This window comes from Sporolactobacillus spathodeae (genome assembly GCF_016908935.1).
GTDB lineage: Bacteria > Bacillota > Bacilli > Bacillales > Sporolactobacillaceae > Sporolactobacillus > Sporolactobacillus spathodeae.
The window spans coordinates 1-115,343 of sequence record NZ_JAFBEV010000003.1 but is presented as its reverse complement, the minus strand read 5'-3'; the positions used below and the strand labels follow the sequence as shown (position 1 = coordinate 115,343).

The following is a 115,343-nucleotide window of genomic DNA, read 5'->3' as shown; positions in this document are numbered from 1 at the left end:
CCAATGCTGCGTCTAATGTGTCAAAGTGGAAATGGAAGCCTGCATTCAATGCTTTTTGGGGCAGAACACGTTGACCTTTTGTCACGATAAGGCTTTTCTCACCGAGCATGATTTTAATTATTGGTTCTGGAACACTCAGCCAATAGGGGCGCTTCATAACTTTTGCTTGCGTTTTGCCAAATAGCTGCATTGTTGTAGGATTTGGTGAAGTAAAGTTAACAGGCCCTTTGATTTCCTGATTATCTATAATAAATACAACGAGACGCACGAGATCGTCGATATGTATCCAAGATAGCCATTGTTTACCGGACGCGATTTTGCCGCCGATAAAAAACCGGTAAGGTAGATTGAGAAGGGGAAGCGCACCACCCACTTTACCAAGAACGATCCCAAATCGCGCATAGACTGTCCGTACACCAAATTGTTCTGCTTTGCGAGCGGCTTGTTCCCATTGGTAGGAAAGATGGCTGAGAAAATCACCGTTCTCAGAGGTCGATGTTTCAGTAAATGTCGCCGAATCAGAAGTCCCGTAAATACCGACTGCGGATGCATTGATGAGTAGCTTCGGTTTTATTTTTGCTTGCTCAATCAAACGAATCAGTGTGTCCGTGGTTTGCAAACGACTTCTCAATATAAGATCTTTTCTTTTACGTGTCCACCGCCCACTATTGATTGGCGCTCCAGATAAATTGATAATGCAATCAATATGATCTGGCAGCTCGGCAGATAAGGCTTTCAGATCTTTCTGCGACCACTGAATAAAGTGAATATCACTTAAAGGCGTCAAGCGATCGGCAGCTTGCCGAGTCAATATATAGAGATGATGTCCCTCTTTACGAAAGGTTCGTATCAATTCTTGCCCTATAAATCCACTTCCACCCGAGATCACAATGTTTTTTCTCATGTAATCCTGTCCTTCCTTAAAAAAGTGCATCTAACGATTTGCACGAAATGCAAGACAAGCCGCCCAATTGAATAAAAAGTCCACGGCATTTACCCAACATGAGCAATATACCTTGCACCTATTATATCAAAAGAATTAGTTAGGCACTGCGATAATAAGGATGTCCAATTATTCATAGCCACTAATTAATAGAAATTTAGATAGATACTTATGCTATAGAGCAGTTGTAAACTCTTTTAATGTGTATACGCAAGATTGCAAGTCAAATTTGTTCTTTCAGCATTTACTACCTCTCATTTGTAGTGCAGGATAATTTTGTTTTTTCCATCCTTTAGTCAAATTCCCTTTCTTCAAGCTCCATTTGGAACTAAGCGATGAGAAGAGCGCATCCCTTCACAAAAAAAAATTAGTCAAATACAAACATTTGTTCTATAATGAAATATAGAAGCAATAAAAATCCTCAGCTAATAAAACTTTGTTTTTCTACCCACCCCAGTGATCCTGCTATAATCTACGTTATTTTTTCTTAATTATCAGAACACTTCAACATTTTCTAATCCATTCAAATTCCAAAAGGATAAACAGAGGAGATGATTCACATTGGCTTCTAATATGTATGCTGTAAAATGCCCTTGTTGCGGACGTTCTGCAATTATTGATGATTATTACAAAACTAATGAACAATTTATCTACTGCTTACGGTGCGGTTATAATTACGCCAAAACAATTAAAAGCTACACAGATCAAAGTATCGAATATAATGAAGAAAAGTATGAAGGAAATGGTGTCTTTATTTTGGTCAAAAAAGATGGCAGCTACGAAAATATGATGTTGAATAATGTGACAGAGAAGCAATTAGAAAAGTATAAGGCGTCATTCATAGATGACAATGTTGATTTGGAGAAAAGTTACTTAGTTTCGTACAAAAATGGTGTATTCACCATCTTACGGGGTAATCCCCCTGAAAATTTCCATTTGCCATTTGAAGCGTATCGAAAAAAGATGATTGCAAAGTATGGGAACCCTGAATTTGATTTCATGGTTCCAATTGAAGAATAGTGAATTTGCTAAAAACCGGACCGAGTCAAAGATGCGCTGATTGGTGCCACCATAGAATTGCAAGATCAAACTTTCTTAGCAAGTTCGAATTGGTTGTCAAATTATCACCTGCTATAGCCAGTGGGTTAAGACATAAAACGTATACAACGGAATGTCGCGTTTAAGACTGAATTCTTCTTAAAGTCTCCTTATGCTTAACCTCAATCTTGAATATATCGTTACTCTCGAGACCGGACCGATTGACTCTTGACCATAAATGCTGGCGTCAGGCTTGGTGGAAAGGTATACAATCCGCCATATCAAAACCCACACCTTTTTGACTGGTGTGGGTTAGTGAAATTAAAATCAGTATTTTTTTCATCGCTCGCTTGATAAGTGTGCTTTGTTCAATGACTGACTTTGGTTAAAGAGAAGTCGTCGATTGAGCCCCAAGACTGTGCTGGCGCCTGAATCGAAACGCCAATCGTAACCGATCCGCCATGCACGGTTACGTCGAGCTTCGGCTGAACCCAATTCCGCCAGCCTGACAGTGTGAAGTTTTGCGCATTATTCGTTGTGCCGCTCTGAGCAAAGAGAGTCAACTGACTTGAACTTGTGATGCCGCCTTGTGCCTCTGCGGACAGTTCGTAGGTTCCATCTCCAAGACCAGTAATGGTTTGCTTTACAACAAAGTTCAGCGGATTTGCTGACCAGTAATGGAGTGCTTTGGAACCGGAAGTGACATCGGTTGTATTCATGTCGACATAGTTAGCGTCTTTTGTTTGATAGACCACGTTCCACTGATCCAGACCATTTTCAAACCCTGGATTGGCGACAAAATTATAAGCTTTTAGCACAACGGTCAGTTTGACCGTCAGACCATTACTCAGTGTCCCATCAATCACATAGGTCCCTGGTCCTGCGTTGTTGAGTGTAGTAACCTGGGATTGATCCCAGGTCACTGCCTGCGTTTCTTCTGAATTATCGGTATAAACGATCTGTTCTGTCGACGGCAGACTGATCGGTTCACCGGCATTAAACGTCAGCGTATCATTTTGAATTTTCCAGACCTCTTTCGGTGACGTCGAACCAGTGAAAATATAGTTAAATACATTCAGAGATGGCAGTGCTTTGCCACTAAAATCAAATAATGCTTGGTTATCCCACTGTGAACCGCCCCATTCTGTCGCCGTATCGCTTTCATAATCTTGTGCATAACTTGAAGCCCAGCCCGATCCATATTTCAACCACAGATCCTGATTTTGTGCCAATCGGTCAGGTGTGCCTACGGGGATCCATGCCGGCTCCCAATAAAAGACACCTAATCCAGCCGGACCGACATCAGCAACTGCCTGAAAAATGTTCCGTATCGAGGTCGCTTGTCCTTGAGGCGATGTTGGAAAGTTGAAATCGCTGCCCTTTCCTGTAACAACATTCACTGTTCCGTCACCGTCTGCTGTTGTGTATGGATAAGATGTCTCAGCAACCATGACTTTCTTGTTATATGTCGTGGCCACGTTCTTGAGCACAGCAGTTAGGTTACTTGTCGTCCCATGCCAGTAAGGATAATAGGAAGACGCGAAAACATCATAATCTACATTGTTAGCGTTCAGTGTCTTAGCGATATAACTATAGTTGCCCGCTTTCTCCGGATTAGTGAAATGAAGTACGACGAGCGATTTTGGTGAAACCTGACGAACTGCCTTGCTTCCCGCGTTGAACAGCTTGCAAATATTGGTCCAGTTTCGTTCACCAATAAAGAAGCCGTTGGTCTCGTTGCCGATCTGCACCATGCCAACATCGACTTTTGCCTTTTTCAGCTTCTCCATACTTTTCATCGTAAACCGATAAACGGCGTCTATTTTCTGGTCGACCGTATAATCCGCCCAAGCTTTCGGAGGGGTCTGTTTGCCTGGATCAGCCCAGAAATCGGAATAGTGAAAATCAATAAGAACTTTCATGTGATTTTTTGTCGCCAATCTGCCAATTTGAATGGCTTTAGCTAAATCCGAGTTGCCAGCGCCATAACCCTGTCCATCACTGTTGTATGGATCATTCCAGACACGAATGCGCACATAGTTAACCCCTGACTTTTTTAGGATCTTTATAAGATTCTGCTGTTTGCCTTTACTGTTGTAATATTTGACCCCGCTCTGTTCTTCAGAGATCAGTGTCGAAATATCTACACCGCGAATTGTGTTTTTGGTGATTCCGGTTACTTTCTGAACGGTGATGCTCGATTTTACCGGTTTGCTGTGGGAATCGGCTGATTTAGCCATGGCTGAATTAGCTCCGCCAAAGGTTAAAACAAAGAGACCGATCATGGAAAGAATAGTTACGATGAGATTTGATCTTTTTCTTTTCACGTCCATCATCCATCCTTTTCTGTTCCGTATTTATTCTCGAAATGTATATTGCCATTGAATAGTGCCAACTGTGCCATAATTTAGAGCATGTTAGGACAAAATATTGAGCCACTTGTGCCATACCAGAGCCACCTCCTGTATAATTGGGCTTGCACCATCGGTGCAAATCTATTAAATAGGAGGTTTTTGTGTGCTCAAATACCGTGAAATCTTACGTCTTCATGCGCAGGATTTAAGTATTCGAAGTATTGCTTCAGGTGTAGGTAGTTCTAGGAATACAGTCAGTGACGTCTTGAAACGTGCTAAGGAAAAAGACGTTTTATGGCCGCTTGAAAAAGACGTTGATGACGTAGAATTGCAGGCTCTTCTGTTTCCGGAAAAGAATCACTCCGATGTGAGACAGAAACCGGATTGTGATTACATTTATAAGGAAATGGCTCGAAACGGTGTGACTCTGTCTCTGCTTTGGCACGAATATGTTCAATTATGCCGTGAGCGAAGAGAGCTCCCTTATAGCTACCGGCAATTCTGTCGCTTTTATACGCGTTACGTCACAAAGACAAAGGCAACGATGCGGATTAAGCGAAAGCCAGGAGAAGCAATGGAAGTCGATTGGGCAGGACAAACAGCGTCAGTTAAGAATTCGATCACTGGGCAAGTGCATCCTGCTTACGTTTTTGTCGCAGTCCTCCCATGCAGTCAATACACGTATGTTGAAGGTTTTTTATCCATGGACACGTCGAGTTGGATACAGGCACATATCCATGCTTTTCAGTTTTTTAACGGTGTTTCTCGAACGGTTGTCCCCGATAATCTCAAGACGGGGGTCGATCATTCCTCAAGTACAGATCCGATTATCAACCGGACTTACCAAGAATTAGCGGAACATTATCAGACAGCAATTATCCCTGCTAGAGTTCGCCATCCCAAAGATAAGCCCAATGTCGAAGGAAGCGTAAAAATCATATCGACCTGGATTATTGCCGCATTAAGAAATGGTCAGTACTTTTCCATTCAAGAACTCAATGAAGCCATTAGAGAAAAATTAGTGGAATACAATCAAAAACCATTTCAAAATAAAAATGGAAGCAGGCAATCCGCCTTTGCGGAGGAAGAGAGCTTTGCGCTGCTCCCTTTGCCGGCTTCCCCATACGAATTAGCCACTTGGAAGAAAGCTACCGTACCCTATGATTATCACATATCTGTAGAAAAAATGTATTACTCCGTTCCCTATGAATACTTAAAACATCAAGTAGATATTCGCGTAACGCAACACATTATCGAAGTCTTCTATCATAACATGCGCATTGCCTCTCATGTTCGCATCTATGGAAAATCAGGTCAATTATCCACAAATTCCGATCATATGCCTGATCAACACAAAGACTACTTAACTTTTACTCCAGAACATTTTTTATCATGGTCAAAAACCATAGGCACGCATACAGCGGCAACGGTCCAAGGATTTCTCGATTCCTATAAAGTTGAGAAACAAGCTTTGAAATCCTGTTCAGCCCTTTCAAAACTTGCGGACAAATATTCAGTAGAACGATTAGAATCCGCGTGCATGCGAGCGCTCAGTTATTCTCCAAGGCCTAATATTAAAAGCATCACAACGATCTTAAAGACCGGACAGGATAAACAGCGGCAAGAGTCACAGGAGCATGGAAATACAAATGAACAGCAAAAATCTCATGGATTTATTAGAGGAGCAGCTTATTACGGGAGGACAGAAAAATGACCAATGACAGTACACTTTCAAAATTAAATGATATGCGCCTAAGCGCAATGGCTGAGTATTATCACGAACAGCTTCATAACCCTCAATTTAATGATATGCCATTTGAAGAACGATTCAGCCTGCTCGTGGATCGAGAATGGGATCGCAGAAAAAACAACAAGCTTTCCCGTCTCATCATAAATGCTGGATTCCGATATCCTCAAGCATGCATTGAAGATATTGAATATCATCCAGATCGTAAACTGGATAAGACTCAGATTCTCCGATTAGCGTCCGGCCAATACATTCAAGAAAACCATAATCTGATTATCAAAGGAGCATCTGGGAACGGTAAATCTTATCTATCCTGTGCGTTTGGAATCGCTGCATGTCGACAATTTTATACGGTAAAGTATGTTCGCTTGCCAGATCTATTGGATGAGCTCGCTGTCGCCCGTGGAGAAGGCATTTTTCAAAAAGTAATGAAAATGTACCGAAAGGTAAATCTTCTTATTCTCGATGAATGGCTCCTTACTTCACTTAAGGGAAACGAAGCAAGAGATTTACTTGAAATTGTAGAAGCAAGACATCAAACAGCATCCACAATATTCTGCTCACAATTCGATACACAAGGCTGGTATGAAAGCATTGGCGAAGCAACCTTAGCCGATGCGATCTTGGATCGGATCATTCATGACTCCTATAGTATTTTCATTGACGGTGAAGTATCCATGAGAGAACGCCATGGGATAAAGAAATAAATAAAGCTGAGCCACCATCACTTGATGGTGGCTCTTCCGATGGCAAGAGTGGCTCTCAAATTTGTCCGAAATGGCTCAGAAATATGGCACAAGTGGATCTTTGCGATGGCAATATACACGAAACGGTTTAGTGAGTGAATATACGCTTTTTCAGGCAAAAAAACTTGGAAATAGCTAAGTCCTTTTTTAACAATTGCGCTTCTCTGCTCGCTTTTCCCGCAAGGCACCAGCGCACCTCGCTGCATTTTTGTGCGAAAAACTTTATACTTCTTATCTCTCAAAAAACGATAACACGAAACATTTTCAAATAGCATTATGAAAACTCAATTTTTGTAACCGTTTCCATTTTAATGGAAACAAATCTTCTTTATCCTCCCTCACCTTCTCTGGATTGCAAAAATTTTTGTACCCCTTCAAATCAAAACGAGATAAGACGAAACCATAATTTTTAGTAAACTTTTTACTAAACTTAAATTAAACGTTTTCATTAATTATGTCAAATTTTATTAACCCACTCATGTTTTAAAAAAAGGGGAGCGAGATAATCATTTGACGCATACAAAAATGAAAAATTAAAAATCCCTTTTTTAAGGGATTTATTAAAGTATTATCAAATTAATTGCACGTATCCAGCGCGCTTTGAGCAAAACGTTTTTCAAGTTTTGAACAAAAGATCGAGAAAGAATGCTTACATGGGCATAATATCCGCAAATGCCTTATGGCGTTTATAAAATCGCTTTATTGCACCCGTTTAAACATCTTTTCCATTTCGTATCCTGAAAAATGCACGATCACCGGGCGACCGTGTGGGCAGGAGAATGGATCTTGTGCCTTGGCAAGGGTGTCAAGCAAGGATTGAATTTCTTCATTGCGTAGATAGTGATTGGCTTTGATCGCGCGTTTACAAGACATCATGATTGCTAGTTTTTCACGCATTTTTTTGATCGAGACACGTCCATTTTCGAGCAGTTCGTCGACAATATCTTCGATCATCTGTTGTTCGCGGCCTTTCGGCATCCATGTCGGATGGGCATGAATGACAAGCGTGTGGTCGCCAAAGGGTTCGAAGTCGAGGCCGATCGACTGCAGGTAGTCGTGATAGGCCATAATCGTGGCGTATTCGGCGGCGTTGAATTCGAAAGTCATCGGAATGAGCAATTCCTGCACATCTTGGGCAGTTTGTCCAACCTTTTCCCGATAGTATTCATAGTTGATTCGTTCCTGAGCGGCGTGCTGGTCAATGATATAAAGCCCGTCCTCATTCTGGGCAAAGATGTACGTGCCGTGCATCTGTCCGATCGGCCACAGTCTCGGTATCCGACGTGTCGACGGCTGAATCGACTCAAGCGTCTCCCCTGGTTCAACTTCATCAATCGGACCGCTCGCGTCTATAGTACTGGCGGTTTCGATGTTAGCCGAAGCAACTTCGTCAAACCCCGCCGCTGGTTGTTCATGTATTTCTTCCGACGTTGGCGCAACGGGGCTTGCTGGCTCTGGAGACGTCAATGACTTATCTGCCACAGATGCACCGCCAACGTCTGGTCCGATCACGACGCGCTCCGAAAAATTCATTGCCTGCTGCTCGCTCGCCTCCGGGTGGTTTTCGTGATCTCTCGTGCTGACGAGCGGAATGAGCTGCTCCTTATGGAACGTTTTCTGAAGTGTATCGCAAATCAGCGCGCACAACTCTTTTTCCTTGCTGATCCGGGCTTCCAGTTTCGAGGGGTGAACATTGACGTCAATCAGCGACGGATCCATATGAATATGCAGCACACAAATTGGATAGCGTCCGATCATCAGCAGCGTGTGGTAACCAGCCATGATCGCGTTGAAAATCGGGTAGTTGATGATAAAGCGTTTATTAATAATGATGTAAACATATTGCCGACCGGCACGCGAAATCTGCGGATGAACCGCGACGCCTTCAATATGGAAATCGAGCGAGTCGCCGTAAAACGGCAATGCAGACTTTGCCGTACGGATACCATAAACTGCGGCCAGAACATGGCTCAATTCACCGCTGCCGTTTGTCATAAAAATTTGTTTGCCGTCATGCGTCAGTGTGAAACGTATGCCCGGATAGGACAATGCCATCCGGTTAATCACATCCGTGATTTTACCAAGCTCGGTGTGAATGCTCTTCAAGTATTTGAGTCGCGCCGGTGTATTATAAAACAACTTGGAGACCGTTATTTCCGTGCCACGCCGGCTTTCGGTATGTCCAGATTGAATGATATGGCCCGCTTGAAACACAAGATGTGTGCCCGGATGGTCACCGTCCGAAGTCTTCAGCTCGAGATAGGAGACAGCGGCAATACTCGGCAACGCTTCGCCGCGAAAGCCGAGCGTTTGGATGTGGAAAAGGTCAGAATCGTCGCGGATCTTGCTTGTAGCATGCCGCTCAAAAGCAATCGCGCAGTCCTCCGGCGCAAACCCTTTACCGTCATCAGTCACCTTAATTTTCTTCATACCGCCTTCTTCAATGTCGATCGTAATCCTCATTGCCTCTGCGTCAATCGCGTTTTCCACAAGTTCTTTAACAACGGATGCCGGGCGTTCAACGACCTCACCGGCAGCAATTTTATTGGCCAACGATTCGCTTAATCGTTTAATTTCTCCCATTACCGTGCCCCCCTCTCAAGTTTTTCTTCTTCAGTTAATGTTTTAACGCTCTCTGCAAATTGTATAATTTATTCATTGCATCCATTGGCGTCATTGTCATCAGATCGATTTTTTCCAATTCGCGAAGGACTTTCTGTTCTTTTTTCGCTGGCTTTTTCATGTCTGTCCCTTCCGGTTCGTTGAAGAATGCGAGTTGCGCGGGCTCATCCACCTCGGTCGCGGCAGTTGCCTGTACGACCGCTTCGCGAGCCTCAGCTGGCGCGGTTTGCTTCTCCGCTTCCAGTTCTTGAAGAATTGCGTCCGCGCGTGCAATCAGTGGATCCGGCAGACCAGCCAGTTTTGCCACATGGATTCCGTAACTTTTATCCGCCTGCCCTTTTAGCACTTTATGAAGAAAGACGACGTTGCCGTTCTCCTCCATCGCACCGACGTGGACATTTTTCAGCCGTTTCAGCTTTTTATCGAGAAAAGTTAGCTCGTGATAATGCGTCGAGAAAAACGTTTTCGCGGCGATGTGGTCGTGAATGTATTCGACAATCGCCTGCGCAATCGCGATGCCATCATAGGTCGAGGTGCCGCGCCCGATTTCATCAAGTAAAATCAGACTGTTCTGCGTTGCATGAGTCAACGCGTATTTCGCTTCATCCATTTCAACCATGAACGTACTCTGGCCAGACACTAAATCATCTGCCGCGCCAATCCGTGTAAAAATTTGATCATAAATTGGCAAGCACGCGCTGTCCGCGGGAACGAAACAACCGCTCTGTGCCATGATCGCAGTTAATGCCGCCTGGCGCATATACGTGCTCTTCCCGCCCATATTCGGTCCAGTAATCAAGAGCATATCGCATGATTGATCCATTTGGATATCGTTGGCGACGAAAAAGCCATTTTTCATCACTTTTTCGATGACGGGATGGCGGCTGTCTTTAATCGCAACTGTCCGATCATTTGAGAAATCCGGTCGGATATAATTATTTGCATCACTAACAGATGCAAAGCTTTGCAAGACGTCCAATGCGCTAACGAGTCGCGCCAATTGCTGCAGGCGCGCAGCTTCATTTTTGATTTTCAAACGTACGTCGCCAAAGAGCTGAAACTCGAGGCCGACACGCTTCTCCTCGGCTTCAAGGATCACGCGTTCCTTCTCCTTGAGTTCCGGTGTAATAAAACGCTCCGCATTTGACAACGTCTGGCGCCGTTCATACCGGCCTTCTGGAATCAGTTTCAGATTTGGTCGCGAGACTTCAATATAGTAGCCAAAGACGCGGTTATAGCCGATCTTCAACGATTTAATGCCGGTTTCTTCGCGTTCACGAGCTTCCAATTCGGCGATCCAGCGCTTACCGTTTTTCGAGGCATCGCGATAGCGGTCCAACGTCTCGTCATAACCTGCGCGAATCATCCCGCCATCGGACGTTGTGAACGGTGGATCGTCAACAATGGCTTGTTCAATCAGCGCGCGCACGGATTCGCAAGGATCCATCTCCTGTGCGTAGTCCTGCAACGCCGGCGCCGGAATAGCTGCCAATGTTTTTTTGATCGCTGGAATCTGATCAAGCGAGCGTTTCAATTGCACAACTTCACGCGGATTGACGTTGCCAAAAGACACGCGGCCGACGAGGCGTTCCAAGTCGTAGACCCCGTTTAGCGCATCGCGCAACGTTTCCCGCTCAAGTAAATGCGTTTTCAAAGCATCCACCGCATCAAGCCGCGTGGTGATTTTATCCTGATCAAGCAGCGGTTTCTCGATCCATTGCTTCAACCGCCGGCCGCCCATTGCCGTTTTCACGTCATCGAGTAGCCAAAGCAGCGAACCGTATGTTTTCTTGCCGCGGTTCGTTTGCGTTAATTCGAGATTGCGGCGCGAATGCGGATCAATCATCATATATTCTTGTACGTGGTAGACGGACGCCTGTTGCAAATGGTCGAGCGAGCGTTTCTGCGTCGTCGTCAGATAGCTGAGCAACCGGCCCAGCGCGGTAAGCAACTTGTCTTGATCGATACCTGCTGAAAGATGTTGCAACGCTTCCGGTATCTTTGTCTCATCTTCTTCTGAGAGGGTCAGATTCATCTGTTCGTTCAGTATCATGCGGCTATCCTGAGGAAAATCGGATGCAGCGACCAATTCACGGACATCGTTGGCGTCGAGTTCCTGCAGCACGCCATCCCAGCCATTGACGACCGTCACCTTCACTTCACCAGTCGTCAAATCGCTGAAGGCGAGTGCAAATGATTCGTCGGGAAAGCTGCTGATCGCCGCCAGATAATTATTTCGCTTCGGCTGTAGTGAATCGTCTTCCATGATCGTGCCCGGCGTGATCATCTGGATCACTTCGCGTTTGACCATGCCTTTTGCCAGCTTCGGATCTTCCATTTGCTCGCAAATTGCGATTTTATAGCCTTTATCAATTAATACTTTAATATATTGTTTGACGGCATGATAAGGCACGCCGCACATCGGTATGTATTCGTCTTTACCACCATTTCGCGAGGTCAGAGCAATCTCTAATTCTTTCGATGCTTTGAGCGCATCATCAAAAAACAATTCATAGAAATCGCCGAGACGAAAAAAGAGAAAGGCATCTTGATATTGTGCTTTAATCGCCAGGTATTGCTGGATCATTGGTGTATAGCTCATCGGTTCGGTTCACTCCAACTTTCATTCTTCATCCCATAATTATAGCATATCGTACGCCTTTCTCTGCGCGGGTTCCAGCCTCACGCAAAATTTTCCAGTCGCTGCCGGACAATGATTTCAAGTATCGGACGAGCGCACTCCCGCATATAGTTTTATAAATAAGCGCTAAGAAGCTATGATCTGGACTCGAGGAAATCTTTTTAGCGCTTTTATGTGCAAAAAAAATCTGCCCGAACTGAAAAGTCGCCGGAGCAGATGATGTGCAGTTTATCATCCCTTGAAATTAGAAAAACATGGCGAACCAATTCCTTAGAGCATGGCGGGAACCATCGTTTTTCTGGTACTTAATTCATCTAAGATCTCATTGATTGCATCACGTCGAATAAAAGAGAGAACTTAATTTCTCTCTTTTATTCGTCATCATCAGTGACGAATTCGGAATTCAGGTTGCTGAGTTCCTTATCCAGTTCTTCTTCTTCTTCATTGGCCACTTCAATCAGACCATCGCCGTCAACACTGACTTTGACTTTCGTTTCACCGATGATTTCAACGAGAAATTCGCGTTCAACTTGTGCAACAACGTTGTTGCCATTCGCGGAAATTTTCGCTTCGAGACAATTCGGTTCCTGAAGCGGTTTGCACAATACATCGACGCGGCTAATTAGTTCTTTATCGCGTAGTGTCAGGGGGACGCGGTCGCGATAAGTCGCTGTTTCAACGGCAACCTCTGTCTTCGTGTTGTTATTGTACGAATACCAGGTATTGATCTCATATGTGCCTTCGACCAGAACGGCATCCTTGCTGTATGATGTCTTGTATCTATGATTAATTACCCAGCATCCAAGGATGTTCGAAGGTTTATGCGATGGTGTCACAGTATGTGCCGATTGACTGAATTTTTTCCCTCTGCCACAGACAGCTTTCGTAATAATTTCTCTGTAGTTCTCTGCCAAGAGTCCAAACCTCCTTTGCCTTCTTCACAATCATGTTATGCAGGGCGAATAACACGTGTGAATCGAAAAAGAGGGCGGATCAATAAAATATCTTCGATCATCGTCACGGGCGCCTGACTGATTTAATTTTATTTGAGTCGCCCCTCTCACAAAATGAAAAAGTGAACCAAATGACGCGGCATTTTCCAAATAGCGAGTATTTTGAACGTTGCACGGCAAGAGAACTTCTGAATCATAAATCACTTGCATTAAGAAAAACTTGGCTTAGCCAAGTCCTTTTTTTTAACTATCTCGCTTTGGTTGCTCGCTTACCGCGGGCAGGAGGTGAGCTTTCTCGAACAGACAGTAATCTGCGGGGTTTCCCATGTCCTGCTCTTCCCGCAAGGCGCCAGCGCACCTTGCTGAATTTTTGTGCAAAAAATTTTGAAAAAGGGTGTCTCTAGCTTGAGACACCCTCCTGTGTTTATTGATCTTTTGAAACCATGGCTGTATCAATCGCTTGATTGACTTTCTTCGTCAAAATATCCGTCGCTTCCTGAAGCAGGTCGTTCGTTTCCACCTGCAGGCTTTGATATTGACGGACGATTGGTATGGCATCGAGCTCCGCTTGCAATGCATCAATTTTTGCTTCATTTCGTTTATACGCTTCATTTTTATGAAAATGAGCGAGATTCACCGATTCTTTCTGCAGCCGTTTGATCCGCTCAATCAAATCAGCTACTTTTTTATTCGCCGATAGTTTTTCCTCGGCTTGCCGATACGTTTGTACCTGTTCCAGATCGGCAATTTCCTTAGCTAAAATACGTGCTTCCTGCATGATTTCTTCCTTGGAATAGCCACTCATCGGCCGGCAACCTCAGGTTCTCGCTGCCAGTCGCCATCGAGCGACCATTGCTTGGCTTCAGTAATTTTTACTGAGACAAGCTGGCCGACTAGCGATTTCGGACCCGAAAAATTGACAACTTTATTGGTCCTTGTATGACCAGAAAGCACATTCGAATTTTTGCGACTTTCACCTTCGACAAGTACTTCGACGATTTTATCCTGATACTTAGCGTTACTTTCAGCGGAAAACTGATCGATTAAATCGTTAAGTCGTTGCAACCGCTCTTTCTTGACTTCCATCGGCACATTGTCTTTCATCCGGGCTGCCGGCGTTCCCGCCCTAGGTGAGTAAATAAAAGTGAACGCGCCGTCAAAGCGGCATTCACGAACGAGCGAAAGCGTATCTTCAAATTGTTCGTCTGTTTCATTCGGGAAACCAACGATGATATCGGTCGTAAAAGAGGCATTCGGCACAGCCGCTTTGATTTTATGAAACAGGTCCAGATAACGCTCGCGTGTATAGCCGCGACCCATGATTTTCAGGATTTCCGAATTACCGGACTGAACGGGCAAATGAATGTGCTCGCAGAGATTGCCACCCTTTCCGAGCACGTTGATCAAATGATCGTCAAAATCTTTCGGATGGCTTGTCGTGAAACGTATACGCGGAATGCCAATTTTGCGCATCTCATCCATAAGATTGCCGAGTCCGTAGTTTTCCAGATCTTTCAAATCTTTTCCGTAGGCGTTGACATTCTGACCGAGCAAAGTAACTTCCTTATACCCCTGGCGCGCCAAATCCCGTACTTCAGCAATGATTTCTTCAGGACGGCGGCTGCGTTCTTTGCCACGCGTATACGGCACGATACAATACGTGCAGAATTTATCACAACCGTACATGATATTAACCCATGCTTGGAAATGGCCGTGCCGCGACTGCGGCAAATTTTCGACGATGTCGCCTTCTTTTGACCACACCTCGACGACCATCTCTTTGCCAAAGAACGCTTCCCTTAACAGCTGCGGCAGGCGATGAATATTGTGAGTACCGAAAATCAGGTCAACCCACGGATATTTCTCAAGAATCTTATTGACAACAGACTCTTCCTGCGCCATGCAACCGCAAATACCGAGCACCATATCCGGTTTCTCGCGCTTCAATGCCTTGTATTTACCGATATGGCCAAAAACCTTGTTCTCAGCATTTTCGCGGATCGCACACGTATTAATTAGCAGAATGGCAGCCTGTTCTGGTTCCGATGTTTCCTCGTAACCCATTTCCTCGAGAATACCGGCCATCACTTCCGTATCGTGTTCGTTCATCTGACAGCCATACGTCTCGATCAGATATTTCTTCCCTTTACCGATTTCATGAATGTCATCAGGGATGCTGAAATCATTTATAATATGAACCGCTTCATGGCGGCGGCGTCTCGCGTCTTTCAGAGAAGGCGGCTGAAAATATTTTGAAAAATCAACGTTGCTAAGTTTTGAAGCAACCACAAGTAAACCCTCCTTGTTCCGCATGTCATCTCCTGATTATAGCAAATTCAGGGATTAATAGAAAGGAATCTATCTGCTCCCCTCAAGAGGGTCATGAATGTGTCAAGCGCACAAAAAAACCGCCCTGCATACGTTGCGAGCGGTTCAATAATTAAAAATATAACCTTTTCATCCATTAACAGGCTGCTTAAGCAATTCTTCAATTTTCTTTGCGATTTGTTCCGGTTTGACCGTCGACGCGTAACGTTCGACAACATTTCCTGTGCGATCAACAAGGAATTTTGTGAAATTCCATTTGATCGCTGCGCTGAGAAGGCCGCCTTTTTGCTCCTTTAAATAGTTATAGAGCGGGTCGGCCTCGTTACCGTTGACATCAATCTTTGCGAAGCGTGGGAAGGTCGTGTGATAGCGTAGCGTGCAGAATTGATTGATTTCCTCATTGCTCCCTGGTGCCTGATGTGCGAATTGATCACAAGGAAAGTCAAGGATTTCCAGACCCTTTGCTTGATAGTTTTCATACAATTTTTGAAGACCTTCATATTGCGGCGTAAATCCACATTGTGTCGCTGTATTGACGATCAGCAGCACCTTGTCTTTGAAGGCTGCCATCGAAAGATTATTGGCCTGTAAATCTTTGACTGTGTAATCATAAATACCCATCTAAATCATCCTTTCATTGTTCGCATCGTGTGGGGTGTTCCTCTGCAATACACGAGGTGCCATTTTCCATTTCGTTAATCTGTCGAGAAAGTATGACGTTTAGTTCTTGAATCTTATTTAAAGAGTCATGATAGCTCGCTTCACTCAATGCCATTTGATTCGCGCAGCCGAGGACCGCTTGCATGACTTCTGTTTGCTTCTTCTTTCCAAAATCCGTTAAGTGAAGGAGCAGCTGACGTTTGTCTACTAATGGCCGCTTACGAGTCACCCAGCCGTTCTTTTCGAGTCGTTTGAGTAACGGCGTCAAAGTATTGCTTTCCAAATGCAATTTCTGACCCAACGCACGAAGTGTAACTGCATCCTCCTCCCAGAGCGCGAGCAGCACCGCGTATTGTGGATACGTCAGCTGGAACGGAGCTAAAGCGAGTTGATAAAATTTATTGTACAATCGGTTCGCGTTGTATACGGCAAAACAGATTTGATTATCGAGTCTGATTGCTGACTGGTGAGCAGCCATCGCCGGCACCTCCTTTTTGCAGAAATTATCAATCGCGCACGACCGATTTGATGATTTAAGTATGCCATGAAATAAATGCTCGAGCAATTGATCTGCCCATCGCATATCCTGGTTCTCTATTTTGATAAAAGTTCCTCGATAAAGTGGTTTTTCGTACGCCCGAGATGACTTGCAGTTTCACTCATTATTGTTGCAATCGGTAATGCTCAAGTAATCTTAGGCTCTGATAGTCCGAGAGATTGAATGATTGCCACTGTGTTCTGCGTTCGAGCGTCCGTTCCCGGATCGCCAAATCTCTAGCAATCGTTTGGCGCACAGGACCGTTCCCCGTACCGATCAGACGAACAAGTTGAGGAACGGCATCATCCGATAAGCTGACTAGATAGTTACAATCAATTTTACCGGTTCGCTGATAACGATCGATATTGTTTTTCGCGATCCAATAATCAATATTGACGTAGTTAATCGCAACAATAAAAGTCAGTGCAGCCAAAAGAAAAAAGCGTACAATCCGCACCCTTGGCTGCCAGATACGATAAAGTGTAAACAGCAGGAGAAACGCCAAGAATAGCATAAAGGCATGGGTTACAAGACGCAATCGCGTGTAGCCATACATTTGCTCATAGACCGCCATTCGTGTGAACGCGGAAACAAGCATGATCAATGTGCAACCAATCAGCAGTGACTCTAGCCAAGCGACTGCAGAGCGTCTCTGCTTGTCAAAATAAAAGAGTGAAAGTAGCAGCGTCAAGTTAATGAGCGTCACAGCAACCAATTCGAAGAACCCATGGCGGGCATAACCGGCATACGTATACCCTTGCGGCAGCTTGCCGAATAAATACGAAAACTGTATCGCTGTAAAAATCAGATAAATCATATTGATAACTGCCAGTATCGTTAAAACAATGACTGAATCAAGCGTATCATTCGGTACTGCACCTGTCTTTTCGTTCAGAACAGTCCAAAACCATTGCTGCGGATGGAGAAGCGTCCACAAATAACTAAAGGAACAAACGGCAAGAATCGTCGTAAAAATCGTCTGACCAATCACAGAGCCAAGATTAAATGAATTGAATACTTGAGGAATCTGTCCAAGCAAACGGTTAAAAATCTGATCGGCTGAAGCAAGCAACGGTATAATGACCAACAATAAGGGAACGGTCAGTCCTATGCCAATCAATATCTTTATAAAGACACTGTCTGATCGCATATGAGATTTACGCTTAAGCAACTTACCAACCATCTGGAACGGCAACAGACAGAAAGCAAACGGACGATATAGGAAACCGAAGAGCAAGTCGAAAAGAATTTTCGGTGCCGTAGGAGCGACTTGATGCTCTGCCAAAAGTGTATGAAGCACAATTAAGAACGGCAGTAACATAAAGTCAAAAAGCCACAAAACACTGCTGCTGCGGATGAAAAAGCTTAATGCTAATAAAAAAATTGCTACAAGCAAAAATGGAACAGTTTTCGATTTGACATTTATCGTTCGATTGATGATACCAAAATACAGACTGTAAAATGCGATAATAAAGAGCGGTACAGAGAGTCCAAGATTTCTTTCATAAAAAAATTGATCGCCAAGTAATCCAAGGAGCACAGCGCCAATTAACAATTGTACATCGCTTTTCATAAGCAGATGCTTCTCATTAAAATTTTCATTCATCTTTTTTTTCATCAATCATTATCTCCTTTCTCTATACCACCCTGTTCCGGCCTATATTCCAGTAAATCCCCTGGTTGACAGTTAAGGACACGGCAGATCGCTTCTAGCGTTGAAAAACGGATTGCTTTCGCTTTGTTATTCTTCAAAATCGACAGATTCGCAGGTGTAATCTGTACGCGTGCCGCGAGATCGGTCGCACTTATTTTTCGTTTGGCCATGACAACATCTAAATTTACAATAATCGCCATTTTGCATCCCTCTAAATTGTTAAGTCATTTTCTTCCTTCACCATCACTGCCTGATGAAAGACTTCTGAAAGTACTAATGAGAAAAGTCCAGCAATAACAAAAACCATCGCGATAATGATCGTTAAGAACGAGTTGAAAAAAATGATTTTAACGATGTAGCCGGCTGTTATCAAAAATGAAGCGACCGCCATATGTTGCAGACTGCGTACATTTTCGATGAGGAACGGATCATGCTTGTTAAGTGTGTTGAATATTCGCCGCAATTCAAAGACAATCTCCAGTGCAAAAAATCCGGTGACATAAAGAAAAATAAGTAGGAACCAATAATTTTCGTTTGATTCCTCAGGCAACAAACGTTCGTACCAATTAACTGACCATGGTAAGCTCAGAAAAATCAATGCACCGCCGATAAAGATCAAATCAAGCAAAAGTTTGACCCATCCCGAGAGTCCTTTTTGATCCAAAATCAACATTTCATGCTCACCTCTACTTTAATTTTCACTTGAGATTATAGCATATAAATTATTGATAAGAAATAATTATTTATTGTTTTTCAACAATTTATTTATGTATTTCAATAAGTTATAGGCTAACGATTGCACATTTACTTTCAATCTTAATTTACGATAAAAGAAAATACAGACTCAAACAACGACTCATTTCGCCGCTTGAATCTGTATCTCGATAAACTTGACTCTTTATCTAAAAATTATTACGGCCATAAGAAATTTTATTCGATGCCGCATGCCTCGGCCAACAACTCAACCAAATGCATGGCTTTCATCCGATCTTGTAGCCGTTCCCGCTCAATGCCGACGCGCATCTGCAACAAGCAGCCAGGATTGGTTGTGACAATCACATCCGGATTCTGCTTTTGGACATCTGCCATTTTCACATCAAGAATCTCCATCGCTGGTTCATAATTAATCAAATTGTAGATACCTGCTGACCCGCAGCAGAAATCAGGATCATCCAGTGGATGAAAAGCGACCCCGTCCAGTTTTTGAATTAAACGGATAGGTTCATTGACAACTTTTTGCACATTCGTCATATGACAAGATGGTTGAAGTGTGACCCGGTAATTGAGCGTCTTTTTTAGTGGCAAATCCAGTTTCGCCAGCAAAACACTAATATCAATTGAATGTTGTGAAAAACGCTCAGCGCGCGCTTTCCAATCCGGTTCATCTGCAAAAAGTTGTGGATATTCACTGAGCATGGCACCGCAACCGCCAGCGTTATTAATAACAAAATCCGGTGCTTCAGCCTCAAAGGCTTCGATATTGCGCCGCGCAAGCTCCTTGCTCTCTGCTCGACGACCGCCGTGCAGATGAAGCGCCCCGCAGCAGGTCTGCTTTGGGGGGATGACAACCGAACAGCCGCACGCTATAAGCAACTTGACACTCATATCATTGATTCGACCGAATACAGCATCCATGACGCAGCCGTTGAAAAATGCAACCTTATAATTAGCCGCTGTTTCGTTTTTCACATGCTCAGCCCGATGCATACCGCGGACGTGAACGTCAGGCGTCGCACGTTCGAATGTTTCCAGATTTTCTGGCAAAAGTTTTGTCAAATGGGTGAGGTGTGCCAAATTTTTTAGCCCCGACTTTTGATAAAACCAGAGCAGACTCCCTGCAACAGCCATGACTTGGTGCTTTGGAAAAATCTGTTTATAGAATAAATTCTCTTCTAATCTTTTGAGCAAAGAGCTTGCATCTTTTTGTTGCTCAAACAGGGCCTCTTTTGCTGACTCGAGGATTTTTCCGTACGGAACATTTGTTGGACAGACTCGCTCGCATGCCCGGCAGCCAAGACAGAGATCGATTGGCTCGCGGATAGCTTCAAGCGGAATTTTCTTTTCAGCAGCCATTTTAACGAGATTGATTCGCCCGCGCGGTGACTGTGTCTCTTTGCCCATCGTTTTATAGGTGGGACAGGCGGGCAAACAAGTGCCGCATTGAATGCAGCTAAATGTTTCATCATAAGCGAGTTTATTTGCCGGATCATCAGTCATTCCGATAACACCAGCTTCACACCGGGCTCGGGAAATATCTTGCCGGGATTCAGAATATGGTTTGGATCCCAAGCGTGCTTGATCCGCTCCATCATATCGAGTGTTTCTTGGGAGAACTCTTGAGCCATGAATGCGCTTTTCATGGTTCCGATACCGTGCTCACCAGAAAGCGTGCCACCCAATTCAAGCGCTGCGGAAAATATCGCCTGAATTGCTTGCTCAACGCGACCCATTTCTTGTTTATTACGCTTATCACAGATGATATTCGGATGTAAGTTTCCGTCGCCAGCGTGCCCGAAAACGACGAGATCAATTTTGTATTTTTCCTTGATTTGCTGTAGTCTCCTGCAGAACTCTGGAATTTTACTGCGCGGAACCGTTGCATCCTCGGAAATTTTCGTTGGTTTATGACGAACAATCGCTGGCGAGACAAGTTTCCTCGCCTTCCACAGTTCTTTTGCCTCTTCTTCGGTTGCCGCATCTTTCACTTCTCTTGCGTCCAGTTGTTTCGCGATTTCTTCGATCTTCAGCATCTCTTCGTCGATAGCAGCTGGATGACCATCCAATTGAATAAGCAGAATCGCCTCGCTGTCAATCGGCAGCCCAAGTGGACGATATGCTTCCACTGCCCGAATCGACGCCTGATCCATCATCTCGATTTTTGACGGAAGGATGCCGGAAGTCAAAATCTTTGTCACCATGCGTCCAGAATCGACAAAATGATTAAAACTGACCATTAGCGTGCGTGTGGCTGGCGGTCGTGGAACGAGACGAAGTACCGCTTCAGTAATGATGCCAAGTGTTCCTTCGGAGCCAACGATCAGTTTGGTTAGATCATAACCGCTGACATTTTTAACCGTCCGTCCGCCCGTGTGGATGACCTCGCCTTGTGGCGTCACCACTTCAAGACCAATCACGTAATCTTTAGTCACTCCGTATTTCAGGCACCTTGGTCCGCCGGAATTCTCAGCCAGATTGCCGCCGATCGTCGAAAAGTGCGAGCTGCCTGGATCGGGCGCATACATCAGTCCATAGGCTGCGGCTGCGTCGTCAATCGCTGCTGTAATGACGCCTGGTGACACGATAGCGACAAGATCTTCCGGGTCAATGACCAGTTTCTGATTCCATTGAGAGACATCGAGCACGATCCCCCCTTTCACCGGCAGCGGACCACCGCTGAGGCTAGACGCCTGTCCCCTTGGTGTGACCGGTAATTTATAACGGTTCGCCAATTTCATCACAGCCGCTGTTTCTTCCGAAGACAGAACCTGTACCACGAGATCGGGTCGGTAGAAGCCAAACGATGCATCATAGCCGTAACTAAGCAGGTCTTCTTCACGGGTCAGCAATCGTTTCGGGTCGCGAATCACTTTTTTCAGATTTTGCAACACTGCTTTCGGCAGGGTCATTATTTTTCACCTCAAAGAACGAATGATTGGTTTTGTTTACTGACAATGATAACGCTTACTTTCTGATTTCGCAAAATATACGTTTATTTCAGTCACAACTTGCTTTATCGATTGATCAGGCGTAAAAAGATAGGATATGAAAAGAGAGCGGTCTCTATTCCCGCTCACTTTTCCTTTAGCTGATTTTGGCTTCGTATAGCCTCTAGGATTGCCGTGTTCAACTTTTTCTCTTTTACGTGACGTACTGCCTTTCTTCTGAAGCAATCCTATTAAGTTAAGAAAATATTTACCTGGGTTCCACAATAAGTTTTATCGCGGTTCGTTCTTCGCCGTCGATCTGGATATCTGTAAAGGCAGGAATGCAGATCAAATCGAGACCGCTCGGCGCAACGAACCCTCTGGCAATCGCGACTGCCTTCACTGCCTGATTCAGGGCGCCGGCACCAATTGCCTGAATTTCAGCTGTTTTTTGCTCCCTCATCGCATGTGCAAGGGCACCGGCAACTGAGTTGGGTACTGATTTTGCTGATACTTTTAACACATCCATAACTTTTTGTCATCTCCTTATAAGGATTGCCCATAACTAACTATATTCTTATAAGAGATGACTATTCCTGTCCGTTTTCATTGCGACCCTGAATCCTTTAATCGAAGAATAGATGGTCGTCGTTAATCAGAATGCGTTCGATTTTTGTCGTCCGGCCGCTCTTCTCATCGACAGTCAGCACGACAGCACCAAGTTGCCCAGGACCAGGCGCTGCTTCAAAGCGAACTGGCAGTTGCGTCAGAAAACGACGTGTCACTGCCTCCCTATCAACACCGATGATACCGTTATAAGGACCGGTCATCCCAACATCTGTCAGATAGGCTGTCCCGTTTGGCAATATTCGTTCATCCGCTGTTTGGACGTGGGTATGGGTGCCGACCAGGCCTGAGATTCTACCATCCAAATGCCAGGCAAGCGCCAATTTTTCACTGGTTGTCTCTGCATGAAAATCAATAAAAATGATCGGTGTCGTTTTCCGAGCCTCTCGAATCAACCGCTCAGCTACCCGGAACGGATCATCTAACGAAGGGAGAAAAACACGCCCCTGAAGATTTATTACGGCAACCTTTGCCGATCCGGCAGGTACGATGCAGAGGCCAGTACCCGGCGTGCCGTCTGGAAAGTTCGCCGGCCGCACGAGTTTCGCCGCGTCATCAATAAATTCAAACAGTTCACGGTTATCCCATGTATGATTACCCATGGTCAGAATATCTGCACCATTTTCAAGCAACTGATTATAAATTTTTTTCGTAATCCCTTTACCATGTGCGCTGTTTTCCGCATTCACAATCGTCAGTGATGGCTGATATTTTTTCTTAAGACGTGGCAAATAATTGGCGATCATTTCCCGCCCTGTCTGCCCGTAAACATCGCCTACAAATAATAACTTCATCTTTTCACTCTTTTCTGAAATAATGCCGGTATTTTTTTAACCGTTCGCTAACGGCATGAGAAAAACTTGGCATAGCCAAGTCCTTTTTTAACAATTGCGCTTCGGCTGCTCGCTTGCCACTGGCGCCGCGTGTCTCCTCAAACAGGCAAAAGTCTGCGGGGTCTCCTGGCACGCTGTTCCCGCAGGCGCCTCGCGCCTCGCGCCTCGCGCCTCGCGCCTCGCTGCATTTTTGTGCAAAATCTTATACATACCTTCTTAACGTAAAATAAAAGACAGCTTGCGCCGCCTTTTATTTTGCATATTCAACTGCTCGGGTTTCACGGATAACCGTCACCTTTATATTGCCCGGATAGTCCAATTCATTTTCAATTTTCTTCGTAATATCGTGTGCCAGCTGGAACGACTTGGCATCGTCAACAATATCCGGCTGCACGATGATGCGAATTTCTCGTCCGGCCTGAATCGCATAAGACTTTTCAACCCCTTCAAACGACTCAGAGATTTCCTCAAGCTTCTCAAGTCGATGGATATAAGTTTCAAGTGTCTCACGCCGTGCCCCCGGCCGAGCGGCAGACAAAGCATCTGCTGCCGCAACGAGCACGGAAATCACCGAAGTAGCGTCTGTATCGCCATGATGCGATGCGATGCTGTTAATGACAACCGGATGCTCCTTGTACTTTGTGGCAAGTTCAACACCAATTTCAACATGACTTCCCTCAACTTCATGGTCGATCGCCTTGCCAATATCGTGCAAGAGTCCTGCGCGACGCGCCAGCGTTTCATCCTCGCCAAGCTCTGCTGCCATCATGCCTGCAAGGAACGCGACCTCAACCGAATGTTTCAACACATTCTGACCATAGCTCGTCCGGAAGTGCAAACGTCCAAGAATCTTAATCAGATCCGGATGCAAACTGTGAATTCCCACCTCGAAAGTAGTTTGTTCACCGTAATCGCGAATCTTTTCATCGACCTCGTGACGGGATTTTTCAACCATTTCTTCAATTCGCGCCGGATGAATCCGTCCGTCCTGTACCAATTTTGTTAATGAGATTCTTGCAATCTCGCGTCGAATTGGATCAAAGCCGGAAAGAATCACTGCTTCCGGAGTATCATCGATGATCAAATCAATGCCCGTCAGTGTTTCAAGCGCACGGATATTTCGACCTTCGCGGCCGATAATCCGTCCTTTCATCTCATCATTCGGCAAGTTGACAACAGAAACTGTGGTTTCTGCTACATGATCTGCGGCACAGCGTTGGATAGCAAGCGACAGAATGCTCTTCGCTTTCTTCTCCGCCTCATCCTTGGCCCTTGCTTCAATCTCCTTGGCCATCTGAGCTGCCTCATGTATCGTCTCTTGACGAACCTGATTGAGAATCCATTGTTTGGCTTCCTCATTCGTCATGCCGGAAATCCGTTCAAGTTCGGATTGCTGTTTTTTCAGCAATTCCTCCACTTTGCTTTCCATCTCTTCAATTTGCCGATTCTTCTTGCTAAGCGCTTCCTCCCTTTTCTCCAATGAACTCTCTTTATTATCAAGAGACTCGCTTTTTCGGTCCAGTGAATCTTCTTTCTGTACCAGGCGGTTTTCCTGCCTCTGAAGTTCATTTCTGCGTTCACGGGCTTCGCTTTCTGCCTGAGATCTAAAAGAATGAACCTCATCTTTCGCTTCCAGAAGAGTTTCTTTTTTCAGAGCTTCCGCATCCCGGCGCGCATCATCGAGAATCTGGCGTGCGGCATTCTCAGCAGAAGCAATTTTCGCCTCAGCAATTTTTTTCCGGTAAAAGTAACCTGCAAAAAGACAAATTACGGAGAGAAGCAAAATGGAGATGATCGTCAGTATACTGCCCATCATTTCACCTCCTTGCTTTCCCATATCGTCAATAGTAAAAATCAAACACTTTTACTTTTGAGGTGCTTTACTGAAGTGACGCCAAAGAAATAAGTTTCGTGTCACGTTTCCCATCCCTCTCTACGCGGCTGAAGCGCAAAGTATGACGAGTGAATTACAGGCAACGGTTCTATTTCTATTACGCCGCTTAATCAAGCACAGAATGGCAGAAAAATTTACATTTTCGTTGGTCAGTAACTTTATAGTTACAGTTTTATTTTATAGTTGCGTATATAGGTTGTCAACCTCAGCTACTTTCAGGCAGGCAAACGTTTTCTTTATTGTCTGCCCGCATCACGAGAGTCCCATCGGATTCTCCAGTACAAAACGCAAAAATGCCGGTTTCCTTACCTTTCGGCGTCAGAATCCGGCATACTGTAGCTTGCTATTCATTAAGTTGTTCAATTAATCTTGATTTTCATCATCCAAAACAGGTGTATCCGCGGGAACCGTTTCGCTCTCCGCCTCGTCATCCAAATGGAAATGTTGGCGAATTTGCTGCTTAATCGTTTCTTTGATCTCGGAGTTTTCTTTTAAGAAAAGCTTAGCATTTTCACGTCCCTGCCCAAGTCGTTCTTTATTGAAAGAGTACCAAGATCCGCTTTTTTCGACGATATCGAGATCCGCACCGATATCAAGGATTTCGCCTTCCTGTGAGATACCTTGACCATACATAATATCGACTTCCGCCTGCTTAAACGGCGGCGCAACCTTGTTCTTGACAACTTTAATTCGGGCACGGTTGCCGACAATATCATTGCCAATTTTCAATTGTTCCGCGCGGCGGACTTCCAGACGAACCGAAGCATAGAACTTCAGCGCGCGTCCGCCCGGAGTTGTTTCCGGATTGCCGAACATTACGCCGACTTTTTCACGGATCTGGTTAATAAATATCGCTGTTGTCTTCGATTTGCTGATGACACCGGATAATTTTCGCAGCGCTTGGGACATAAGACGTGCCTGAAGACCCACATGTGCGTCGCCCATCTCACCTTCGATTTCCGCCTTTGGCACAAGCGCGGCAACCGAGTCAATGACAATAATATCGACTGCGCCGCTTCGAACGAGCGCTTCAGCAATCTCAAGCGCCTGCTCACCAGTATCTGGCTGGGAAAGCAGCAATTCATCAATATTAACGCCAAGGTTCTCTGCATATACAGGGTCAAGGGCATGCTCAGCATCAATAAATGCAGCCTGACCGCCGCCCTGCTGTGCTTCTGCAATGGCATGAAGCGCAACGGTTGTTTTACCTGAAGATTCCGGCCCGTATATTTCAATAATGCGTCCACGCGGATAACCGCCGACACCCATCGCTATATCCAAAGCAAGAGAACCGCTCGACACAGTGGATACCCGCTGTTCCGGCTGTTCACCAAGTCTCATGATTGAGCCTTTGCCGAATTGCTTTTCAATTTGACGTAGCGCGTTGTCCAACGCTGCTTTTCTATCGTTCTTTTCCACCATTGCTTCGATTCATCTCCTTTTACTTCCTGATTACATGATAACCTATTTTTATATTAGAAACAAGTGTTCGCCAAACATTTGATCGCTTTTTTAATCCTTAACGTGCAGTGGCAGATCACTTAGCTGACGACGCACCAGATCATAACCCGTTTTGGCCGACTGAATCCTGATCTTGCTTCGCGTACCGCTAAAACTGAATCGAAAGCTCTTTGTTTGCTGCTTATCGGAAATGCCGATGAAAACCGTACCGACCTCTTTACCTTCACTCTTGTCTGGTCCGGCAACACCGGTAAAACTAACGCCAATCGAAGTCCCGCATTTTTCCCGAACAAGCCGGGCCATTTGTTGCGCACAAGAAGCGCTGACGGCGCCTTCTTCGTTCAGAATAGGCTCAGGAACACCAAGAACGGCTGCTTTAACTTCATTTGTGTAGCAAACAATTCCGCCTTTCAGCACAGCAGAAGCACCGGGAAAGGCGGTTAACCAGTCAGCAGCCATGCCGCCGGTCAGACTTTCAGCAAAGGCAATTGTCTGTTTCTTTGCTGTCAGTAGACGGAACACGACTTCAGGCAGCGACTCTTCATTGTATCCGTACAAATAGCTACCAACTCGTATTTTTATTTTTTCCTCAGCTTGATCCAGCATCTGTATCGCCATTTCCTTCTGCGGATGTTTGGCTGTCAGTCGCAGCGTCACCTCACTCTCTTTGGCAAGCGGCGCGATCGTTGGGTTGCTTTGCGCGTCAATCAAATCTAATAGTTTCGTTTCCAACATGGATTCGCCAATACCGAAAAAGCGCAACACACGTGACTGAATGTGCTCATTATTGCGACGAGTAAGATAACCACGAGCAAAATCGAGAAACATCGGTTTCATCTCCGACGGAACGCCTGGCATCAGCAAATAGAGGCGGCCATTTTCTTCGGCGATCATGCCCGGCGCCATGCCGTGTCGGTTAGGCAAAACCGTGCTGTTTTCAATAACAAGCGCCTGTTTCTTGTTGTTTTCGGTCATCACGCGTCCGGTTTTCTGAAAAAAATCCAGAATACTATCCATTGCTTGCTGATCCGTGATAAGTTGCCGGTTTAATGCATGCGCGACTGTTTCCTTGGTCAAATCGTCACGAGTGGGACCAAGCCCGCCGGTAAAAATCAGCAAATCCGCGCGGGATTCTGCATGGCGCACGGCCTCAAGCAGGCGGCCTTCGTTGTCCCCGCAAACAGTATGAAAATAAACATTGACGCCAAGCAAGGCCAGTTGTTCCGAGATAAATTGAGCATTTGTATTGGCAATCTGCCCGAGCAACAATTCAGAACCAACAGCGATAATCTCTGCATTCATCTGTCTAATCTCCTTTTTAAAGGAATCTTGCAAACTATTAATCCTCGACATCTAGCGATCCCTTTTCATTATCGGACAAAGCCCTATCGCATGGCAATTGGCAGGCTTTATTTTGAACGAAATACAATGGCGCGGTTTTTATAAAAATAATCGAATCCGGAAACAATTGTCAGCATCACGGCGATCCACAAAATGATCAAATCAAGCGGAAATCCTTCTGCCCCGAACGGGATATTATGAAGTAAATAAAGAATTATCGCTACCATTTGCGAAAATGTTTTCCATTTAGCAATCTTGCTCGCTGCAATCACAGAACCTTCTTCAACAGCAATCTGCCTCAGTCCAGTAATGGCAAATTCCCTTGCTAGGATCACGATGACCATCCAGGAGGGCATCGACCCAAGACCTACGAAAGCGACGAAGGCACTCATGACAAGCAACTTATCTGCGAGAGGATCCATCAATTTGCCGAAATTGCTGACCAGATGTCTTCTGCGGGCAATTTGGCCATCCAACCAATCGGTAAATGAAGCCAAAATAAAAATCAGAGCGGCATACAGATGGGCGACCGGCAGCTGGTAATTGCCGTAGCCGATCACGCCGATTTTGAACGGCGCGAGAAGAAGAATGAGAAACAGCGGAATCATAATCATCCGCGAAACCGTCAATTTATTGGCCAAGTTCATCATGCAGTTACCTCTCTTTTAGAGATTTATCGTGAAAAAAAGAGCCGCCGCGTTCCGGCGGGCTCTCCCGAATCCACAATTATTTGCTGAAATTAATAACAATATACTGCACAGTCGATGTTCCTGGAAACTTAAAGGCTTTTCCATTGATTTTCATCGACGTATTCTGCACACTGCCAAATTGAATTTGTACAGATTGCATAGTCGATGCATCAAAATGATAGCTTTTCTTTGTTGCGGCGCTCATTGTTCCCCCAACAATCTGTTTGCCTGTTTTCGCATCAGTTGCCATAAACCAAGCGTTTTGGCCCGTTTTGGTCGAAACCGTAACATCGAACTTTGTCGTTCCCGTCAGCGTATACGTGAAGTGATTGCCTTGTGTTTTATCAAGCTTCAACTGTTGATTCAATGCGGATGATGATTCGCTCGATGCTGTGCTTGACGATGCGGTGGACGAGGATGAAGCAGCTTTCTTCGAACTGTTTCCCTTGAAAGAAACCGATGTTCCGGCACTCTGATGTGTGGACTGGCTACTTGAGGCACCACCCATAACATGACTGAGAAGAATGTAGACGAGCATCAGGACAATGAGAACAATAACAACAATTATCGCTTTGTTCAGAATTGAAGACCAATTTTTCGGCACGGGGATGGGGCGCGCGCGCCGGATCGCTTTCATTCCTGGTTCATCGCCGCCTTCTGGAGGCACCGTATGTATTTCCGATGCTTCTTCATGCTGAATTTTCGGTAATTCATTCCCGTATTCTTCAACAAATGCGGCGAAATCAAAGCCGAGTGTTTCCGCATAACTTTTGATAAAAGCGCGCCTGTAAAATTCACCAGGTAACTTATCAAAATCCCCTTCTTCAATTGCCTGAAGATAGCGTTTTTGAATCTTGGTCTCTTCCTGCAGCTCATCGAGAGTAAGCCCTTTTTTCTCACGTGCATCTCTCAGCGCCTGACCTAGTTCACTCAACTTAAAACACCTGCCAATATAATTTGCAACCTGTCCATTTCTGTCGGCAATTGTATTTTTGCTTTCTAACCGAAAAACCCAAGATGACTGACGTTCGGAAAACAAAAGCTAAGTAAGACCTGCCACATACTCATTGCAGGCAAAACATGGACTTCTATATAGTAATATTATCATAAGTTGTCGATTTTAACGATACAATCGAAAAGAAAACTTCATACAACCACAAGCGTGCTCATTAAATTAATTCACATTGTTTTGAGTGTAAAAAAAGAGATGCAACGCATCTCTTCTTGTCCTTTGATTCATTGTTACTGCTGCGTTTGAAATTTTTTATCAGAAGTGACCAATTGCAGCATCAACCGCGCCAACACTTGCCGTTCTGTATCATTGGCAACATGCCAAAGATCGGACAGTACGCGCTCCTGATCCGTTTTCGGATCTACATTTTTGCTCAAATAATCGCCGATTTTTTTTGCAAATCCGGTAATTGTCTGCTCATCAATCCCTAAGTTCTCCGCCTGAACCACTTTATCGCCAAGAAAACTTTTCCAACGTTCCCAGTTTTCCAAAACGGACATGCCAAACACCCCTTTTTCGGATCTCTGTTTATTTCTTCAATGCTGATGTCGGATCTTCAGTAAATCACTCGAAAGCATCGCTGAAAAAAAAAGAGTTCTAAGTGAAACAGGTTTAGGTTGGCTTCGAACTGCGGACCTTATTCAGGAAATTCCTGCAATTCAGCAATACCAAGCACCATTAACCGACAATACTTGTCCGTTGATATAAGCAGCATCGCGGCTGACCAGAAATTGAACAGCAGCGGCAATTTCATCGGGTTGCGCAAGACGTCCGGCCGGAATCTCTTCGGCTACCTGCTTCAATTCTTCTGCACTGTAACAGGACAACATCGGTGTATCGACCGCGCCCGGTGCAACGGCATTAACGGTAATACCGCTCGACGCCGTTTCCTTGGCAAGCGCTTTGACCAAGCTGATCTGCCCACCTTTGACCATTGAGTACAACACTTCTACTGCCGCACCGGTGAGCCCCCAAATTGATGAGATAAAAATAATTCGTCCGAAACGGGCGCTAATCATTGGATCAATTAATCGTTGAGCAATCTGAAACGGGCTGATCAGCGCCAATTGCACCGCCTGCTGCAGCGCTGATGCGGGCACATCCTGAAACAAGCCGACGTCGCTCTTGCCGCAATTATACACAAGGCCGTCAACTGTGAAAGCTAGCTGTTTCAAAAGCGCAGACACGCCTTCTGAACGTGCCAGATTAGCTTGAATACATAAAAAATCCTGGTTCGGGTATTGAGTCGCCAAGTCATCGGCAAGCGTCCGCGCCTTTTGCTCAGCTGTATTAAAATGCAGATAAAGAGACGCTCCTGACGCGGCAAGTCTGCGGGCAATCGCCTGTCCAATTGCCCCGCTAGCTCCGGTCACAAGAATTCGCTGCATGAAATAATCTCCAATCTCGATTAATGAACATTCGTTGCCTCGTCGCTTGGCTTCGGCACGAGCACGTTGCGCGGCTTGCTGCCTTCATATGGGCCGACAATATGCCGCTCTTCCATTGCGTCAATCAGACGGGCCGCCCGAGTATAGCCAATCCGAAAACGACGCTGAAGCATGGAGACACTGGCTGTCTGCATATTAGCAACAAGCTCGACCGCCTGATCAAAGAGCTCATCGTCAACATTCGCAGGATCTGGTTCCGCTGCGTTCCCAGTCGGTATCATATCTTTCCGATAATTCGCTTTCTGCTGGCTAATCACGTAAGAAACCACATGTTCCACTTCGTCATCAGATAAATAGGCTCCTTGAATACGCACTGGTTTTGATGCGCCGATCGGCAGAAAAAGCATATCCCCTTTTCCTAATAACTTTTCAGCGCCGCCGGAATCAAGAATCGTCCGCGAATCCATCATCGAGGACACACTGAAAGCGATCCGCGACGGAATATTTGCTTTGATCACACCGGTAATGATATCAACGGATGGGCGTTGCGTGGCAATAATCAAATGGATGCCTGCGGCGCGTGCCATTTGTGCGAGACGCGTCACAGTTTCTTCAACATCCTTAGAGGCAACCATCATCAAGTCGGCAAGTTCATCAATGATGACAACAATATAAGGCATAAATAATTGTTTCTCTTCATGGTCAGCGTTATAGCGCCGAACCATTTCATTATAGCCCTCGAGATTTCGCGTGCCGCTCTCAGAGAATAATTCATAGCGCCGTTCCATTTCGCCGACAATATTTTTCAAGCCTTGAGCCGCCTTACCCGGATCAGTGACTACGGGTGTCAGTAAATGCGGAATACCATTATAGACATTAAGTTCAACCATTTTCGGATCGATCATAAATAATTTAACTTCACTCGGTTTGGTCCGCATCAACAGGGAAATGATAATACTGTTAATACAAACACTTTTACCGCTACCCGTTGCGCCGGCAACAAGTAAATGCGGCATTTTATTCAAATCGGAAAGAATCGGTTCGCCGGAAATGTCGCGCCCAAGCCCGACCGTCAATTTAGAATGCGCTTGATGGGCGTTTTTCGATTCCAGCACTTCGCGCAGCCCAACCATTGCAACTTCCTGATTGGGCACCTCGACGCCAACCGCTGACTTGCCAGGAATCGGCGCCTCAATACGAATATCCTTCGCCGCGAGCGCGAGTGCCAGATCATCGGATAAATTCAATATTCTGCTGACTTTCACGCCGGCTTCAGGGTACACTTCGTAACGCGTGACAGCCGGGCCAAGATGTACTTCGCGGACCGCTGCGCGAACACCAAAGCTCTCAAAGGTCCTCTCAAGTGTCCGTACATTTTCCGCAATGTGCTTTCGTTCATTATTTTGCGCGTTTTTACGTGAATTGTTCAACAGGTCGAGTGGCGGCAGCTGATAATCGGCGTTTTCAATTGCACTTTTCGTAAAGTCCGGTGCAAAGCTATCATCCGTTGCCTCATTCTTGACCGATTCATCTGCGGTCGATGTTGCCGGATACGGATCAGTCACCTGCGTCTGGCGCTCATTAAAATCATGAATTTCCGGTTCTTCTTCTGTGAATGGTGAAACACTTTCTTCAGCTGGATAGGGATCGGTCGCTTGTGGCTGTTTTCGCGGTTTTTTCTTTTCTTTTTTCACAAATAATTGTTTCATCGACTGACTACTTTTCGCACCTAATCGTTTCAGGCTCTTTAAAAAACTGCCGAACACCTTCCGACCAATATCACCGAGCGATCGACCGGTTATCAAAATGCCTGAGACGATGAAAAGAAAACCAGCCATAAAACGTGTACCAATGGTCGCAAATAGATAGTGAAAAAAAGCGAAACCGATCGCGCCAATCATTCCGCCACCGAGACCAAAATGGCGAACTGTGCCAGATAACTCTTCTTTATAAAGAAGAAATGTATTGTAAATAACTGACCGATTCTGCCAGTCGTTGACGGCCGATAATTTTTCAAATAAACGAATATGGCTGACGAGCATTAAAGCAAATGAAAAGAGATAGATACCGCTTAGACGGCGGGTGAAAAATTCCGGCTGCTTGCGATAGAAAATATAATAGACAGAGAGCGCCAGTAAGAGCAGCATTGGAATAATCCACCAATCGCCGGTAAAGAAACGGCTGAATTCTTTCAGCACTTCTCCGGCCATTCCCAGGCCGCTGATGCCGATACAGGTCAGCGCAAACATGGAGAGGCCGCCTACCTCATAGATTAGTACCGTCCGCCATCCTTTTTTCGCCCGTGTATTCTTTCTTTTCCCCATTTATTCAAGCACCTCATTTTTTTGCTAAACCGTCTAAAAAAAGTAAAGTGGCTGTCCCGCATCCTGCGATTCTATTAGTTTGGAATCAGCTGTCACTCTCGCAAAATTTTCGTATAGTTATATTATAGTATAAACCATATTTTACTAAACGCTAAAAAATTAAAATCTGTTCAGCTGCTACACGTCGATGATATTCTGCGATTTAGGCTTGATCGCATTTGCTAGCAACACGGCGGAATCACTTAAAGGGAATAAAAAATCCGGACCTCTTTGGGCCCGGATTTTTTAAAATTCCATGATAATTGGCAATATCATTGGACGGCGTCTGGTTTTATCAAAAAAGTAACGGCTTAAAGCATCCCGTATACCACTTTTTAGCGATGACCACTCAGAAACATGTTGTGTCAATGCTTTGGACAGCACTTCTGACACGATTTGATTAGCCTGATCAAGCAGGTCTTCCGACTCTCTTACATAAACAAATCCGCGGGTGATTATCTCTGGACCGGCAAGAATTTTTTTATTCTTACGCCCGAGCGTCACGACCACAATAACCGTTCCGTCTTGGGATAGGAGCCGGCGATCGCGGAGAACGATATTGCCGACATCACCAATGCCTAGACCGTCAACGAGCAGTTGACCAGCCGGAACCGTATCAGATTGTCTGGCTTCGCCATTTGTAAACGTAACAACATCGCCCTTATCGAGCAGAAAAACGCGTTCAGGCGTGATTCCCATTGACTCAGCTAGCTCCTGATGGGTTTTCAGCATTTTGAATTCCCCGTCGATTGGCAACAGATATTTCGGACGAACAAGCTGAAGCATCAGCTTGAGGTCTTCAGCAGATCCATGACCGGAAACATGCACGCTTTTACCGAAAACAACCTGAGTCCCTTCGCTCATTAGCTGATCAATCGCATTGGTTACCGTTTTCTCATTGCTTGGCGTAAGCGATGCCGCATAAATAATCAAATCATTTTCTTTAAAGCGTAAACGTTTATTCAAATGATTAGCCATACCGGTAAGTGGGGTGAGTGGATCGCCGTCAGGGCCGCTGGTAACTATCGCCAGTCCCTGAGTCGGTATTTTCGATGCCTTATCCCAGGAAAGCACACTGTTTTCCGGCAGAACAAGGAACCCCTCTTTAACAGCAATTGAAATAACTTTCTCCAAATATTTGCCTTCAAAAACAATTTTCCGCCCATGTCGCACGCAAGCCTCGACAAACTGTTGAATCCGGTACAAGTTGGTTGCGTGAACGGTCATAATAACCCGTCCGGCCGCGGAGTACAGCAGGTGATTGAATCTTTCGCCGATTTCAGCATCTGAAGGCGCTTTTCCAGGCAGTTCCGCATGTTTGCTGTCGCCGAGCATGCAGAGAACGCCCTCATCTCCGATTTCTGAAATTTTGCTGACATCCGTGCGATAGCCGCCAACCGGTGTGAAATCAAATTTATAGTCACCGGTGTGGACAATATTACCTTGCGGCGAATGGATCGACAAACCGATGGAATCAGGGACACTGTGATAGGTCCTGAAGAACGAGACTTTACATGATCCGATCATCAAATCCTGTTCCGGCTGTATGGCGATAAATTGTTCTCTGTTAAAGTTCTGTCCTAATTCTTTCAGCGCTTCTTTGACTAATGCCAAGGTCAGCCGCGTCCCGTAAATAGGAACAGCCAATTCTTTAAACAGGTATGGAAGGCCGCCGATATTGGCTTGGTGCCCGTGTGTCAATAAGACTGCTTGTACTCTGTCCCGGTTTTCAATCAGATAGCTGATATCTGGAATCACCGTGTCAACGCCAAGCATATCTTCATGCGGATGCATCAAACCAGCATCGACCACATAAATGTCGCGATTTATTTCAATGACTGTCATATTACTTCCGATTTCCCCAACGCCGCCCATTGCATAGATTCTGACGCTGTTCTGTCTCGAATGTGTCAATGGGCATTCCTCCTATTCAGTTGAGCAGTCATCGCTTTTGACCCGAACTAATCATTGCTTTTATTATAACCAAACCTCATCTTAATGTACAATTATAAATTGGATAAATCGTCCATAAGGCAAAATATGAGCGGTTTCGCATGAGAAAAATTGAAAAACCGCCAAATCATTATTTGCATCAACTATGCTTCGGCTACGCACTTGCACCCGCTCGTTAAAAAAGCTCGAAACGGTTTTGTTTCTCCGTTTTGAGCTGTATTAACAGTTAGGCGAGCTGCTCGTGCTCAACCGATATGCAGACTTCGGACGAGACACGTGCCGCCTCCCGAACGGCTTCAGTAATTTGCTCCAATGTAAGCGACGGTACGTCCGTGTTCATTGTCTGCTCCGGCAGACAGGGGACATGCAGGAACCCACCCAAAATTTTTCGTCGCTCCATTTTCTCAAGATAGTTCATTAAATGATAAAACACATGATTGCAAACGTAACCGCCAGCCGAATGCGAAAGGCTAGCGGGAATACCGATTTGACGGATGGCGCCAATCATCTCTTGATACGGTAATGTGGATAAATAAGTATCGGGACCTTGGGGCAGAATGACCGAATCTGTAAACAGATGGCCAGCATTGTCAGAACACGAGCTATCGCAATAATTATGCGCTTCTCTCTCCGGTGTGATCTCGGCACGTCCTGTAGCCTGCCCGACTGCCAGGACGATATCCGGTTCAATAGCGCGAATGGAGGCGATCAGGCGTCTAGCTGCCCCGTTAAACGTAACCGGCAATTGCGTGGCCAAAAGTGTTGTATGATTTGACAATTGGACGCCGTCCAAACGGCGCACAGCCTCCCATGATGGATTGACCCAATCTTTTCCAAAAGGTGCGAAACCACTCAGTAGAATTTTCACGACGTAACCTCCCAGATGATTTCAAAATACATACTCCCTTTTAACCATTGGCGATGGCTGTGCATTGTGTCGTTTATTTTTGAATTTTCTTTATATAAACGCTTTCATTTATTATTTCCTATTATGCCATGCACGACAGCATGAATCAATAGTTGAAGTGTCATTGCGGCATTTTCGTAAGAAACAACCTTTCGCTTAGCTCAGTCCGATAAACAATGGCTAATCTTTAGTTTTTCTCACGCTTAATTTTTCTAAAATCTTATAGATGTATAAGCGCATTCAGAAAAACTTGGCATAGCCAAGTCCTATTTTTAACAATTGCGCTTCAGCTGCTCGCTTGCAGCGGGCGCCGCGCGTCTCCTCAGACAAGTTTGAATCTGCGCGGTCTCACTTGACTCGCTTTTCCCGCAAGGCGCTAGAGCACCTCGCTGCATTTTTGTACGAAAAGCCTTATACTCTCTAAACTCAAAACCGCCACCCTATGAAAAGGGCGGCGGTTTGCAGCATATAATTGCTGGTTTCCTCAATCAATTGACAGAAGACGTTTCGCCAGTATGAAACTGATTATAAATTGACGTCAAATTAGCAAATTCCTGCTCTGTTAATTCTACCATCGGCAGGCGTACACTACCTACTTGGACTTGTTGGGCGTTCAGCATGGCTTTGACTGGGGCCGGGCTCGGTTGAGCAAACAACGCGCGCATGAATGGCAACATCGACCGATGCATGGCAGCCGCATGTGTTAAGTCACCTTTTAGAAAGGTCTCGATCATCGCTTTCAATTCTGGTCCGATCACATGTGAAGCAACCGAAATCACGCCTTGACCGCCGATCGCCAAAACTGGCAGTGTCAGGCCATCATCGCCGCTGTACAAGTGAAAATCATCATCCGTACCGCTGATAATTTCCGCCATCTGATCGAGATTGCCGCTCGCTTCTTTAACGGCCACAATATTATCAATTTTTGACAGACGAATTGTTGTTTCTGCCTCAATATTAACTTTTGACCGACCGGGAATATTATAAATGACTACCGGAACAGTCACTGCTTCAGCAATTGCTTTATAGTGCGCATAGAGTCCAGCTTGATTCGGCTTGTTATAGTAAGGCGCAACTGCCATTACAGCATCGACGCCAAGTTTTTCTGCTTCTTTTGAAAATGCGACAGACTGTGCCGTGTTATTGCCGCCTGTACCGACAATCACCTTTGCCCTTCCATCGACAACGCGAACGACATGTTCAAACAATTTCAATTTTTCATCTGCTGTCAACGTTGGTGATTCACCGGTTGTTCCTGCAACGACAATCCCGTCCGATCCCGTTTTGATCAGATGCTCCACGAGTTCTGTCGTTCGAGACAGGCTCACTTCACCGTTTTCATCAAAAGGTGTAACCATTGCTGTCAACATTCTGCCAAAATCCATTTTCTTTCACTCCTGTGTTGGATGTTCCAGGCTGATTTCTGCCTGCTCTTTCTCCAAATGAAACGCCTGATGCAGCGCGTTGACCGCTTCCTCCATATTGTCCTGATCGACAAGCACCCAAATTGTGTTGTGCGAATCGGCGGACTGAAGAATACGGATGCCGCGCTCGGTCAGAGCATTGACTATCCGCGAAGCGACTCCGGGTACACCGGCCATTCCAGCGCCGACTGCCGATACCTTTGCGCAGCCTTGCTGAACCTCCGGATGGTAGCCAAGCGACTTCAACGTCTGAATCGCGCGTTCAGTAAATTTATCCAGAACCGTGTACACCACACCGTTTGGACTGATATTAATTAAATCGACGCTGATTGATTGTTCCGCCATTGCTTTAAAGACGCGTGCCTGCAAATTATATTCCTCTTTACCCGCGCGCACGCGAATTTGAGATACACCTTTTACATAGGTAATCCCGGTAACTGGACGTTCCTGAATATCCTGGCCTTGGCTCGTGCGGTTCATCGTCGTCACCAGTGTGCCCAATTCATCAGAAGAAGTCGAGCGGATATGAATCGGCACTTTCGCCGTCATTGCGATCTCAACAGCGCGCGGATGAATCACTTTTGCACCTTGGTAAGCCAGATTGCAAATCTCGTTATATGTCAGAACTGAGAGTTGACGCGCATCCTGAACAATTCGCGGATCAGCCGTCATTACGCCGTTGACATCGGTGAAAATGTCAATCCACTCTGCACCAACTGCAGCGCCAAGCGCTGCAGCCGATGTATCACTACCGCCTCGACCAAGTGTTGTAATTTCACCATCCAGTGTCTGGCCCTGGAAACCGGCTACAACAACCGCATCAAGTTGTTGCAGCCTTTTCAGCAATGGCTCAACTTGCATATCAATAATTTTCGCTTCATTAAATGTGCGATTGGTACGGAATCCGGCTTGCGCACCCGTTAAAGCCTCTGAGTGGACACCGGCATGTTTCAACAGGTTTGAGAACACGACCGTCGATATTGTTTCGCCGCAGGACATCAAAATATCTTTTTCCCGCGCAGAACTTGCAGTATCGTCAATCAGATTGAGCAGTGTGTCAGTCGCATAAGGATCGCCAGTTCTGCCCATCGCCGAAACCACAACAATAACCTTGTAGCCCTTCTCAATAGCTGCAGCAACATGACGTACGGCGTGCGCCCGCATCTCTTCTGTTTGAACAGATGTTCCGCCAAATTTCTGCACAATGATTTTCAATCTGTTTCCATCCCTTCTAAATTTGAGACTCAGAAAGCCGCCTTCAAGGCGGTACGGGCGGTTGGCAAACTCAGAGGCATGCATTGGCGAAGCAACTGCAGTCCTCCGAGCTTACTTTTTGTTAATTAATAAGTCACGAGGCCGAGCGCTACAAGGCGTTCAGCGATTTCAACCGAATTCCATGCCGCACCTTTCAGCAAGTTGTCAGAGACGATCCACAGATGGAAGCCGTTTGCAACATCCGGATCGCGACGAATACGACCAACGAAGACTTCTTTTTTGCCGGCGGCATCCGCCGGCATCGGATAAATTTGATTTGCCGGATCATCCTGGAGGACGACACCTGGTGCATCTTTCAGCAAGGCTTTGATATCCGTTGATGAGACGCCTTCTTTGCCGATTTCAATATAAACGGATTCCCCATGGCTGATTGCAACCGGGACGCGGACGCAAGTCGCTGAAACCTGCAGTGTTTGGTCATCCATAATCTTCTTTGTCTCATTAATCATTTTCATTTCTTCGAAAGTATAATCGTTCGGCTGGAACAAGTCGATTTGCGGGATCGCATTGAACGCCATCTGATAATGTTTTTTATCGCCCTTGACTGGCATAATCGCAGTTTCGACCGGTTGATCGTCAAGCACAGCGCGCGTCTGTGTCTCCAATTCCATAATCGCTTTAGCGCCGGAACCGGAAACCGCCTGATACGTCGAAACAATGATTCGTTTCAGACCATAAGCTTGGCGAATCGGTTCGAGCGCTGCAACCATCTGGATGGTTGAGCAGTTCGGATTAGCAATGATGCCGTGATGGGCGTTCAATGCCTTCTCGTTTACTTCGGGAACAACTAGCGGCACTTCAGGATCCATCCGGAAAGCGCTCGTATTATCGACAACAACGGCGCCCCTTGAGGCTGCTTCAGGAGCCAGCTTCTTGGATACCGATCCACCAGCACTGAACAAGGCAATATCTATCTTATCAAATGATTCAGGCTTTGCTTCTTCAATTGTCCATTCTTTGCCACCGAAATTGACTTTCTTCCCAGCTGAACGTGCGGAAGCCAGCGGCAACAGTGATTTCACCGGAAGCGGTGAGCTTTCCAGCATTTGCAGCATTCTTGTGCCAACGGCTCCAGTAACACCGACAACCGCAACATTTAAACCTTCTGTCTGTAGCAAAACCATCTCTCCTCTATACTCCTGTCATTTTATCTATTATATAATCAAAAATCAGCGAAAGAAAGTGAGTATTCGGGAAAAATTAATTTCTTTGACGCATTGTTTTTATTATCGCATGAAATTATTATCAAGTTCACGCATTCAGCTAGTTTTGTCAACAAGAAGAGGTTGTAATTGTTCTTTCATCAGTGCCGCTTCAACAGTGTCAAGCAATAGGTCCATTTTACCAACGAGCGAATTCGGCTTTTTCACTGGGTCATCCTGACCAAATGGAATGAAGAAAACATTTTTTGCGACGATCAGTTTGGCGATATTCTGCAGGTTGAGTCCGAGTCCATCATTAGTTGAGATACCAAGAACGACCGGACTGCCATTGCGCATTGTGGCTTTGGCCGCCATCAGGACAGCGCTGTCAGTTTGCGCATTGGCCATTTTACTCATCGAATTCCCGGTAATCGGCGCAATCACCATGCAATCGAGTGGCTTATTGGGTCCGTACGGTTCTGCCTCGACTATCGTATCAACAACCGGATTACCAGTGATTGCTTCAATTTTATCAACCCAGTCTTCACCTTTACCGAATCGTGTATCTGTATGGCGAACTGTATATGTCACAAACGGGCTAACCTTGCAGCCGGCTTCGACCAATCTTTTAATCTGCGGCACGACTTGGCTGTATGTGCAATGCGATCCGGTCAGACCGAATCCAATATGTTTCCCCTTAAGACTCATCTTCTTCTTCCTCCTTGAATTTCTCCTCGAGCAATTCCTGCATCACATTGGCAATGATCTTACCTGCCGTTTTCGGAGCAACGAGACCGGGTAGACCTGGCGTGATGATCGCTTTGATTCCGCGTTTTTTCGCAAAACGGAAGTCTGTTCCGCCAGGAAGAGACGCCAGGTCAATAATGAAGCTGCTTGCCGGCATTTTTGATAAAACGCGGCTCGTCAGAACCATAGCAGGAATCGTATTGATGCAAATTTCAGCATCATCGACTTCGTCTCCTAGATTCTTCAAATAAAATGCGTCCACACCCATTTCAATTGCACGAGCAATTTGCCGTGGATTACGATCACCGACTTTAACATGCGCGCCAAGCGCGTGAAAGGCACGCGCCACACTCATTCCTGTTCTTCCGAGTCCGAGTACAATAACATTGGCATGATGTATCGTAATATCCGTATGTTGAATGACCATCATGATCGTGCCTTCGACAGTCGGAATAGAATTATAGATAGCAACGTCGTCACGGGCAAATAATTTGACGACTTCGCGACCGTTTTTCTGAGCAATGTGATCCAGATAGGGGGTTGAAATACCTGAATAAATCGTGCAATGATCAGGTGTTTCTGCAAGCCATTCTTCCGTCAGCTTCACCTGCTGATTGGAAAAAGTCGTCTCGACGGTGCCTTCCTCATCTGTGCCACTCACCGGGAGGATGAGGCTGTCAACCGTCCGCGGCTGCACTTCATCCATCGTTACTTTCATTGCTCCGTTAAAATTTCTATCCAGCTGATCGAAACCGACAAGCGACAGACGGGCATCGAGCGCAATGAGCTTATCGATAACCTCAATCTGACGGGCGTCCCCTCCTAGAATCACAATATGCCTATTTGTCAGCATCGATTTTTTCCCTCCGAATGGCTATCTCTGCTGCTACACAGTTCTAGCCGATTTTTCTTTCAACACTTTATGGTATGACAAATACCCGGGTTCGTGAGTGTCTTTGGGCTTGTCAGTCTTCGCAAGGTGCAGGACTCGTTGCCGGATGTCTGAGGCTTATTCCGAAAAAAACTCTTGATGATTCCTTTTATCAGATAAAAATTGATTTTAAAGATTGGCTTTGTTAAAATCTACTGTTATTTTTTTGTTTATTACCCTGTGTTCGCTTGTCGCAGGCGCTCCCCCTAGCCTCCCTCGAACAAGCTAATATCTGCGAGACACTGGCGCATAGAGAAAAAGATGCCTCAAGGCCGAAAAAATCGGTTTTGAGACACCTTCTGAGTAATGTGAGAAACGGATTGTCGCTTTATTTAAGAATGACAGGACTGAACTAATAAAAAAACTGCCGCATCTTCTGAAAACGCAGCAGTCTACCTTAATAGGCTTTAATATTGTATAGCTTGCGGCAATTTTCCTGCAGCGCTGACCACCGAACAGGAATACGGTTTGCTAAAGATGCTTTGCGCAATCCTTTTTACATCAGCAACCGTGATTCGGTCAACCTTCTCCGTAAATTCATCAATCGTCCGATCATGACCAAGAATCAGCTCATTTTTCGCATTGCGACTCATTCTGCTGTCTGTGCTTTCCAAGCCAAAAACCGCATTTCCTTTAATTTGCGCTTTGCTACTGGCTAATTCCTCTTCACTGATCCCTTTTTCAATAAACGTATCCACTGTTTCCAAAATAGAATCGCCAAGCGCACTTAGCTGATCCGCGCCTGTGCCGCCATAGATCGTGAATAAGCCGCTGTCTTTGAACGCTGTGTGGAAGGAAAAGATAGAATAGGCTAGCCCCTTCTCTTCACGGATATTTTGGAATAAGCGGCTGCTCATACCACCGCCAAGCACATTATTCATGACCATGACTTCAGTCAAGTGTTCATTTTTGTTTGAGAGTCCTGAGAAGCCGAAGCATATATGTGCCTGCTCCGTTTCCTTCTTCCGAGCAATTTTACCGGGATGGAACGAAGGCGCTTCCTGCGCTTCCTTGCGATCGACAAATTCATAAGATGAAAAAACAGCATCAACTTCATTGACGAAATCAGTGGCTACGTTGCCTGCGATGGAAATAACGATGTCTTCTGGTGCATAATGCGCCGCCATATATCCCCGCAAATCTTCCGGCTGAAAACGAGCCAGTGTCTCGACATGGCCGAGAATCGGATAGCCGAGAGGATGGTGAGCAAAACTAGTTGCGCTCAATAAATCATGTACGAGATCGTCCGGCGTATCTTCATACATTTTGATTTCTTCGCCGATCACCTGTTTTTCTTTCTCCATATCCTTGGTATCAAAACGTGAGTGGAAGAACATATCCGCCAACACGTTGATAGCGTAAGAAGCATCACGATCCATTACTTTGGCATAGTAACACGTATTTTCCTTTGATGTAAACGCGTTAACCTGACCGCCAATTTTGTCAAAGGCTTCGGCAATCTGCCTGGCATTGCGCGTCTCGGTTCCTTTGAAAAGCATATGTTCGATGAAATGCGAGATGCCATTCTTCTCTTTAGTCTCATAGCGTGAACCCGTACCGACCCATATGCCGATGCTGACTGATCGCACATTGGGTATTTGCTCCAATAAGACGCGAATCCCATTTGCGTATGTATGTTTAATAACCACGAAAGCTCCCCCATTTATCTAGCCCATCTTTAAAAAGCAATGTTGCCTATCCATCTATTAGCTTAAGAAACCATCTATTACTATAACACTAGCCAAAAAGCGAGACAAACAGATTTACAGGCAATAAAGCGGTTCCAGGTGCTTTCGTGTACTAATCTTGTGATGAAGTGCATTTTTTTGATATGTGCGGAAGAAATTTCAACTTTTCCAGCAAGCTTTCTTTCTATATATAGCGCGATTAAGAATGAATATGATTTAACTCTTTGAAAAAAAAGAAGAAAGAGATACTTAAAAGCGTGGCAAGTATAGGGGTCATTGGTAGTTTACAGCTTCAACAACTCTTTCATCCTGGGCAAGAATACATCAACAAAATGGTGAGCCGTGATAAACTTGTCGGGAATATTATTTCCAAACACGGAAATTTCAATTTATACGGTTGGCTCTCATGGCCAAATTCGTATACGCCACAATATCAGCCGAACTACCTGGAAGATTAAAAAGTAAAAGCACTTTGTTTTTATAAATTATGTACGTGTTTTAATCATTGGGAACCGATTGCGTCTGTTGGAAATTCATCCTCACGGTGGACACCCTTGCCTTTAGCTAACAGTTCCTACTGCCAAGACTGTAGCGGACTTTCACCGCCTAGTTGTCACCCATGCCGGGCGCACAAAAGAGCTAATTGCATCATGCAATCAGCTTCTTTTCGCTTCAAATTTTTCTTTCACAAAGGTTATTCTTCCATATTAATCTTTTTTCCCATACCGAAGGAACCTTCAACGAGACACTGCTGCGCTGAGAAATCAGCGGCCAACTCCAGTGCATTTGTTATCGCTTCTTTCTTACCGGCAGCATTACCAAGATTCTTATAATAGTGAACAAGGAAGCAAGTGAGAAAGGCATCTCCGGCTCCCATAGTGTCTTGAGCTTTAATGTAATGGGCTGGCTGACGGTGACACTGACCTTCTGTAAAAAGGAAGGCGCCGTTTTCGCCCTGAGTACAGAGTACACAATCACAGCCATAACCCAAGATGCGTGAAGCTAGGTTTTGCAGCGCGTTCTCGGTCAAATGACTGCAAGAGAAGCAAGCGATATCAATGTACTTGGCGACGCGCTTAATATCTTCTTCCGTAAAATGGCTAGAAAAATCATAAGAAATCGGAATACCCAATTGGTGAATTAACGGGAGCGCATCATCAGAAAAACCATTTATATTGCAATGAATCAAATCAAAGGTTTTTAGATAGTCCACATCTTTATTAGAAATATTTAAACCGTATTGGCTGAGAACGCCGCCGCGGTTACTTCCCAGGAAAACCCGATCGCCATCTTTGAGCGTTACTCGGGCAAAGCCGTTTTCTCCCTCATAAATTCGGCAATGGGAGAGATCCACATCATAAACCTTAACGGATGATCGGACATACTCAGCAATCTTATCCGTTCCAAAAGCACCGAGAAAAGCTGCTTCAAACCCTAACTTTCTCGCGAATACTGCGAAATTCAAGGCATTACCACCGGGATACATCGTCTGTCTCGATTCATAGATATCAACGACATTATCGCCTAGTCCTAAAAAACGCACATCTGAAACCTTCCTCCATTTGAGATTTGATATGGTTTCTTTCAGAGTCATTCGTCTTTCTTGTCCTCGATAACGAAGCTAACCCGATTCACATCACAATACATCATTGAATGATAGACCGCTGCTTTGTATTGGTTAAAAGCTGTCTTGTCCAGCTGATAGACGGGGTCGCTGACATTACAATGTAAGTAATTGGCAATTTTTTCGTTTGCAAGCAAAACGTTTAACACTTTATAGTTACTTTTTAGGGTTACGCCATATTCTTTTTGCAAGACTTCATGGGTCGAAACATGATCATCGATATACGCTTCCAAACCATTAAAACGTATGATTGGATAGCTATTCAACTCAAAGCCAAGCGGAACACCTTTAATATAGAGAATACGGCAAAGCTCCAACACTTCACTGCCAAGCGGGATCGCTAAACGTTTCGCAATAAATGGAGAACACGGTTTGATCACTTTCTCAACGATCTTACGCTCCGGCCTCTGACCGGTCTCTCTCATATACTCGGTATAGCCGTCCGGCGAAATTAGGCTACGCTTGATCTTCCCCCTTTTGACAAAAGTGCCTTTGCCCTGTTTGCGAACGAGGTAACCACTATCCACCATATCCTGTAGAGATCGTCTGATCGTAATGCGACTGACCTCATATTTTTCACACAGCTCTGTTTCAGAAGGTAACCGCGAGCCTTCCGTATACGTATCATTGTGAATGTCTTCAATGATCCTTCTTTTGACTTGGATATAAAGTGGATATAGGTTATCTTTGTTTAGCATCATCTGACTTCCCATCATTTAATAGTTTGGACAAACCTATTCTATTATGATAGCGCATAACTTATCGCTGCACATCTTTTTTGTATCAGATCATCAGTCTCCGTTTCGTCCATTTTCTAATAGAAAAGATCACCGGTTCTTTCAGAAACAAGAAACGCGATGATCCTTATACAGTTCGTTGTTATACGGTTGTTGGCCTGTGTTGGCTCTTACGAAAAAGTTAATAAGACAGCTTCCACATATATCTCCTCTTTGTCAACGGGTGGTTCCGGGCAATCGCTAATTGTTCTGCAAAAACGCGAAGCACACCTTCGATCAGAATCGGATTGAAATAATCAATGACATCTTCGGCGATATAATTGATAAGCCCGAAATCCTTTGCATCGACGACTGTAGTTTGCGCATCGAAGCGATTTAAGAATTCCAAAGCGCGTGAATCCATTGGACGTGTGCTACCCTCGTTCATCAGCAACAGGAACGGTTTATCCTTTTCAACAATTTCAAAAGGACCGTGGAAGAATTCGCCATCACTGAATGAGCTTGAATTGATCCATTGCATCTCAAGCAGAAGGCAAATTGAGAAGGAATAAGCGACTTCTGTTGTCGCGCCACTACTCATAACATAGATAACCGGAGCGTCCTTGTAGGCTTCACCAAACTTTTTCGCTTGAGGAAGCAATAATTCTGTCGCATCATCAATCACTTCATAGATTTTCCCTACACCTTCGATGAAATGATCATAAGCGTCATACCCTTCGAAAGCATTCAAAATTTCTACGGCCAGCGTCAAGACTTTTGTCATTTTTGATACCTTCGCCGAATAGCTTTCATGAAATCCGTGTGTGACCACATAGTCTGCATCGTTCGTCAAAGGTGATTGAGGTTCATGGGTCACTGCAATCGTATGCGCGCCAAGTGATTTCGCAAGGCTTGTTGCCTGAACAGTTTCCGGAGTGGTGCCGCCAAGTGAGCATGTGATCACGATACTATGTTCGCCAACTGCGGCAGGCGTATCATAATTAAATTCATTGGCGGTAAAATGACCGGTAATCAGCTTCTTTGCATTCTTTCGCAGAAAATAAAAACCCGGATAGAGATCTGCTTTCGATCCCCCGCATCCTACAAAATAAACACTGCTAATTTCACTTTGCTTGCTTTGAATGGATTTAACGATTTGATTAAGTTCCAATGATTATTCCTCCTAGGAATTACAATTGTTAATGAAGAATTTTAGACAGAAAGTTTTGCGTACGTGCATGTTGCGGATGATTAAACATTGCATCCGGCGTATTTTCTTCAACAATTTGGCCGCCATCCATGAAGATAACTCGATCTCCAACTTCTTTAGCAAACCCCATTTCATGGGTGACAATCACCATGGTCATGCCCTCTTTAGCTAAATCTTTAATAACGTTTAGTACTTCGCTCACCATCTCAGGATCTAATGCCGATGTGGGTTCATCAAATAGCATCGCATTCGGCTGCATCGCCAGTGCCCGCGCAATAGCGATTCTCTGCTGCTGCCCGCCGGAGAGGGTGATGGGATAAGCATCTTTTTTGTCTCTCAATCCGACCTTACGCAGTAATTCCAGGCCCTGCTGTTCCGCATCATACTTTTTCATCTTCCTAACACGGATGGGTGCATGACAGATATTCTGAATAACCGTTTTATGAGGAAATAGGTTAAATTGCTGGAAAACCATGCCCATCTTTTCCCTTACTTGATCAATGTTGATTTTCCGGGTCATAATATCCTGTCCGTCTATGATGATCGAGCCTTGGGTCGGTGTTTCCAGTAAATTGAGACAGCGTAACAGCGTGCTTTTCCCGGAGCCCGAAGGACCGATAATGACAACTACTTCGCCGTCATGAATCGTACAGTTTATATTATTCAGCACTTCATGACTGTTAAAGGACTTGTACAAATGTTTAACGGTGATCACTGCTTTTTAGCCTCCTTTCAACGAAAGTCAGCAATCTTGTCAAGGTTAAAGTCAGAACAAGATAGATTAAGGAACACACGATTATAGGTTCAAGTCCAAGTGCGGTTGTCCCGCGCACCGTAGTTGTCTCATACATGAGCTCAGATATACCGATTACAGACACCAGTGATGAGTCTTTTATGTTGCCAATAAACTGATTGCCAAGAGCCGGTAGAATGTTTTTAAAAGCTTGCGGAAGAATAATGTCAAGCATTGTTCTCCTACTGTTCATGCCAAGACTTCTTGCGGCTTCTGCCTGACCATAAGGTACAGCTTCAATCCCTGAACGCATCGTTTCCGAAATATAGGCAGAAGCATGGATCGTTAATGCAATTGCCCCTGTTGCAAAGTCAGGAATATTGAGTTGGGTAAGCATAGGCAAGCCAACATAGACGAGATACACTTGTGCAAGTAAAGGCGTCCCTCTAATAAATTCAACGTAAGCAATACTGATCCACCGAACCGCTTGAATTTTGGATCTTCTCATTAAGGTTAATAGAACGCCTAAAATCGTACCGGCAATTACTGAAATGATGGCTAGCAAAACAGTTACATATGCCCCTTGCAAAAAGAAGGTGTAATAGGATCCCAAAAAAGAGAAATTCAAAAATTCCAACTCCAATCCCAGTTATTGGAATTATATAAATACCTGACAGGCGATTTCGTACGGCTCAAGATTTGAAGCACGCAACTGCTTAATTACTACTTAACATACTTTACTTGTTCAAGAATCCATTTATCATACTGCCCTTTGTATTTCGTGATCGCGGAATTAACCGTATTCTTTAAATCCTTACTTGATTGATTCGGCATCGCGATTGCTGCACCAGCCGTATCATCATTGTATTGCAGCTTAGTTTGCGCCAGTGATGGATTTGCTTTAATGAGCAAAGCAGCTGTTGGTACGTCAACAAGCATTGCATCTGCTTTTTCATTGGCAACGGCAAGCGCCAGATCATTAGATTTCCCGAACAGTTTTAGATGCGCCTTTGGAAAATACTTTTCAGTAACCGCCTGCTGAGTCGAAGAATTAATCGTAGCCACAGTCGCATTTTTCAATGCAGAAGGCTTCTCATATTTGCTCAATTCATTTTTTCTTACGACAAATACATTAGTGCTTTTATAGTAGACTTTTGAAAAATCTGCAGCCTTCTCACGTTCAGGTGTCGGACTCATTGCCGAAACAATCATGTCGATCTTTCCGCTCTGCAAAGCTGGCAGCAGCCCATCAAAATCCATATCCTTGATCTGGTACTTAACACCTATCTGCTTCGCGATGCGTTTCACCAGTTCAAGATCGGCACCTTTAAGCTCATTTTTGCCGTTGTTACTGTAATGAAATTCATATGGAGGGGTCGCTGCACTGAGACCAACAACGAGCGTTCCCTTCGACTTGATCTTTTCCAAGCTCGTCTGCTTGTCACCACTGCTTCCGCAAGCAGTGAGCGAGAAAATCAGAACGAACGCGAAGGACAAACCTGAAATAATTTTAAATACCCTTTTCCCCACTTAATACATCTCCTTTAATCATGGTTATATATCAACTCATTTTTGAATAATGAGAAAATATCAGATTGTATTAATATATTATATCTTTTTCGCAATTTAATATTACTTTCTAAATATTATAATGTCAATATAATATTTTAATATGTCTTAATATTTCATTATTTTATCCGACACAAAATTTTGGGAAACTGTTGACAGATAAGCATTCGCGGGCCATATAATTTTTTGTAAATTGTGCGATGAGGTGCTAATTCTAGTGGACAAAGGTGGAAAATATAGAGGGGAAAATTATCCCCTTGATCCCATCATAAAAAAATAAAGAATCCATCCTTAAAATAGGATTGGATTCTTACAGAGTAATATTAGCTCAACTTAAGATTTTCTTTTAAATATGCAACATCTTTTTCATACACATGAATGGCTTCCTCAATAGCGTCTCTAACAACAACCGGATAGTCTTTCTCATATTCATTTCTCAACTTTTGTATATCTACTTTAAATTTTTCAAGTGCTTCATGCTTTTGATCATCATTCATACGTTCATATATTTTTCTTGCCAAAACATCTCCTCCCAAAGTGATTTATTTTTTCAAAATTTGTTTTAATTTTATAAAAAACATTCACATTTGCTTGCTATCTGCTGTATCTGCGAGTAGCGCCTTTCGGGAGAGCTTGACTCGTCCTTGATGGTCAACATCGATCACTTTAACACGAACTTCATCGCCAATCGAGACGATGTCCTCGACCTTTTCCACACGTTTATTATCAAGTTCCGAAATATGCACCAGTCCGTCTGTATGGCCAAAAAGACTGACGAAAGCTCCGAATTTCTCTATTCGCTTCACCCGCCCGGTAAAGATATCACCGACTTTTGCCGTGCGTGCCAAATCTTCGATGATTTGTCTAGCTTTTTGGCCGCATGATTCATCAATTGAGAAAATATTAACAGATCCATCCTGCTCAATATCAATCTTTACGCCGGTTTCCTCGATGATTTTATTGATCACCTTTCCGTTTGAACCAATTACATCGCGGATTTTTTCCGGATTAATTTTTATTTGAATAATTTTCGGCGCATATGTAGACAGATGTACGCGCGGTTCCGGGATGGCAGCTAGCAAGGTTTTCATGATTTTCAATCGGCCTTCTCTTGCCTGGTTCAGCGCCCTTTCAAGAATATCGCGCGTCACACCAGATATTTTGATATCCATCTGCAACGCTGTGACACCTTTTTCGGTACCGGCGCATTTGAAATCCATATCGCCAAGCGAATCTTCCATTCCTTGTATATCTGTCAAAACAACTACATCATCACCATGTTTGACAAGCCCCATCGCAATTCCCGATACTGGCGCTTCAATTGGTACGCCGGCATCCATTAAGGCTAACGTGCTCCCGCAAATACTCGCCTGGGATGAGGAACCATTTGATTCAAGCACTTCGGAGACGCAGCGAATTGTGTATGGAAACACCTTCTCTGACGGAATCACCGGAGCAAGTGCCCGTTCGCCAAGCGCGCCGTGACCGATTTCCCGTCTCCCTGGCGATCGAGAAGGTCGCGCTTCACCCGTGCTGAATCCAGGAAAATTATAATGATGGATGAAGCGTCTTGTCTCTTGAGCCGAGAAATCATCGAGAACCTGAACTTCACTGAGCGGTGCTAAAGTGCAGACGCTGAGCGCCTGTGTTTGTCCACGAGTAAACAGGCCGGAGCCGTGAGCCCGAGGTAAAAGACCAACGCGTGCGGTGAGCGGCCGGATTTCATCAATAGCCCGTCCATCGGGACGAAGATGTTCGACAACAATCATTCGCCGCACTTCCTCTTTCAGCACGTTATGTAAGACTTCCTCAACAAGCGCTGGATCAACAGTCTGTTCAGCGTCAGCATTCTCTGCAAGAACTGTATCAAGAACGGATTGATTGACTGCGTTTATCGCCCGATCCCGTGCTTGCTTTTCTTCAGTCCGCATCGCTTGATTCAATCGCTCGTGGGCTAATTCACGGATTCGATCGTCAAGTTCCTTGTCCGCTTTAAATAAGACAGCCTCCATTTTCGGCTTGCCAACTTCAGCAATGATTTGTTCCTGAAAAGTAATCAGCTTCTTAATCTGTTCATGTGCGAAGAGAATCGCATCAAGCATATCCGATTCAGGTACCTGGTCTGCGCCAGCTTCAACCATATTAATGGCGTCTTTTGTTCCAGCCACAGTCAGATGTACATCGCTCATCTTCTCCTGATCAACAGTCGGATTGACGACAAATTCGCCATTCACACGGCCGACAATCACCCCAGCAATCGGCGCTTCAAAAGGAACGTCGGAAATCGAGAGCGCAAGAGAAGAACCGAGCATTCCAGCCATTTGCGCGCTAGCATCCCGATCAAGGCTCATCACCATGTTGACAATTTGTACTTCATTTCGGAATCCCTCTGGAAATAGCGGACGGATCGGTCGGTCAATCATCCGTGCAGACAACGTCGCTTGATCGCTTGGTCGTCCTTCCCTTTTGATAAAACCGCCGGGCATTTTACCAACAGCATAAGCGCGTTCCTCATAATTTACTGTCAAAGGAAAAAACGAGCCTTCTTTTGGTTCCTTAGACGCAGTAACCGTCGATAAAACAACCGTATCACCATAATAAACAAGCGCTGCCCCATTTGCCTGTTTCGCCACTTCCCCAATTTCGATACGTAGCGGACGACCCGCCCAGTCAATCGAATAAACATGCTTTTCTGATGCCAATTGCTGCACCTCTTTCCTCTATATCTATTCAGAAAAACTTGGCATAGCCAAGTCCTTTTTTAACAATTGCGCTTCGGCTGCTCGCTTGTACGCCGCACGTCAGCTCAAACAGATTATAATCTGCGAGATCTCACTTGGTCGCTTTACCCGCAAGGCACCAGCGCTGTATTCTTCGCGCTAAATCTTATACAATCTTATCCTTTGAAAAATGCCCACATCTCGATGCGGGCATTTTTGAACGGACACTGCGTACCGTTGCGTTATCGTTTTCATTTTGTCCAACAAAAAAGCGGGAAAATCCCGCTTTTTGTTTGTTATCGACGAAGACCTAATTTGTTAATCAGTTCGCGATATCGCTTCACATCGAGTTCACGCAGATAAGTGAGCAAGTTACGACGCTTGCCGACCATCTTTAGCAGACCACGGCGTGAATGATGATCCTTCTTATGAAGTTTCAAGTGTTCATTCAATACGTTGATTTGTTCTGTCAGAACAGCAATTTGAACTTCCGGTGAACCGGTATCGTTCTCATGTGTCTGAAATTCCTGAATCAGCTGAGTTTTACGTTCTTTCGTCAGAGCCATCAGGTAGTCACCTCCCTCTTATGAATCCCCATATGCCCAGCGGGCGCCGGTGGAGCGCTTGGCCGAGCAAAGGTTCTAATCATTACTCAAACAGTTTACATGAATAAGCTAATGATTTCAAGTCTGTGGTCGATTCTTTTGCTTGGCAAGACCCTAATGAATGTATCAGCTTTCGAAAAATTGAGCATTAGTCTTTAACAAGCCCTGCTGCAAAATAACGGAGCGTCTCCTGCTCGTCTTTTTTCATCTGAAGAATCAGTGCTTGAGCATCAGCAAACTTCAGCTGTCCGCGCAGCCGCTTATGCCAATCTACCGAAACAGCCTGACCGTAAAGATTACCACTGAAGTTTAATAGATAGACTTCGAAGGCTAGCACAGCTTTCTTCTCATCATAAAAAGTTGGGCGCATGCCTAAGCTGCATATACCGTCATAGCTCTTGCCGCCAGCAGTCAGCCGAACGGCATATACGCCTTGATTGGGCAGCAGATAATCTGCCTGTGTCTCAACATTCGCTGTCGGGAAGCCGAGTTCTCGTCCGCGCTGATCGCCGTGTACAACCACACCCGACGTCCGATAGGGCCGACCGAGCAGGATAGCCGCTTCATCAACAGCCCCGGATTGGATATATTCGCGAATCAATGTTGAGCTAACTTTTTCTCCGAATCGTTCCACACGCGGAATGGTCGTATAGCCGAACATACTGCGCGAATAGTCGCCGATGTTCTGCATATTGCCCTTAGCCATCCGTCCAAACGTGTAATCAAACCCTGCCACAATATGCTTGGCATGAATTGCGATCAAATAACCGTCGACGAACTCCTGTGGCGACAGTCTGCTCAATTCCAAATCAAACGTGACGAAGAGAAGCAGATCGACACCGAGCCGTTCAATCATATGTTTTTTGTCTTCAAGCGGCGTCAAACTGCCTTCCCTCTTAGCAGAAGGTTTAAGAACAACTGAGGGATGCGGATAAAAAGTCATTACTACCGACTCCATGCCCTTTTCTTTGGCAATGGATACTGCTTTCTGGATCACTTGCTGATGACCAAGGTGAACGCCATCAAAATAGCCAAGCGCGACCACTTTTTCTTGGCTATCAATTTCATCCATATCCGGTTTCTTATCTAGATAAATCGTTTTCATGGCAGCACCTTCAATTTCTTAAGCTGAAATGCCTGTTCTGTCGATGACTCATGAGATCAAATCAAGACCTTGACAGGTTTAATCCGATCACTATGTTCCGGATGAATCTGATAAATAGCAAGACATTGTCCCTTGCTATTATAAACCGCATGCGGCCGATCATCAAACGATTCCGGAAGCGGCAGAACGGCACCATGGCGGATCTGTTCTTCAATCATGCCGTCAACCGTCCACTTTTCCATTTGGCTGAGCGCTTGTTCAAGCGGACGAAGTGCTTCCTGAAACGTATCTTTTTCAACAAGTGATTCAATCTGTGCAAAAGTGAAACACGCCTCAACGGGGAATGGTCCTGCCTTTATCCGAGTCAGCGTTTGAAGATGTGCTGGATAACCGAGTTTGCTGCCGATATCTTTCGCTAGCGTCCGCACATAGGTCCCTTTACTACAGGAAACTTCGAAGGCAATCTGTTCCTTGTAATTCGGAATCGGATTGAGCAGCTTCAGATCATAGATAGTAACGTGCCGGATTGGCGGTTCAACAGGAATACCCGCGCGCGCATATTCGTAAAGTTTTCGCCCGTTTACTTTTACCGCTGAATAGAGCGGCGTTATCTGCTCAATTGGTCCTCTCATGGATGCCAGAACTGTTTCTACTGCTGTTCGTCTGATTGGTTCTTCGACAACTTGCTCTGCCGTAATCTCACCAGAGGCATCTTCCGTTGTCGTTGCCGTACCAAGAGCAATCACGCCCTGATACGTTTTTCCATAATCGAGCAAAAATTCAGCGACTCTCGTGGCTCGTCCGAGACAGAGAACAAGCACGCCATCAACCTGCGGATCGAGCGTGCCTGTATGTCCGATTTTTTTAAAATGAAGCAGCTTGCGCAGACGGAAAACACAGTCATGAGAAGTCATTCCACGCGGCTTGTAAAGCGGCAGAATTCCATTATACTCGTTCATGAATCCCATCCTTTTCCATTCGCCAAAAACCTTGTAGCTATCAGTCTTTGCGATGTAAATCGTTGATCAACTTGTCTATATGATTGCCGTATTCAACCGATTGGTCGAATTTGAATTGAATCTCCGGCGTTTTACGCAGACGAATTCGCTTACCGATTTCACTGCGGATAAATCCCTTCGCTTTGACAAGCCCAGCCAGTGTTTCATCGACCTTTGTCTGGTCACCGAGAACACTAACATAGACTGTTGCTTCTTGAAGATCGCCAGTTACATCTACACCTGTAACCGTCACAAATCCAACACGCGGGTCTTTGATACGATTACGGATAATGTCGCTCATTTCTTTTTTCATTTGCTCGGCGACGCGATGTACCCTTAAATTGGCCATAGTGTCACCCTCCTTTTAAAACCATTCATAGGTCGTTTGGGTCCGTTCAATTTCAGGATGACTGTCAATTAGCTGCAAAGCCCGTGTCAATTCTTTCTCAACAACGACTTTTGATGTGCCAACGGAAACAAAAGCCAGCGAGGTACGTTGCCAAACATCCTGAAAATCTGTTTCACTCGCCGCCAAATTGTGGCTATGCGTTGCCTTGCGCAGAATACTCAACAGTACTGACCGCTTGTCTTTAAGCGATTGGGCGCTATAGAGCAGACAGTCGCATTGAACAAGACCTACGATCATTTAGGTTTAACTTCTTCCATGACATAAGCTTCCATGGTGTCGCCTTCCTTGATATCATTGAAGTTCTCAAGTGTGACTCCGCATTCAAAGCCTTGCTTGACTTCTTTTGCGTCATCTTTGAAACGCTTCAATGTATCAACATGGCCTTCATAAACGACCACACCGTTGCGAACGAGTCGAATGCCGGCATCCCTTGAAATCCGGCCGTCAGTGACGTAGCAGCCGGCAATCGTTCCGATTTTGGATACTTTGAATGTTGTCCGGACATCAAGCTGGCCAATAACTACTTCTTTGAATTCCGGATCGAGCATTCCTTTCATTGCTGCTTCCATCTCATCAATCGCATCATAAATAACGCGGTAGAGGCGGATGTCAACTTTCTCCTGTTCTGCGATCGACTTGGCATGATTGTCTGGGCGTACGTTGAAGCCGATGATAATCGCATTCGAAGCGGATGCAAGAATGATATCCGACTCACTGATGCCGCCGACTCCCTCATGGATAATATTGATCTTCACGCCGTCAACATCAATCTTGCGCAATGATCCACTGAGCGCTTCTACTGAACCTTGTACATCCGCTTTAATGACGACATTGATTTCTTTCATTTCGCCTTCCTTGATCTTTTCAAAGAGATCATCGAGGCTAACTTTAGTCGTCGTTTCTTTACGCTCTGTAATCAGCGCGCGTTCTGCACGTATTTCACCGATCTGCCGCGCTTTCTTTTCATCGGCAAAGACGATGAACTGATCGCCGGCGAGCGGTACATTATTCAAGCCGGTGATTTCAACCGGAGTCGACGGACCGGCTTTCTTCACGCGACGACCGAGATCGTTCACCATCGCACGGACACGACCGAAGGTGCTACCGACAACGATTGGATCACCAACATTTAGCGTACCATTTTGAACAAGTAGCGTTGCAATAGGTCCTTTTCCTTTATCAAGCTGTGCTTCGATGACAGCGCCGCGCGCCAACTTGTCCGGGTTCGCCTTGAATTCCTCGACTTCCGCGACAAGAAGAATCATTTCCAGCAAGTCATCGATGCCTATGCCTTGTTTCGCAGATATTTTGACAAAAATCGTATCGCCGCCCCAGTCTTCTGGAACGAGGCCTTGTTCGGATAATTCTTGCATGACATGATCTGGATTAGCGTTCGGCTTATCTATCTTGTTGACGGCAACAATGATCGGAACCTTTGCAGCACGCGCATGGTGTATCGCTTCAATTGTTTGCGGCATCACACCATCGTCTGCGGCAACCACAAGTACGGTAATATCGGTGATTTCCGCACCGCGTGCCCGCATCGTTGTAAAAGCCGCGTGCCCTGGCGTATCAAGGAAGGTAATTCGCTTGCCTTCGTGTACGACTTGATAGGCGCCGATATGCTGCGTAATGCCGCCCGCTTCGCCTGCTGTTACTTTTGTATGGCGGATCGAATCGAGCAAAGTTGTCTTGCCGTGATCGACATGACCCATGATTGTGACAACCGGCGGGCGGATGACCGCTGTTTTTTCGTCAATTTCCAAGCCATCTGCTTCAAAATCTGCTTCGTCAACGATGACTTCTTCTTCAACCGCGACGCCATAATCTCCAGCAAGCAATTCAATCGTGTCTTTGTCGAGATCCTGATTCTTTGTTGCCATGACACCGAGTGCCATTAATTTCTTAATAATGTCTGTTGACGGTCTGCCAATTTTTTCAGCAAATTGACCAACCGTCAATGAGCCTGAAATCATAATTTTGTCGGGCAGTTTAATCTCCATCTTTTGACGGTTTACGGCTGATACCTGTCCGCGCCGTCTACCATTCGCACGGCCGCCTCGTCTGCCGCCATTGCCGCTGTTATTACGTCTATTGGCACTGCCGTTTTCATTAAATCGGCTGCCACCGCCAGTTCTATTGCCGCGATTATTATTCCCCTGATTCTCTCCACCGTGTTTCTGGCTGCTGCTGGAAAATTTGCCTGCCTGATGCTGGCGTTTCTCTGGTGCCGCTGCCACATGACTCGTTTGTTTTTCTTTTGTTTTTGTAGGTTGTGTCACTGTACCCTCTGCATTCTTTTTTTTCGGATGAACCGTCTGGACTTCGGCAGACGGTTTTTTCTTCAGAAATTGTTTATTTAATTGATGGATGGCATTGTCCTCAATGACGGACATATGGCTCTTCACATTGAAACCCAGTGCCTCCAGTTTTTCAATAACTGCTTTACTTGATACACTATTGTCCTTAGCATATTCATACACACGCATCTTACTCATAGATTCACCCCCGAATTGATGATTCAAGTCGTCCTATCAGTCCTCCCGCAAAATGGCTATCCACTATAGCAACAATTACCCGTGCGGGCTGGCCAATGGCCTTGCCAAGGGCAAAGCGATCTGGCACTTGAATGAGTGGCACGCGGTAAAACGTGCATTTATTCGTTATTGTTTTCTTTGTTCGATCAGATGCGTCCTCAGCTAAAAGAACGAGTTTAGCCTTTTGTTCGCGAATCGAGCGTAGCACAGTATCCTCTCCCGAAACGACCTTGCCGGCGCGTTTTGCGAGTCCGAGCAACGGTTGCCAGTCATTCGCTTGGGGCATCGACGCAACGCTCCTCCACAAGACGCAACATGTCGTCAAAGACCTGATCTGGAACGGGTGTTCCTAAATGGCGCGAAAGCAAATTTTTATTTTTCGCCTTTTCGATGCACGCTTTCTTCTGGGACAGATAAGCGCCGCGCCCATTTTTCTTCCCGGTAAGATCAAGAAAAACATCGCCTTCAGGCGAACGAACCACGCGAAACAATTGCCGTTTGTCTTCCTGTTCCTGGCAGACGACACATTTGCGCATCGGAATCTTTCTTAATTTCGGCATAGATTTTAAGCCTCCTTAGTCGTCTTCTTTAGGAGTATCTGCCTGATTAGCTGCATTGCCCAAAGCGTCGATCTCTGCGTCCTGAATCTCTTCGGCATCCTTTTCATCCGCATAGGCATCCAGGATTCCGTTCTCTTCTGCTTCAGATTCGCTCTTAATATCGATTTTCCATCCGGTCAGTTTCGCTGCGAGGCGGGCATTCTGCCCTTTTTTGCCAATGGCAAGCGACAGTTGATAATCCGGAACGATAACGGTTGTTGCCTTGTCTTCCTCGTGAACAATCACCTGAACAACCTTGGACGGACTAAGCGCATTGGCAACATAGACTACGGGATCTTCTGACCAGCCGACAATATCTATTTTTTCGCCTTTAAGCTCATTCACAATCGTCTGTACACGAGCACCCTTCTGGCCAACACAAGCGCCGACAGCATCGACTTCCGGATCAGCAGCATAAACAGCAATTTTTGATCGGTCTCCGGCTTCTCGTGAAATCGATTTGATCTCTACCGTGCCATCAAAGATTTCCGGTACTTCAAGTTCGAAAAGACGTTTTAAAAGACCAGGATGTGTCCTTGATACAGTAATCATTGGTCCTTTTTTCGCATTTTCGACTTTTGTAAGGTAGACTTTGATTCGGTCATGCGGATGGTAAGTTTCATTTGGCATTTGTTCAGACAGTGGCAGAAGTGCTTCAACCCGTCCCAGGTCAACATAAATAAACCGATGGTCCACCCGTTGAACGATACCGGTCATAATATCATCGGCGCGATCAATGAATTCAGAATAAATGACGCTACGTTCGGCTTCGCGGACGCGCTGCGTTACCACTTGTTTCGCTGTCTGAGCTGCGATACGGCCGAAGTTTCGCGGTGTTACCTCAACTTCAACAGTATCGCCGACCTGATAATGTGGATTCAGTTTTTTTGCGTCATCCAGTGAAATCTGTTCGGTATTATCTTCAGCCGCTTCAACCACTTCTTTACGGGCGAAAACTTTGATTTGACCGATACCTTCATTGATGTCCACACGAACATTCTGTGCTTGATCAAAATTCCGTTTATAGGCGGAAATCAGCGCGGCTTCAAGCGCATCCAGTAGAACTTCTTTGCTGATTCCCTTGTCTTTTTCCAGAGCCGCCATCGCTTCAATAAGATCACTGCTCATTCTTTCTCTCCCCTTTTTTACAAGGGCATGACCCACTTAGAAGAGAATCGCAAGCCTGCCGCTTGCTATCTTTTCAAAGGGCAATGCCACTTCATCCACTCTTGTTTTATTTCGGACCGCAAGCGTCACCGCATCTTCGCTGACAGCAGTCAGTTTTCCTTCGAAGATTTTCGAACCATTAATCGGTTCATAGGTTGTCAGATGAACGTCCTTGCCGACTGCTTTGAGATAATCCTGATATTTCTTTAGCGGTCGTTCGGCCCCAGCAGACGAAACTTCCAGGAAATAGGCTTCTTTTATCGGATCCGCTGTATCCAACTTCTCGCTTAATTTCTCGCTGACCGCCGCACACATATCCAGATCCACCCCTTGCGGTGAATCAATGAAAACACGCAAGAAGCGATTCTGACCTTCTTTGACAAACTCAATGTCGACAAGTTCGAGACCAAGTTCAGTCAAAATCGGTGCGATTAATTCATCGGTAACTTTCGCAATTGTGCCAGCCATGTTCAACCCCCTTCGAAAACAAAAGAGCGGGAAATTCCCACTCTTTCTCACGAACTATTTCCAGTATTTCCATAAACACTATATCATACCCGTTGCAAACAGGCAACAATCGCGAGAAACGAACCTTTTTGCGATTAATGATGCAGCATGTGTTACCTGTTCTTAATCTTTATCACGCTCAACTATCAACTAAAACAGAGATAATTGATTCGCATCCGGCATGCCTTCGAGGCAACCTTGGCCTTCAAGATATTCCATGATCGTTTTTGATACTTTGGCGCGTTTTTGAAGATCCTCTTTCGAGAGAAATTCGCCTTCCTCACGTGCTTTGGCAATTGCCTTAGCCGCGTTCGTTCCAACGCCGGGAATAGCATTAAACGGCGGAATTAATGAATCGCCATCGACGAGAAAGCGGGTTGCATCCGATCGGTAGAGGTCAACGCCTTGAAAAGATAAGCCGCGTTCACACATTTCCAATGCGACCTCAAGAACAGTTAAAAGGCTTTTTTCTTTTGGTAGCGCGTCATTGCCTTTTCTTTCGATCTCTTCCAGCTTAGCGACAATTGCTTTTGATCCGTGCCGCATGACATCGACATCAAAATCATCCGCACGCACACTGAAATAGGTTGCATAGAATAAAACCGGGTAATGCACTTTGAAATAAGAAATTCGGAACGCCATCAAGACATAAGCGGTTGCGTGCGCTTTCGGGAACATATATTTAATCTTGAGGCAGGATTCCATATACCATTTCGGCACATTGTTTTCCTTCATTTCAGCTATCCAGTCATCAATAAGCCCTTTGCCTTTGCGGACCGATTCCATGATCTTAAACGCATGTGACGGCTCAAGCCCTTTGTGCATCAAATCGATCATGATGTCGTCACGGCAGGAGATCACATCCCTTAGCACACAGGTGCCATCATTAATCAAGGTTTGCGCATTACCGAGCCATACATCGGTTCCATGCGACAGTCCAGATATTTGAACCAGTTCGGCAAAAGAAGTTGGCTTCGTATCTTCCAGCATTTGGCGAACAAAACGGGTACCAAATTCAGGGATCCCGAGTGTGCCGACCTTGCAGCGAATTTGCTCAGGTGTCACGCCAAGCGACTCGGTGGTACTGAATATTTTCATGACTTCCTTGTCGTCAACCGGAATTGTTTTTGGATCAATCCCGCTTAAATCTTGAAGCATGCGAATAACGGTTGGATCGTCATGGCCTAGAATATCAAGCTTCAAGATATTGTCGTGAATCGAATGGAAGTCGAAATGGGTCGTTCGCCATTCAGCAGTTTTATCATCAGCCGGATATTGAACCGGTGTGAAATCATAGATTTCCATATCACGGGGCACAACGACAATGCCGCCTGGATGCTGCCCGGTTGTCCGTTTCGCTCCAGTGCAACCGGCAGCCAGTCGATCGCGTTCCGCCGCACGGAAATGGCTGCCCGTATCCTCTTCATAGCCTTTAACATAGCCGTAAGCTGTTTTATCGGCAATTGTGCCAATCGTTCCTGCCCGATAGACCTTGTCCTCACCAAAAAGAACTTTTGTGTAGTTATGCGCAACGGGTTGATAATCGCCAGAAAAATTCAAATCGATATCGGGAACTTTGTCCCCTTTAAAACCAAGGAACGTTTCAAAGGGAATATCATGACCCTCTTTTTTCATCATTGTGCTACATTCCGGGCACGCTTTATCCGGCAAGTCGAAACCGCAGGCAACTGAACCATCAGTAAAGAATTCAACGTGATGACACTCTGGGCAGAGGTAATGCGGTGGCAGTGGATTGACTTCTGTGATTTCAAGCATCGTCGCGACAAGTGAAGAGCCAACCGACCCTCGAGAGCCAACAAGATAGCCGTCAGAAAGCGACTTTTTCACCAATTTATGCGCGATCAGATAAATGACTGAGAACCCGTGACCGATAATACTCTTCAATTCTTTATCGAGCCTTTTTTCAACAAGCTCCGGCAAATTTTCACCATACAATGCGTGCGCCCGCGCATTCGTTTTATCGCGAACTTCTTCTTCTGCCCCATCTATCGTTGGTGTATACAGCTTATCTTTTACTGGCAGCACGTCTTCGATCGAGTCGGCAATCGCCTGCGGATTAAAGGATACAACTTTCTTCGCTTGCTCCTCGCCGAGAAAGCGCATCGCATCAAGCATCTCGTCGGTCGTTCGAAAATGGACATCTGGCTGCACCTGACGGTTGAGTGGATTACCTGCCTGTGAACCAATTAAAATTTTCCGGTATATCTTGTCATGCTCATCAAGATAATGCACGTCACCCGTTGCGACAACTGGTTTATCGAGCTTTTCACCAAGCGCCACGAGCTTCTGCATCACATCTTTAAGCGCCAGTTCATCGCGCACAATCCCTCTTTCCACAAGATGGGCGTAATTGGACGGCGGTTGGATCTCAATATAGTCGTAGAAAGCTGCAACTTTTTCGGCTGCCTCCGCTGACTTTTGCATCATTGTTTCGAATAATTCACCTTTGTCGCAGCCCGATCCAACGATAAGTCCCTCTCTATATTTCGTCAGGAGCGAACGCGGAATCCGTGGCACACGGAAGAAATATTGTACATGAGATAATGTAATCAGTTTGTACAGATTCTTCAATCCGGTCTGGTTTTTCACAAGCAGAATAATATGTGATGGACGAATGCGATCTAGATTCCCCTTACCAAGTTCATCATTCAGCTGATCGTGATAAAGCATGCCCTTGTCTGCCGCATCCTTTATCATTTTCCATGCCAGATATCCAGTCGCTTCTGTATCATAAATCGCTCGGTGATGATGGGTCAATTCGATATTGAACGCCTTACAGAGCGTGTCCAATTTATGGTTTTTAAAATCCGGATAGAGAAAGCGTCCGAGTTCTAGAGTATCCATCCATGGGTTATCAGCGTCCTCAAAGCCTAGCTTCTTGTAAGCCGTGTTTAAAAAACCCATATCGAAAGTCGCATTATGTGCAACAAGAATCGCATCGCCAGCAAATGATCTAAATGCTTCGACAACCACACTGGCGTCAGGTGCGTCTTTTAACATCTCATCGGTTATACTAGTCAATTCAATAATTTTCTCAGGCAACGGATGATGCGGATTCGCAAATTTATCAAATTTTTCCAACACTTCGCCATTCTTGATTTTAACAGCCGCCAGCTCAATAATCGTATCATAGACGGCCGATAAACCAGTTGTCTCGACGTCAAACACAACATAAGTCGCCTCGTCAAGCGAGCGATGCGCCAGATTATAAGCAATCGGTACCCCATCATCAATAAGGTTCGCTTCCACACCATAAATGACCTTAATACCGTTTTTCTGCCCAGCTGAATATGCCTCAGGATAGGATTGGGCGACACCATGATCGGTTATAGCGATCGCCGGATGTCCCCATTGTTTCGCCCTTTTGATCAAAGCTGAAGCAGTCACTACAGCATCCATTTGACTCATTACAGTATGAGCGTGTAATTCGACTCGTTTCTCTCCGTCAGGAGCTGTATCCATCTTCTTATGCGGCGCAATTTCCTCGATATCGTTTGCAATCATCACAAGATCGCGCATAAAACTGTCATTCTGCACACCGCCACGTACCTTCACCCAAATGCCCTTGTGAAAGTCGGCAAAACGCGCCGCATCTTCCTTGTCGCGAGAAAACACTTTAACAGCCAGGGAATCTGTGTAGTCGGTTAGTTTAAACAAAAGCAAGGTACGTCCGCTACGAAGTTCACGTGTTTCCGAGTCAAAGACATAACCCTCGATTGTCATTCGTCGCTCTTCATCTTGGATCGTAGTGATTGAAACCGGCTCATCTTGAATGGCATAACCAAATTTAAACGGTTCATTTGCTTCAGTAGCTGATGCTTCCTGGCGTGCTGTCTCTCTTTCGGCAACAGCCTGCAGCACTTTCTGCTGATCTTCCTGCTCTCTTTGTTTGATAAAGCTGTCGTAAGCCTTTGATTTCTCTTCCGTATTAATCTTGACCGAGAGCACAAGCGGGCTAAAACCAGCTGGACGCAGGAAATCGTTAATCACATGAGGCAGCTTCCGTTTTACCAGCCCTGCTTCAGCATCATTTGTCGCGCTGATCAGTAGCTGATTCTCACGAACGACAGGCTGTTGATCGGCAAGTACCGCCTTTAACGCAGGAAATTGTGTCGCGAGCACTGTTCGCAGACCCGGCCAGTACTCACTGAACCGCTCATCTTGTGTCTGATGATCACGGGCTTGAACCGCGACAGTCACCTCGGGTACAATGGCATGAAATTTTTCATTCATCCGGCTTTTGAGCCAATCAAGAACATCTGCTGGTAGAATGCTCTGCATCATCAAATCAAAATGCCAGCGTTTCTCTTGACGGTAAACCGACAGCTTATCAATTTCCCCGTCCATGAAATAGAGCCGACGCCATTCTTCAGGCACTTCCAATTGCTCCATCAGAATCTGCCAGCGCGACGCTTTGGCACTTTCTTCAACCATTAGTTCTCTCGCACTCCCCTCATCTGTTCTCTGTTTAACGCTTGATTGTAAAGATTTCAGTAAAATAACTTTTCAAGAAATGAATGTTCCGCGCGTCCTAAGAACTTGACCGACGACAGTTTCTTTTTATTTGAGTCGGATCAATACAAATGATTCTTCAATGTTTTATCTTAATCGTACTAAAAAATATACGGCTTGACTAGTCGGCAAAGCATCAGTGAATCGATTTTAAAAAAGGAAAAGGACGCTTTCTACGTGCGCCCTTTTTTCTCCGATTCATTAACGGCAGAGATAGCCGCTTTGGTTTCAAGAAAAATTACTTTGAAAAATTAATGAGACGTTTGAAGCAAAGCATTAACCTGCTCAAGCAAGTTATGAACCGCACATTCTTTCCGCTCACTGTCTGACCTGCGGCTGATTTCAATGATTCCTTCATCCGCTTTTTTGCCGACAACCAGCTGCACTGGCGAACCGATCAATTCACTATCGGCAAATTTCACGCCAGGTCGTTCCTTGCGATCATCCCAGAGCACATCATATCCTTTTTCAAGGAGACTTTGATAGAGTTCTGCGGATAACTGTTTTTGCGCCTCATTTTTCATATTCATTGTAATCAGATGCACGGTAAACGGCGCCAAATCTTTCGGCCAAATCAAACCATTCTGATCATGGTATTGTTCGCAGACAGCAGACAGCGTGCGTGAAATACCGATGCCATAGCAACCCATAATCAGCGGTTTGCTTTTGCCCGCGTCGTCAAGAAAATAAGCGCCCATGGCCTCTGAATATTTTGTGCCGAGTTTGAAAATTTGACCAATTTCTATCCCCTTGGCAAAACGAATGGTTCCCTTGCCGTCCGGAGACGGATCGCCTTCTTTAATAAAACGGAAATCTGCAAAAGCTTCGATTGGCAAGTCGCGTGACGGATCGAGCTCGGCGTAAGTTGTCTCTTCTGCCTTATTGTAGAAGACGCCGTCAGCAATTGCTTTCAGCGCGTTATCCGCAAGAACCCGGACGCCAGCTAACGGATGAACGGCATCCAGTTTTTCATCTGTTAACGCTTCGATCATATCAGCGCCGAGATAGTTTTTCACCTTGACATCATTAACTTCATCTTCCGCACGGAGGAAAACAGCAAGGGTTGCCTCACGTGTTTTGAACCAGTGCACGGCAAGTGATTCTGTTCCGCTATTCCCTGCGATTTTCTTAAGCGGCTGTCCGACTGGTTTCTCCTTCGGTACATCGATCACTTCAGCCATTTCGAGATTTGCGGCGTAATCCGAGCCATCGGAATACGCAATCGTATCTTCGCCGATTGCCGCAAGCGCTTGGAACTCGTGCGTATCTTTGCCGCCGATAGCCCCAGAGTCAGCCAACACAGCACGAAATTTCAAGCCGCAACGTTCAAAAACACGCTGATAAGCGTGATACATCGCCCAATAAACATCATCCAGCGTATCTGTTTCCGCATGAAAAGAGTAAGCATCTTTCATGATGAATTCACGACCGCGCAAGAGACCGAATCGCGGCCTTTTTTCATCGCGGTATTTCGTTTGAATCTGGTAGAGTGTTGTCGGCAATTTCTTATACGTATTCAACGTATCACGAACAAGGCTGGTGATTAATTCCTCACCAGTTGCTCCCATTGCAAATTCACGACCATGGCGATCTTTTAATCGCATTAATTCCGGTCCGTAAACATCCCAACGCCCCGACTCATGCCATAGTTCCGCAGGTTGCATCGCCGGCATCAGCAATTCCTGAGCACCTGTACGATCCATCTCTTCACGAATAATTGTTTCGATTTTTTTAATAATTTTATAGCCAAGTGGCAGGTAAGAGTAAATACCCGCCGCATTCTGGCGGATATAGCCGCCACGAAGCAGAAATTGATGACTGGCAGATTCCGCGTCAGCCGGAGTTTCTTTCAAAGTCGGTATAAACATTTGGCTCTGTTTCATTAGTCGCACCTCAATCAAAAAGAATCAATACAAGAGTTCCTTTAAAATTTTGCATCCGCTGTACCCATGCTGTATTCGCCACGAGCGTCCCCAGAACTTGCTAGACGTCCGAAACAAAGTTAAGGATTAAAAAGATGTTGAATGTCGTTCCACGTCACGAGTAGCATCAGCACCATCAACAAGGCAAAACCGACAAAATGAACGAACGCTTCTTTTTGCGGTTCAACCGGTTTGCCACGCAGTGCTTCAACAATCAAGAAAAACAAGCGTCCGCCATCGAGCGCAGGCAACGGCAGCAGGTTGATCACGGCAAGATTGATGCTAAGGAAGGCTGTCCAGTTCAAGACAAGAATCAGTCCCTGAGCAACGACTTCTCCAGTCGCATGATAGATGCCGACCGGGCCGGATAACTGATTCAAATTGAATCCGCCGGAAACAAGTTTTCCGAGTCCCTGAAGTTCCATTTTAATCCAGAAAAAAGTCTGTGACACACTCATCTTCAATGAATCCGGTAACGAATAATAATTGGGCTGGTAGACGCCAATCACACCAATTGTCTGACCATTCCCCGTTCGTGTCCGTGTCACAAGATCTATGGATTTCACGTGTCCGTCACGGCGGATTTGAAAAGTGATTTTCTGTTTCGGGCGTGGTTCTATATATTTAGTGATAGCCGTCCAGCTATCCATTTTCGTCCCATTCAGCCGCAACACTTGGTCGCCTGAATGAAGTCCAGCCTGTTCTGCCGGATAACCAGCAATGAGTTTGCCGAGCTGTGGTGCATCAGATGGAATACCGGCAATATTGAAATAAATGATAAAGATAACAACAGCGAGCACGAGATTCATAAACGGGCCAGCGAAGATCGTCAAAAAGCGCTTCGGTAGCGATTTTGATGAAAACTGCCGATCAATCGGCGCTATTTGAAAATCCTGGTGGTCCGAAACATAAGTCGCTTCATGATCAACCGAGTAGCGTACCAGCGGTCCATCTTCTTCTTCATAACCCGTAACAACGAGCTCTCTTTCCAAATCGCAATGCTCAACAGTCATAAAACGCGCGTCCGGATAGCTCTCGAGATGATCAATAACGAGGCGGTTTACCTTGCCTGAGCGATCAAAAAAAACGCCGATGCTCTGTCCTGGCTTCACGTCAACGATTTCCGGGTCTTCCCCTGCCATTCGCACATAACCGCCGATTGGCAGCAGTCGGAGTGTATAAACCGTCTCGCCCTTTTTAACGGCGAAAAGCTTTGGCCCAAAGCCAATCGCATATTCGCGACACAGGATACCCGAACGTTTGGCTACAACAAGATGTCCGAATTCATGAATCGAAACAAGCAAGCCGAAGATTATCACAACGACAATTAATGTTTCCAAGATAAACGTCACCTCTGCCTCATTTATGATGCATAACTTTTCCTGTTACAAATTCTCTTGCTCTGCGATCGGTTTCCTTGATCGCAGCCAAGTCAGGTGTTTCAATGCCTTGATGGGCATCCAATGCTGCCTGCACTAAAGATTCAATGTCAAGAAAATGAATCTCTCCTTGCAAAAAAGCATGAACGGCCGCCTCGTTAGCCGCGTTTAGCACCGTTGGGTATGAACCACCTGCTCTGCCAGCTGAATAGGCCAGTCCGATACATGGAAAACGCGTGTTGTCCACTTTTTGAAAATGAAGCGTTCCTATTTCCCATAAGTTTAAACGCTTTGTCTGCTTCAGTTCAAGTCTCTTGGGGTAGGTCAGCGCATATTGAATCGGAACAAGCATGCTAGGTTCACCAAGCTGAGCAATTTGACTGTGATCAGCATATTCAACAAGAGAATGAACAATACTCTCACGATGAATCAAAGTGTCAATCTTGTCAAAAGGCATATTGAAAAGCCAATGTGCCTCGATCACTTCAAGTCCCTTATTCATAAGTGTCGCGGAATCGACTGTAATTTTCGCACCCATTGACCAATTCGGATGAGCCAGTGCCTGGCGAACGGTTACATTTTTCAGTTCTTCTCTCGTCTTATCGCGAAAACTGCCGCCAGAGGCAGTCAGAATCAATCGAGTCACCTTACTTCGATCTTGCCCTTGCATCGATTGAAAAATTGCAGAATGCTCGCTGTCAATTGGAAGAATCGCTGTTCCGTAACGTTTGGCCTGTCCAATCACTAAATGCCCGGCAGTAACAAGTGTTTCTTTGTTCGCGAGACCAATCGTTTTTCCAGCTTCGATTGCCGCAAGTGTTGGTTCCAGCCCGATGCTTCCCAAAACGGCATTGACCAATACCTCGCTTTTCTCCCAGGTTGCCGCTTCAATCATCCCTTGCAGCCCGCTGACGATTTTCACGCTGCCGCCAAGTTCAAAGTCAATTTTTCCAGCTGTCGTCTGATCTTTCACAGCGACTAGTGATGGCTTGAATTCGCGGATCAGGGGAAGCGCTTTGGCTATATTTGTACCGAAAGCGAACGCTTCGATTGAGAAAAGATCGGGGTGTTCGCGTACGACCTGCAACGTCTGCATCCCAACAGAACCTGTTGCGCCGAGTAAACTTATCGTCTTCAATTTGATTTCCTCCGATCAATCAATAACGCCGAGCAAAAAAAGCAGCGGCAGGACAAAGATAAGACTATCGAACCGATCAAATAATCCGCCATGCCCGGGAAGAATGGCGCCTGAATCTTTCACCATAAAATAGCGTTTGACCGCTGATTCCGCCAAATCGCCTAATTGGCCCGCAATAGCTATCAATAGGCTGATTACGAGCAAAAAGACCCACGATGGAAACAGCGCTGTCTGGAGAATCGACTGAAAAATGATTGCACATAGGATTGCGCAGAGAATCCCACCGGCCGATCCTTCAATTGTTTTATTCGGACTGATATGCTGGGCCAGTTTATGCCTGCCCCACTTTCTCCCGACAAAATAGGCACCGCTGTCCGTCGCCCAAATAATAATCTGTACGAACAGCAGCAGTGGGAGGCTTTGATAACGCAGATGAACAAGCAAATAAAAAGAAAAGCCAATATAGAATACAGCAAAGAGTACATAAGAAGCTTGTTCAAATTGAAATCGATTCTTTGAAAGGACTGTAGCTGATAGAAGGACCAAGCTGAGCCCAACGAGCAGCCTGATAAAATAGGATGGAGCAGATAAGGAAGAAGTCGTTTCAAAAACCGCTCCGATCACAATCAGACCGACAAACACAGATGCAATGATAATTACCGTTGAAGTGCGTCGCAACTTTTTCATGGCTGCCAGCTCCAAGAAGCTGATCACCGCGATAAGCGCCGTAAATAAGGCAAAAGGCAGCGATCCAAGCCAAAGTAGAAAAAGATAAACAGCGCCTGCGAAAACGCCGGTGATAATCCGTTGTTTCATTTTACTTTGTCCCCCCGCCATTTAAACCGCCATAACGACGTTGACGTTCGGAAAACGAGTGAATCGCCTGGCGGAGATCTTCTTCAGCAAAGTCCGGCCAATACACATCTGTAAAATAAAGTTCAGTATAAGCGAGCTGCCAAAGCATGAAATTACTGAGCCGAAGTTCGCCGCCAGTACGAATCAGTAAATCAGGGGCCGGAAGTTCTGGATTCAAGAGCCGAGCAGATACTGCCTGCACATCAATGGCATCAATGGCTAGCTTTCTATCCAACACGTCCTGTGCTATCCTTTTGATCGCTTGTGTTAATTCCGCATAACTTCCGTAATTCAGCGCGAAATTAAGAATAAGCCCACTATTGTTTTTCGTCTCCGAAATAGCCTGGTTTACGGCTAATAATGTATGTTCAGGAATAATCGACAGATCTCCCATGACTTGAACCTGAACATTATTTTTTTTAAGCTCAACGAGGTAGGAATGGAGAAATTGTTCCGGCAATTTCATCAGGAAATCTACTTCTGCTTTGGGACGTTTCCAATTTTCAGTGGAGAACGTATAAAGCGTCAGCACCTTGACACCGAGATGCTGTGCCTCTGCCGTGATTCGTTTGACAGTTTTCATCGCTTCCCTGTGGCCGGCAATCCGCGGCAATCCACGACGCTGGGCCCATCTGCCGTTTCCATCCATGATAATTGCCACGTGTTCCGGTATCCGGCTCAATTCAGAAGGGTTTACCGCGGGCAGCTCTGAGTTTCCTTTTTTGTTCAAGGAAAATTTACCAAACATCCGTTTTCCTCCAATACAAACAAGCCGGGCCCGAACACGCTGTTCTTGAAAAACGGCGGAATCCGAACATCCGGCTTCGTTGCTTTAGATATCCATAATTTCCTTTTCTTTATCAGAGGAAATCTTATCGATTTTCTTAATCGTTTCATCGGTCAATTTCTGTACATCGTCTTCAGCGGCGCGCACGTCATCTTTGGTCAATTCATTACTTTTTTCCTGTTTCTTAATCTGTTCATTCGCTTCGCGGCGAACATTGCGCACAGCGATTTTCGCTTCTTCAGAGATTTTTCGTATCACTTTAACCAGCTCCGTGCGCCTCTCTTCAGTCAGCGGTGGGATGGCAATCCGAATCACCGTTCCATCATTAGTCGGCGTAATCCCAAGATCGGATTTTAGAATACCGCGTTCAATATTGGCAAGCGCGCTCCGATCATAAGGCTGTATGAGCAAAAGACGTGCCTCTGGCGCAGTAATCGATGCTAATTGTTTTATCGGTGTTTCCGCGCCATAATATTCTGCTGTAACTTTATTCAGAATTGACGGGTTTGCCCGTCCGGCGCGTATGGTGACCAATTCCCGCTGATATGCAGCAACGGATTTCTCCATTTTTAAACGTGCTTCGCTTAATACTTCATTTACCGACATCAGTTATCTCCCCTTTACGACTGTGCCAATATTTTCACCAAGTACGGCTCGCCTGATGTTACCTTCTTCGCAAAGTGAAAAAACGACCAGCGGAATATCATTATCCATGCTTAGCGAGGACGCCGTTGAATCCATAACCTGCAGTCCTTCGTTCAATACTTTTAGATAAGAAATTTCTTTATACTTTTTAGCTGTTTTATCAACTTTCGGATCCGCCGAATAAACGCCATCAACATTATTCTTTGCCATTAAAATGACATCAGCTTCGATTTCTGCTGCACGAAGCGCTGCCGTCGTATCTGTCGAGAAATACGGATTACCTGTGCCGGCAGCAAAAATAACGACACGTCCTTTTTCAAGATGGCGAATGGCGCGTCTACGAATATAAGGCTCAGCGACCTGTCGCATCTCGATCGAAGTCTGCACACGCGTTTCTACACCCAGTCCTTCAAGACTATCCTGAAGTGCCAGCGCATTAAGAACGGTTGCTAGCATGCCCATATAATCAGCCTGTGCCCGATCCATACCCATTTCGCTACCGGTTTTCCCACGCCAGATATTGCCCGCGCCAACAACAATGGCCACTTCGACATGCAAATCAACGACTTCTTTAACCTGCATCGTAATCGAGCGAATGACTTCTGGAGATATACCATAACCATTTTTCCCCGCAAGAGCCTCGCCGCTTAATTTCAAAATGACACGCTTGTATTTCGCCTTTTCCGGCATCATCCATCTTCCTTTCTGGAATAACTGTATTTCGTTTCACACCATCTTTGTTTCCATTTTTGATGCGTGAGGGTGACAATATTTCTCGTCATCTTCTCGTGCAACATCTGATACATTCTTATCTTTCAAAAAAATGGGACACGCAATCCGTGCCCCATTTTGTTTCTTGCTATCGTCAGAGGCGCACCGGCTGTCAGTATTAACTGCCGAGTGACACGTGATTGGCGCCAATCATTGCTTCATTTGCGCTTTGACTTCGTCTGCAAAATTTTCTTCTTTCTTTTCAATTCCTTCGCCAACTTCGAAACGTACAAACGATTTAATCTCAGCATTCTTGCTCTTTAGGAATTCAGCAACCGTAATATCTCCATCTTTAACAAATGGCTGATCAACGATGCAGATGTCCTTAAAGAATTTCTTCAGACGGCCAATGACCATTTTTTCAACAATATTTGCCGGTTTGCCTTCACCAAGCGCTTCTTGTGTCAGCACTTCTTTTTCATGAGCGACAACGTCTGCCGGAATTTCCTTTTCCGTCATGTAACGCGGTTTAATTGCAGCTACATGCATCGCGAGATCTTTTGCAGCTTCCGCATTGTCACCAGTGATTTTAACAAGAGCAGCGATTCGACCACCCATATGCAGATAAGCGCCGAATGTTTCATCATCTGATTTTTCAACAACAGCAAAGCGTCTCAGAGACAGTTTTTCGCCGATTTTGGCGATAGCAGCTGTGATATGGTCTTCGACAGTCTCATCAGTGCCGTTTAATTTTTGTGTCAGTACTTCGGCAACTTCTGCACTGTCCTGTGTGAGAATATGATCAGCAAGCGTATTAATCAATTGTTTGAATTCAGCATTTTTTGCGACAAAGTCTGTCTCAGAATTCACTTCTAGAGCAACAGCTTTATTGCCGCTGATCTTGATTTCTGCTAAACCTTCCGCGGCGATACGGCTTGATTTCTTAGCAGCTTTTGCCATTCCTTTTTCGCGAAGCACATCGACTGCTTTTTTCAAGTCACCGTCTGCTTCTGTCAGCGCGCGCTTGCAATCCATAATGCCGGCGCCTGTCTGATCGCGTAATTCTTTTACGAGTTTCGCACTAATTTCTGCCACTGTGTATCCTCCTGACAAGTTACGATTTTTTCATAAGGCTTATTATCTGTTGCTGTTTTTAAACGATTATTGCCATGTGTTCGTTGCCACGCGCGACCGCGGGCTTCCTCAAACAGGCAGTAACCGCCCGTGGGGTTTCGTTGGTACGCTGTTCCCGTATGCGTCTCACACATTGCCTTTTGGTCAGAAAAACAACATTAAATTTATACATAGCTTTTCATAAAAAGAGTGATAAAAGGCTTTCTCCCCTTATCACCCGTTTGTTTGTTTATCTCTAGCGATTACTCAGCTTTTACAGGTTCTTCGCTTTTTTCCGGTTCAGCAGCAGCTTCCGGAGCGACTTCTTCAGTTTCTTCACCCTGATTTGCTTCGAGAATGGCATCTGCCATTTTTCCTGTCAGCAATTTCACTGCGCGAATAGCATCATCGTTACCCGGAATAACAACATCGATTTCATCCGGATCACAGTTTGTATCAACGATCGCGATAATCGGGATATTCAATTTGTGTGCTTCAGCAATCGCAATTCTTTCTTTACGTGGGTCAATGACAAACAAAGCCTGCGGAACAGCCGTCATGTCTTTGATGCCGCCGAGGAATTTTTCAAGTCGAGCCAATTCTTTCTTCAGGCCGACAACTTCCTTCTTAGGCAGTACATCGAATGTGCCATCTTCCTGCATTTTTTCAATATCTTTGAGGCGTTTGATTCTTTTGCGAATCGTTTCGAAGTTGGTCAGCGTACCGCCGAGCCAGCGCTGATTCACAAAATATTGACCGGAACGTTCTGCTTCTGCTTTCACAGAATCTTGAGCTTGTTTCTTTGTGCCGACAAAAAGGATTTTCCCACCATCTGCTGCAATGTCTCGAACGAAGTTATAAGCTTCTTCGACTTTCTTGACTGTTTTCTGCAGATCGATAATGTAAATCCCGTTTCTTTCGGTAAAAATAAATTGTTTCATTTTCGGATTCCAGCGGCGTGTCTGATGACCGAAATGTACGCCGGATTCCAAGAGCTGTTTCATGGAAATAACTGACATCAAAAATTCCTCCTATGGTTTTAATTCCGCCGCAAGCTTCATCTTGACAAACAACTGATTGCTCAGCACCTGCCAGCCAATCAGCTTGCGTGTGTGATTGACACCAAAAGTTAATATAACATACTTCAAAACTAATGACAAGAAACCATCGCATATTTCAACAAATTAGGCGATCATTGTCATTACACAGGGAAAATTCACTCTCAGTTCCCCTTCTCTTGCATTTTCAATAGGAGCAGAACTTCGCCTTCGCCGCATCCGAGCTTCTTGGCGATTTCTGCTGGGGTCAAGCCCTGTTTTTGCAACTTGATCGCTTTTAGCGTTGGTGATTCTTCAACTGTATCATTTATTTGATCGATCGGCGGAAACCAATCGTTCGCCGCAATGGGCGCGTTTTCTCTAGCTGATGTCTGCTCCGTGTCGGCCTGCCCGATTTCCCGATCAAGCATCTGTTTAAACCCTGGTTGCAACTCAGTTGCCTTTTTTTCAGCGGTGTTGTCAAGCGTCTTTGTTTTTTTCCTTTGCGGCTTCCGTTTTGCCGCTGTCTGATTCTCCTGAAGCATCTGTTTTAATGCAACAATTAATTTTTCATTTTCAGTGCGTGTATCTTCAATATAGACATGGAAGACGGCATCAATTTCTTTAGCAATCTCCTCTGTACTTGTCTTTTGAAGTAGACGAATGTTTTGATAGAGGTGCAAGATAAGGTAAAACGCTAATATGATGAGAACAAAATTAAGGACGATCCAAATTGTTGCCAACCTTTTCACCTGCTTTTCATTTGTAGCGTTCGCCGGCTTTCCCTTTTCCAAGGAATTGTCTTAATTTGAACAGCGCTTTACTATGGATTTGTGAAATTCGTGAAGTGGAGAGATCAAGCACTTGTCCGATTTCTGTCAACGTCAAGCCATCAAAATAGAAGAGAGAAACCACCAACCGCTCTTTTTCGCCTAACTTATCAATTTCGTTTGCAAGCATTTGATGGTCTTCCTGCTCGACCAAATGGCGCTCTGGAAGGACTGCTTCTGTGTCTTCAATTCCGGACAAAGCAATCTCGCTGCCCGACTCTCCACTCGTTTCATTAATGGACAGAAGATTCGAAAATAGCCCTTCAGAAACGATCTGCGAAACTTCTTCAATCGTCATCCCGCAGGCTTCGGCCACTTCCTCAAGCGTGGCCGCGCGCATTTTTTGTTGTTCGATGATCTCGGCTGCCTTTTCGATCTTCTTGCTTTTCTCACGCATGGAACGCGGCATCCAATCCTGCTTTCTTAACCCATCCAGTATGGCGCCTCGGACTCGAAAAGAAGCATATGTATCAAATTTTAGGTCGCGCGCTCGATCAAATTTTTCGAGCGCATCATATAGTCCAATCAGGCCGAAACTTTGCAGATCGCTGCGATCAACATTTTTCGGCAATCCGGAACTGATGCGTTGTACATGATAGTGAACAAGAGAACTATACTGCTGAAGGATGAAATTGGCAGCCTCTTTATCACGGGAAGCATACCAACGATTCCAATATTCTGCCTCGTTCGCTTCGGCTTTGGCCATTTCTGATTCCTCCTAAAAAACGTAACATTAAATGACGCGTTCACCCTGGCTGATTGCCCGGATAACCAATTGACACGTACCCGTCAAAAATTCGATCGTGCGTCCGAAATCTTTGCCTGTTTCTTCAGCTACCACTGGAATATGAAAATGGCTGAGCTGGCTGCGTACGGCCTCAGCATTTCGCTTACCAATACTATCGAGGGCAAGCACCCGCGTGGATTTGAACATTTCTGCGCCGCCTGCCATTTTTGCCTTTAACTCGTGAAGACTAACGCCGCGTCTCGTCAAAGAAGCGACAAGTTCTGGAACAGCTGTATCCGCAAATTTGCCAGGCAAAAAGGATTGGGCATGGGCAAGAGTTGAATCAGGTAACATGACATGTGCCATGCCGGCAATGTGCATGGATTCATGATAAATAACCACCCCGACACACGAGCCGAGCCCCATACTTTTCAGTATTTCCGGAGCCTCTGCATACTTAATCTCAGACAGGCCGACGTGAATCACAGAAATGACTTCCCTTCCGTCAATCTGAAGATCGCATCCAGCGACTCCGCTACGGGCATGAAGTAAAAATCACCTTTCAATTGTCTCTGGCTCGCACGATCAGATAAAACAGCGTTAATCAGAATGACAAAATCATTGGACAAGGAAAGTTCAGCAAGACCTTCGCCCAATATCGCGCCTTCCATGTCCGCTGCATAAACCGGTGGCGTTTGCGTGATCTGAATATTCAGGAAGGATGAGAGAGCGGTCAAATAGGATCCGCAAAGAATATTAGCGATTTCGCAAAAAGCAGATTGTGCTAACTCATTCACAAAGGCTGTCCCATCGGGCACGAGTTCATCAATCAGTCGTTTTGCCGATTGGCTCTCAAAGATCATAAAGAAATAAGCCTTGATATCGCCGTCAATGCCAATATAGGAAGCCGCCACTTGTTTTTCATTCTCAGCTGAAATGAGTTCATTCAGCGGCAGTATCGTCACCGATGGTATTTTCATATCAATACGCTTGTGTAAAAGCAGGGAAAGAGCCTCTGCCGCGTGACCGGCCCCGATATTCCCGATTTCTTTTAATAAGTCAAGACGGGTTTCGTCAAAATCATTCGGTCCGTACATTTTCAGTCTCCCCGAGACCTCTGACTTGATCGATATCTTTCCCGCTAAGTACATGGTGGAGATCAAGCAGAATTAACAGATGATCCGCGTCCAGGCCGCAAACGCCGCTAATATAATCCGCCTGAACACCGCCAACGAGTTCTGGTGTTTTTTCCACAGCTGCCCTGTCGATATCGATAACTTCCTTTGCGCTGTCAACTAGCAGCCCAACTCTCAGATCGTCAACAACAACAATAATAATTCGACTCTCTTTTGTTACTTCTGATGCATCCATCAAGAAGCGTTTGCGGATATTAATCACTGGTATAATGAAACCGCGTAGATTCATAACCCCTTCAACAAAGAAATCTGCATTCGGAACGCGAGTAATTGACTGAATCCGCTCAATTGAAAGCACTTGGGTAATTGGTACCCCATATGTATCTGCACCCAGCGTAAATAAAATGACTTTTTCCAATTTTGTTTCCGTTTCAGACATGGTGACCCCTCCTCCTCACACACTTAATTTCACATATTTCTTTTTTTGCGATTGAATCATTCCTTGACAGTCTAGAATCAGCGCCACTGTCCCGTCCCCGAGAATTGTCGCTCCCGAAAAACCGTGAACATCTTTTAAATAGTCATTAAGCGGCTTAATAACAATATCCTGATAACCGAGAAGCTTCTCAACGATGATACCAATTATTCTATCCCCATTTTTGACGTAAACAATCGAACTCGTTTCCTCGTCTTGCTGTGATGAAGGGATGTCCAGATAGTCTTTTAAGCGGATGATCGGTACGACACGATCACGCAACCGGGCGACTTCACTGTTTTGGACAGTCTGGATCGTTGTCTGCCGCCTTAAAGCCGTTTCATAGATTGCGGTGATCGGAATCGCGTAAATTTCTTGACCCGTCTGAATCATCAGGGCATTGATAATGGACAGGGTCAGTGGCAATTTGACTGTAAACCGTGTTCCTTGACCACTTGTTGAATCAACCTCAACCGTACCGCTCAGTGAACGAATCTTGCTTTCTACGACATCCAAACCAACGCCGCGTCCAGAAATATCGGAGATTTTATCCGCTGTACTGAATCCAGACTCAAAAAGAAGGTGATAAATTTCTTTATCTGTCATTTGATCGGCAGTGCTCTCTGAAACAATACCCTTCTCAATCGCTTTACCAAGCACCTTTTCTCGATTGATGCCCGCACCATCATCCTCGATTTCAATATACACATGATTTCCACTGTGATAGGCACGAAGTGCAAGGGTACCTTGTTCCGGCTTGCCCAATTGTTTACGCGTTTCCGGATGTTCAATCCCATGATCCATTGAATTCCGGATCATATGCATGAGCGGATCGCCAAGCTCATCAATAACTGTGCGATCCAGTTCAGTCTCTTCACCAGTTATGACCAGATCAACCTTTTTATTCAATTCTTTTGCCAAGCTCCGAATCATTCTTGGAAAACGATTAAATACTTGTTCGACTGGCTCCATCCGCAAGTTTAGAATCGTTTCTTGCAATTGATTGGAAACCCTTTTAATCTGTTCCAGAGCATCTTTTAAATCGGCATTCTCTATTGAATCACTTATTTTTTCGAGCCGGCTGCGATCAATAATCAGTTCCTCAAAAAGATTCAGCAGATTATCAAGTCGATCCAAGTTCACACGGATCGTTTTTGTGATCACCGGTTTTTTGTGACCAGATATTTCAGATTTGGCTTGGGCCGTTTTCGGCAGTTCGCTCTTGGCTTTAATCTCAACGGGCTTAGGTGCTTCCTCATGATGCGTCTGCTGCGCTTGTACCGGACGTACAAAAACCGATTCGATTTCTGAAATGTTCTGTACATTTTTTTCAACAACGTCTGATTCAGCATTTGTGACCAGCAAAAAAGAAAAAGTATGATCGAAGGCTTCTTTTTCTATAGCTTCTGTCTCCGGTTCGGACTTGATGATGCTTCCTAAATCTTCCAGTGCATTTGATACCATTAGCGCTCGAGCAGCCTTGAGCACGCAATCCTGGCGAAGAACAATTGCTGTTTCGAAAACGTTCATCCCGCCTTGGCGTGCCTGCTCAATCATTTCCAGATCATATGACGTAAATAGCATCTTTGCCGGGCCAACGCTACCTGCCGCCTTTTCTGCAGCAGGCGCAGCACTGACAGTCGAATCATCTGCAGTGGTTTTTTGACCGGACAGCAATGCTTTAAGCTGTGCTGTTATTTCTGCGACATCCTGTTTGTCATCGCCACCTTCAGCGATATGATCTATCATTCCTGAGAGTATATCAACTGTCTCAAAAAGGCAGTCGACCATTGCCGAATCTACAGAGACCTGTTGCTGACGTAAGGCGTCGAACACATTTTCCATGGTATGCGTCAGTTCCATCATATTCTCGAAACCCATTTGACCCGAACTGCCTTTGAGCGTATGAGCCGAACGAAAGATACTATTAATTAATTCAGGATCTTTCGCGTTTTCTTCCAGCTCCATCAATTTGTCATTTAAATTCTGCAGATGCTCTCTTGCCTCATCAACGAAAACACCCAAATACTGACTCATGTCCATATCAGTTACCCCTCCTGATAACAAATTGACGGTTGATTGCAGATGCTATATCCTGCAGTGCAGATACTTGATTGACTTTTCCAGTCTCTATAGCCGCTTTCGGCATGCCGAAAACAACACAAGACTGTTCTGCTTCGGCAATAGCAAAAACTTTTTCATTTGAATTTTTTAACGCTTCAAGTCCGTCCGCCCCGTCTCGGCCCATTCCCGTTAATATCGCAAAGGTATAGGACCGATCGTTGATTTTCAAAAGCGACTCCAGCGTCACATCGATGGCTGGTCTAACACCGTGAACCGCAGCTGTATCCAGTAAATGCACTGCTAATTGGCTGCCGCTTTTGATAATTTGCAGATGCCTGCCGCCAGGCGCGATGTAGGCATGCCCTTTCTTCAATACTTCGCCTTCCTCAGCTTCAGACACTGTCAATTTCGAAATCTGATTTAGCCGCTGAGCAAGTGACCGTGTAAAGCGCGGCGGCATATGCTGAATAATTAAAACAGGGACAGGAAGAGCCTTATCTAAGCTAGGGACGACGGTTTGCAACGCCTTGGGGCCGCCTGTCGACGTACCAATAATAACAAGCCCATCAACTGAAGTACTGGCTTCCACAGCGAGTGACGACTGCTGAATCCTATCCGCCGACCGTTTCTCCTGAGGGGGCTCTGAAGCTTTCATCTCCCGCGCACCCAAAAGATGAACAGGCATTGATCCGTCTTGCTTTGCGAATGCACTCTCATCCAATCGCCGCTTCGCGAGTGCCGCTTGCTTTAATTTTGTTTGCAGCTCCATCTCAATCCGTTCGATATCGCTTGGCTTGCCATTCGGCTTGCAAATAAAATCGAAAGCACCGTTACTGATTGCCTCAATAACATAATTGACATTTTCATCAGAAGCGCCGCTAACCATAATCGTCGGCGTCGGTCGGGCAATCATGATCTGCTGCAACACTTGGAGGCCGTCCATATCCCCTCCCATGACGATATCTAGCGTGATAGCATCCGGTTTATAGAGCATCAACTTTTTCAATGCGTCTTGTCCATTCCGTGCAGTTGCAACGACGGCAAACAAGGGATTCTCTTCAATCATCCCTTTGATGGTTTGACGCATAAATGCTGAATCATCGACAACCATGACACGAATAGACGCCATGTGCTCACCTCCTAGTGAATTTTAAGTAATGTAAAACTCGATTGTAAAAAATTGAATGCACCTCTTTGGGCGCGGTAATTTGACCGTTATCCAAAAAATTAGCAGCCAAGGAATGGACATCTGCGGAGAATTTCGATCGCGGGAAACGAAGCAGACATGGATTCTGTTGTTTCACCGAATCGACAACCGCTGAATCGTGGTGAAGCGCTGCGAGCCATTTCGGATCAATACCGATAAAACGTCGCGCGGTACTCGCGAGACGCTGCCATGTTTCGCGTGCTTCGGAAAAACTTGAAACTTGATTAATGACACAGAACACGTCGTGGCTGGATTCATCAGAACAAATCAATTTTAGTGCAGAGTAGCCATCAGCCATTGCCGGGGGCTCTGGTGTCGTGACCAGAATCAACTGGTTAACTGCCCGCATAAAGGGAAGCATTTGTGCAGAAACACCTGCACCAAAGTCAAAAAACACGTAATCAAAAGATTTTTTTATCGATTCTATTTGGTTTAGAAAATAGAGAAGATTCTGCTCGTTTATTTCCAGTATTTCTTCAAAACCGGATCCTCCTGGAATATAAGTCAACGAACCTGGCCCTTTATACATCGCTTCTGTCAAGGGTAAGTGATCACGAATACAGTCATCAATATGGTAGAGCGATGTCTGACCGATCAGCTGTTCAATATTTCCCATGCCAACATCCAAATCAATAATTAATACCTTTTTGTTCCTCTGCGCGAGCGCAATCGACAGGTTCGTTGAAAAAACAGATTTGCCGACACCGCCTTTCCCGCTGATTATGCCAATGATTGGACAAAAGTGTTCCTGCTGCTGAAGCTGATGCTGGAGATTCTGCATTCTCTTTCTGAGCTGGCTCGCCTGATCACGATTCATGTTCATCACCCATAATTTTGTCGATTAATTGCTGCAAATCAGGTTTCTGCAAATCATCGGGCACATCCTGCCCATTCGTTATGTATAAAACATCCTGTTTTGGATTCGCGATCAGTAAATTGACGATGGCGCCATATGTTGTCGTCTCATCCATTTTTGAGAAAATAAAGTGGTTTATTTCTGCTCGCTCAAATTGTTTCATGATTAGATCCATATCTTCATATTTCGTCGTCGCAGAAAAGACAAGGGCCGTTTCAACGGCCAAACCACTCTTGGCTATAGCCTCGATTTCGCGAACGTAACGCGGATCGAGAAAATTACGTCCAGCTGTATCAATAAATATCCGATCAAAGTGGGCAAATTTGCTCAAGTGGATTTTCAAGTCATCGAGTGAATAAGCAACAGCCATTGGGATTGCGAGTATTTCCGCATATTTTCTTAGCTGATCGATCGCTGCTATCCGGTATGTGTCAATCGTAATCAGCGCGATTTTTATCCCATGATCCAGCACGGCACTGCCCGCAAGCTTGGCAAGAGTTGTTGTCTTACCGACGCCGGTTGGTCCGACAAGCATGAGGCAAGAGGCTTGATCCTGGTGCACGAAGCGACTGGCACCAACTTTCATCATTAGCTGTGAACGGCATAAGCTTTTCATTTCCGATTCGCTGAGTCGCTCATCATGCTGATACCATTTTTTTATCAGCATTTGCAGTAGTGATTCCACATTTTTCTCCGAAATACCTTGGTGAATCAATCGAGATCGTAAATTATCTAGCATTTCGGGACCTTTGAAGAGTCTATCCACTTTCTCATGAGTCCGTGTATAAGGTATTTTAGCTCCGCCGGAAGGGCGGGAGCCATTAGTCCTAATATATTTTTCGGCTCGTTTGTCCGAACTGTTTAGAGTAGGTGACACGTCTGTATCAACTGCGGCGAGAACCTCGACATGCTCTTTTTTTATCAGGTTAAAGAAGCGCCAATCAGTCACCTTTCGTGTCTGAAAAATAATCGCCTCCGGACCTAATTCTTCTTTCACTTTTTTCATCGCCAGCGTTACCGTAGGCGCAATAATTTTTTTCATTTTCATGCGGCGTTCAGCACCCCGATGCTTTGGACTTCCACATTTGTTTCGAGCTCGTTATAGGACAGAACTTGAACATTTGGAAAATAGCGTTCAATTAATTGGCGGACATACATACGGACAGCCGGTGAACATAAGATAACCGGATCGCTCTCCATATCTGGCCACTTCGTGACAGAATCCGAGAGGTTTTTCAGCACCTGTGAAGTGGTTGGCCCATCGAGCGCCAAGAAGTTACCATGTTCCGTCTTTTGAACGGAGTCACTCACTTTGCGCTCGAGATCCGGACTCAGCGTAAGCACCTTTAGCGCTTCACCTTCGCGTGTCATTTGTTCCGTGATTTGCCGTGACAATGCCTGACGAACATATTCAGTCAGCAGACTGCTGTCACGTGTCATTTGAGCGTAGTCTGCTAATGTCTCAAAGATCACCGGCAGATTGCGAATCGATAGCTTTTCTTTGAGTAAATGAACCAAAACTTTTTGAATATCACCGATACTCAACGGATCAGGCGTCACCGCATCAACAAGTGCCGGCGACTGCTCTTTCAGATGATCGATCAACTGTTTTGTTTCCTGGCGTCCAACGAGTTCCCAGGCGTGTTGACGAAGCACTTCCGTCAAGTGGGTCGAGACTACCGATGGCGGATCGACTACAGTATAACCCGTCAGTTCGGCGCGATCCTTTGTCTCTTCGTCAATCCAAAGTGCCTTAAGGCCGAATGCCGGTTCCGTTGTCTCAATACCGTGAATGGACGGATCATCGACCCCTGGACTCATGGCCAAATAGTGATCGAGCATCAACTGTCCATTGGCGACTTCGCTACCATTTATTTTAATTTGATAGCTGTTTGGTTCAAGCTGAATATTGTCTCTTATTCGGACAATCGGCAGAACCAAGCCAAGCTCAAGCGCGAGTTGGCGTCGTATCATGACAATCCGATCAAGTAGATCGCCACCCTGACTGCTGTCAGCCAGTGGCACTAAAGCGTAGCCGAACTCAAATTCAATTGGGTCCATCGTCAAGAGACCCATCACATTCTCTTGACTCTTGAACGTCTCTTCCGCTTTTCGATCCTGATCTTCCGCGCCAACTTTCTGCTCATTCTGTCGGTAGCGACGAATCAGTATCCCGCCTGCAACAAGCAGCAGAGCGATTGGCAACGTTGCAACCATACCGATTGGCGTTAAACCGAGAAGAAAAATGACTGAACCGGCAATAATCATCAGTACTGGAAAAGCGAGTAGTTGATCGGAGACCTCTTTCCCCATATTGTTTTCCGAAGACGAACGTGTCACAATAATGCCCGTCGCCGTCGAAATCAGCAAGGCGGGAATTTGACTGACAATACCATCACCAACGGACAAAAGCGAAAAAGTTTGCGCAGCGCTAGCAAGCGACATACTTTGCTGAACCACGCCGATAACCATACCAACAAGCAAGTTGATGGCAACGATAATCATGCTGGCAATGGCGTCACCTTTGACAAACTTGCTCGCCCCATCCATCGCGCCGTAAAAATCGGCTTCCCGAGTAATTTTTTCACGACGCCTTTTTGCTTCGCGATCATCGATCAGTCCGGCATTCATATCCGCGTCAATGCTCATTTGTTTCCCCGGCATCGCATCCAGAGTAAATCGAGCAGCAACTTCAGCGACACGTTCCGCACCTTTTGTGATGACTATGAACTGAACAATAATCAGTATCATAAAGACAACAAGACCAACGATAATATTGCCCGAAACGACGAATTGCCCAAATGCCTCAATAACCTGCCCTGCATCGCCTTTCGTCAAAATCAATCTTGTCGTTGATACGTTCAAGCCGATTCGAAAGAGTGTCATAATTAGGAGTAGCGAAGGAAAAACAGAAAACTCCAGCGGTTCTGTGACATTCAGCGAAACTAAAAGGATAATTAGGGCGAGTGCAATATTGATGATAATCAAAAAACTAAGCAGTGTTGTTGGAAGCGGTATGATGAGCATCAATACAATCATTATGACGCCGATCATAACGAGGTAGCTGCTGTTTTTAAGGATTTTCACAATTATCTACGCCTTTCCTTTTAATCTGTAAACATATGCTAATATTTCCGCAACGGCCTGGAAGAAGGCTTCCGGCACGTGATCGCCAATATCGAGTTGAGCGTAAAGTGCCCGCGCAAGCGGTTTGCGTTCAACGATTGTAATACCGTGGTTACGGGCTATATCTTTGATTCGAAAGGCAATCTGATCAGCACCTTTTGCGATCACAGTTGGTGCACTCATTGTCTCCGCGTCATATTGCAGCGCCACGGCAAAATGTGTCGGATTGGTAATCACAACGTCCGCCTTCGGTAATTCCTGCATCATACGCCGCATCGCCATTTGTTTCTGGCGCTCACGTATTTTTGCTTTAATTAACGGGTCGCCTTCAATCGTCTTATACTCATCCTTGATGTCTTGTTTTGACATCCGCATTTTTTTCTCGAAATCGAATTTCTGGTAAAAATAATCCAGCAGCGAAAGGAGAACTAAGGCAAGTGAGGCAATTAGTCCCATATTAAGAAAAACACGTGAAATCGTCGAGGCAGCGGTGAGCAAAGGTTCTTGAGCGGTCTGAACAATCGCTGTTCTTTGGAACCATATAACGGAAAACGTGATCAAACCGACAAAAATAATTTTCAGCATTGATTTCAACAATTCGACAACCGCACGCAACGAATAGATCCGTTTCAATCCGGATAATGGGCTTAACCGCTCCCCTTTAAATAACAGCAATTCTGGATGAAAAAGCACGCCAATCTGAAACAATTGACTGAGCACACCGACCACCAAAGCGAGAACAAAAACAGGCAGAAGCATTTTCAGCATACCGATAGAAAGTTGTGAAAAAAGTTTCAAAATATTATTCTGAGTCAAATCCATCTGCAGCTCATTCCCATAGAAGGAACCCATCATTCCGCCTAGCTGTCGACCGAGTGTAGCGCCAGCGATGCGAAAATAGAGAAAAAAAGCAAAAAGACTGATGGCTGTACTCAGATCGATACTCTTAAAGACTTCGCCTTTCTTTCTTGTCTCGCTACGTTTATGCGCGGTCGCTTTTTCTGTTTTCTCACCAGCGAAGTACTGTAAATCAAGAGTAACCATGCTCATGAACGCTCCAGAATTTGAATATACGTGCTGAATGCATCCGTCATTGAATCAAAAACGAATCGAAAGATCAGAATAAAAGCAGGGAAAACAATCAGCATCAGCATAAATCCAACGATAATTTTAAGTGGCAGTCCGACAACAAAAACATTGATTTGCGGCACAGTACGCGCGACGATGCCAACCGCCATATCGACTAAAAACAGACAGCCGATAATCGGTATTGCCAGTTGCAAGGCGATCACAAAGAGTTGCGCGGTCAGCCGGGCGACAAACGCAGCGGCATGACCATCTGCCAGATTGACAGTCAAATCATTCAGCGGTAGAACGGTGAAACTGTACAACAACCCATTTAAAAGCATATGGTGAGCATCAACGCCAAGGAAGAACAGCAGCTCCAGCATATAGAGCAGTTGACCGGTAATTGGTGTGGTCATACCGTTCTCCGGACTGATGGTATTGGCGATTGCAAACCCCATTTGTAAATCGATAATGGAACCGGCAAACTGAACAGCATAAATCAGAATCGCAGAAACAAACCCCATGGAGAGACCAATAAGCGCTTCCTTGAGAACAAGCAGGACGAATGCAGCATTGAGCGGGATCGCTTGACTCTTAAAGATCGTTACATCAATCAGCAAGGCAAGCGCGACCGATAAGCCAATTTTCACTTGGGCAGGAATCGTTCGATACGAAAAGATTGGCATCGTTACCATAAAACTCGCAACTCTGACAAGTATTAATAAGAATACCGGAATCGCATTAAAAATAGCCACATGGCCTCAAAATCCTTTATTGGTCAGTTTTTCCCACACCTCTGGGAAGTTCTCAACTATTTAATATAGTTGGGTAAATTTGAAAGTATCGTTTCGGTAAAAGACAGCATTTTCGTCAACATCCATGGACCGAAAAGAATTAATCCAAAAAAGACAGAGACAATTTTGGGAATGAAGGCAAGAGTCTGTTCCTGAATTTGTGTTGCCGCCTGAAAAATACTGACGATTAAACCCACCAATAGAGAGATGATTAATATCGGACCGCCAACTTCAAGTATCAGCATCACACACTGATCAGCAAGAGACAGAATCATTTCTGAACTCAAGGTGCACATCCCCCCTCTTCCGATTTTTTTCTATCACAAGAGATGCTTATCCATCTATGAGAAGCTCTTAAGGAGCGACTCGACAATTAAATACCATCCGTCAACCATAATAAAAAGAAGAATTTTGAATGGTAATGATATCATCACCGGAGGCAACATCATCATGCCCATCGCCATAAGAATACTGGATACCACCATATCAATGACCAGGAACGGGATAAAAATCATAAATCCCATCTGAAAAGCCGTTTTCAGTTCACTAATTGTAAATGCCGGAACGAGAGCCGTCATTGGTATTTTATTGATCGAACTTGGCATCTTATATTTTCCGTAATTCAAGAATAGCTCCAGATCCTTGGTTCGCGTCTCTTTGGCCATAAAATGCTTAATCGGTGCCTCAGCACGTGCAATTGCCTGTTTCTGCGTAATTTTATGTTTCTGGTATGGTACCAAAGCATCGTGATTAATTTGTCCATAGACAGGAGCCATGATAAAGAATGTCAGAAACAGTGCTAGACCGATAAGTACTTGATTCGGCGGCATTTGCTGCGTCGATAGCGACGTTCGCACGAAGGACAGCACAATAATAATCCTTGTGAAGGATGTCATTAAAATCAGAATTGCAGGTGCCAAAGAAAGAATTGTTAACATAAGAAGCAGCTGAATCGTCGTTGTGACGCCTTGCGGCTGACTCGTGAAAAAACTGGTTGGAATACCTGGTATGCTAGTCATGATGTTTGGCCTCCTGAAGCAGTTCGTTCACTTGACGCATGCGTTCTTCCTTTAACGTATTCAAGCCACTTGCTAATGTCTTCGTCAATTCAGTAACCGGCTTTTGTTCTTCATTATCTGTCTTCCGTTTCATCGCCCGATCTGCGGTTCGTTTGAGAAACTGAAGCACATTCTCTTCCATTGTATCTGTTCGGGTATTGGGGGCAGTCAACATATCGACAATTTGCGGATCTTTAATCTCTTTGATCAAATTAACCGTATCGCCGACACCGACAACAAGAATTTCTTCACCAATCCGAACAAGCTGCACGGAACGATTCGATCCGACGGAAATACCCCCTAAATTTTTCAACGCCTGGCTCGCCTGGAACCTTCCCGTTCGCTTGGCGGCAAAATGATAGAGCAGATAAATGAGTGCCAGAACAATAAGTAATGCAAAAATTAATTTCAAAAAGATCAGGAACAAGTTGGTATCGCCATACGCGGCTGAAACTGCCGGTGCTGCTGACGAACCATTTTTCAGATCTTTCTTGGTCTGGCTGGTGTGACTTTGGTGTTGAAAGAGGGATGAAACCGTCCCATCACTACTATCAGCATAAACTGTAGGAAGGTCCATTCCCAGAAAAAGAAAAAGTGAGACGAAAAAAACGATAATCCATCTTGGCGACAATGTGCCACCTTCTTTTCAAGTTATCCTAATGTTTTTTTAATGGCTTCGATGACACGATCGGCCTGAAACGGTTTGACAATAAAGTCTTTAGCACCGGCTTGAATGGCATCAATTACCATTGCTTGCTGCCCCATCGCCGAACACATAATCACCTTGCAGTTGCTGTCCATCGCTTTAATTTTCTTAAGCGCTTGAATGCCGTCAAGCTCTGGCATCGTAATATCCAAAGTCACTAAATCAGGCTTCAATTCCTCATATTTCGTCACCGCCTCATTGCCATTTGCGCCTTCGCCGACTACATCAAAGCCGTTTTTCTTCAGAATATCTTTCAGCATCATTCGCATGAATGCTGCATCGTCTACTACAAGAATGCGCCCTGCCACATTAATTCCCCCAATAAAAAAAGTATTATTTTAAATTTTTCAATCGGTCATAATGATTCAATATTTCAGTAATACGGATACCGAAATTTTCATCGACAACGACGACTTCACCCTTGGCTATATACTTTGAATTAACCAATATATCAATCGCTTCTCCTGCCAGCTTGTCCAGCTCTATGATTGATCCTGGGCCAAGTTCCAATACTTCGCGAACTGTTTTTTGCGTATGCCCCAACTCTACACTGACATCAAGCGGTATATCCATCAGTAAGTCCAAATTTCTCGGCGTCGTGCCTGCTTGCTTCGGCGATTCTTCTTTGCCAAAATCAGCGAATGCAACCGGCTGGACATTTTGAACAGGTTTCGGCGCAACATCTTTTTCATTGAGAACCGGTTCCGCAGCAGCAGTTTGACTGTTGCTCTGCCAATTCTCTTCCGTACTTGAGATGTCATGTTCCGCCTCATTTTGGGGATAGGCGCCGATTTCTTCCATTGATTCAGCAGGTGCAGCTATTTCTTCGTGATTGGTATTTTCAAGCAATAATTGAACCAATGTCTTTCCGAATTCAATCGGTACAACGAGCATAATATTGGAATCGACTAGATCGCCAATTTTCAACTGAAAAGATATTTCAAACATTACTTCATCTTCAGGCACATATTCCATGCCTCGTTTTGTCCGAACATCCATTAAAGTAAGTTCTGGTGGCGAAATATCAATTCTTTTATTGAAGACAGTAGACATTGCTGTCGATGACGAACCCATCATCTGGTTCATCGCTTCCTGAACCGCGCTCATTTCCATTTCGCTAATTTCAGTACTTGGATTCTTCCCGTCTCCACCCATCATCAAATTGGCGATAATGCTTGCATCACTGATTTTAATGACAAGCATGCAGGATCCCTTGAACCCTTCCGTGTAGTTGACCCGCACAGAGACATACGGAACCGGGAATTCCTGTGACAATTGTTCTTTATGAACAACGGTAACAATCGGTGTCGTAATTTCGACCTTTTGATTTAGACATGTTGATAACGCTGTTGCCGCGCTACCAAAGGATATATTGCCGATTTCCCCTAAAACATCCTGCTCCATCTCTGACAAAGAAGTGTCATCGAAAGATGAAGTATTAACGGGATGATTGATTGATTCCCCAGATGTCGGGCTCAAATTATCCATCTGTGGTTTTTCTGGACTTGTGCTACTGATGCCCGTATCGGCAGATTGACCGCCGTTCCCGAGCAGTGCATCGATCTCTTCTTGAGTCAGCTTTCCATCACTCATTGAGGTCATCCTCCTCCTTTATTGGTTTGACAATCTGAACAGCCAAATGTTTCTCTTTCTTTCCGGGCTGTGCCAGGAATTTTGGAAAGCCTTCAATGTTGACAAGCACCAATTGATCCGTTGGTTGTTTCAATTGAATGACATCGCCGACATTCAGATCGAGCAGCTCTTGAACCGTGATCTGCGATTGCCCCAGTTGAACTCTTACGTCCAATTTTGAATTTTCGACGTTTCTCTTTAATGCCTGAAATTCTGATTCAGTCGTGTCATTTTTTTTCTCACTCATCCAGTAATGCATCGATAGTTTAGAAATCACAGGTTCGAGCACGACATGCGGCAAACAAAGATTAATCATTCCGCTTGACTGTCCGATTATCGCCGAAAGCGAAATCACAATGACTGTTTCATTAGGTGATACAAGTTGTAAAAATTGCGGGTTGGTTTCAAGTTCCATCAGATTAGGCGCAATATCCGCTTGAACCGATACCCATGCTTCTCTCAGACTAGACAGCGTGCCTTCAAACAGATTGCGCATCAGCTGCGTCTCAATTTCAGTCAAATTCTCAATTTTGTTCATGCTGACACCTGCTCCGCCAAGCAGGCGATCAAGCATGGCGTAAGCGACATTTGGATTGACCTCAACAATCAAATGTCCCTCTAGCGGTGGCGCCTCAATAATATTCAAGATAGTGGCGGATGGGATCGAACGGATGAATTCTTCATAAGGCAATTGATCCACCGATGCAACAGAGATTTGCACATAGGTTCTCAGTTGCGCTGAGAAATAGGAGGTCAAGAGTCGCGCGTAATTTTCATGGATACGCGTCAGACTTCGAATCTGATCCTTTGAAAATCGCAACGCTCGTTTAAAATCATAGGTTCGTACCTTTGGCTTGTTATCTTCTTTTTTTAGTTCGTCTGCGCTCATCTCGCCCGTGGAAAGGGCAGAAAGCAACGCATCAATTTCAGATTGAGAGAGTACATCAGCCAACCATCATCATCACCTTGTTCATCCGTCAGTCAACTTACTGAACGACCTTTTCAGTTGTGTAAACATGAGTCACTTTGCCACTTTTTAGAAAACCGTTCACGCGCGTCATCACCTGATTTTCCAAATTAGCAATTCCCTGCTGATCACTTAAATCCTGTGTGGTCATGCCGGAAACAGTATAAATGACCGCGTTTTTCACTTGAAAGGAACGCTTTTCTAATTCATCTCTGGCTAACTTATTAGACACCTGAATATTAAAATCAACCTTTATAAAATGATCATCTTTGATATTTGTGGTAATTTCACCAGTTGAAACCGTCAAATTATTGACTATTTGATCAATATCAGGGTCTTTTACATTTTTTCCGTCATCTGCTGCATGTACCAAAACAAAATAGGCAATCACAGCGCCAATCAAAACGACAGTCATTATAAGGAACGCGATATTCATTCCTCTGCTTCTGAACATCTCATCACACTCTCTTCCCCGTGAACAGCATTGATCCAGGAGATATCCTTTAGAAAGAGACGCACTCCTTGCTGTACCTGATCCACGTCTTCCTTAACTACCAATTTTTTACCAGTGGTCAGCGTAATTGTCGTATCCGGCAATGCTTCAATCTGTTCAATGAGAAAGGGATTGAGCAGAAAAGGCTGTCCATTCAAACGTGTCAATTCTATCATTTTATCTCACAAATTAGGCTGGATCCCTAACGAATCCGGCCCCGTCCCCCTCTTTAATCAATCATCAGTTTCTCTTCAACTGAATCAGTTCCTGAAGAATGTCGTCAGCCGTTGTAATTGTCCGTGCGTTAGCCTGATACGCACGCTGTGCGGTAATCAGATTGGTCATTTCATCGGTTAGATCGACATTGGAGCCTTCAAGCGCACCTTGTTGAATCTTCATATCAGTGCCAACTGTCGTTGATTTAGTTGCCCCGCCAGTTGCATTTGGAACATCAAGATAAAGGGAATTGCCCGTCTTCTCTAATCCGCCCGGGTTTTTAAACGTGTAAACTGATACAGCTCCCAACGGAACAGATGTATTTCCAGATACTCCGGTCACTGTTCCATCAGGTGCAACCGTAAATGAAGTAATCGAATTAAAATCTCCCGTCCCGCCGCCTGCCGTACCGACTCCATCTAAAGTTAAGCCCTGAGAATTGACAAAACCCGTTCCATTGCTATTAAGCTTAAAATCTCCTGCCCGTGTATAAAAACCATTACCGGCAGAATCTTTCACAAGAAAATAGCCTTCACCATCAATAGCAAGATCGTATGGATTATCAGTTGAATCTATTGTTCCGCCGGAAATGATATTGTCAATAGAACCTGCTTCCGAGCCAAGACCTATTTGTATAGCGTTTTTATCGGTTGAAGCTCCCTGAAGCTGCTGGCTAAACGTGTCTTCAAAATTGACGCGGGATTTTTTATATCCTGTCGTTCCAACATTGGCTATATTGTTGCCAATAACATCCAAATCGGTCTGAAAATTTTTTAAACCTGAAACCCCCGCACCTAATGATCGTAATAACATTTGCAATTCCTCCCTTTGTTTCGCTGCCTCAGTCGGTCGGCAGCGTTAGCCTTCCCAATACGGGTCCGGCCGTTTTCACAAGACAATGGTACCTTGTATATTCGTAAAAATATGTGTTCGCGCATCATTCAAGTCCATCGCAGTAATGATCGTATTCTTTGGCGCGTTTACCACGAAGGCTGCGCGACGGGTAATTACAAGTGAATCACCGACACCCATTTTACCCGCTTCATCCATTTTCTGATGAATTTGTCTCCACTCATCACGGGTAACCGTGATTTGGCGCTCTGTCATGCGTTCTTTGGCATGCTTGGATAATTTAACAATGCCGTCTGCTTCTTGTTGCAGCTGATCAGCTAAAGTTTGCTTAAAACTTGTGGAAAACTCTTTCGTATTGACCAGCTTACTTTTCTCAGGATGTGCGGCAAGTGCCACATCAATGGAGGAAAAAGGTAAATCTTGAATCATTGTCAACTTCTGCACCTCAGTCTACCTGAATCTGCGTCACCGTCGATGGATCTACATGCTCACCTGAATCGGTCAAATAGGTGATGGAACCATCATTGGCATTCACGGCTTTGACAACGTCAGTCACACTGCTTGTTGAACTGTTTCCATTTGAATCCGTTGTCGTCTTTGTCCATGTTATTTTCTTTCCGATTAACGCCGCTTCAGTCGACAATGCGTTTTCTGTTTGAGAGCTGACCAGCTTGTCGATGGCGTCACTCATATTTTGCGTTTGCTCTAACGAAGTAAAATCCGCCATTTGTGAAACAAACTGCCCGGTATCCATTGGTGAAGTCGGATCCTGATGTGTCAGCTGAGCGACAAGCAGTTTCAGAAACGCGTCCTTTCCTAATGTGGTTGTACCCGTTGTCGCGGTCGTCGATGAAGTGTTGTTCGTTGCAGTCGTTGCTTGCGTGCTGTTTATATCCGTACTCACATTACACACTTCCTTCAATTATCCAATCGTTAAAACTTTGTTTCTCTGAATCTTCTTCTTCTTTATACAAATTTTGAGGCTCGCTTTGTCTCGGATTCTGATGATTTCCTTGATCGGTGCCTTGACGGGATTGCTGCTGCCCTTGGAACGTATGCTGCTGATTCTGTGCGGTCGTTTCTTGTTTCACGGTGACATCAATCTGATGCACGGGTAGGCCTTGATTAACTAAATCTTTCTGCAGTTGATCGAGTCCATTCTTTAACAAGTCCTCAGCGCCTTTGTTAGACGTCGTAAGCATAGCGACAATGCCATCCTTATCTTGCTGCACAGTTATCGTCACCTGACCAAGATTTTCGGGATAGAGCGTCATAGTCATGCTTTTGACGCCATCCTCATTTTGATTAAATGTCGCTTTGCCTAGCCATGAAGCCATTTGTGAGCCCACTTGATCGGGTACAGGCGGAGCGGGTGAACTTCCTGCCTGATAATCCCGCCACATGGCGAGAGCGCTCATTGGCTGAAAAGCGACCGTATGCAGTGGGAACGCATGAGAACCATTTGCGTCAGTATTAGATGGCATGCCCCCAGCTTTTTCCGGGACATTGGCTGAAGGTTTTGCGCCAGTCGGCGCGTCAGACTCACGCACTGCCTGATTTTGCAAGCGTTCGATGTTACGCTTTGTGGTCACCGGGTCAGCTGCGGGTAATGAGCTGTCGCTTACCAGACTCGCTTTCTCCAAATCATTTTGCGTTTCAACAGATCCTGAGACAAGAACAGCATGATAATTTTTCTGTCCTATATCTTGGTCCGCACTTCTATTCACATCAGACGAAACGGGCGATGCGGAATCAGAACTTGTTTGCAGAAAAGCGCCAAGTGGAGCAACTGAGTTGCTACTGTTTGCACGATAATCGTTGAACTGTTCATCCGTATTTTTAATTGTCATTCCTTCAACAGGTTGCTGAATGACAGATTCCTGCGGTAGCGAAACCTTTTCCGGTTGATTGGAATTTTGCCTAACCGGGCTAATATTCGCGTCGGCCAAGGAATGCACCGTTGATCCAGCTGTCAAAAAGTCGGAGGTTTTTAAATCTAGCGCTTCCATCCTTTGAACATTTTTAGGAGTAAGTGATTCGCTCCCATCAACATTTTTGTTCTGCTGTTGTTGCAGCTTGGGCGAAGAAGAAGATTGAGAAGACATGGATTGAACGTATGCCACATCAGTTAAAACTGAGTCCTTCAAATGATCCTGGCTTTTCATCGACTGATCCTTTGCGATTCCATCACTTATCTGTTCTTGATTCATTGAATGAACTCGATGATTTTTCTTTGTAGCCGGTTGGGGGACTTTTCCAGACTGCTTTTTTTCCGCTTGCGCCGTATCTTTTCCCCCACTGCTGTTCTCTGCCCCTTGAACCATCAGCAGAAAAGTCGGATCTATCGTCGCTCTCTTTTTGACACTCTTTTTGATAGTGCCTCTAGTCGCTTTTGTATTTGCGTCAATTATCAGCTTATTATTCATTGTTTTCACCTCCTTTCAAAATACATCGATTTTCACACCTTATGGCAAACTCGTCGCCGATCCGCTGCTACTTGATGACGAGGCAGCAGCAGAACTGTTGGCTTGAAGAAGTGGTGTCAATTGTGCTGCTTTATCTGCAGTCATATTTTCGAGAATAGATGCTTTTGTCTTGTTATCAAGCATATTGATATACGTTGCAGCCTGATTGACCGGCAATTTGTCAAAAATTGCCGCGGCTTTGCTCGGATCCATATTTTTATAGGTTTGTGCATAAACCTGCATTTTAGCTGCCTTATCTGCACTTTTTTTTGCGGACACCTGCTGATTTGCCTGCTGCTGTGCTTGTTTCAATTGGTTCTGGAGCTGAGCAAGCTGATCATTTTTTTTATTGCTGTCACTCTGCAATTGCTGTATCGTTTGTTTCTGATCACTGATAGTCTGATTCAGCTGCTTGATCTCGCCTGCTGTTCCGCCCACCGGTTTGATTGTTTGTGCCTGTTGTCCTGGGATGATACTTTGTGCCACCTGGACTGGGTTTAATCCCGCGAGCTTCAGGAATAAAACCACTAACATAAGAAAAAAAAGTAAAGGAATGAAGATCGTAACGAGAACTTTAAATAATTTTAACCCTTTGCTCTGATGCGCCTGCTCATCTACAACTGCTGATTTCTTATCCATTGTTCACCACTCGCAGAGAAGCAATTTCATCCATTTGCTTCATTTCCTTTTTCTTCATGTTTGCGTCGTAATCTTTCTGCGCCCTATCCCGCATCTTTTCATATTTCTTAAGATTGATTGCTTTCTCTCGTAAGATCGGTTTTAATTTTTCCAGACGGCTCTTTAGTTTCGTATATTCAAGCGTTTTTAGATGAATTCTTTTTTCATATTGATCAATATCGCCAAGATAAATTTTCATTGAATCGATCATGATCGCCTGTGTCATGTGATTTTGAAGCTCTTGTTGCACAGCCTTTTTCTGTTCCATTAAATCCATCAACTGATGTGCAATACCCTCAAGGGCTTCAAAGAGAGATTGATAGTCTGTCTCGAGTCTTTCTTTATCACTTTTCACTATTTTCATGACTCGCTCCAACCGAAATTCAAATGCCATTTTCTGCCGCCTCTTCCCCGAATTCTATCATCAATTGTTCAGCAGACTGTTTCAGCGTGACCCTTTCTAAAGCATGTTGCGCCATAAACTGAAGAATCTGTGGATGGTAATGGATCGCCGCATCGATTGTTGCAGAACTTCCCTCTTTATAGGCGCCAATATTGATTAAATCCTCCGAATCGGTGTATTGTGCCAGTAATTTTCGGAATTTGGCAGCTGCCTGCATATGTGCCGGATCGACAATTTGGGGCATCACACGGCTGACGCTTTTTAGTAGATTAATGGCTGGGTATTGGCCCTTTTCAGCAAGCGATCGATCGAGAACAATATGTCCGTCCAAAATGCCTCTCGCCGTATCAGCAATCGGTTCGTCCATATCATCGCCATCGACGAGTACGGTATAAAAGGCTGTGATTGTTCCCTTTTTATCCGCGCCAGTTCGCTCAAGTAGCTGTGGCAATAAGGCAAAGACGGATGGCGGATAACCTTTTGTGGTTGGCGGTTCGCCGATAGCAAGACCGATTTCACGCTGGCTCATTGCGACCCGTGTTAAAGAATCCATCATCAGCAGCACATTTTTCCCTTGGGCACGAAAGTACTCGGCAATTGCAGTCGCGGTCATCGCTCCCTTAATTCGCATTAATGCCGGTTGGTCACTTGTCGCTACGACCACAATCGATTTTTTCTTACCTTCTTCGCCAAGATCTTTTTCGATAAATTCGTTAACCTCGCGCCCTCGTTCACCGATTAACGCAATGACATTCAGATCAGCCGATGTATTTTTGGCAATCATTCCCATTAACGTGCTTTTTCCAACACCGCTCCCTGCAAAAATGCCAATTCTCTGGCCCTTTCCAACAGTAAGCAGACCGTTAATCGATCGAACGCCAAGTTCTATTGGTTCGATAATCGGCGGACGGCTAAGTGGATCTGGCGGTGTTTGATTGGTCGGAACTTTCACAGCACCTTTTGATAATCGGGAGCCTGTCATTGGATTGCCCATGCTATCACATACTTGACCAATCAGCTCTTCGCTGACTCGTACTGATAGTGGTCTTCCCGTCGCTTCAACCAAGCAACCGGGTGCGATATGCGCTGCCGGTGCGTACGGCATCAACAGCACATTTTCATCTCGGAAACCAACAACTTCCGCTTTGAGTAATGCATGGCTGTTCTTCAAATGGATCAGACATACATCACCAATAGAAGAAGCTGGTCCCTTTGACTCAATCAACAGGCCAACCACACGGCTGATTTTCCCGTACCGACGATAACTGTCGATTGCTTCAAGCTCGTGAAGCAAATTGTGCGTATTCATCAATCCTCACCGTCCAGTATCTCTTTCAGTTTGGATTTGATGACGGTAAGCTGGCTGTCAACACCAACATCAATCTTGCCGTAGGCGGTTTCAACCAAACAATCATTTTCGGATAATTCGCTATCCATGAATATGTAAATTTTCTGATCTTGTACCAGCGTATCCAGCATTTCTTTTGCCTCGGATACTTGAACATAGCGTTCAGGAGCAACGGATATTTTGATTGTTCCTTGATCCCTGACTTCTTTAATTGCCTTAGCAACTAATGTCTTCCATGCTTCATCATCATCATTTAATTTCATACCAATAATTTTTTCAGCGATGGCAAGGGATAGCTTCAAAAGGTCCGGTTTTGATTGCTCAATCGCTTTTAGATAGGCGTCATGGGCCTGAGCAATCCACTCATCAGCCTGCGTTATTTTAGCTACAAAAGCCTTTTTTCCAGCTTGCAAGCCCGCTTGTTGACCTTCTTCATAGCCTTCTTTTTCCTTTTTTTTATAGGCATCGGCTCGCTCCACTAAAGCTTTCTGTTCTTCGTTCTCCATTCGTTCTCTAAACTTTTTTGCCTCTTGATCAGCATTAGCCAAAATGCGCGCTGCTTGCTCTTTTGCCTCATCAATTCGCTGATCCAAAGTCCTTTGAATCTCTGTTTCTGTCATTGACTGGTTGAGAATGTCAAGGTCAGGGTCGATGACCGCATTTAATTTCAATTGCATCGCGATTTGGCTGGAGCGCGGCGCTTTAAGTAAATTAGACAATGACGTCATCTCCCTGTCCTCTGGCAATCACAATTTCACCGGCATCTTCCAATTTTCTGATCGTATTGACAACTCGTGTTTGCGCCTCTTCGACATCGTGAAGACGAACAGGTCCCATATATTCCATCTCTTCTTTAAAGCTTGCAGCCATCCGTTCGGACATATTGCGGAAGAGCAGATCTTTGACTTCATCACTGGCTGTGCGCATAGCGAGAAGCAAATCTTCATTTTCAGACTCGCGAATCACTCGTTGAATCGCTCGATCGTCGAGAATGATAATATCCTCGAAAACAAACATTCTTTTTTTGATTTCCTCAGCCAGATCTGGATCAGCTTCTTCTAGCTGATCCAGTATATTTTTTTCTGTTGTGCGATCAACACCGTTCAACACATTGACAATTGAGCCAATCCCACCTGTTTGGGTATAGTCCTGATTGACGGATGAACTTGATATTTTCTTTTCGAGAATACGCTCGACCTGAGAAATAATCTCAGGTGAGGTCCGATCCATCTGAGCAATACGGCGCGCTACATCAGCCTGGCTCTCAATCGGCAACGATGAGAGAACGGCAGCAGCCTGTTCCGGTGTCAGATAGGAGAGAACCAGCGCAATCGTCTGCGGATGCTCATTTTGCAGGAAATTCAATATTTGCTGTGGATCACTCTTACGCATAAAGTCAAAAGGACGAACTTGCAGTGTTGAGGTCAATTTCTGTATGACATCATTCGCTTGCTGCGCACCCAATGCCTTTTCCAATATCTGCTTGGCGTAACCAATCCCGCCTTGAGATATATATTCTTGAGCGAGCGCTGTCTGATAGAATTCCTCAATGACCTGCTTTGTCAAATCAGTATTGACGTTACGGGCATTAGAGATTGCCAGTGTCATTTCCTCTATTTCCTGTTCGGTCATATGTTTGAAGACATTAGCTGAAACCTCTGTACCCATAGCAATGAGCAAAACAGCTGCTTTTTGTTTGCCAGTAAATGTTGATTTGCCAGCCAAAGCACTCCCTCCCTATCGTTCATCTGACATCCAGCTGCGAAGTAATTTAACAAATTCGTCTGGCTTTTGTTTCGCCATTTTTTCCAACTCATTATATTTTCTTTTTTCTGGTCGATCCTCGGCTAATTGATCTTCGATTGACTGCTCTTCAGGGACAACCACATCTTCAATCGTTGCCTCTTCTTCGTCCTGCCTTCTCTTGCGAATGAAGAACCAAATGCCTAATCCTGCCAATAGCACAGCCACGCCACCGATAATATATGGCCAATAATTCGTTGGTTGGACATTTTGAGCCATTAAATTGCCATTAAATCGGCCAACTGAAACATACACTTTTTGCCCTGCAACAGTTGGAGTGAGTTCTTGCCCTTGCCCGTTGTCAATCGATGTTCGGATAATTGAGCTAAGAATTTGCTTGACATCATTAATCCGCTGCTGAGAAAGTGATGACGTTTTTTTCGCATTCGGCGGCTCGAGCATGACCTGAATACCCATATCTGTAATATGATACGGACTGTTGACTATCTCTTTATGAATTCTGTTGAAAACATAATTGACCTTGTCCTCAACTTTCTGATAAGAGCCATTGCCGTTTGTTGTTCCCGATTGATAACCAGTAACATCGCTTGTTCCAGTGCCAACTTGTCCAGCGGCTCCCTGTCCTGTATAAGTTTCGGCGAGATGATCGGTGCTTGACTGAAGGCCTTCCATTGTCTGTGTATCCACTGGTTCTACCAAGTGCTGATCTTCTTTGGACTTTGTAAAATCAACATCAGCCGTCACATTGACCATAACTTTACCTTGGCCCATCATTGTTGTCAGCATCTGTGTGACGCGGCGTTGGATATTGGCCTCAATGTCATTAACGACCTGCTGCTGCTGCTTGTATGCTGACAAAACAGATGAATTTCCAGATGTTTGATCTTTCAGGTCATAATAGTTAAAATACTGGTCCATTATGACGATATTACTTTCGGGTAAGTTTGGCACACTTTTTGAAATCAAACGATAGAGGCCACGAACCTGTTCATCAGCTAACTGATAACCCGGATCAACATTCAAAACAATCGATGCTGACGCCTTATTCTGGTTTTTCTGGTCAGCGACCCAAACATCCGTTTGCGGCAGTGTAATCATTACTTTTGCTGATTTTACCCCACGGGAATTGGAAATGAGATTCGCGAGTTCCGTCTGCATCGCCGCTCGCTGAAGAACTTCAAACTGCTTGTCTGTCATCCCAAACCCAGAATTTTGATTGAACGTTGAATAATCGATCTCTCCGCTTTTCGGTATGCCTTGCGCGGCCAGTTCCACTTTCAGGCTATCTGCCTCATTAGAAGGAACACTGATTGTCGTACCGCCATTTGACAGCTTATAAGGTATTTTCTTACTGTCAAGCGTGTCCGTAATTTGGCCCGCTTCGTTCGCAGAAAGATTACTATAAAGCGGCGTATAATGTTTAATATTTGTCAATAGGATTATGGCAATAACCAAGGCAAAGAATAGAATTATGCCGGTAATCAGCCATTTTTTCCTTTTCCCGGACATATTTTTCCAGAATTCTTGAGCCCGATGTAACCACGTTATAAATTTTTCTTTCATTATTTTCTCTCCGTTCAAGGACACTTCTAGAAAAATTAGACTTGCATCCTCATCACTTCTTCATAGGCACTAATCACACGATCGCGTACTTGAACGGTGGTCTTAAGTAATATGTTTGATTTCTGCATTGCAAGCATCACATTATGTAAGTCCACATTACTATCGCCATTTGCCAATTGAGTGACCATCTGATTGGCCACCTGCTGCGATTGATTGACGTTTCCGAGCGCTTGATTCAAAGTATTGGCAAAACTATTACTGGTCGATGAAGCATTCGACGGCAATGAATCTTTCATTGAGAATGTATTGAGATTAATTGAACTTATACTCATTCGCTTCCACCTACTTTCCAATATCCAGAGCTTTTCCGAGCATATTCTTATCTGCGTTCATCGCTGTGACGCCCGCTTCATAAGAGCGGTTGGCATCCATCAAATCGACCATTTCCTTCAATGGATCAACATTACTTTCCTTAACGTAACCATTTGCATCGGCATCTGGATTGGTCGGATCATATTTAAGTGGAAAAGCTGTTGGATCATCTGTGATTGACTGCACTTCCACGCCGCCCTGAGTGGATCCGAGCGCATCGTGAAACACCGAATCAAAAGATGAATCAATCGTCTTCAGATTCACAACTTTTCGTGCGTACGGTTGCCACTGACCATTAACCTTTTTTTCCCGCGTCGTATCTTGATTGGCAATATTCGCCGAAGCGACATCCATGCGCAACCTCTGCGCAGTTAATCCGCTTGCAGAAACGTCAAGACCGCTAAACATCCCCATATCAATTGGATCCTCCTAGAACCGTATTAAACTGCAGGAATTGATTACTTGCCGCCTGGCTTAATGCTTGATAGTAGATCTGATTTTGAGCCATCTTCGACATTTCATTATCAATCGACACGTTGTTGCCATTATTCTGGATAGAGCCTGTCGTATCCGTGACTACGTGGTAATCCGCAGGTGACCCGTTCGTCCGATTCAATGCATCACTGAACGCATCATCAAAGACTATTTTTTTTGCTTTATAATTCGGTGTATCCACGTTGGCGATATTCTGTGAAATAAGATTTTGCTCGGCCATCGAACCATTCATCGCTTGTTCAATCGCTGAGAGAGGAGTCATTTCAAACAAATACGTTCCTCCTTTTTTCATTTCATTTATAAGTTTATTTTAACAACTTTTGTAATGTTGTCTATAAAATTCTTCCAGATCCGACATCATTCTGCAATCTTTGCATAGCAAAAATAGGCATAAAGACTCGTTAAAACACTATTTTACTGTGAAAATAAGAATACCTTTTATCATTTTTTCAACTTTTATAACTATAGCACAAAAAAAATCGTACTTTCGACTTAATTCGATGATAAAGTTTATAGCTATGCAAAAAATAAATAAATCCATCAGACTATTCACTGTTTAGCGCGTGTCTTAACGTCAACGGTTGTCCCGCAAATAAAGATAAATTTCAAGTTTTTCTAATACATAATTCTTCTGAATTCTTATATATTGATCAAAAAACAAGGATTGCCGATTCATCGTAAACCGGCAATCCTTGTTTTAAATTCTTTATACAATTCTTACACGCCTAAATTAGGCATTCTTTTTCTTGTTCAATTCAACGAGGAATTTGTCATTCAATACTTTGATATAAGTACCTTTCATGCCGAGCGAACGGGATTCAATGACACCCGCACTTTCCAACTTGCGCAACGCATTGACAATCACGGAACGCGTAATGCCCACACGATCGGCAATCTTGCTGGCAACAAGCAAACCTTCCTTGCCTTCCAGTTCTTCAAAAATATGTTCGATGGCTTCCAATTCGCTGAATGAAAGTGAGCCAATCGCCATTTGGACAATCGCTTTTTCACGCGCTTCTTCTTCAACTTCCTCCGTCTTTTCACGAAGAATTTCCATGCCGACAACTGTCGCCCCATATTCCGCCAGAATCAAATCCTCATCTGTAAATGTTTCATTTAACCGCGACAGAATCAATGTGCCGAGACGCTCGCCGCCACCGACAATCGGAACAACCGTTGTGAGTCCGCTGGCAAACAAGTTTTTATTTTCATCCGGAAAAATGCTAAAATCACTGTTAACATCAAGGTTTGGCGAAGTTTGAACAACATTGAATAGATTCTGTGTATATTTTTCCGGCAATTGCCTTTGTGCAAATAAATTCTGAATGCGTTCATTCTCAAATTCCAATTTCAACGAAAGGCCGAGAATCTTGCCGCGCCTGCTGACGACAAAAGTATTTGTCTGGATAACATCTCGGAGCGTTTGGGCCATCTCATTAAAATCGACTTGTGTTTTTGTACTTTGCAATAATTGATTGATCTTTCTCGTTTTTTCCAATAACGTCATAATCTTTTCCTCCAATAAACCGCCACTTAAGAACGGACATTTGAACTTTTTTTCTGTGACACCATTAAAATGCAAATCTTTACTATCTGAATGAATGCGTTAGGCTAGATTTCTGCTCTGTCATAGCTTACTTGGAATCGACTTAACTGTCTCCAATCAGGACGATGTATGTATTCTTTTTCACGCGATCAGCACACCTAATGATTTGCGCGTCTCATTTAGAACCATTTTCGTCAGAAAATTTCATCTTCATACCCTAAAATCGATATGAAGATAAATCTATGACAACCGTTGTGTTATTTTAACATGCCCTCCGCCGTTCCTCAGAAATAGGAATGCTTCTTTTCGCTTCCTACGCTTCTAGATGTTTCTCTCCTCTCACCATGAATCGGCCAGATGATGGTATTGTTTGTCCGAGCCTTAGCGCTCACGCCTAACTGCTCGTGTTCACTATGCAATTAACTGTTTCAACTATCATCTTAGTCAACGAGGTGCATTAATTCCGCTCTATTTCCGACTCTCTTTAATGATTCTAGAAAAAAACTGGGCATCAATGAATGAAAAATCGGATAAATTGCGCGACAAACACCCCAACGAAAATCAGCAGAATCATCCAGTTTCTGCCTTATCATGTTAGCATAAGTCAGCTCAGTTGGCAACATAATTTACAGTTTTATAGCAACATTCTGAATTGTATCCAATGCACGTGCTGCATAAGCAGCTGCACGTTCTTTTTTATCCTTAATTCGCTGAGAAAGCGGCGGCATGAGTCCAAAATTAGCATTCATCGGTTGAAAATGCTTTGGATTGGCTGTTGTAATATAGTGCGCCATACTACCAATCGCCGTCTCCTGAGGGAAAACAATCGGATCTTTCCCTAAAAATAACAAAGCTGCATTAATTCCTGCAATCAGTCCGGAAGCTGCGGATTCCACGTACCCCTCGACCCCAGTCATTTGTCCAGCCATAAGTAGATCAGAACGTTGCTTGGTTTGGTAGGTTGGCAGCAAGAGCGTTGGCGCATTTAAAAAAGTATTACGATGCATCACGCCGTAACGGATAATTTCCGCTGATTCCAGTCCGGGAATCAGCCGGAAGACCTCTTTTTGTGCGCCCCATTTCAGGTGGGTTTGAAAACCGACGATATTGTATAAAGTGCCTGCTGCATTATCCTGTCTTAATTGAACAACAGCATAAGGCCGTTCGCCAGTTTTCGGATTTTCCAGCCCAACCGGTTTTAGTGGCCCAAACAGAAGTGTTTTTGCCCCTTGTCTTGCCATGACTTCAACCGGCATGCATCCGCTGAAGTACTTTTCTTCCTCAAATTCTTTTAATGGCGCTGTCTCCGCATGGATCAATGCTTCGTAGAATCGTTCGAATTCTTCTCTTGTCATCGGGCAATTCAAGTAAGCGGCATCGCCCTTATCATACCGCGATTTAAGGTAAACTTTTGATGGATCAATAGTTTCCCCAGAAATAATTGGTGCTGCCGCGTCGTAGAAATAAAAATAATTCTGATCCGTTAGTTCTCTTAATGAATGTGACAAATTTTCGGAGGTCAGCGGGCCGGTCGCAATAATTGTCAGCCCAGAAGGGATTTCACATACTTCTTCTTCCACAACCGTCACATGATCCATCGCTTTAAGTGTCTCTGTCACCCGTCCGGAAAAATCGTGCCGGTCGACCGCTAAAGCACCGCCAGCTGGAACACTTGCTGAGTCTGCTGCTTTTATAATCAAAGAATCCAAACGGCGCATTTCTTCCTTTAATATGCCGACCGCATTGGTTAATGTGTTCGAACGCAGTGAGTTGGTACAAACCAATTCAGCAAATTGATCGGTATGATGCGCAGGCGTCTGTTTTTTCGGACGCATTTCATATAAACGGACCGGTATCCCCCGCTTGGCAATTTGCCAGGCGGCTTCGCTGCCGGCAAGTCCCGCGCCGACAACATTAATCGCTTGCTCTTTCATTTATCAAGATTCCTCTTTTCCTTCACAAGTAGCGCCGCAAAAGCAGGGAAACCGTGCACAGATAGCGTGCACGGCTCTTCCTCACATTGCGTTCAGCTCTCGCTTAGTTTGTTTCTTCTTTATAATCACACTTTGGGCATTCAACCGTTTTGCCGTTCTTTGTCTTCTTTTCCACTAAGTAAGATCCACATTTCGGGCATTGCCTTTGAATCGGTTTATCCCAGGATACAAAATCGCAAGTTGGATATTGATCACATCCGTAGAAGATTCGGTTCTTTTTGCTACGGCGTTCCACAATCTGACCCTTTCCACATTTCGGACAGGTTACGCCAGTTGTCTTCAATATTGCTTTCGTATTCCTGCATTCTGGAAAATTGGAGCAAGCAAGGAATTTTCCATAGCGCCCCATTTTATAAACCATTTCATGGCCACATTTTTCGCAAGTTATTCCAGCGGGTTCATCTTTAATTGTGATCGATTGCATTTCTTTTTCAGCTGTGGATAACCGTTTTTCAAATTCCTTATAAAAAGTATCAACGACAGAAATCCAATCTTTTTGACCGACACCGATTTCATCCAAACTGGTTTCCATCTGAGCCGTAAAGTCAATATTAATGATTTCCGGAAAAAATTCAACAATTAATTTAAGGACCACTTCGCCTAATTCAGTTGGGACGAATCGTTTAGCATCCATACTGACGTAGTTTCTTCTTTGAATCGTGTCAATTGTCGGTGCATAGGTTGACGGACGTCCAATCCCGATCTCTTCCATCGCACGGACAAGCGAGGCTTCTGTAAAACGTGGCGGCGGTTGTGTAAAATGCTGTTTCGGATCCTCTTTTTCTTTAATTGCTGCCATACCATCTTGAAGATCCGGTAAATATTTTTCACTTTTTACTTTGCTGCCTGCTTTTCCCTCTTCCGTTTCCTCGATATAAACTTTCATGAATCCAGGAAATTTAACCTTCGATCCAGTTGCTCGAAAACGAACACCGTTTTGGCTCAAGTCAGCTCGGATTGTATCCAGGACAGCCGGAGCCATTTGGCTAGCAATAAAGCGTTCCCATATCAATTTATAAAGCTTGTACTGATCACGGCTTAAAAACGCCTTCAAATCAGCAGGCAGGTGAAGTACAGATGTCGGGCGAATGCCTTCGTGTGCATCTTGAATCTTTTCTGATTTCTTCGGTTTCTGTTGCGTCGATCCAATGTAGTCTGTACCGTAATGGTCCGTGATAAACGCTTTAGCTTCGGCCTTGGCCACGTCAGAGATACGCGTTGAATCGGTTCGCATATAAGTAATCAAACCAGTATTTCCCTGTTTGCCAAGTTCGACCCCTTCATAGAGTTGCTGCGCGATCATCATCGTTTTCCGCGCTCTGAAATTCAGCTTCCGTGCTGCTTCCTGCTGCAGTGAAGATGTAATAAAAGGAGCAACCGGATAGCGAAGTCGTTCTTTCTTCTGCACATTTTCAATAGTAAAACGATTGCTGTCAATTCTCGACTGAATGGCGGTCACATCATCTTTGGTTTTCAAAGAAACTTTCTTGCCGTCAAGCGAATGAAATTCAGCTTCAAATGACTCGCTGTCTACGGTAAACACGGCACTAATTGTCCAGTATTCTTCGGGTTGAAAGGCTTTGATCTCTTCTTCACGTTCAATAATCATTCGCAGCGCAACGGACTGAACACGTCCCGCACTCAAGCCTTTCTTGACCTTTTTCCAGAGCAACGGACTAATATTGTAACCAACCAATCGATCGAGCACTCTACGTGCCTGCTGTGCGTCAACGAGATCCATATTTATTTTTCGCGGACTTTTAAACGCGTCTTTGATTGCTGGTTTTGTGATTTCATTGAAAACAACGCGACAAGCAGAATGATCATCGATATCCAAACTATGCGCCAAATGCCAGGCAATCGCTTCCCCTTCACGATCGGGGTCGGCTGCGAGATAGACTTTTTTCGCTTTCTTGGCGGCGCTTTTCAAATCCTTTAGGACAGGTCCTTTTCCTCTTATTGTTATATATCTGGGCTGATAATCGTGTGTGACATCAATGCCCATCTGGCTTTTCGGTAAATCACGAACATGGCCCATTGATGCTTTGACTTGATATTTGGGACCAAGATAGCGCTTAATTGTTTTTGCTTTAGCGGGAGATTCCACAATGACTAAATAATCACTCATAATGTTTCTCCCCCTTTCTGATAAGTTTCAAATCTTCACTTATAGTAATAATTGATGTTCGCTTTGTCAAACATGAAACAAGTAAAATTCAGGAAACTTGTTTGTATTTTCTGTTACACCACGCATGGTTTTAGCGAATAAACTGATTTTATTTTAATAATATTACTGATTCTATTTTAGAAATATTGTTATAGCAAGTCTTTTTTTCAACAAATGTGCTTCGGTCGCTCGCTTGCCGCGGGCGCACCGCGAGCCTCCTCGAACAGGCTATAACCTGCGGGGTCTCGCTGGCACGCTGTTCCCGCAGGCGTCTCGCACCTATGCTGCATTTTTGCAACAAAATCATATACATTCTTATTTTTTAATATAAACTTGGCGTAACCAAGCCCTTTTTAACTATGCGCTTTGGTCGCTCGCGTGGCGTCAGAGTACCTACGCTGTATTTGTCATTCAAAATAATATACTTATTTTATACAAATAAATCGAATCAATCTAAAATTACGTCATTTCTAAAGATAGTTCTTCGAGGATATCGCTGGCCTGGGTGACAAGCTTGGCTCCTTGCTGGATCAATGCATGTGTCCCCCCGCTATTGGGATTGAGTAACGATCCGGGAACTGCGAATACTTCACGTCCTTGTTCCAAAGCCTGATCGGCGGTAATCAACGAACCGCTTTTGACACGCGCTTCAACCACAAGCGTTCCAAGACTAAGACCGCTGATAATTCGATTTCTTTCGGGAAAGCGCCACCGTTCGGGTTTCGCTTCTGGAGGATATTCACTGATCACAAGCTGATGCCGGCACATATAGGAAAACAGCGAATGATGCTGACGCGGGTAAGGATGAAACAAGCCGGATCCAAGGACTGCAATCGTTTGGTTCATTAAAGCAAGTTGATGCGCCATCCCATCGATGCCACAAGCTAATCCGCTGACGATTGTCCAACCCGATTCAATAATTGGAGGTAGCAAAGTGTTGAGTATCGCGTCCGCTTCCGCACTCGGCTGTCTCGTACCGACAACCGCAAGCATTTTCCTAGATTGAAGAAGCTCGATATTTCCAGCAGTGTACAGCAAGATTGGCGGATCATAAATCTCACGCAGGAGTGGTGGATAGGCATCGTCTCCTAGTGAAATGACTTTAATGCCTGCTTGTTTATATGTCTGCAAGCATTCACCCCCATCAATCAAATGGTATTCATTGAGCAGCTGCTTTGCTTGGCGCTCTGTGAACGAACAGTACTGCATCAAGTCACTAACACAATCATTTTCCAAAGTGTCAAGCTCAGGATCGATTCGTAGTAGCTGACGAATACGTTTTTTCCCCACGTTGCGACATTGTTGCACTTGTATCAGTCGTAAAAGTAGTTGATTCATGAAGGTACGCCCTTTCTCTCTCATTTTGAATGTATCAAACTCGCGTGGAATGAAGGATCAACAGATAAGTAACTGGCGCTTGCGCAAAGAAGGACGGCCAAAAAGGGTTATTCGTCTGTTTGAGGCGCATCCATCGTCCCCACGGTGACAGGCGAGCAACTGAAGTGTCGTGAGCATAAAATGATGGTCAAAAGCTATATTTAGATGGGCAGCCAAAGACCAGCCGGTTTTGCTTGGCTTTTCTAATACGTTAAGCATGGATAAGATTGCAGAGGAATTAAGTATAAAAAACAAAGGATTAGCCATTGTCATCAGGACTTAGCTTAGCCAAGTTTTTCTAATCAAGCTGATAAAATAATTTAATGAAGAAACTGGTTAAATGGGGTAAGACGCGTTTTTTAATCGAAGTAAGTTGGAGACAAATATTTTTTGCAGAAACAAAAGGAAAGCGCGTCGGGGCGCGCTTAATAAAGAAGCATTCGGTGCTGTTTCTTTTAATACTCGCCATGCTCAAGAAGCTTGGCACACGTGTCCTTGATCACAGACAAAAAACAATAAAAGCAGAACAAATCATTGAAACAACAACAGCGACTCGAACGCCTATGCCTGCTCGATCAGACAGGCGTCATACAACCCTCTCTGTTTCAACAATTTTTCCATAGTGGTTCCAATTGTTGCCGGTGTTTCAGCAACAGCAATTCCACGTGCGCGCATGACACGCATTTTTTCAGCCGCCGTGCCTTTTCCACCGGAAATAATTGCGCCAGCATGGCCCATCCGTTTTCCTGGTGGTGCCGTTTGCCCGCCAATGAAACCGACAATCGGTTTCTTCATATGTGATTCGGCCCATTCCGCTGCCTCTTCCTCACTGTTGCCACCGATTTCGCCGATCAGCACAACCGCATATGTTTCTGGATCGTCATTGAACATCTTGAGCACATCGAGGAAACTCGTCCCATTTACTGGATCGCCGCCAATACCAACCGCTGTTGTTTGGCCAATATTCAGCTTGCTTAATTGATCAACTGCTTCATACGTCAGAGTACCGGAGCGGGAAACGACACCGACATGGCCTTTTTTATGAATATAGCCTGGCATAATACCGATCTTGCTTTCATCGGCAGACAGCACACCCGGGCAATTCGGACCGATCAGCCGTGTCGGTTTATCTGCCAAATAGCGCTTCACTTTAACCATATCAAGAATTGGAATCCCCTCTGTGATCGTAATCACCAAACGCAAACCAGCGTCTGCTGCTTCCATAATGGCGTCTGCCGCAAATGCCGGCGGTACATAAATGACCGAACAATCCGCACCGGTTTCAACTACGGCTTCTTTAACCGTGTTAAATACCGGAACACCTTCTATCGTTTGCCCGCCTTTTCCCGGCGTCACGCCACCGACAATTTTCGTTCCATATTGAAGCATCTGCTGCGTATGAAACAGTCCTTGTGAACCGGTAATTCCTTGAACAATCACTTTTGTGTCTTTATCAACTAAGATACTCATTAGGCAACGCCTCCTGCAGCCTGTTTCACGAGCGTCACAATTTTTTCAGCGGCGTCAGCCATTGAATTGGCGGGTGTTATTGCAAGACCGGATTGCCGCAGAATCTCTCTTCCTCTGGCAACGTTGGTGCCTTCAAGTCGAACAACAAGCGGCACATGTAGCGACACACTCTTCGTTGCTGCGACAATCCCTTCTGCGATCACATCGCACTTCATAATACCGCCAAAAATATTAACCAGGATTCCTTTGACGTTCGCATCAGATAGAATCAGACGGAAAGCGGCTTCGACTTTCTCTTTGCTAGCGCCACCGCCGACATCGAGGAAATTGGCAGGATCCCCATGATAGGATTTGATGATATCCATCGTTGCCATAGCCAGTCCAGCCCCATTAACCATGCAGCCGATATTGCCATCAAGGGCGATATAATTGAGCCCATATTTCGAAGCTTCGATCTCCTTTTCATCTTCTTCCGCCAAATCACGAAGGGCTGTAACATCTTTGTGGCGATAAAGCGCGTTATCATCAAAATTTAATTTCGCATCGAGCGCTAAAACATCACCGCCTTTAGTGACAACAAGAGGATTAATTTCTGCAATTGAGCAGTCTTTCTCAACAAATACTTGGTAGAGTCCGAGCATAAATTTAACAGCTTTATTGATTAATAGATGAGGAATATGAATAGCAAAAGCAATTTGACGCGCTTGGAAAGCAGTGAGCCCCGTCAGCGGGTCAACGGTCACATGGAATATTTTCTCGGGTGATTTGGCAGCGACTTCCTCGATTTCCATGCCGCCTTCCGAAGACGCAATCACCGATACTTTGGAGGTATTGCGGTCCAGAACCATTCCTAAATAGTACTCTTTGTCAATTTCACTGCCTTCCTCAATCCATAGCCGTCCAATTTCTTTGCCTTCCGGTCCTGTCTGATGTGTCACCAAAACACGGCCAAGCAATTCATCGGCAATCGCGCGAACCTGTTCCGGAGACTGAGCGATTTTGACACCGCCGGCTTTCCCGCGGCCGCCGGCATGAATCTGTGCCTTCACAACCAAAATTTTTGAACCCAGTTTTTTCGCTGCTTCTGCGGCCTCGTCTGGAGTGAACGCGACAAATCCTCGTGGAACAGCCACCCCATACTGATTCAGCAGTTGTTTCCCCTGGTACTCGTGAATATTCATTGCTTCCCCTTCTTCCAATATATTGAATTATCAATAATTTGAAAGCCCTTACTTTTACAGTATAACGAATATTGTCTTTAAAAGTCCAATAACATGTCACATATTCGTCACTTTATTTTCTGATTTTTTTATCGTGAAACTGAAAGAATTATATGCGGGAAAGCAAAGGATATGAGTCAAATATAGTCGATGAAAAGGAGCGATATAACAGAGTCTGTAGAATGAAGTGCATGGGTCAGGCGTAGAAGAAATGTTTTTTTTGCGCATGCTATAAGCAACCATTAGAGTATTGCGCGCCCGTTAGATTCACTATTTTTGTTTGTACTGATCGTCTATTTTATAGATAAAAGCAAAAATTTCCGCAACGGCACCGTAAAGCTCCTGAGGGATCATTTGGTTCAAATCGAGCTGTGCCAGCATCGAAACAAGATCTGGATCTTCCTGGATCGGGATCGCGTTTTCTTTCGCTTTTTCGATAATTCGTCTGGCAACTGCACCCTCACCTTTCGCCTGTACAATAGGTGCTTGATCCCTGCCATGCTCATATTTCAGAGCTACCGCACGTTCTTTTTTTTTCGTTTCTTTGTGATTCATGCTTTCACGTCCAATCGATACGTCAAGGGCGTTAGTGGCTGCGAGGCCCGCGCCACCAGCTGATCATCCAACCGCTCCACCTGAGCGATCGAATTTAAGTGATAGGCCAACTGCTCCAGTTTGGTCGCCAACAATTCTTGATTTTCTTTCAGAAATGGTTTCAAGTCAGCGTGATCGTTTTGAACACGTAGCGTAACTACTCGATTCTGTACGCGAACACTTATACGCGTTTCTTTCAGATGCTGCAGATCAAGGCATAAAAGAAGTGTACAATAATCCGAATCAATTTGTCCCTTTTTATCCTTTTTCCCCTCCCAGTAGACCGTCAAATTGGCTAAATTTTGCTGCATGGGAAGTGGAAGCTGTAAAGTGAACTGCGCGGCAACCGAGTCTGGGGACAACATCTGCAATTGTTCACCAGTTATTTGACCGATAATGGCATTCGCCGACTGACGTATTGACCCAGGAACATGCGCATCCTGAACGACGGCAAGCAATGCTTCTTTTACCGTTCCAGAATGGATCGGTGCCTGTTCATTGACCAGTTGCTGGCGGAGACTGCCTTCAAAGTCAAGGCCTATTTGTTTCATCAAGCGAAAAAGTAGTGCTGGCTGCTCCGTAGCATCAACTGCTGTTAAGCGAACGGGCGCTGCCTGCTGCAGTACATTGGACAGTTTATCGGTAAAAAATGCGGGAGGAAGATTGAGCTGACTAGTTTTTAGAAATTTGCTGATATCCTGATCCGACATACCACTATGTAGAAGTCTGCTTACCGCGACTTGAATCGCCGTTCTGTCACCCGCGCCAAAGCTTTCCGCAAGAGCCTGTATTTGTTTTGCCGCTTGTTTCTCGCCGACTTCAGCAGTTAGCAGAGACAATGGCATGTGACTTTCATTCGCAAGAGACGCGAGATGTCGAATGCTTTGTTGCAACGCATCCGTGCTTGGCGTTCCCTTAAAATTCTGCAAAATTCGGCTAAGATCGGCTAGTTGTCCTGCAATCGGCTGTTCTTGTTTATTCATCATTTGCGCGATTTGTAGAAAAGATTTCGATAGCGGTAGACGACGCTGAAGCATCCAGCGCACTGCATCGACATCTTCCTTTGCGGGTATGCCACTGCCTAGAAGCGCACGCGCTTCGATCAATGACTCGCGCGTCAGCGGATCACCTTTATCGAGAAAAGATTGAATCAAGGCACGCATCGCTGGTTCGTTTTTCAGTTCCAATGCATGTAGCACATCGTCAACCATTGTAGATCCAGCCAATTCGGCGGTCTGCGCGGAAAACTGTCGGGCAACAACTTTCGCGACAAGCGGATTGGTGTGCTGTTGAATCTGAAAAAGATATTCCTGACCTGTTTTCAATGGTGGATCAATCGCACCAACTTTTGCGACAACCTGCCTATTGCCAAGCTGCAGCAATGCATTCCTATCCGGGAGTATTTCCAAAACTTTGCCGCGCAAAATCTGCTCAGGCATAAAAGCGCTGAGCAACTGACTCTGGCTAATTGCATATGGCTGAAAGTTCATGGAATCCTCCCCTTAAGAATGAAGTGGGGCAAAAGTCATCCGATGCTCTGGGCATGGACCGAGCTTTTCGATTGCTTGTAAATGTAAAGCTGTTCCATACCCTTTATGTTCGGCAAATCCATAGCCCGGATAGCATTGATCGAGTTCTTTCATTTGTCGATCTCGAGTTACTTTTGCGAGAATTGAAGCTGCCGCTACAGAATTGCTGCGGGCATCGCCTTTGATTAAGCTTTCCTGAGCTGTTAGAACCGGAAGCGTCATCGCATCGACAAGCAAATAATCTGGCTCAAGCGTCATATCCGCCAAGGCGCGCAACATCGCTTGTTTCGCTGCCTGATAGATATTGATTGTATCAATTTCTTTAGCGGAAGCCGTCCCAATGCCATAAGACAAGGCATTCGTCTGGATCTGATCGAACAATGCATCGCGCTTTGAAGCACTGAGCTGTTTTGAATCATTCAGTCCCAAAATGACAGTGCCCGGTTGTAAAATGACACAGGCGGCGACGACCGGCCCGGCAAGCGGTCCACGTCCAGCTTCGTCAATGCCTGCGATCGCCTGAAAACCATCGGCATGCAGCTTATCTTCAAAGACATTCATTTCGTGGAACTTCTCGATCAGCGTCTGCTCATTTGCCCTTTTTCTTTTCCAGATTTCGAGTAGCCGCCGGACGCCCACCCGGTCATCCGCCTCAAGTTGCTGACGCTGCGTCGCGTCAAGTTCTCGGCAATGCACCAATTGTTCTTTAATCGCAGCAATTGATGGCTTTTTCATTCTCTTCCCCTCGCCTTTATATCGGTTTTTCTATTTTTCTTTTTTAGCTGTGCGCGTGCGTCTTCCTCGACTCGGGCCATTCGAGCGTCATCCGTCCGAGTTTCTGATGTCTGTAATCGCGAACAATCAGTTCTGCAGTACGATCATAATCAATCAGGCCGCCGCTCATTAAACAGCCTCTACTCCGTCCGATTTGATCAAACAATTCAGTTAGCACTTCTGGGTCGTCGAGCAAGGAGTCAGTGGGAATTTCAGTCAAACGATAGCGCTCCTGGAGCTGTTCCTGATAATGGGCAGCCATCACGCGTAGTAGAAAGACAGCGATTTCCTGAAAATCAAGTAATTCTTCCTTAATTGCACCGGTCGCTGCCAAGCGTAGACCGACTTGCTGATCGTCAAATTTAGGCCAAAGAATTCCGGGGGTATCCAAAAGTTCCAAAGTTGTACCAACCTTTATCCATTGTTGGGCTTTAGTCACGCCTGGTCGGTCACCGATTTTCGCAATTTTTTTACCTGCCAGTCGATTAATCAGTGTCGATTTGCCAACATTTGGAATTCCGAGAATTAGCGCTCGATCCGGACGCGCTTTGAATCCTTTAGCTTCGAGTTTTTGCCGCCTGACATGCGTTAATGCGCGCACTGCTTCCGGGAGCTTGGCAGTTCCCTGTCCGCTTTGACTGTTAATTAAATGGACGGGCGTACCTTCAGCCTCATAATAGCGGCGCCAGAGCTCGGTCGCTTTCGCATCTGCCATATCGGTTTTATTGAGTACCAGCAGCCGCGGTTTGCCGGAAACGATTTCATCAACAAGCGGATTCCGCGAAGCTTGCGGAATTCTGCTGTCCACAAGTTCGATAATGACATCGATCTGTTTAATTTTTTCAAGCATTTCTCGTTTGGCTTTCGCCATGTGTCCCGGGTACCATTGAATCGTCATAAGCAACCTCCATACCGGGCTTTCCCGGCTGTTCGATTATTGAAATAGGAAAAATTTAGCGTAGCAATACCTTTTTTGCAACAATTGTACTTCGGTTATTCGTTTGCCACGGGTGTTCATTAGTTTCTCTTATCTTAAATTCTACTGAGAATTTTATACTTTCTTCACGTATTAGATAAAACAGGCTCTGCCTAGTCTTTATTTTGTATTAAATGCACTCTGGCTGCTCGCTTGCCGCGGGCAGGACGGGAGCCTCCTCAGACAAACCAATAACCTGCGGGGTCTCCCTTGTCCTGCTCTTCCCGCAGGCGTCTCGC

107 protein-coding genes (1 of these 107 running past the window's edge) are annotated in these 115,343 nt (G+C 45.0%); 4 read left to right on the top strand and 103 right to left on the bottom strand.

What is annotated here, in order from left to right; translation table 11 throughout:
• Positions 1-904: the 5' portion of a TIGR01777 family oxidoreductase gene (locus JOC27_RS02360; RefSeq protein ID WP_239529386.1), read on the bottom strand. It extends 20 nt beyond the left edge of the window; only the first 904 of its 924 coding nucleotides appear in the window; it begins with the start codon at positions 902-904; its stop codon lies off the left edge, out of view.
• Between the two features lie 600 nt (positions 905-1,504).
• Here JOC27_RS02360 and JOC27_RS02355 point away from each other — a divergent pair.
• Complete coding sequence (locus JOC27_RS02355; protein WP_205005400.1) at positions 1,505-1,963, top strand: hypothetical protein; 459 nt, start codon at positions 1,505-1,507, stop codon at positions 1,961-1,963.
• Between the two features lie 386 nt (positions 1,964-2,349).
• Here the strand turns inward: JOC27_RS02355 and JOC27_RS02350 are convergent, their stop codons facing one another.
• Positions 2,350-4,308 (bottom strand): glycosyl hydrolase 53 family protein, encoded by a 1,959-nt coding sequence (locus JOC27_RS02350; protein ID WP_205005399.1) that lies wholly within the window; start codon positions 4,306-4,308, stop codon positions 2,350-2,352.
• A 190-nt stretch (positions 4,309-4,498) separates the two neighbouring features.
• Between JOC27_RS02350 and istA the strand changes: the two genes are divergently transcribed.
• Positions 4,499-6,049, top strand: coding sequence for an IS21 family transposase (gene istA / locus JOC27_RS02345; RefSeq protein ID WP_205005398.1), 1,551 nt, complete (start codon positions 4,499-4,501; stop codon positions 6,047-6,049).
• Positions 6,046-6,789: an IS21-like element helper ATPase IstB gene (gene istB / locus JOC27_RS02340; protein WP_205005397.1), complete on the top strand. Its 744-nt coding sequence runs from the start codon at positions 6,046-6,048 to the stop codon at positions 6,787-6,789. The genes istA and istB overlap by 4 nt, the downstream gene beginning before the upstream one ends.
• Positions 6,790-7,527: 738 nt before the next feature.
• Here istB and mutL read toward each other — a convergent pair.
• The 30 genes from mutL to JOC27_RS02190 all read right to left on the bottom strand — a co-directional run bounded on the left by mutL (position 7,528) and on the right by JOC27_RS02190 (position 43,504).
• Positions 7,528-9,411: a DNA mismatch repair endonuclease MutL gene (gene mutL, locus JOC27_RS02335; RefSeq protein ID WP_205005396.1), complete on the bottom strand. Its 1,884-nt coding sequence runs from the start codon at positions 9,409-9,411 to the stop codon at positions 7,528-7,530.
• A 34-nt stretch (positions 9,412-9,445) separates the two neighbouring features.
• A complete protein-coding gene (gene mutS / locus JOC27_RS02330) occupies positions 9,446-12,052 on the bottom strand; it encodes a DNA mismatch repair protein MutS (RefSeq protein ID WP_205005395.1) in 2,607 nt (868 codons plus the stop codon).
• A gap of 410 nt (positions 12,053-12,462) precedes the next feature.
• Positions 12,463-13,005, bottom strand: coding sequence for an outer spore coat protein CotE (cotE, locus tag JOC27_RS02325; RefSeq protein ID WP_205005394.1), 543 nt, complete (start codon positions 13,003-13,005; stop codon positions 12,463-12,465).
• Positions 13,006-13,468: 463 nt separating this feature from the next.
• The gene (locus JOC27_RS02320; protein ID WP_205005393.1) at positions 13,469-13,849 is read right to left on the bottom strand and encodes a YlbF/YmcA family competence regulator; all 381 of its coding nucleotides are present in this window, start codon (positions 13,847-13,849) and stop codon (positions 13,469-13,471) included.
• On the bottom strand, positions 13,846-15,357 hold the full coding sequence (gene miaB, locus JOC27_RS02315) for a tRNA (N6-isopentenyl adenosine(37)-C2)-methylthiotransferase MiaB (protein ID WP_205005392.1): 1,512 nt from the start codon (positions 15,355-15,357) through the stop codon (positions 13,846-13,848). Before miaB ends, JOC27_RS02320 begins: the two co-directional genes overlap by 4 nt.
• A gap of 144 nt (positions 15,358-15,501) precedes the next feature.
• A complete protein-coding gene (locus JOC27_RS02310) occupies positions 15,502-15,993 on the bottom strand; it encodes a glutathione peroxidase (protein WP_205005391.1) in 492 nt (163 codons plus the stop codon).
• Between the two features lie 13 nt (positions 15,994-16,006).
• Entirely contained in the window at positions 16,007-16,510 is a 504-nt protein-coding gene (locus JOC27_RS02305) for a MarR family winged helix-turn-helix transcriptional regulator (protein WP_205005390.1), read from the bottom strand.
• Between the two features lie 184 nt (positions 16,511-16,694).
• Positions 16,695-18,188, bottom strand: coding sequence for a DUF4153 domain-containing protein (locus JOC27_RS02300; protein WP_205005389.1), 1,494 nt, complete (start codon positions 18,186-18,188; stop codon positions 16,695-16,697).
• Positions 18,188-18,424, bottom strand: a complete 237-nt coding sequence (locus JOC27_RS02295) for a helix-turn-helix domain-containing protein (RefSeq protein ID WP_205005388.1) — start codon at positions 18,422-18,424, stop codon at positions 18,188-18,190. Before JOC27_RS02295 ends, JOC27_RS02300 begins: the two co-directional genes overlap by 1 nt.
• 11 nt (positions 18,425-18,435) lie before the next feature.
• The gene (locus JOC27_RS02290) at positions 18,436-18,897 is read right to left on the bottom strand and encodes a DUF2975 domain-containing protein (protein ID WP_205005387.1); all 462 of its coding nucleotides are present in this window, start codon (positions 18,895-18,897) and stop codon (positions 18,436-18,438) included.
• A 257-nt stretch (positions 18,898-19,154) separates the two neighbouring features.
• Positions 19,155-20,441: a (Fe-S)-binding protein gene (locus JOC27_RS02285; protein ID WP_205005386.1), complete on the bottom strand. Its 1,287-nt coding sequence runs from the start codon at positions 20,439-20,441 to the stop codon at positions 19,155-19,157.
• Positions 20,438-21,850, bottom strand: coding sequence for an FAD-binding oxidoreductase (locus JOC27_RS02280; RefSeq protein ID WP_205005385.1), 1,413 nt, complete (start codon positions 21,848-21,850; stop codon positions 20,438-20,440). The genes JOC27_RS02285 and JOC27_RS02280 overlap by 4 nt, the downstream gene beginning before the upstream one ends.
• A gap of 286 nt (positions 21,851-22,136) precedes the next feature.
• Positions 22,137-22,397 (bottom strand): stage V sporulation protein S, encoded by a 261-nt coding sequence (locus JOC27_RS02275; RefSeq protein WP_205005384.1) that lies wholly within the window; start codon positions 22,395-22,397, stop codon positions 22,137-22,139.
• Positions 22,398-22,494: 97 nt separating this feature from the next.
• On the bottom strand, positions 22,495-23,289 hold the full coding sequence (locus tag JOC27_RS02270) for a TIGR00282 family metallophosphoesterase (protein WP_205005383.1): 795 nt from the start codon (positions 23,287-23,289) through the stop codon (positions 22,495-22,497).
• A 289-nt stretch (positions 23,290-23,578) separates the two neighbouring features.
• Positions 23,579-25,141 carry a ribonuclease Y gene (rny, locus tag JOC27_RS02265; RefSeq protein WP_415641010.1) on the bottom strand — a complete coding sequence of 521 codons (1,563 nt, stop codon included), beginning with the start codon at positions 25,139-25,141 and terminating at the stop codon, positions 23,579-23,581.
• Positions 25,142-25,585: 444 nt separating this feature from the next.
• On the bottom strand, positions 25,586-26,644 hold the full coding sequence (gene recA / locus JOC27_RS02260; RefSeq protein WP_205005381.1) for a recombinase RecA: 1,059 nt from the start codon (positions 26,642-26,644) through the stop codon (positions 25,586-25,588).
• Between the two features lie 90 nt (positions 26,645-26,734).
• Complete coding sequence (locus tag JOC27_RS02255; RefSeq protein WP_205005380.1) at positions 26,735-27,985, bottom strand: competence/damage-inducible protein A; 1,251 nt, start codon at positions 27,983-27,985, stop codon at positions 26,735-26,737.
• Between the two features lie 107 nt (positions 27,986-28,092).
• A complete protein-coding gene (gene pgsA / locus JOC27_RS02250; RefSeq protein ID WP_205005469.1) occupies positions 28,093-28,671 on the bottom strand; it encodes a CDP-diacylglycerol--glycerol-3-phosphate 3-phosphatidyltransferase in 579 nt (192 codons plus the stop codon).
• A gap of 79 nt (positions 28,672-28,750) precedes the next feature.
• Complete coding sequence (locus JOC27_RS02245; protein ID WP_205005379.1) at positions 28,751-29,647, bottom strand: helix-turn-helix domain-containing protein; 897 nt, start codon at positions 29,645-29,647, stop codon at positions 28,751-28,753.
• A gap of 308 nt (positions 29,648-29,955) precedes the next feature.
• Positions 29,956-30,225 carry a DUF3243 domain-containing protein gene (locus tag JOC27_RS02240; protein ID WP_205005378.1) on the bottom strand — a complete coding sequence of 90 codons (270 nt, stop codon included), beginning with the start codon at positions 30,223-30,225 and terminating at the stop codon, positions 29,956-29,958.
• A 159-nt stretch (positions 30,226-30,384) separates the two neighbouring features.
• On the bottom strand, positions 30,385-31,113 hold the full coding sequence (ymfI, locus tag JOC27_RS02235; protein WP_205005377.1) for an elongation factor P 5-aminopentanone reductase: 729 nt from the start codon (positions 31,111-31,113) through the stop codon (positions 30,385-30,387).
• A 20-nt stretch (positions 31,114-31,133) separates the two neighbouring features.
• Entirely contained in the window at positions 31,134-33,437 is a 2,304-nt protein-coding gene (locus JOC27_RS02230) for a DNA translocase FtsK (RefSeq protein ID WP_205005376.1), read from the bottom strand.
• Between the two features lie 285 nt (positions 33,438-33,722).
• Positions 33,723-35,390, bottom strand: a complete 1,668-nt coding sequence (locus JOC27_RS02225) for a ribonuclease J (RefSeq protein WP_205005375.1) — start codon at positions 35,388-35,390, stop codon at positions 33,723-33,725.
• 265 nt (positions 35,391-35,655) lie between these two features.
• A complete protein-coding gene (gene pcp / locus JOC27_RS02220; protein ID WP_205005374.1) occupies positions 35,656-36,297 on the bottom strand; it encodes a pyroglutamyl-peptidase I in 642 nt (213 codons plus the stop codon).
• Between the two features lie 527 nt (positions 36,298-36,824).
• Positions 36,825-37,721: a 4-hydroxy-tetrahydrodipicolinate synthase gene (gene dapA, locus JOC27_RS02215; protein ID WP_205005373.1), complete on the bottom strand. Its 897-nt coding sequence runs from the start codon at positions 37,719-37,721 to the stop codon at positions 36,825-36,827.
• A gap of 6 nt (positions 37,722-37,727) precedes the next feature.
• Positions 37,728-38,975 carry an aspartate kinase gene (gene dapG, locus JOC27_RS02210; RefSeq protein ID WP_205005372.1) on the bottom strand — a complete coding sequence of 416 codons (1,248 nt, stop codon included), beginning with the start codon at positions 38,973-38,975 and terminating at the stop codon, positions 37,728-37,730.
• A 125-nt stretch (positions 38,976-39,100) separates the two neighbouring features.
• Complete coding sequence (locus JOC27_RS02205) at positions 39,101-40,159, bottom strand: aspartate-semialdehyde dehydrogenase (RefSeq protein WP_205005371.1); 1,059 nt, start codon at positions 40,157-40,159, stop codon at positions 39,101-39,103.
• Positions 40,160-40,294: 135 nt separating this feature from the next.
• Positions 40,295-40,885, bottom strand: a complete 591-nt coding sequence (locus JOC27_RS02200; protein WP_205005370.1) for a dipicolinate synthase subunit B — start codon at positions 40,883-40,885, stop codon at positions 40,295-40,297.
• Positions 40,875-41,777: a dipicolinic acid synthetase subunit A gene (dpaA, locus tag JOC27_RS02195; protein ID WP_205005369.1), complete on the bottom strand. Its 903-nt coding sequence runs from the start codon at positions 41,775-41,777 to the stop codon at positions 40,875-40,877. The genes JOC27_RS02200 and dpaA overlap by 11 nt, the downstream gene beginning before the upstream one ends.
• A gap of 485 nt (positions 41,778-42,262) precedes the next feature.
• Complete coding sequence (locus JOC27_RS02190; protein WP_205005368.1) at positions 42,263-43,504, bottom strand: insulinase family protein; 1,242 nt, start codon at positions 43,502-43,504, stop codon at positions 42,263-42,265.
• A gap of 296 nt (positions 43,505-43,800) precedes the next feature.
• Here JOC27_RS02190 and JOC27_RS02185 point away from each other — a divergent pair, with 296 nt between their 5' ends.
• Positions 43,801-44,001, top strand: coding sequence for a hypothetical protein (locus JOC27_RS02185; protein WP_205005367.1), 201 nt, complete (start codon positions 43,801-43,803; stop codon positions 43,999-44,001).
• 236 nt (positions 44,002-44,237) lie between these two features.
• On the opposite strand, the gene JOC27_RS02180 is transcribed toward JOC27_RS02185, so the two are convergent.
• The 71 genes from JOC27_RS02180 to ylqF form a co-directional block, all read right to left on the bottom strand.
• On the bottom strand, positions 44,238-45,086 hold the full coding sequence (locus JOC27_RS02180; protein ID WP_205005366.1) for a PfkB family carbohydrate kinase: 849 nt from the start codon (positions 45,084-45,086) through the stop codon (positions 44,238-44,240).
• A 47-nt stretch (positions 45,087-45,133) separates the two neighbouring features.
• Positions 45,134-45,865 carry a UTRA domain-containing protein gene (locus tag JOC27_RS02175; RefSeq protein ID WP_205005365.1) on the bottom strand — a complete coding sequence of 244 codons (732 nt, stop codon included), beginning with the start codon at positions 45,863-45,865 and terminating at the stop codon, positions 45,134-45,136.
• 220 nt (positions 45,866-46,085) lie between these two features.
• Positions 46,086-47,054, bottom strand: coding sequence for an SIS domain-containing protein (locus JOC27_RS02170; RefSeq protein ID WP_205005364.1), 969 nt, complete (start codon positions 47,052-47,054; stop codon positions 46,086-46,088).
• Positions 47,055-47,082: 28 nt separating this feature from the next.
• A complete protein-coding gene (locus tag JOC27_RS02165) occupies positions 47,083-47,808 on the bottom strand; it encodes an ATP-binding cassette domain-containing protein (protein ID WP_205005363.1) in 726 nt (241 codons plus the stop codon).
• On the bottom strand, positions 47,795-48,454 hold the full coding sequence (locus JOC27_RS02160) for an amino acid ABC transporter permease (protein WP_205005362.1): 660 nt from the start codon (positions 48,452-48,454) through the stop codon (positions 47,795-47,797). Before JOC27_RS02160 ends, JOC27_RS02165 begins: the two co-directional genes overlap by 14 nt.
• A gap of 95 nt (positions 48,455-48,549) precedes the next feature.
• Positions 48,550-49,356, bottom strand: coding sequence for a transporter substrate-binding domain-containing protein (locus JOC27_RS02155; protein WP_205005361.1), 807 nt, complete (start codon positions 49,354-49,356; stop codon positions 48,550-48,552).
• 362 nt (positions 49,357-49,718) lie between these two features.
• Positions 49,719-49,916: a hypothetical protein gene (locus JOC27_RS02150; RefSeq protein WP_205005472.1), complete on the bottom strand. Its 198-nt coding sequence runs from the start codon at positions 49,914-49,916 to the stop codon at positions 49,719-49,721.
• Between the two features lie 60 nt (positions 49,917-49,976).
• The gene (pnp, locus tag JOC27_RS02145; RefSeq protein ID WP_205005360.1) at positions 49,977-52,097 is read right to left on the bottom strand and encodes a polyribonucleotide nucleotidyltransferase; all 2,121 of its coding nucleotides are present in this window, start codon (positions 52,095-52,097) and stop codon (positions 49,977-49,979) included.
• A gap of 314 nt (positions 52,098-52,411) precedes the next feature.
• Positions 52,412-52,681, bottom strand: a complete 270-nt coding sequence (gene rpsO / locus JOC27_RS02140) for a 30S ribosomal protein S15 (RefSeq protein WP_205005359.1) — start codon at positions 52,679-52,681, stop codon at positions 52,412-52,414.
• A gap of 187 nt (positions 52,682-52,868) precedes the next feature.
• A complete protein-coding gene (locus tag JOC27_RS02135; RefSeq protein ID WP_205005358.1) occupies positions 52,869-53,825 on the bottom strand; it encodes a bifunctional riboflavin kinase/FAD synthetase in 957 nt (318 codons plus the stop codon).
• Between the two features lie 56 nt (positions 53,826-53,881).
• A complete protein-coding gene (truB, locus tag JOC27_RS02130; RefSeq protein ID WP_205005357.1) occupies positions 53,882-54,784 on the bottom strand; it encodes a tRNA pseudouridine(55) synthase TruB in 903 nt (300 codons plus the stop codon).
• Between the two features lie 40 nt (positions 54,785-54,824).
• Positions 54,825-55,172, bottom strand: coding sequence for a 30S ribosome-binding factor RbfA (gene rbfA / locus JOC27_RS02125; RefSeq protein ID WP_205005356.1), 348 nt, complete (start codon positions 55,170-55,172; stop codon positions 54,825-54,827).
• A gap of 15 nt (positions 55,173-55,187) precedes the next feature.
• Positions 55,188-55,469: a DUF503 domain-containing protein gene (locus JOC27_RS02120; RefSeq protein WP_205005355.1), complete on the bottom strand. Its 282-nt coding sequence runs from the start codon at positions 55,467-55,469 to the stop codon at positions 55,188-55,190.
• The gene (infB, locus tag JOC27_RS02115) at positions 55,466-57,730 is read right to left on the bottom strand and encodes a translation initiation factor IF-2 (RefSeq protein ID WP_205005354.1); all 2,265 of its coding nucleotides are present in this window, start codon (positions 57,728-57,730) and stop codon (positions 55,466-55,468) included. Before infB ends, JOC27_RS02120 begins: the two co-directional genes overlap by 4 nt.
• Positions 57,731-57,734: 4 nt before the next feature.
• Positions 57,735-58,055 (bottom strand): YlxQ family RNA-binding protein, encoded by a 321-nt coding sequence (locus JOC27_RS02110; RefSeq protein WP_205005353.1) that lies wholly within the window; start codon positions 58,053-58,055, stop codon positions 57,735-57,737.
• Entirely contained in the window at positions 58,039-58,329 is a 291-nt protein-coding gene (gene rnpM / locus JOC27_RS02105) for an RNase P modulator RnpM (protein ID WP_205005352.1), read from the bottom strand. Before rnpM ends, JOC27_RS02110 begins: the two co-directional genes overlap by 17 nt.
• Before the next feature lie 15 nt (positions 58,330-58,344).
• The gene (nusA, locus tag JOC27_RS02100; protein WP_205005351.1) at positions 58,345-59,496 is read right to left on the bottom strand and encodes a transcription termination factor NusA; all 1,152 of its coding nucleotides are present in this window, start codon (positions 59,494-59,496) and stop codon (positions 58,345-58,347) included.
• A gap of 36 nt (positions 59,497-59,532) precedes the next feature.
• Positions 59,533-60,003: a ribosome maturation factor RimP gene (rimP, locus tag JOC27_RS02095; RefSeq protein ID WP_205005350.1), complete on the bottom strand. Its 471-nt coding sequence runs from the start codon at positions 60,001-60,003 to the stop codon at positions 59,533-59,535.
• Between the two features lie 189 nt (positions 60,004-60,192).
• Positions 60,193-64,497, bottom strand: coding sequence for a PolC-type DNA polymerase III (locus JOC27_RS02090; RefSeq protein ID WP_205005349.1), 4,305 nt, complete (start codon positions 64,495-64,497; stop codon positions 60,193-60,195).
• 329 nt (positions 64,498-64,826) lie between these two features.
• Positions 64,827-66,458, bottom strand: a complete 1,632-nt coding sequence (locus JOC27_RS02085) for a proline--tRNA ligase (protein ID WP_205005348.1) — start codon at positions 66,456-66,458, stop codon at positions 64,827-64,829.
• Between the two features lie 119 nt (positions 66,459-66,577).
• Positions 66,578-67,837, bottom strand: a complete 1,260-nt coding sequence (gene rseP, locus JOC27_RS02080; protein WP_205005347.1) for an RIP metalloprotease RseP — start codon at positions 67,835-67,837, stop codon at positions 66,578-66,580.
• Between the two features lie 19 nt (positions 67,838-67,856).
• Positions 67,857-69,014, bottom strand: a complete 1,158-nt coding sequence (dxr, locus tag JOC27_RS02075; protein WP_205005346.1) for a 1-deoxy-D-xylulose-5-phosphate reductoisomerase — start codon at positions 69,012-69,014, stop codon at positions 67,857-67,859.
• A gap of 15 nt (positions 69,015-69,029) precedes the next feature.
• Complete coding sequence (locus JOC27_RS02070) at positions 69,030-69,830, bottom strand: phosphatidate cytidylyltransferase (RefSeq protein WP_205005345.1); 801 nt, start codon at positions 69,828-69,830, stop codon at positions 69,030-69,032.
• Position 69,831: 1 nt separating this feature from the next.
• Positions 69,832-70,617 carry an isoprenyl transferase gene (locus tag JOC27_RS02065; RefSeq protein WP_205005344.1) on the bottom strand — a complete coding sequence of 262 codons (786 nt, stop codon included), beginning with the start codon at positions 70,615-70,617 and terminating at the stop codon, positions 69,832-69,834.
• Between the two features lie 84 nt (positions 70,618-70,701).
• On the bottom strand, positions 70,702-71,262 hold the full coding sequence (frr, locus tag JOC27_RS02060) for a ribosome recycling factor (RefSeq protein ID WP_205005343.1): 561 nt from the start codon (positions 71,260-71,262) through the stop codon (positions 70,702-70,704).
• A gap of 3 nt (positions 71,263-71,265) precedes the next feature.
• Complete coding sequence (gene pyrH / locus JOC27_RS02055) at positions 71,266-71,991, bottom strand: UMP kinase (protein ID WP_205005342.1); 726 nt, start codon at positions 71,989-71,991, stop codon at positions 71,266-71,268.
• Positions 71,992-72,222: 231 nt separating this feature from the next.
• Positions 72,223-73,107, bottom strand: a complete 885-nt coding sequence (tsf, locus tag JOC27_RS02050) for a translation elongation factor Ts (protein ID WP_205005341.1) — start codon at positions 73,105-73,107, stop codon at positions 72,223-72,225.
• Between the two features lie 281 nt (positions 73,108-73,388).
• Complete coding sequence (gene rpsB / locus JOC27_RS02045) at positions 73,389-74,144, bottom strand: 30S ribosomal protein S2 (protein ID WP_205005340.1); 756 nt, start codon at positions 74,142-74,144, stop codon at positions 73,389-73,391.
• 203 nt (positions 74,145-74,347) lie between these two features.
• Positions 74,348-74,905, bottom strand: coding sequence for a DUF6115 domain-containing protein (locus tag JOC27_RS02040; RefSeq protein ID WP_205005339.1), 558 nt, complete (start codon positions 74,903-74,905; stop codon positions 74,348-74,350).
• Between the two features lie 16 nt (positions 74,906-74,921).
• Positions 74,922-75,698, bottom strand: coding sequence for a FliA/WhiG family RNA polymerase sigma factor (locus JOC27_RS02035; RefSeq protein WP_205005338.1), 777 nt, complete (start codon positions 75,696-75,698; stop codon positions 74,922-74,924).
• Positions 75,699-75,725: 27 nt separating this feature from the next.
• Entirely contained in the window at positions 75,726-76,205 is a 480-nt protein-coding gene (locus JOC27_RS02030) for a chemotaxis protein CheD (RefSeq protein WP_205005337.1), read from the bottom strand.
• On the bottom strand, positions 76,202-76,816 hold the full coding sequence (locus tag JOC27_RS02025; protein ID WP_205005336.1) for a chemotaxis protein CheC: 615 nt from the start codon (positions 76,814-76,816) through the stop codon (positions 76,202-76,204). The genes JOC27_RS02030 and JOC27_RS02025 overlap by 4 nt, the downstream gene beginning before the upstream one ends.
• Entirely contained in the window at positions 76,800-77,294 is a 495-nt protein-coding gene (locus tag JOC27_RS02020; RefSeq protein ID WP_205005335.1) for a chemotaxis protein CheW, read from the bottom strand. Before JOC27_RS02020 ends, JOC27_RS02025 begins: the two co-directional genes overlap by 17 nt.
• A gap of 15 nt (positions 77,295-77,309) precedes the next feature.
• Complete coding sequence (locus tag JOC27_RS02015) at positions 77,310-79,373, bottom strand: chemotaxis protein CheA (protein ID WP_205005334.1); 2,064 nt, start codon at positions 79,371-79,373, stop codon at positions 77,310-77,312.
• Position 79,374: 1 nt separating this feature from the next.
• The gene (locus JOC27_RS02010; protein WP_205005333.1) at positions 79,375-80,523 is read right to left on the bottom strand and encodes a protein-glutamate methylesterase/protein-glutamine glutaminase; all 1,149 of its coding nucleotides are present in this window, start codon (positions 80,521-80,523) and stop codon (positions 79,375-79,377) included.
• A 4-nt stretch (positions 80,524-80,527) separates the two neighbouring features.
• On the bottom strand, positions 80,528-81,418 hold the full coding sequence (locus JOC27_RS02005) for a P-loop NTPase (protein ID WP_205005332.1): 891 nt from the start codon (positions 81,416-81,418) through the stop codon (positions 80,528-80,530).
• Positions 81,408-82,505, bottom strand: a complete 1,098-nt coding sequence (locus JOC27_RS02000; protein ID WP_205005331.1) for a flagellar biosynthesis protein FlhF — start codon at positions 82,503-82,505, stop codon at positions 81,408-81,410. Before JOC27_RS02000 ends, JOC27_RS02005 begins: the two co-directional genes overlap by 11 nt.
• Positions 82,502-84,511 carry a flagellar biosynthesis protein FlhA gene (gene flhA, locus JOC27_RS01995; protein ID WP_205005468.1) on the bottom strand — a complete coding sequence of 670 codons (2,010 nt, stop codon included), beginning with the start codon at positions 84,509-84,511 and terminating at the stop codon, positions 82,502-82,504. Before flhA ends, JOC27_RS02000 begins: the two co-directional genes overlap by 4 nt.
• Positions 84,512-84,550: 39 nt before the next feature.
• Positions 84,551-85,633, bottom strand: a complete 1,083-nt coding sequence (gene flhB, locus JOC27_RS01990; protein ID WP_205005330.1) for a flagellar biosynthesis protein FlhB — start codon at positions 85,631-85,633, stop codon at positions 84,551-84,553.
• Positions 85,630-86,406, bottom strand: coding sequence for a flagellar biosynthetic protein FliR (gene fliR / locus JOC27_RS01985; RefSeq protein ID WP_205005329.1), 777 nt, complete (start codon positions 86,404-86,406; stop codon positions 85,630-85,632). The genes flhB and fliR overlap by 4 nt, the downstream gene beginning before the upstream one ends.
• A 56-nt stretch (positions 86,407-86,462) precedes the next feature.
• Positions 86,463-86,732, bottom strand: coding sequence for a flagellar biosynthesis protein FliQ (gene fliQ / locus JOC27_RS01980; protein WP_205005328.1), 270 nt, complete (start codon positions 86,730-86,732; stop codon positions 86,463-86,465).
• Between the two features lie 54 nt (positions 86,733-86,786).
• Complete coding sequence (fliP, locus tag JOC27_RS01975) at positions 86,787-87,464, bottom strand: flagellar type III secretion system pore protein FliP (protein ID WP_205005327.1); 678 nt, start codon at positions 87,462-87,464, stop codon at positions 86,787-86,789.
• Positions 87,457-88,134, bottom strand: coding sequence for a flagellar biosynthetic protein FliO (gene fliO, locus JOC27_RS01970; RefSeq protein ID WP_205005326.1), 678 nt, complete (start codon positions 88,132-88,134; stop codon positions 87,457-87,459). The genes fliP and fliO overlap by 8 nt, the downstream gene beginning before the upstream one ends.
• Before the next feature lie 20 nt (positions 88,135-88,154).
• Complete coding sequence (locus JOC27_RS01965; RefSeq protein WP_205005325.1) at positions 88,155-88,517, bottom strand: response regulator; 363 nt, start codon at positions 88,515-88,517, stop codon at positions 88,155-88,157.
• A gap of 25 nt (positions 88,518-88,542) precedes the next feature.
• Positions 88,543-89,802 (bottom strand): flagellar motor switch phosphatase FliY, encoded by a 1,260-nt coding sequence (fliY, locus tag JOC27_RS01960; protein ID WP_205005324.1) that lies wholly within the window; start codon positions 89,800-89,802, stop codon positions 88,543-88,545.
• A complete protein-coding gene (gene fliM / locus JOC27_RS01955; RefSeq protein WP_205005323.1) occupies positions 89,795-90,793 on the bottom strand; it encodes a flagellar motor switch protein FliM in 999 nt (332 codons plus the stop codon). The genes fliY and fliM overlap by 8 nt, the downstream gene beginning before the upstream one ends.
• A gap of 34 nt (positions 90,794-90,827) precedes the next feature.
• Positions 90,828-91,262 carry a flagellar basal body-associated FliL family protein gene (locus JOC27_RS01950; protein ID WP_205005322.1) on the bottom strand — a complete coding sequence of 145 codons (435 nt, stop codon included), beginning with the start codon at positions 91,260-91,262 and terminating at the stop codon, positions 90,828-90,830.
• The gene (locus JOC27_RS01945) at positions 91,241-91,477 is read right to left on the bottom strand and encodes a flagellar FlbD family protein (protein WP_205005321.1); all 237 of its coding nucleotides are present in this window, start codon (positions 91,475-91,477) and stop codon (positions 91,241-91,243) included. The genes JOC27_RS01950 and JOC27_RS01945 overlap by 22 nt, the downstream gene beginning before the upstream one ends.
• A gap of 64 nt (positions 91,478-91,541) precedes the next feature.
• Positions 91,542-92,330 carry a flagellar hook-basal body complex protein gene (locus tag JOC27_RS01940; protein ID WP_205005320.1) on the bottom strand — a complete coding sequence of 263 codons (789 nt, stop codon included), beginning with the start codon at positions 92,328-92,330 and terminating at the stop codon, positions 91,542-91,544.
• Positions 92,331-92,405: 75 nt separating this feature from the next.
• Complete coding sequence (locus JOC27_RS01935) at positions 92,406-92,798, bottom strand: TIGR02530 family flagellar biosynthesis protein (RefSeq protein WP_205005319.1); 393 nt, start codon at positions 92,796-92,798, stop codon at positions 92,406-92,408.
• Between the two features lie 16 nt (positions 92,799-92,814).
• Positions 92,815-93,273, bottom strand: a complete 459-nt coding sequence (locus JOC27_RS01930; protein WP_338062756.1) for a flagellar hook capping FlgD N-terminal domain-containing protein — start codon at positions 93,271-93,273, stop codon at positions 92,815-92,817.
• Between the two features lies 1 nt (position 93,274).
• Positions 93,275-94,795: a flagellar hook-length control protein FliK gene (locus tag JOC27_RS01925; RefSeq protein ID WP_205005318.1), complete on the bottom strand. Its 1,521-nt coding sequence runs from the start codon at positions 94,793-94,795 to the stop codon at positions 93,275-93,277.
• Positions 94,796-94,834: 39 nt separating this feature from the next.
• Positions 94,835-95,473 (bottom strand): magnesium transporter MgtE N-terminal domain-containing protein, encoded by a 639-nt coding sequence (locus tag JOC27_RS01920; RefSeq protein WP_205005317.1) that lies wholly within the window; start codon positions 95,471-95,473, stop codon positions 94,835-94,837.
• Positions 95,466-95,906, bottom strand: coding sequence for a flagellar export protein FliJ (gene fliJ, locus JOC27_RS01915; protein WP_205005316.1), 441 nt, complete (start codon positions 95,904-95,906; stop codon positions 95,466-95,468). The genes JOC27_RS01920 and fliJ overlap by 8 nt, the downstream gene beginning before the upstream one ends.
• Positions 95,896-97,224, bottom strand: coding sequence for a flagellar protein export ATPase FliI (gene fliI / locus JOC27_RS01910; protein ID WP_205005315.1), 1,329 nt, complete (start codon positions 97,222-97,224; stop codon positions 95,896-95,898). The genes fliJ and fliI overlap by 11 nt, the downstream gene beginning before the upstream one ends.
• A complete protein-coding gene (gene fliH / locus JOC27_RS01905) occupies positions 97,224-97,940 on the bottom strand; it encodes a flagellar assembly protein FliH (protein ID WP_239529374.1) in 717 nt (238 codons plus the stop codon). Before fliH ends, fliI begins: the two co-directional genes overlap by 1 nt.
• A 34-nt stretch (positions 97,941-97,974) precedes the next feature.
• Complete coding sequence (gene fliG, locus JOC27_RS01900) at positions 97,975-98,988, bottom strand: flagellar motor switch protein FliG (RefSeq protein ID WP_205005313.1); 1,014 nt, start codon at positions 98,986-98,988, stop codon at positions 97,975-97,977.
• A 12-nt stretch (positions 98,989-99,000) separates the two neighbouring features.
• Positions 99,001-100,590 carry a flagellar basal-body MS-ring/collar protein FliF gene (fliF, locus tag JOC27_RS01895; protein ID WP_205005312.1) on the bottom strand — a complete coding sequence of 530 codons (1,590 nt, stop codon included), beginning with the start codon at positions 100,588-100,590 and terminating at the stop codon, positions 99,001-99,003.
• 35 nt (positions 100,591-100,625) lie between these two features.
• Positions 100,626-100,922 carry a flagellar hook-basal body complex protein FliE gene (gene fliE / locus JOC27_RS01890; protein WP_205005311.1) on the bottom strand — a complete coding sequence of 99 codons (297 nt, stop codon included), beginning with the start codon at positions 100,920-100,922 and terminating at the stop codon, positions 100,626-100,628.
• 10 nt (positions 100,923-100,932) lie between these two features.
• Positions 100,933-101,376: a flagellar basal body rod protein FlgC gene (gene flgC, locus JOC27_RS01885; RefSeq protein WP_205005310.1), complete on the bottom strand. Its 444-nt coding sequence runs from the start codon at positions 101,374-101,376 to the stop codon at positions 100,933-100,935.
• 1 nt (position 101,377) lies between these two features.
• Positions 101,378-101,719 carry a flagellar basal body rod protein FlgB gene (gene flgB, locus JOC27_RS01880; RefSeq protein WP_239529398.1) on the bottom strand — a complete coding sequence of 114 codons (342 nt, stop codon included), beginning with the start codon at positions 101,717-101,719 and terminating at the stop codon, positions 101,378-101,380.
• Between the two features lie 468 nt (positions 101,720-102,187).
• The gene (gene codY / locus JOC27_RS01875) at positions 102,188-102,964 is read right to left on the bottom strand and encodes a GTP-sensing pleiotropic transcriptional regulator CodY (RefSeq protein WP_205005308.1); all 777 of its coding nucleotides are present in this window, start codon (positions 102,962-102,964) and stop codon (positions 102,188-102,190) included.
• 665 nt (positions 102,965-103,629) lie between these two features.
• Complete coding sequence (gene trmFO / locus JOC27_RS01870) at positions 103,630-104,937, bottom strand: FADH(2)-oxidizing methylenetetrahydrofolate--tRNA-(uracil(54)-C(5))-methyltransferase TrmFO (protein ID WP_205005307.1); 1,308 nt, start codon at positions 104,935-104,937, stop codon at positions 103,630-103,632.
• Between the two features lie 103 nt (positions 104,938-105,040).
• A complete protein-coding gene (gene topA, locus JOC27_RS01865; protein WP_205005306.1) occupies positions 105,041-107,125 on the bottom strand; it encodes a type I DNA topoisomerase in 2,085 nt (694 codons plus the stop codon).
• Between the two features lie 498 nt (positions 107,126-107,623).
• Positions 107,624-108,502, bottom strand: a complete 879-nt coding sequence (gene dprA / locus JOC27_RS01860) for a DNA-processing protein DprA (RefSeq protein ID WP_205005305.1) — start codon at positions 108,500-108,502, stop codon at positions 107,624-107,626.
• A 600-nt stretch (positions 108,503-109,102) separates the two neighbouring features.
• Positions 109,103-110,011, bottom strand: coding sequence for a succinate--CoA ligase subunit alpha (gene sucD / locus JOC27_RS01855; RefSeq protein ID WP_205005304.1), 909 nt, complete (start codon positions 110,009-110,011; stop codon positions 109,103-109,105).
• Positions 110,011-111,192: an ADP-forming succinate--CoA ligase subunit beta gene (gene sucC, locus JOC27_RS01850; RefSeq protein ID WP_205005303.1), complete on the bottom strand. Its 1,182-nt coding sequence runs from the start codon at positions 111,190-111,192 to the stop codon at positions 110,011-110,013. The genes sucD and sucC overlap by 1 nt, the downstream gene beginning before the upstream one ends.
• Positions 111,193-111,501: 309 nt before the next feature.
• Positions 111,502-111,786 carry an EscU/YscU/HrcU family type III secretion system export apparatus switch protein gene (locus JOC27_RS01845; RefSeq protein WP_205005302.1) on the bottom strand — a complete coding sequence of 95 codons (285 nt, stop codon included), beginning with the start codon at positions 111,784-111,786 and terminating at the stop codon, positions 111,502-111,504.
• On the bottom strand, positions 111,783-113,315 hold the full coding sequence (locus JOC27_RS01840; protein ID WP_205005301.1) for a hypothetical protein: 1,533 nt from the start codon (positions 113,313-113,315) through the stop codon (positions 111,783-111,785). The genes JOC27_RS01845 and JOC27_RS01840 overlap by 4 nt, the downstream gene beginning before the upstream one ends.
• 12 nt (positions 113,316-113,327) lie before the next feature.
• Positions 113,328-114,089, bottom strand: a complete 762-nt coding sequence (locus JOC27_RS01835) for a ribonuclease HII (protein ID WP_205005300.1) — start codon at positions 114,087-114,089, stop codon at positions 113,328-113,330.
• A gap of 43 nt (positions 114,090-114,132) precedes the next feature.
• The gene (gene ylqF, locus JOC27_RS01830) at positions 114,133-115,026 is read right to left on the bottom strand and encodes a ribosome biogenesis GTPase YlqF (protein ID WP_205005299.1); all 894 of its coding nucleotides are present in this window, start codon (positions 115,024-115,026) and stop codon (positions 114,133-114,135) included.
• Between the last annotated feature and the right edge of the window lie 317 nt (positions 115,027-115,343).

What these genes read in the sequence shown, in the direction of transcription:
- istB (WP_205005397.1), top strand. Translation starts at nt 6,046, where the DNA reads ATGACCAATGACAGTACACTTTCAAAATTAAATGATATGCGCCTAAGC.
- mutL (WP_205005396.1), bottom strand. Translation starts at nt 9,411, where the DNA reads ATGGGAGAAATTAAACGATTAAGCGAATCGTTGGCCAATAAAATTGCT.
- mutS (WP_205005395.1), bottom strand. Translation starts at nt 12,052, where the DNA reads ATGAGCTATACACCAATGATCCAGCAATACCTGGCGATTAAAGCACAA.
- JOC27_RS02320 (WP_205005393.1), bottom strand. Translation starts at nt 13,849, where the DNA reads ATGAGTGGCTATTCCAAGGAAGAAATCATGCAGGAAGCACGTATTTTA.
- miaB (WP_205005392.1), bottom strand. Translation starts at nt 15,357, where the DNA reads ATGCGGAACAAGGAGGGTTTACTTGTGGTTGCTTCAAAACTTAGCAAC.
- JOC27_RS02310 (WP_205005391.1), bottom strand. Translation starts at nt 15,993, where the DNA reads ATGGGTATTTATGATTACACAGTCAAAGATTTACAGGCCAATAATCTT.
- JOC27_RS02305 (WP_205005390.1), bottom strand. Translation starts at nt 16,510, where the DNA reads ATGGCTGCTCACCAGTCAGCAATCAGACTCGATAATCAAATCTGTTTT.
- JOC27_RS02300 (WP_205005389.1), bottom strand. Translation starts at nt 18,188, where the DNA reads ATGAAAAAAAAGATGAATGAAAATTTTAATGAGAAGCATCTGCTTATG.
- JOC27_RS02295 (WP_205005388.1), bottom strand. Translation starts at nt 18,424, where the DNA reads ATGGCGATTATTGTAAATTTAGATGTTGTCATGGCCAAACGAAAAATA.
- JOC27_RS02290 (WP_205005387.1), bottom strand. Translation starts at nt 18,897, where the DNA reads ATGTTGATTTTGGATCAAAAAGGACTCTCGGGATGGGTCAAACTTTTG.
- JOC27_RS02285 (WP_205005386.1), bottom strand. Translation starts at nt 20,441, where the DNA reads ATGACTGATGATCCGGCAAATAAACTCGCTTATGATGAAACATTTAGC.
- JOC27_RS02280 (WP_205005385.1), bottom strand. Translation starts at nt 21,850, where the DNA reads ATGACCCTGCCGAAAGCAGTGTTGCAAAATCTGAAAAAAGTGATTCGC.
- JOC27_RS02275 (WP_205005384.1), bottom strand. Translation starts at nt 22,397, where the DNA reads ATGGATGTGTTAAAAGTATCAGCAAAATCAGTACCCAACTCAGTTGCC.
- JOC27_RS02270 (WP_205005383.1), bottom strand. Translation starts at nt 23,289, where the DNA reads ATGAAGTTATTATTTGTAGGCGATGTTTACGGGCAGACAGGGCGGGAA.
- rny (WP_415641010.1), bottom strand. Translation starts at nt 25,141, where the DNA reads ATGGGCAGTATACTGACGATCATCTCCATTTTGCTTCTCTCCGTAATT.
- recA (WP_205005381.1), bottom strand. Translation starts at nt 26,644, where the DNA reads ATGGTGGAAAAGAACGATAGAAAAGCAGCGTTGGACAACGCGCTACGT.
- JOC27_RS02255 (WP_205005380.1), bottom strand. Translation starts at nt 27,985, where the DNA reads ATGAATGCAGAGATTATCGCTGTTGGTTCTGAATTGTTGCTCGGGCAG.
- pgsA (WP_205005469.1), bottom strand. Translation starts at nt 28,671, where the DNA reads ATGAACTTGGCCAATAAATTGACGGTTTCGCGGATGATTATGATTCCG.
- JOC27_RS02240 (WP_205005378.1), bottom strand. Translation starts at nt 30,225, where the DNA reads ATGTCCGTTTTGGAAAACTGGGAACGTTGGAAAAGTTTTCTTGGCGAT.
- ymfI (WP_205005377.1), bottom strand. Translation starts at nt 31,113, where the DNA reads ATGCAGCGAATTCTTGTGACCGGAGCTAGCGGGGCAATTGGACAGGCG.
- JOC27_RS02230 (WP_205005376.1), bottom strand. Translation starts at nt 33,437, where the DNA reads ATGGGGAAAAGAAAGAATACACGGGCGAAAAAAGGATGGCGGACGGTA.
- dapA (WP_205005373.1), bottom strand. Translation starts at nt 37,721, where the DNA reads ATGGATTTTGGCAGAATGTTGACAGCAATGGTTACACCTTTTGATGAA.
- JOC27_RS02205 (WP_205005371.1), bottom strand. Translation starts at nt 40,159, where the DNA reads ATGGTTTTGCTACAGACAGAAGGTTTAAATGTTGCGGTTGTCGGTGTT.
- JOC27_RS02200 (WP_205005370.1), bottom strand. Translation starts at nt 40,885, where the DNA reads ATGAGTCTTAAGGGGAAACATATTGGATTCGGTCTGACCGGATCGCAT.
- dpaA (WP_205005369.1), bottom strand. Translation starts at nt 41,777, where the DNA reads ATGCTGACAAATAGGCATATTGTGATTCTAGGAGGGGACGCCCGTCAG.
- JOC27_RS02175 (WP_205005365.1), bottom strand. Translation starts at nt 45,865, where the DNA reads ATGCTAAACAAAGATAACCTATATCCACTTTATATCCAAGTCAAAAGA.
- rpsO (WP_205005359.1), bottom strand. Translation starts at nt 52,681, where the DNA reads ATGGCTCTGACGAAAGAACGTAAAACTCAGCTGATTCAGGAATTTCAG.
- JOC27_RS02135 (WP_205005358.1), bottom strand. Translation starts at nt 53,825, where the DNA reads ATGAAAACGATTTATCTAGATAAGAAACCGGATATGGATGAAATTGAT.
- truB (WP_205005357.1), bottom strand. Translation starts at nt 54,784, where the DNA reads ATGAACGAGTATAATGGAATTCTGCCGCTTTACAAGCCGCGTGGAATG.
- rbfA (WP_205005356.1), bottom strand. Translation starts at nt 55,172, where the DNA reads ATGGCCAATTTAAGGGTACATCGCGTCGCCGAGCAAATGAAAAAAGAA.
- JOC27_RS02120 (WP_205005355.1), bottom strand. Translation starts at nt 55,469, where the DNA reads ATGATCGTAGGTCTTGTTCAATGCGACTGTCTGCTCTATAGCGCCCAA.
- infB (WP_205005354.1), bottom strand. Translation starts at nt 57,730, where the DNA reads ATGAGTAAGATGCGTGTGTATGAATATGCTAAGGACAATAGTGTATCA.
- JOC27_RS02110 (WP_205005353.1), bottom strand. Translation starts at nt 58,055, where the DNA reads ATGCCCCAAGCGAATGACTGGCAACCGTTGCTCGGACTCGCAAAACGC.
- rnpM (WP_205005352.1), bottom strand. Translation starts at nt 58,329, where the DNA reads ATGCCGAAATTAAGAAAGATTCCGATGCGCAAATGTGTCGTCTGCCAG.
- nusA (WP_205005351.1), bottom strand. Translation starts at nt 59,496, where the DNA reads ATGAGCAGTGATCTTATTGAAGCGATGGCGGCTCTGGAAAAAGACAAG.
- rimP (WP_205005350.1), bottom strand. Translation starts at nt 60,003, where the DNA reads ATGGCTGGCACAATTGCGAAAGTTACCGATGAATTAATCGCACCGATT.
- JOC27_RS02090 (WP_205005349.1), bottom strand. Translation starts at nt 64,497, where the DNA reads ATGGTTGAAGAAAGTGCCAAAGCGTCGCGCTGGCAGATTCTGATGGAG.
- JOC27_RS02085 (WP_205005348.1), bottom strand. Translation starts at nt 66,458, where the DNA reads ATGAAACAGAGCCAAATGTTTATACCGACTTTGAAAGAAACTCCGGCT.
- JOC27_RS02070 (WP_205005345.1), bottom strand. Translation starts at nt 69,830, where the DNA reads ATGAAACAACGGATTATCACCGGCGTTTTCGCAGGCGCTGTTTATCTT.
- JOC27_RS02065 (WP_205005344.1), bottom strand. Translation starts at nt 70,617, where the DNA reads ATGTTTGGTAAATTTTCCTTGAACAAAAAAGGAAACTCAGAGCTGCCC.
- frr (WP_205005343.1), bottom strand. Translation starts at nt 71,262, where the DNA reads ATGTCGGTAAATGAAGTATTAAGCGAAGCACGTTTAAAAATGGAGAAA.
- pyrH (WP_205005342.1), bottom strand. Translation starts at nt 71,991, where the DNA reads ATGCCGGAAAAGGCGAAATACAAGCGTGTCATTTTGAAATTAAGCGGC.
- rpsB (WP_205005340.1), bottom strand. Translation starts at nt 74,144, where the DNA reads ATGTCAGTTATTTCCATGAAACAGCTCTTGGAATCCGGCGTACATTTC.
- JOC27_RS02035 (WP_205005338.1), bottom strand. Translation starts at nt 75,698, where the DNA reads ATGGCCAAAGCCGAAGCGAACGAGGCAGAATATTGGAATCGTTGGTAT.
- JOC27_RS02025 (WP_205005336.1), bottom strand. Translation starts at nt 76,816, where the DNA reads ATGTACGGACCGAATGATTTTGACGAAACCCGTCTTGACTTATTAAAA.
- JOC27_RS02020 (WP_205005335.1), bottom strand. Translation starts at nt 77,294, where the DNA reads ATGTCTGAAACGGAAACAAAATTGGAAAAAGTCATTTTATTTACGCTG.
- JOC27_RS02015 (WP_205005334.1), bottom strand. Translation starts at nt 79,373, where the DNA reads ATGGACATGAGTCAGTATTTGGGTGTTTTCGTTGATGAGGCAAGAGAG.
- JOC27_RS02010 (WP_205005333.1), bottom strand. Translation starts at nt 80,523, where the DNA reads ATGGCGTCTATTCGTGTCATGGTTGTCGATGATTCAGCATTTATGCGT.
- JOC27_RS02005 (WP_205005332.1), bottom strand. Translation starts at nt 81,418, where the DNA reads ATGAATCGTGATCAGGCGAGCCAGCTCAGAAAGAGAATGCAGAATCTC.
- JOC27_RS02000 (WP_205005331.1), bottom strand. Translation starts at nt 82,505, where the DNA reads ATGAAAATGAAAAAAATTATTGCGCCTACGGTAACGCTGGCGATGAAA.
- flhA (WP_205005468.1), bottom strand. Translation starts at nt 84,511, where the DNA reads ATGATCGGCGTCATAATGATTGTATTGATGCTCATCATACCGCTTCCA.
- flhB (WP_205005330.1), bottom strand. Translation starts at nt 85,633, where the DNA reads ATGAGCATGGTTACTCTTGATTTACAGTACTTCGCTGGTGAGAAAACA.
- fliP (WP_205005327.1), bottom strand. Translation starts at nt 87,464, where the DNA reads ATGACTAGCATACCAGGTATTCCAACCAGTTTTTTCACGAGTCAGCCG.
- fliY (WP_205005324.1), bottom strand. Translation starts at nt 89,802, where the DNA reads ATGAGTGATGGAAAGCTGACTCAAGAAGAGATCGATGCACTGCTCGGG.
- JOC27_RS01950 (WP_205005322.1), bottom strand. Translation starts at nt 91,262, where the DNA reads ATGTTCAGAAGCAGAGGAATGAATATCGCGTTCCTTATAATGACTGTC.
- JOC27_RS01945 (WP_205005321.1), bottom strand. Translation starts at nt 91,477, where the DNA reads ATGATAGAATTGACACGTTTGAATGGACAGCCTTTTCTGCTCAATCCC.
- JOC27_RS01940 (WP_205005320.1), bottom strand. Translation starts at nt 92,330, where the DNA reads ATGTTATTACGATCATTAGGTGCGGGGGTTTCAGGTTTAAAAAATTTT.
- JOC27_RS01935 (WP_205005319.1), bottom strand. Translation starts at nt 92,798, where the DNA reads ATGATTCAAGATTTACCTTTTTCCTCCATTGATGTGGCACTTGCCGCA.
- JOC27_RS01925 (WP_205005318.1), bottom strand. Translation starts at nt 94,795, where the DNA reads ATGAATAATAAGCTGATAATTGACGCAAATACAAAAGCGACTAGAGGC.
- JOC27_RS01920 (WP_205005317.1), bottom strand. Translation starts at nt 95,473, where the DNA reads ATGGATAAGAAATCAGCAGTTGTAGATGAGCAGGCGCATCAGAGCAAA.
- fliJ (WP_205005316.1), bottom strand. Translation starts at nt 95,906, where the DNA reads ATGGCATTTGAATTTCGGTTGGAGCGAGTCATGAAAATAGTGAAAAGT.
- fliI (WP_205005315.1), bottom strand. Translation starts at nt 97,224, where the DNA reads ATGAATACGCACAATTTGCTTCACGAGCTTGAAGCAATCGACAGTTAT.
- fliH (WP_239529374.1), bottom strand. Translation starts at nt 97,940, where the DNA reads ATGCAATTGAAATTAAATGCGGTCATCGACCCTGACCTTGACATTCTC.
- fliF (WP_205005312.1), bottom strand. Translation starts at nt 100,590, where the DNA reads ATGAAAGAAAAATTTATAACGTGGTTACATCGGGCTCAAGAATTCTGG.
- fliE (WP_205005311.1), bottom strand. Translation starts at nt 100,922, where the DNA reads ATGAGTATAAGTTCAATTAATCTCAATACATTCTCAATGAAAGATTCA.
- flgC (WP_205005310.1), bottom strand. Translation starts at nt 101,376, where the DNA reads ATGGGGATGTTTAGCGGTCTTGACGTTTCTGCAAGCGGATTAACTGCG.
- flgB (WP_239529398.1), bottom strand. Translation starts at nt 101,719, where the DNA reads ATGACTCCTCTCTCAGCGATTGAACAAGCGATGAATGGTTCGATGGCC.
- codY (WP_205005308.1), bottom strand. Translation starts at nt 102,964, where the DNA reads ATGACGTTATTGGAAAAAACGAGAAAGATCAATCAATTATTGCAAAGT.
- trmFO (WP_205005307.1), bottom strand. Translation starts at nt 104,937, where the DNA reads ATGAAAGAGCAAGCGATTAATGTTGTCGGCGCGGGACTTGCCGGCAGC.
- topA (WP_205005306.1), bottom strand. Translation starts at nt 107,125, where the DNA reads ATGAGTGATTATTTAGTCATTGTGGAATCTCCCGCTAAAGCAAAAACA.
- dprA (WP_205005305.1), bottom strand. Translation starts at nt 108,502, where the DNA reads ATGAATCAACTACTTTTACGACTGATACAAGTGCAACAATGTCGCAAC.
- sucD (WP_205005304.1), bottom strand. Translation starts at nt 110,011, where the DNA reads ATGAGTATCTTAGTTGATAAAGACACAAAAGTGATTGTTCAAGGAATT.
- sucC (WP_205005303.1), bottom strand. Translation starts at nt 111,192, where the DNA reads ATGAATATTCACGAGTACCAGGGGAAACAACTGCTGAATCAGTATGGG.
- JOC27_RS01845 (WP_205005302.1), bottom strand. Translation starts at nt 111,786, where the DNA reads ATGAATCACAAAGAAACGAAAAAAAAAGAACGTGCGGTAGCTCTGAAA.
- JOC27_RS01840 (WP_205005301.1), bottom strand. Translation starts at nt 113,315, where the DNA reads ATGAACTTTCAGCCATATGCAATTAGCCAGAGTCAGTTGCTCAGCGCT.
- JOC27_RS01835 (WP_205005300.1), bottom strand. Translation starts at nt 114,089, where the DNA reads ATGAAAAAGCCATCAATTGCTGCGATTAAAGAACAATTGGTGCATTGC.
- ylqF (WP_205005299.1), bottom strand. Translation starts at nt 115,026, where the DNA reads ATGACGATTCAATGGTACCCGGGACACATGGCGAAAGCCAAACGAGAA.